103 protein-coding genes, 3 tRNA genes and 1 rRNA gene (1 of these 107 cut by a window edge) are annotated in these 111613 nt (G+C 63.2%); 62 read left to right on the top strand and 45 right to left on the bottom strand.

What is annotated here, in order from left to right; genetic code table 11:
* Window positions 1-114: ribosomal RNA gene (gene rrf, locus KUV86_RS12630) — 5S ribosomal RNA — on the top strand; the annotation flags it as partial.
* A 1232-nt stretch (window positions 115-1346) separates the two neighbouring features.
* On the opposite strand, the gene KUV86_RS12635 is transcribed toward rrf, so the two are convergent.
* The 3 genes from KUV86_RS12635 to hisC are packed head-to-tail and all read right to left on the bottom strand — an operon-like array spanning window position 1347 to window position 3870.
* A complete protein-coding gene (locus tag KUV86_RS12635) occupies window positions 1347-2327 on the bottom strand; it encodes a 2-hydroxyacid dehydrogenase (protein ID WP_261316050.1) in 981 nt (326 codons plus the stop codon).
* A 37-nt stretch (window positions 2328-2364) separates the two neighbouring features.
* A complete protein-coding gene (locus tag KUV86_RS12640) occupies window positions 2365-2769 on the bottom strand; it encodes a VOC family protein (protein ID WP_206940775.1) in 405 nt (134 codons plus the stop codon).
* Window positions 2770-2814: 45 nt separating this feature from the next.
* On the bottom strand, window positions 2815-3870 hold the full coding sequence (hisC, locus tag KUV86_RS12645; RefSeq protein WP_222163900.1) for a histidinol-phosphate transaminase: 1056 nt from the start codon (window positions 3868-3870) through the stop codon (window positions 2815-2817).
* Between the two features lie 129 nt (window positions 3871-3999).
* On the opposite strand from hisC, the gene KUV86_RS12650 reads away from it, so the two are divergent.
* The 5 genes from KUV86_RS12650 (at window position 4000) to mnmH (ending at window position 9393) form a co-directional block, all read left to right on the top strand.
* Window positions 4000-4896 carry an AEC family transporter gene (locus KUV86_RS12650; RefSeq protein WP_206940771.1) on the top strand — a complete coding sequence of 299 codons (897 nt, stop codon included), beginning with the start codon at window positions 4000-4002 and terminating at the stop codon, window positions 4894-4896.
* A gap of 101 nt (window positions 4897-4997) precedes the next feature.
* Window positions 4998-5453 carry a copper resistance protein NlpE N-terminal domain-containing protein gene (locus KUV86_RS12655; protein WP_206940769.1) on the top strand — a complete coding sequence of 152 codons (456 nt, stop codon included), beginning with the start codon at window positions 4998-5000 and terminating at the stop codon, window positions 5451-5453.
* Window positions 5454-5668: 215 nt separating this feature from the next.
* On the top strand, window positions 5669-7045 hold the full coding sequence (gene radA, locus KUV86_RS12660; protein WP_206940767.1) for a DNA repair protein RadA: 1377 nt from the start codon (window positions 5669-5671) through the stop codon (window positions 7043-7045).
* A 213-nt stretch (window positions 7046-7258) separates the two neighbouring features.
* The gene (selD, locus tag KUV86_RS12665) at window positions 7259-8296 is read left to right on the top strand and encodes a selenide, water dikinase SelD (protein ID WP_222485058.1); all 1038 of its coding nucleotides are present in this window, start codon (window positions 7259-7261) and stop codon (window positions 8294-8296) included.
* On the top strand, window positions 8293-9393 hold the full coding sequence (gene mnmH, locus KUV86_RS12670) for a tRNA 2-selenouridine(34) synthase MnmH (protein WP_222485060.1): 1101 nt from the start codon (window positions 8293-8295) through the stop codon (window positions 9391-9393). The genes selD and mnmH overlap by 4 nt, the downstream gene beginning before the upstream one ends.
* Window positions 9394-9400: 7 nt before the next feature.
* Here mnmH and KUV86_RS12675 read toward each other — a convergent pair whose 3' ends face one another.
* Window positions 9401-10090, bottom strand: coding sequence for a type 1 glutamine amidotransferase (locus tag KUV86_RS12675; protein ID WP_222485062.1), 690 nt, complete (start codon window positions 10088-10090; stop codon window positions 9401-9403).
* 70 nt (window positions 10091-10160) lie between these two features.
* Between KUV86_RS12675 and KUV86_RS12680 the strand changes: the two genes are divergently transcribed.
* Both KUV86_RS12680 and KUV86_RS12685 read left to right on the top strand, forming a co-directional pair.
* On the top strand, window positions 10161-10454 hold the full coding sequence (locus KUV86_RS12680; RefSeq protein WP_206940759.1) for an MGMT family protein: 294 nt from the start codon (window positions 10161-10163) through the stop codon (window positions 10452-10454).
* Window positions 10455-10591: 137 nt separating this feature from the next.
* Window positions 10592-11176: a YjaG family protein gene (locus tag KUV86_RS12685; protein ID WP_222485064.1), complete on the top strand. Its 585-nt coding sequence runs from the start codon at window positions 10592-10594 to the stop codon at window positions 11174-11176.
* Between the two features lie 178 nt (window positions 11177-11354).
* On the opposite strand, the gene hisF is transcribed toward KUV86_RS12685, so the two are convergent.
* The 4 genes from hisF to hisB form a co-directional block, all read right to left on the bottom strand.
* Window positions 11355-12128 carry an imidazole glycerol phosphate synthase subunit HisF gene (gene hisF, locus KUV86_RS12690; RefSeq protein WP_222163904.1) on the bottom strand — a complete coding sequence of 258 codons (774 nt, stop codon included), beginning with the start codon at window positions 12126-12128 and terminating at the stop codon, window positions 11355-11357.
* A gap of 9 nt (window positions 12129-12137) precedes the next feature.
* Window positions 12138-12878 carry a 1-(5-phosphoribosyl)-5-[(5-phosphoribosylamino)methylideneamino]imidazole-4-carboxamide isomerase gene (gene hisA, locus KUV86_RS12695; protein WP_222485066.1) on the bottom strand — a complete coding sequence of 247 codons (741 nt, stop codon included), beginning with the start codon at window positions 12876-12878 and terminating at the stop codon, window positions 12138-12140.
* Between the two features lie 143 nt (window positions 12879-13021).
* Window positions 13022-13663 (bottom strand): imidazole glycerol phosphate synthase subunit HisH, encoded by a 642-nt coding sequence (gene hisH, locus KUV86_RS12700; protein ID WP_222485068.1) that lies wholly within the window; start codon window positions 13661-13663, stop codon window positions 13022-13024.
* A 92-nt stretch (window positions 13664-13755) separates the two neighbouring features.
* Window positions 13756-14349 carry an imidazoleglycerol-phosphate dehydratase HisB gene (gene hisB, locus KUV86_RS12705; protein WP_222485070.1) on the bottom strand — a complete coding sequence of 198 codons (594 nt, stop codon included), beginning with the start codon at window positions 14347-14349 and terminating at the stop codon, window positions 13756-13758.
* A gap of 171 nt (window positions 14350-14520) precedes the next feature.
* Here hisB and KUV86_RS12710 point away from each other — a divergent pair, with 171 nt between their 5' ends.
* The 7 genes from KUV86_RS12710 (at window position 14521) to KUV86_RS12740 (ending at window position 19325) form a co-directional block, all read left to right on the top strand.
* Window positions 14521-14970, top strand: a complete 450-nt coding sequence (locus KUV86_RS12710) for an acetyl-CoA sensor PanZ family protein (protein WP_222485072.1) — start codon at window positions 14521-14523, stop codon at window positions 14968-14970.
* Window positions 14967-17315, top strand: coding sequence for an AsmA family protein (locus tag KUV86_RS12715; RefSeq protein ID WP_222485074.1), 2349 nt, complete (start codon window positions 14967-14969; stop codon window positions 17313-17315). The genes KUV86_RS12710 and KUV86_RS12715 overlap by 4 nt, the downstream gene beginning before the upstream one ends.
* Window positions 17316-17405: 90 nt before the next feature.
* Entirely contained in the window at window positions 17406-18557 is a 1152-nt protein-coding gene (mutY, locus tag KUV86_RS12720) for an A/G-specific adenine glycosylase (RefSeq protein ID WP_206940744.1), read from the top strand.
* 93 nt (window positions 18558-18650) lie between these two features.
* The gene (locus KUV86_RS12725) at window positions 18651-18923 is read left to right on the top strand and encodes an oxidative damage protection protein (RefSeq protein WP_206940742.1); all 273 of its coding nucleotides are present in this window, start codon (window positions 18651-18653) and stop codon (window positions 18921-18923) included.
* A 95-nt stretch (window positions 18924-19018) separates the two neighbouring features.
* Window positions 19019-19094, top strand: a tRNA-Phe gene (locus tag KUV86_RS12730).
* Window positions 19095-19101: 7 nt separating this feature from the next.
* Window positions 19102-19176: transfer RNA gene (locus KUV86_RS12735), tRNA-Gln, on the top strand.
* Between the two features lie 73 nt (window positions 19177-19249).
* Window positions 19250-19325, top strand: a tRNA-Thr gene (locus tag KUV86_RS12740).
* Window positions 19326-19611: 286 nt separating this feature from the next.
* Here KUV86_RS12740 and KUV86_RS12745 read toward each other — a convergent pair.
* The 5 genes from KUV86_RS12745 to KUV86_RS12765 all read right to left on the bottom strand — a co-directional run bounded on the left by KUV86_RS12745 (window position 19612) and on the right by KUV86_RS12765 (window position 24540).
* Entirely contained in the window at window positions 19612-20592 is a 981-nt protein-coding gene (locus KUV86_RS12745; protein ID WP_222485076.1) for an MDR family oxidoreductase, read from the bottom strand.
* 93 nt (window positions 20593-20685) lie between these two features.
* A complete protein-coding gene (locus KUV86_RS12750) occupies window positions 20686-21342 on the bottom strand; it encodes a TetR/AcrR family transcriptional regulator (RefSeq protein ID WP_222485078.1) in 657 nt (218 codons plus the stop codon).
* 202 nt (window positions 21343-21544) lie between these two features.
* On the bottom strand, window positions 21545-23020 hold the full coding sequence (locus KUV86_RS12755; RefSeq protein ID WP_242520714.1) for a sodium:solute symporter: 1476 nt from the start codon (window positions 23018-23020) through the stop codon (window positions 21545-21547).
* On the bottom strand, window positions 23013-23237 hold the full coding sequence (locus KUV86_RS12760; RefSeq protein WP_224852136.1) for a DUF3311 domain-containing protein: 225 nt from the start codon (window positions 23235-23237) through the stop codon (window positions 23013-23015). The genes KUV86_RS12755 and KUV86_RS12760 overlap by 8 nt, the downstream gene beginning before the upstream one ends.
* A gap of 106 nt (window positions 23238-23343) precedes the next feature.
* Window positions 23344-24540, bottom strand: a complete 1197-nt coding sequence (locus KUV86_RS12765; protein WP_222485080.1) for a M20 aminoacylase family protein — start codon at window positions 24538-24540, stop codon at window positions 23344-23346.
* 165 nt (window positions 24541-24705) lie between these two features.
* Here KUV86_RS12765 and KUV86_RS12770 point away from each other — a divergent pair, with 165 nt between their 5' ends.
* Window positions 24706-25599: a LysR family transcriptional regulator gene (locus tag KUV86_RS12770; protein WP_206940734.1), complete on the top strand. Its 894-nt coding sequence runs from the start codon at window positions 24706-24708 to the stop codon at window positions 25597-25599.
* 128 nt (window positions 25600-25727) lie between these two features.
* Here the strand turns inward: KUV86_RS12770 and KUV86_RS12775 are convergent, their stop codons facing one another.
* The 3 genes from KUV86_RS12775 to KUV86_RS12785 form a co-directional block, all read right to left on the bottom strand.
* Window positions 25728-27188, bottom strand: a complete 1461-nt coding sequence (locus KUV86_RS12775) for a Na+/H+ antiporter family protein (protein ID WP_261317502.1) — start codon at window positions 27186-27188, stop codon at window positions 25728-25730.
* A 293-nt stretch (window positions 27189-27481) separates the two neighbouring features.
* Complete coding sequence (locus KUV86_RS12780; protein WP_206940733.1) at window positions 27482-27688, bottom strand: hypothetical protein; 207 nt, start codon at window positions 27686-27688, stop codon at window positions 27482-27484.
* Window positions 27685-27969: a hypothetical protein gene (locus KUV86_RS12785; RefSeq protein ID WP_222485082.1), complete on the bottom strand. Its 285-nt coding sequence runs from the start codon at window positions 27967-27969 to the stop codon at window positions 27685-27687. Before KUV86_RS12785 ends, KUV86_RS12780 begins: the two co-directional genes overlap by 4 nt.
* Window positions 27970-28478: 509 nt before the next feature.
* On the opposite strand from KUV86_RS12785, the gene KUV86_RS12790 reads away from it, so the two are divergent.
* Window positions 28479-28964, top strand: coding sequence for a fasciclin domain-containing protein (locus KUV86_RS12790; RefSeq protein WP_222485083.1), 486 nt, complete (start codon window positions 28479-28481; stop codon window positions 28962-28964).
* Window positions 28965-29181: 217 nt separating this feature from the next.
* On the opposite strand, the gene KUV86_RS12795 is transcribed toward KUV86_RS12790, so the two are convergent.
* Entirely contained in the window at window positions 29182-29664 is a 483-nt protein-coding gene (locus KUV86_RS12795) for a phosphatidylglycerophosphatase A (protein ID WP_206940727.1), read from the bottom strand.
* 144 nt (window positions 29665-29808) lie between these two features.
* Window positions 29809-30750, bottom strand: a complete 942-nt coding sequence (locus KUV86_RS12800; protein WP_222163919.1) for a transglutaminase domain-containing protein — start codon at window positions 30748-30750, stop codon at window positions 29809-29811.
* A 724-nt stretch (window positions 30751-31474) separates the two neighbouring features.
* On the opposite strand from KUV86_RS12800, the gene KUV86_RS12805 reads away from it, so the two are divergent.
* Both KUV86_RS12805 and KUV86_RS12810 read left to right on the top strand, forming a co-directional pair.
* Window positions 31475-32932 (top strand): circularly permuted type 2 ATP-grasp protein, encoded by a 1458-nt coding sequence (locus KUV86_RS12805; RefSeq protein WP_206940723.1) that lies wholly within the window; start codon window positions 31475-31477, stop codon window positions 32930-32932.
* A 4-nt stretch (window positions 32933-32936) separates the two neighbouring features.
* Window positions 32937-33923 (top strand): alpha-E domain-containing protein, encoded by a 987-nt coding sequence (locus KUV86_RS12810; RefSeq protein WP_224852135.1) that lies wholly within the window; start codon window positions 32937-32939, stop codon window positions 33921-33923.
* A gap of 141 nt (window positions 33924-34064) precedes the next feature.
* Here the strand turns inward: KUV86_RS12810 and KUV86_RS12815 are convergent, their stop codons facing one another.
* The 3 genes from KUV86_RS12815 to KUV86_RS12825 form a co-directional block, all read right to left on the bottom strand.
* The gene (locus KUV86_RS12815; protein ID WP_222485085.1) at window positions 34065-35147 is read right to left on the bottom strand and encodes a putative zinc-binding metallopeptidase; all 1083 of its coding nucleotides are present in this window, start codon (window positions 35145-35147) and stop codon (window positions 34065-34067) included.
* A gap of 133 nt (window positions 35148-35280) precedes the next feature.
* Window positions 35281-36216, bottom strand: coding sequence for an alpha/beta hydrolase (locus KUV86_RS12820; RefSeq protein ID WP_222485087.1), 936 nt, complete (start codon window positions 36214-36216; stop codon window positions 35281-35283).
* Window positions 36213-36734, bottom strand: a complete 522-nt coding sequence (locus KUV86_RS12825; protein WP_222485088.1) for a GNAT family N-acetyltransferase — start codon at window positions 36732-36734, stop codon at window positions 36213-36215. The genes KUV86_RS12820 and KUV86_RS12825 overlap by 4 nt, the downstream gene beginning before the upstream one ends.
* 356 nt (window positions 36735-37090) lie before the next feature.
* Here KUV86_RS12825 and KUV86_RS12830 point away from each other — a divergent pair, with 356 nt between their 5' ends.
* From KUV86_RS12830 to KUV86_RS12850, 5 genes are all read left to right on the top strand, one after another.
* Entirely contained in the window at window positions 37091-37927 is an 837-nt protein-coding gene (locus KUV86_RS12830; protein WP_222163928.1) for a glycosyltransferase family 2 protein, read from the top strand.
* Window positions 37924-38211: a lipid-A-disaccharide synthase N-terminal domain-containing protein gene (locus KUV86_RS12835; protein WP_222485089.1), complete on the top strand. Its 288-nt coding sequence runs from the start codon at window positions 37924-37926 to the stop codon at window positions 38209-38211. The genes KUV86_RS12830 and KUV86_RS12835 overlap by 4 nt, the downstream gene beginning before the upstream one ends.
* A gap of 81 nt (window positions 38212-38292) precedes the next feature.
* Window positions 38293-40053, top strand: coding sequence for an ArnT family glycosyltransferase (locus KUV86_RS12840; RefSeq protein ID WP_222485090.1), 1761 nt, complete (start codon window positions 38293-38295; stop codon window positions 40051-40053).
* Between the two features lie 456 nt (window positions 40054-40509).
* Complete coding sequence (gene thpD / locus KUV86_RS12845; RefSeq protein ID WP_206940874.1) at window positions 40510-41361, top strand: ectoine hydroxylase; 852 nt, start codon at window positions 40510-40512, stop codon at window positions 41359-41361.
* 174 nt (window positions 41362-41535) lie between these two features.
* The gene (locus tag KUV86_RS12850; protein ID WP_222485091.1) at window positions 41536-42213 is read left to right on the top strand and encodes a fumarylacetoacetate hydrolase family protein; all 678 of its coding nucleotides are present in this window, start codon (window positions 41536-41538) and stop codon (window positions 42211-42213) included.
* Between the two features lie 137 nt (window positions 42214-42350).
* Here the strand turns inward: KUV86_RS12850 and KUV86_RS12855 are convergent, their stop codons facing one another.
* The 4 genes from KUV86_RS12855 to KUV86_RS12870 all read right to left on the bottom strand — a co-directional run bounded on the left by KUV86_RS12855 (window position 42351) and on the right by KUV86_RS12870 (window position 47088).
* Entirely contained in the window at window positions 42351-43529 is a 1179-nt protein-coding gene (locus tag KUV86_RS12855) for an alcohol dehydrogenase family protein (protein ID WP_261397639.1), read from the bottom strand.
* A gap of 162 nt (window positions 43530-43691) precedes the next feature.
* Window positions 43692-45611, bottom strand: coding sequence for a biosynthetic arginine decarboxylase (gene speA / locus KUV86_RS12860; protein WP_206940708.1), 1920 nt, complete (start codon window positions 45609-45611; stop codon window positions 43692-43694).
* Window positions 45608-46576 carry a homoserine kinase gene (locus KUV86_RS12865; RefSeq protein WP_206940706.1) on the bottom strand — a complete coding sequence of 323 codons (969 nt, stop codon included), beginning with the start codon at window positions 46574-46576 and terminating at the stop codon, window positions 45608-45610. The genes speA and KUV86_RS12865 overlap by 4 nt, the downstream gene beginning before the upstream one ends.
* 242 nt (window positions 46577-46818) lie before the next feature.
* Window positions 46819-47088: a DUF2782 domain-containing protein gene (locus KUV86_RS12870; protein ID WP_206940704.1), complete on the bottom strand. Its 270-nt coding sequence runs from the start codon at window positions 47086-47088 to the stop codon at window positions 46819-46821.
* A gap of 244 nt (window positions 47089-47332) precedes the next feature.
* Between KUV86_RS12870 and polA the strand changes: the two genes are divergently transcribed.
* From polA to KUV86_RS12885, 3 genes are all read left to right on the top strand, one after another.
* On the top strand, window positions 47333-50119 hold the full coding sequence (polA, locus tag KUV86_RS12875; RefSeq protein ID WP_222485092.1) for a DNA polymerase I: 2787 nt from the start codon (window positions 47333-47335) through the stop codon (window positions 50117-50119).
* Between the two features lie 82 nt (window positions 50120-50201).
* Window positions 50202-50924: a haloacid dehalogenase type II gene (locus tag KUV86_RS12880; protein WP_222163935.1), complete on the top strand. Its 723-nt coding sequence runs from the start codon at window positions 50202-50204 to the stop codon at window positions 50922-50924.
* Window positions 50925-51120: 196 nt separating this feature from the next.
* The gene (locus KUV86_RS12885) at window positions 51121-51633 is read left to right on the top strand and encodes a hypothetical protein (RefSeq protein WP_222485093.1); all 513 of its coding nucleotides are present in this window, start codon (window positions 51121-51123) and stop codon (window positions 51631-51633) included.
* Between the two features lie 135 nt (window positions 51634-51768).
* Here the strand turns inward: KUV86_RS12885 and KUV86_RS12890 are convergent, their stop codons facing one another.
* Window positions 51769-52788, bottom strand: coding sequence for a Fe(3+) ABC transporter substrate-binding protein (locus KUV86_RS12890; protein ID WP_206940683.1), 1020 nt, complete (start codon window positions 52786-52788; stop codon window positions 51769-51771).
* Between the two features lie 446 nt (window positions 52789-53234).
* On the opposite strand from KUV86_RS12890, the gene KUV86_RS12895 reads away from it, so the two are divergent.
* A complete protein-coding gene (locus KUV86_RS12895) occupies window positions 53235-54350 on the top strand; it encodes an ABC transporter ATP-binding protein (protein ID WP_206940681.1) in 1116 nt (371 codons plus the stop codon).
* 41 nt (window positions 54351-54391) lie between these two features.
* Here the strand turns inward: KUV86_RS12895 and KUV86_RS12900 are convergent, their stop codons facing one another.
* Window positions 54392-56047: an ABC transporter permease gene (locus KUV86_RS12900; RefSeq protein ID WP_222164041.1), complete on the bottom strand. Its 1656-nt coding sequence runs from the start codon at window positions 56045-56047 to the stop codon at window positions 54392-54394.
* Between the two features lie 218 nt (window positions 56048-56265).
* Here KUV86_RS12900 and KUV86_RS12905 point away from each other — a divergent pair, with 218 nt between their 5' ends.
* From KUV86_RS12905 to KUV86_RS12915, 3 genes are all read left to right on the top strand, one after another.
* The gene (locus KUV86_RS12905) at window positions 56266-56868 is read left to right on the top strand and encodes a TetR/AcrR family transcriptional regulator (protein ID WP_222163937.1); all 603 of its coding nucleotides are present in this window, start codon (window positions 56266-56268) and stop codon (window positions 56866-56868) included.
* A 118-nt stretch (window positions 56869-56986) separates the two neighbouring features.
* Complete coding sequence (locus tag KUV86_RS12910; protein ID WP_206940677.1) at window positions 56987-58135, top strand: efflux RND transporter periplasmic adaptor subunit; 1149 nt, start codon at window positions 56987-56989, stop codon at window positions 58133-58135.
* 3 nt (window positions 58136-58138) lie between these two features.
* Complete coding sequence (locus tag KUV86_RS12915; RefSeq protein WP_222485094.1) at window positions 58139-61186, top strand: efflux RND transporter permease subunit; 3048 nt, start codon at window positions 58139-58141, stop codon at window positions 61184-61186.
* Window positions 61187-61214: 28 nt separating this feature from the next.
* On the opposite strand, the gene KUV86_RS12920 is transcribed toward KUV86_RS12915, so the two are convergent.
* The 4 genes from KUV86_RS12920 to dctP all read right to left on the bottom strand — a co-directional run bounded on the left by KUV86_RS12920 (window position 61215) and on the right by dctP (window position 65397).
* On the bottom strand, window positions 61215-62159 hold the full coding sequence (locus KUV86_RS12920; RefSeq protein ID WP_222485095.1) for an alpha/beta fold hydrolase: 945 nt from the start codon (window positions 62157-62159) through the stop codon (window positions 61215-61217).
* Window positions 62160-62378: 219 nt separating this feature from the next.
* Entirely contained in the window at window positions 62379-63704 is a 1326-nt protein-coding gene (locus KUV86_RS12925; RefSeq protein ID WP_206940669.1) for a TRAP transporter large permease subunit, read from the bottom strand.
* On the bottom strand, window positions 63701-64213 hold the full coding sequence (locus KUV86_RS12930) for a TRAP transporter small permease subunit (protein WP_206940667.1): 513 nt from the start codon (window positions 64211-64213) through the stop codon (window positions 63701-63703). The genes KUV86_RS12925 and KUV86_RS12930 overlap by 4 nt, the downstream gene beginning before the upstream one ends.
* A gap of 77 nt (window positions 64214-64290) precedes the next feature.
* Window positions 64291-65397 (bottom strand): TRAP transporter substrate-binding protein DctP, encoded by a 1107-nt coding sequence (dctP, locus tag KUV86_RS12935; protein ID WP_206940665.1) that lies wholly within the window; start codon window positions 65395-65397, stop codon window positions 64291-64293.
* 357 nt (window positions 65398-65754) lie between these two features.
* Between dctP and KUV86_RS12940 the strand changes: the two genes are divergently transcribed.
* Genes KUV86_RS12940 through rmuC form a run of 3 tightly spaced genes read left to right on the top strand, consistent with a single transcriptional unit; the run spans window position 65755 to window position 71046 of the window.
* Window positions 65755-68103 carry a tRNA(Met) cytidine acetyltransferase TmcA gene (locus tag KUV86_RS12940; RefSeq protein ID WP_222485096.1) on the top strand — a complete coding sequence of 783 codons (2349 nt, stop codon included), beginning with the start codon at window positions 65755-65757 and terminating at the stop codon, window positions 68101-68103.
* A 35-nt stretch (window positions 68104-68138) separates the two neighbouring features.
* Complete coding sequence (locus KUV86_RS12945; RefSeq protein ID WP_222485097.1) at window positions 68139-69605, top strand: aminoacyl-histidine dipeptidase; 1467 nt, start codon at window positions 68139-68141, stop codon at window positions 69603-69605.
* Window position 69606: 1 nt separating this feature from the next.
* A complete protein-coding gene (gene rmuC, locus KUV86_RS12950; RefSeq protein ID WP_222485098.1) occupies window positions 69607-71046 on the top strand; it encodes a DNA recombination protein RmuC in 1440 nt (479 codons plus the stop codon).
* A gap of 167 nt (window positions 71047-71213) precedes the next feature.
* Here the strand turns inward: rmuC and KUV86_RS12955 are convergent, their stop codons facing one another.
* The gene (locus tag KUV86_RS12955; protein ID WP_222163943.1) at window positions 71214-71687 is read right to left on the bottom strand and encodes a Dps family protein; all 474 of its coding nucleotides are present in this window, start codon (window positions 71685-71687) and stop codon (window positions 71214-71216) included.
* Window positions 71688-71895: 208 nt separating this feature from the next.
* Complete coding sequence (locus KUV86_RS12960) at window positions 71896-73035, bottom strand: glycerate kinase (RefSeq protein WP_222485099.1); 1140 nt, start codon at window positions 73033-73035, stop codon at window positions 71896-71898.
* 180 nt (window positions 73036-73215) lie between these two features.
* Between KUV86_RS12960 and KUV86_RS12965 the strand changes: the two genes are divergently transcribed.
* From KUV86_RS12965 to KUV86_RS12980, 4 genes are read left to right on the top strand one after another with little or no spacing between them, the layout of a single operon-like run.
* Window positions 73216-73809 (top strand): hypothetical protein, encoded by a 594-nt coding sequence (locus KUV86_RS12965; RefSeq protein ID WP_222163945.1) that lies wholly within the window; start codon window positions 73216-73218, stop codon window positions 73807-73809.
* The gene (locus tag KUV86_RS12970) at window positions 73806-74162 is read left to right on the top strand and encodes a hypothetical protein (RefSeq protein ID WP_222485100.1); all 357 of its coding nucleotides are present in this window, start codon (window positions 73806-73808) and stop codon (window positions 74160-74162) included. Before KUV86_RS12965 ends, KUV86_RS12970 begins: the two co-directional genes overlap by 4 nt.
* Entirely contained in the window at window positions 74162-74896 is a 735-nt protein-coding gene (locus KUV86_RS12975) for a DUF1007 family protein (protein WP_222485102.1), read from the top strand. Before KUV86_RS12970 ends, KUV86_RS12975 begins: the two co-directional genes overlap by 1 nt.
* Window positions 74890-75942, top strand: coding sequence for a sodium:proton antiporter (locus tag KUV86_RS12980; protein ID WP_315900988.1), 1053 nt, complete (start codon window positions 74890-74892; stop codon window positions 75940-75942). Before KUV86_RS12975 ends, KUV86_RS12980 begins: the two co-directional genes overlap by 7 nt.
* A gap of 7 nt (window positions 75943-75949) precedes the next feature.
* Here the strand turns inward: KUV86_RS12980 and KUV86_RS12985 are convergent, their stop codons facing one another.
* Window positions 75950-76375, bottom strand: coding sequence for an HIT domain-containing protein (locus KUV86_RS12985; RefSeq protein WP_222485104.1), 426 nt, complete (start codon window positions 76373-76375; stop codon window positions 75950-75952).
* 152 nt (window positions 76376-76527) lie between these two features.
* Here KUV86_RS12985 and KUV86_RS12990 point away from each other — a divergent pair, with 152 nt between their 5' ends.
* The 3 genes from KUV86_RS12990 (at window position 76528) to KUV86_RS13000 (ending at window position 78217) form a co-directional block, all read left to right on the top strand.
* Window positions 76528-77274: a sulfite exporter TauE/SafE family protein gene (locus tag KUV86_RS12990; RefSeq protein ID WP_222485106.1), complete on the top strand. Its 747-nt coding sequence runs from the start codon at window positions 76528-76530 to the stop codon at window positions 77272-77274.
* A gap of 117 nt (window positions 77275-77391) precedes the next feature.
* The gene (locus tag KUV86_RS12995) at window positions 77392-77523 is read left to right on the top strand and encodes an entericidin A/B family lipoprotein (protein WP_222485108.1); all 132 of its coding nucleotides are present in this window, start codon (window positions 77392-77394) and stop codon (window positions 77521-77523) included.
* A gap of 379 nt (window positions 77524-77902) precedes the next feature.
* Window positions 77903-78217: an I78 family peptidase inhibitor gene (locus KUV86_RS13000; protein ID WP_261397640.1), complete on the top strand. Its 315-nt coding sequence runs from the start codon at window positions 77903-77905 to the stop codon at window positions 78215-78217.
* Between the two features lie 141 nt (window positions 78218-78358).
* Here the strand turns inward: KUV86_RS13000 and KUV86_RS13005 are convergent, their stop codons facing one another.
* The 3 genes from KUV86_RS13005 to KUV86_RS13015 form a co-directional block, all read right to left on the bottom strand.
* The gene (locus tag KUV86_RS13005; RefSeq protein ID WP_206940639.1) at window positions 78359-78862 is read right to left on the bottom strand and encodes an acyl-CoA thioesterase; all 504 of its coding nucleotides are present in this window, start codon (window positions 78860-78862) and stop codon (window positions 78359-78361) included.
* Between the two features lie 168 nt (window positions 78863-79030).
* Window positions 79031-80338 (bottom strand): short-chain fatty acid transporter, encoded by a 1308-nt coding sequence (locus KUV86_RS13010; RefSeq protein WP_206940637.1) that lies wholly within the window; start codon window positions 80336-80338, stop codon window positions 79031-79033.
* Between the two features lie 163 nt (window positions 80339-80501).
* Window positions 80502-81857, bottom strand: a complete 1356-nt coding sequence (locus tag KUV86_RS13015; protein ID WP_224852129.1) for an MATE family efflux transporter — start codon at window positions 81855-81857, stop codon at window positions 80502-80504.
* Between the two features lie 508 nt (window positions 81858-82365).
* On the opposite strand from KUV86_RS13015, the gene KUV86_RS13020 reads away from it, so the two are divergent.
* The 10 genes from KUV86_RS13020 to KUV86_RS13065 all read left to right on the top strand — a co-directional run bounded on the left by KUV86_RS13020 (window position 82366) and on the right by KUV86_RS13065 (window position 91684).
* The gene (locus KUV86_RS13020; RefSeq protein ID WP_206940635.1) at window positions 82366-82632 is read left to right on the top strand and encodes a Flp family type IVb pilin; all 267 of its coding nucleotides are present in this window, start codon (window positions 82366-82368) and stop codon (window positions 82630-82632) included.
* 55 nt (window positions 82633-82687) lie between these two features.
* Window positions 82688-83638 (top strand): Flp pilus assembly protein CpaB, encoded by a 951-nt coding sequence (cpaB, locus tag KUV86_RS13025; protein WP_261397641.1) that lies wholly within the window; start codon window positions 82688-82690, stop codon window positions 83636-83638.
* A gap of 128 nt (window positions 83639-83766) precedes the next feature.
* Window positions 83767-85143, top strand: coding sequence for a type II and III secretion system protein family protein (locus tag KUV86_RS13030; RefSeq protein WP_222485112.1), 1377 nt, complete (start codon window positions 83767-83769; stop codon window positions 85141-85143).
* A gap of 34 nt (window positions 85144-85177) precedes the next feature.
* Window positions 85178-86473, top strand: coding sequence for a CpaF family protein (locus KUV86_RS13035; protein WP_222485113.1), 1296 nt, complete (start codon window positions 85178-85180; stop codon window positions 86471-86473).
* Window positions 86470-87351: a type II secretion system F family protein gene (locus KUV86_RS13040; RefSeq protein WP_222485114.1), complete on the top strand. Its 882-nt coding sequence runs from the start codon at window positions 86470-86472 to the stop codon at window positions 87349-87351. The genes KUV86_RS13035 and KUV86_RS13040 overlap by 4 nt, the downstream gene beginning before the upstream one ends.
* 70 nt (window positions 87352-87421) lie before the next feature.
* On the top strand, window positions 87422-88300 hold the full coding sequence (locus KUV86_RS13045) for a type II secretion system F family protein (RefSeq protein ID WP_222485115.1): 879 nt from the start codon (window positions 87422-87424) through the stop codon (window positions 88298-88300).
* Window positions 88301-88338: 38 nt separating this feature from the next.
* Window positions 88339-89145 carry a tetratricopeptide repeat protein gene (locus tag KUV86_RS13050; protein WP_222485116.1) on the top strand — a complete coding sequence of 269 codons (807 nt, stop codon included), beginning with the start codon at window positions 88339-88341 and terminating at the stop codon, window positions 89143-89145.
* Entirely contained in the window at window positions 89142-89525 is a 384-nt protein-coding gene (locus tag KUV86_RS13055) for a DUF3613 domain-containing protein (protein WP_222485117.1), read from the top strand. Before KUV86_RS13050 ends, KUV86_RS13055 begins: the two co-directional genes overlap by 4 nt.
* Window positions 89526-89550: 25 nt before the next feature.
* Window positions 89551-91218 carry a pilus assembly protein TadG-related protein gene (locus tag KUV86_RS13060; RefSeq protein WP_222485119.1) on the top strand — a complete coding sequence of 556 codons (1668 nt, stop codon included), beginning with the start codon at window positions 89551-89553 and terminating at the stop codon, window positions 91216-91218.
* A gap of 31 nt (window positions 91219-91249) precedes the next feature.
* Entirely contained in the window at window positions 91250-91684 is a 435-nt protein-coding gene (locus KUV86_RS13065; RefSeq protein ID WP_206940611.1) for a TadE/TadG family type IV pilus assembly protein, read from the top strand.
* 146 nt (window positions 91685-91830) lie between these two features.
* Here KUV86_RS13065 and KUV86_RS13070 read toward each other — a convergent pair whose 3' ends face one another.
* The 3 genes from KUV86_RS13070 to KUV86_RS13080 all read right to left on the bottom strand — a co-directional run bounded on the left by KUV86_RS13070 (window position 91831) and on the right by KUV86_RS13080 (window position 94651).
* Complete coding sequence (locus KUV86_RS13070) at window positions 91831-92079, bottom strand: YfhL family 4Fe-4S dicluster ferredoxin (RefSeq protein WP_206940609.1); 249 nt, start codon at window positions 92077-92079, stop codon at window positions 91831-91833.
* A 185-nt stretch (window positions 92080-92264) separates the two neighbouring features.
* On the bottom strand, window positions 92265-92744 hold the full coding sequence (coaD, locus tag KUV86_RS13075) for a pantetheine-phosphate adenylyltransferase (RefSeq protein WP_206940607.1): 480 nt from the start codon (window positions 92742-92744) through the stop codon (window positions 92265-92267).
* Complete coding sequence (locus KUV86_RS13080; RefSeq protein ID WP_222485191.1) at window positions 92744-94651, bottom strand: beta-ketoacyl synthase; 1908 nt, start codon at window positions 94649-94651, stop codon at window positions 92744-92746. The genes coaD and KUV86_RS13080 overlap by 1 nt, the downstream gene beginning before the upstream one ends.
* Before the next feature lie 547 nt (window positions 94652-95198).
* Here KUV86_RS13080 and KUV86_RS13085 point away from each other — a divergent pair.
* Window positions 95199-95888 carry a tRNA (guanine(46)-N(7))-methyltransferase TrmB gene (locus KUV86_RS13085; RefSeq protein ID WP_222485120.1) on the top strand — a complete coding sequence of 230 codons (690 nt, stop codon included), beginning with the start codon at window positions 95199-95201 and terminating at the stop codon, window positions 95886-95888.
* Here KUV86_RS13085 and KUV86_RS13090 read toward each other — a convergent pair.
* Window positions 95885-96820, bottom strand: coding sequence for a LysR family transcriptional regulator (locus KUV86_RS13090; protein ID WP_222238823.1), 936 nt, complete (start codon window positions 96818-96820; stop codon window positions 95885-95887). The two genes, KUV86_RS13085 and KUV86_RS13090, sit on opposite strands and share 4 nt — an antisense overlap.
* Before the next feature lie 115 nt (window positions 96821-96935).
* Here KUV86_RS13090 and KUV86_RS13095 point away from each other — a divergent pair, with 115 nt between their 5' ends.
* From KUV86_RS13095 to KUV86_RS13130, 8 genes are all read left to right on the top strand, one after another.
* On the top strand, window positions 96936-97352 hold the full coding sequence (locus KUV86_RS13095) for a PACE efflux transporter (protein WP_206940601.1): 417 nt from the start codon (window positions 96936-96938) through the stop codon (window positions 97350-97352).
* Complete coding sequence (locus tag KUV86_RS13100; protein WP_206940600.1) at window positions 97349-97678, top strand: DMT family transporter; 330 nt, start codon at window positions 97349-97351, stop codon at window positions 97676-97678. The genes KUV86_RS13095 and KUV86_RS13100 overlap by 4 nt, the downstream gene beginning before the upstream one ends.
* A gap of 200 nt (window positions 97679-97878) precedes the next feature.
* Window positions 97879-99357 carry a D-alanyl-D-alanine carboxypeptidase/D-alanyl-D-alanine-endopeptidase gene (dacB, locus tag KUV86_RS13105; protein ID WP_261397642.1) on the top strand — a complete coding sequence of 493 codons (1479 nt, stop codon included), beginning with the start codon at window positions 97879-97881 and terminating at the stop codon, window positions 99355-99357.
* Window positions 99358-99395: 38 nt separating this feature from the next.
* A complete protein-coding gene (locus KUV86_RS13110) occupies window positions 99396-99770 on the top strand; it encodes a diacylglycerol kinase (RefSeq protein WP_206940597.1) in 375 nt (124 codons plus the stop codon).
* Between the two features lie 122 nt (window positions 99771-99892).
* Window positions 99893-102865: a bifunctional [glutamate--ammonia ligase]-adenylyl-L-tyrosine phosphorylase/[glutamate--ammonia-ligase] adenylyltransferase gene (glnE, locus tag KUV86_RS13115; RefSeq protein ID WP_206940595.1), complete on the top strand. Its 2973-nt coding sequence runs from the start codon at window positions 99893-99895 to the stop codon at window positions 102863-102865.
* Between the two features lie 89 nt (window positions 102866-102954).
* A complete protein-coding gene (locus KUV86_RS13120) occupies window positions 102955-103119 on the top strand; it encodes a hypothetical protein (RefSeq protein WP_206940594.1) in 165 nt (54 codons plus the stop codon).
* Window positions 103116-103556, top strand: coding sequence for a type II 3-dehydroquinate dehydratase (aroQ, locus tag KUV86_RS13125; protein WP_206940858.1), 441 nt, complete (start codon window positions 103116-103118; stop codon window positions 103554-103556). The genes KUV86_RS13120 and aroQ overlap by 4 nt, the downstream gene beginning before the upstream one ends.
* A 111-nt stretch (window positions 103557-103667) precedes the next feature.
* Entirely contained in the window at window positions 103668-104717 is a 1050-nt protein-coding gene (locus KUV86_RS13130) for a Gfo/Idh/MocA family protein (RefSeq protein ID WP_206940592.1), read from the top strand.
* A 47-nt stretch (window positions 104718-104764) separates the two neighbouring features.
* On the opposite strand, the gene KUV86_RS13135 is transcribed toward KUV86_RS13130, so the two are convergent.
* The 4 genes from KUV86_RS13135 to KUV86_RS13150 all read right to left on the bottom strand — a co-directional run bounded on the left by KUV86_RS13135 (window position 104765) and on the right by KUV86_RS13150 (window position 108732).
* Complete coding sequence (locus KUV86_RS13135; protein ID WP_206940590.1) at window positions 104765-105688, bottom strand: DMT family transporter; 924 nt, start codon at window positions 105686-105688, stop codon at window positions 104765-104767.
* Window positions 105689-105797: 109 nt separating this feature from the next.
* Window positions 105798-106769, bottom strand: a complete 972-nt coding sequence (locus tag KUV86_RS13140) for an AEC family transporter (RefSeq protein WP_222485121.1) — start codon at window positions 106767-106769, stop codon at window positions 105798-105800.
* A 51-nt stretch (window positions 106770-106820) separates the two neighbouring features.
* Window positions 106821-107612: an IclR family transcriptional regulator C-terminal domain-containing protein gene (locus tag KUV86_RS13145; RefSeq protein WP_222485122.1), complete on the bottom strand. Its 792-nt coding sequence runs from the start codon at window positions 107610-107612 to the stop codon at window positions 106821-106823.
* A 268-nt stretch (window positions 107613-107880) separates the two neighbouring features.
* The gene (locus KUV86_RS13150) at window positions 107881-108732 is read right to left on the bottom strand and encodes a hypothetical protein (RefSeq protein WP_222485123.1); all 852 of its coding nucleotides are present in this window, start codon (window positions 108730-108732) and stop codon (window positions 107881-107883) included.
* Window positions 108733-109329: 597 nt separating this feature from the next.
* On the opposite strand from KUV86_RS13150, the gene KUV86_RS13155 reads away from it, so the two are divergent.
* Complete coding sequence (locus KUV86_RS13155) at window positions 109330-110733, top strand: adenylosuccinate lyase family protein (protein WP_222485124.1); 1404 nt, start codon at window positions 109330-109332, stop codon at window positions 110731-110733.
* A 275-nt stretch (window positions 110734-111008) separates the two neighbouring features.
* On the top strand, window positions 111009-111613 hold the 5' portion of the coding sequence (locus tag KUV86_RS13160; RefSeq protein WP_206940583.1) for a CoA transferase subunit A. It continues 214 nt past the right edge of the window; only the first 605 of its 819 coding nucleotides appear in the window; its start codon is at window positions 111009-111011; its stop codon lies beyond the right edge, outside the window.

Below are 111613 nucleotides of genomic sequence, written 5' to 3' on the forward strand. Positions count from 1 at the left end.
TGACGACCATAGCGAGTGGGAACCACCTGATCCCTTGCCGAACTCAGAAGTGAAACCGCTCAGCGCCGATGGTAGTGTGGGGTCTCCCCATGCGAGAGTAGGTCATCGTCAGGCATTTACATAAGCAAAAACCCCCGACTCCGAAGGAGTTGGGGGTTTTTGTTTATGTCTGACCGATGACCCTTCCTCGCATGCGAGAGTAGGGTGAGAGCCGCTTGGACAATGCAACGCATTGTCAGGCTCGAACGGGCGAGGGATGTAAAGCCGCTTGCGGCGCCCCGAGCCCAGGCTCAAGGCCACGAAGTGGCCGCAGAGGCGTCAGGCATTTATTTAGAAGAACCCCGATTATCGAGAGATAGTCGGGGTTTTTCGCATGCATGGGGAGACCCGCTCTTTATTTGTGGGGCCGCACTGCGTGCGGTCCGGCCACTCGCAGGCTCGTGGCGTTCGCCACCCCTTGCAGCTTCGCTGCAAAAGCCAGGGTGGCTCACCCCCATGCGACTCCCCTGTAGGGAACAGGGGAGAACCGCCGCAGGCGGGCCCTGAGGAACGAAGGGCGAGTCTCAGGGATGAGGCGAGTAGAGACATTGATATCTAAGCGTCATCGTCAGGCATTTATTCAGAAGAACCCCGATTATCCAGAGATGGTCGGGGTTTCTTAATTTAAAAAGCCGCATGCATGGGCTCTTGATACGTTCAGCCGCTTTTTATGTGTGGGGCCACGCCGAATGTCCGGCCTAGCTCTCCTCAGGGGCAGGCTCGTGGCGTTCGCCACCCCTTGCAGCTTCGCTGCAAAAGCCAGGGTGGCTCACCCCCATGCGACTCCCCTGTAGGGAACAGGGGAGAACCGCCGCAGGCGGGCCCTGAGGAACGAAGGGCGAGTCTCAGGGATGAGGCGAGTAGAGACATTGATATCTAAGCGTCATCGTCAGGCATTTATTCAGAAGAACCCCGATTATCCAGAGATGGTCGGGGTTTCTTAATTTAAAAAGCCGCATGCATGGGCTCTTGATACGTTCAGCCGCTCTTTATTTGTGGGGTCGCGCCGATAACCCCCTCGGCGTGGTCCAGCCTGGCTCTTCTCAGGAGCGGGCTCGTGGCGTTCGCCACCCCTTGCAGCTTCGCTGCAGCCCTTGTAAAGAGCTCCAGGGTGACTCACCCCCATGCGACTCCCCTGTAGGGAACAGGGGAGAACCGCCGCAGGCGGGCCCTGAGGAATGAAGGGCGAGTCTCAGGGAGGAGGCGAGTAGAAACATGGATATCTAAGCGTCATCGTCAGGCATGTATCCAAAAGAAGCCCGGTCATCGAGAGATGACCGGGCTTCTTTATTATCAGGCAGACCGCGCTATAGGCGATAACGTTCTGGCACCAGCTGGCCTCTCTCGAAGGCGTTCAGGCTTTCCATGGTCGTGGAAGCAATCTCGGCAAGGGCTTCCTGGGTGAAAAAACCTTGGTGCCCGGTAACGACGACATTCGGGAAGCTGATCAGCCGGGCAAAGATATCGTCCAGTGGTATATCGTCGCTATGATCCTCAAAGAACATACCCGCCTCTTGCTCGTAGACGTCGAGCCCCAGGTAACCAAGCTTGCGCGTCTTCAAGGCATCGATACAGGCACGGCTATCGATCAGGGCACCGCGACTGGTGTTGATCAACATGACGCCGTCCTTCATGGCGGCGAACGCCGCCGCATCGATCAGGTGATGCGTCTCTGGCAACAAGGGGCAATGCAGGGAAACGATATCGCTCTCCTTCAGCAGTTGCTCCAGTGCCACTCGTTCGATGCCAGGGGGTACTGGATGTGCATCTGTCACCAACACACGGCAGCCGAAGCCTCTCAGGATGCGATCCAGTGCCTGACCGATCTGGCCGTAGCCGACGATGCCGACTGTCTTGCCCGACAGGTTGAAGCCGAGCAGGCCATTGAGGTCGAAGTTATCTTCCCTGACTCGATTGTAGGCCTTGTGAATCTTTCGGCTTAGCGAAAGCATCAGTGCCACACAGTGCTCTGCTACCGCTTCAGGACTGTAGGCGGGGACGCGACACACCTGAATATTGAGACGTTTCGCTGCCTCGAGGTCGATGTTGTTGAAGCCTGCACAGCGCAACGCCACAAGCCGAACGCCAACCACGGCGAGACGCTCCAGCACCGTGCGGCTCAGGTCATCATTGACGAACACGCAAACAGCGTCGAGTCCCTGGCAGAGGGTGACCGTGCGAGCGCTGAGGCGCTGCTCGAAGTGAACGAGCTCGACGGATGATGAAGGTGAGTCAGGAAAGAACGGTCGCTCGTAAGGCTGTGAACTGAAGAAACCTACCTTGATCATGCAGCGTCTACTCCCAGCGTTGGGTCATGAGTGTCGGTCAGGCGGTGGTCTCATAAAGCTCTATCGGTGTGCCGTCCGGGTCGCTCAGAAAGGTGAAGCGTGCGCCTGTAAACTCGTCGACTCTTACCGGTTCGGGAGTGGCCCCCCGTTCTTTCAGGATCTCAACGCAGGTATCCAGGTCATCCGTCGCAAAGGCTATGTGCCTCAGGCCACAGGCTTCAGGGTAACTTGGACGGGCCGGGGGAGAGGGAAAGGAGAAAAGCTCGAGTTGAATGTTGCCAGGCAACAGAAGATCCAGCTTGTAGCTATCGCGGTCACTGCGATATGCCTCATTCAAGACGTGTGCGTCGAGTACCTCGATATAGAAACGCTTGGCACATTCATAGTGGGCAGTGATCAGTGCCACATGGTGAAGACGACTCAAGGGTAGACGAGCGGTCATGGACAACCTCGGAACGGTGGGCGCCGTGACGGCGCCCTGTTCAACTCAGCGGCACAGAATTTCCAGCACTTCGACCAGGGAGTCCATCTCATCGTCGGTGCCGATGGAAATGCGCAGGTAATGGCGAAGGGCTTCGGTATTGAAGTGACGCACCAGCACGCCGCGCTCACGCAGGCCCAGAAAGAGCTGCGCTGCATCGTGCTCCGGGTGTGTGGCGAGGACAAAGTTGGTCTGTGAAGGCAGCACCTCGAAACCAAGCTGCGCCAGGCGCTGACGGGTGCGTTCCCGCGTGGTGATGACGGCTTGCCGAGTGGCTTCGAAATAGTCGGTATCTTCCAGTGCGGCGATCCCGACCGCGCTTGCCAGCGCGTCGACCGGATAGGAATTGAAGGAGTCCTTCACGCGAATCAGGCCTTCGATCAGTTCCGGGGAACCGACGGCATAGCCAAGCCTCAGTCCCGCGAGGCTGCGCGACTTGGAGAAGGTGCCTGTTACCAGCAAGTTGGGGTAGCGCTCCACGAGGGGCACCGCACTTTCTCCACCAAAGTCGACGTAGGCCTCGTCCACCAGCACGACCCGGTCCGTCACCTTCTCGAGCAAGGCGGCAATGGCCTCACGTCCGTGGCCATGTCCGGTGGGAGCGTTGGGGTTGGCGAAAATGACGCCACCGCTATCGCTGGCCAGCGCGTCCAGGTCAACGCTCCAGTCATCGTTCAAGGGAAAGGTGCGGCTGTCGATGCCGTACATGCGGCAATAGACAGGGTAAAAACTGTAGGAAATGTCCGGCATGGCCAGTGGCCGCTCTTGCCGGAAAAACGCCTGGAAGGCCAGCGCCAGTACTTCATCTGAACCATTGCCGGCGAACACGTGGTCAGCCGTAGTACCGAGCGCATGGGCCAGGGAGTCCCGCAAGGCACTCGAGGTAGGATCCGGGTAGCGTCTCAAGTGGTCTGGCGAAAACTCACGCAGCACACGCTCCACCCCAGGTGCGGGAGGGTAGGGATTCTCATTGGTGTTGAGCTTGATCAGCTTCTCGCGGGGCTGCTCACCCGGTACGTAGGGGGTTAGCTCCCTGACGCTTGGACTCCACAACTTGCTCATGGTCTCTCGCTTGGCAGAGGTAGAAGGCGTGTTTACCACTTTGGTCATGGTGACCGCTGCCACCGCCCTGCGCAAGTCGCCGGCATGATACGCTGCGTCTGCTGAGCCATTCGCCGCCTAAGGGATTCCATGACTGCCCAGATCCTTGCCACCTTGCTGCCGGTCTTTTTGATATCTGGCGCCGGGACCCTCTATGGGCGCCTGCGTTCCCCCGATATTCGTAGCCTCAACACCCTTAACATGGAGCTTTTCGTTCCCATGCTGGTGTTTGTGGTGCTGGCGGATCGAAAGGCGCCGCTGGAAGAGTATGCGTGGCTGGCTCTGGCGGGCGCCATCATTGTGGTGGGGTCTGGCTTGCTAGTCTGGCCTATCGTCAAGTGGCTGAAGCTCGACGCCAAGACGGTCGTGCCCCCGATGATGTTCAACAACTCGGGCAACATGGGCATTCCTCTGCTGATTCTGGCATTTGGCGAGGAGGCGCTGCCGGCCGCGGTGGTGTTGTTTATCGTCGAGATGGTGCTGCATTTTTCCCTGGGGCTGAAGATGCTCAGCCCGCATACGCCGCTCTGGCGTCTGATGAGAATGCCCATCGTGCTGGCCAGCCTGGCCGGGCTTGCGGTCAACCTGTCTGGCTTGGCGCTGCCAAGCTGGTTGCTGGAAGCCATGCACATGCTGGGCGGCGTCTGTATTCCGCTGCTGCTGTTCGCCTTGGGTGTGCGTATGCTGGATATCGACTTTGGAGACTGGAAAATCGGGCTGTTGGGCGCGCTGCTGTGCCCACTGTCAGGACTTGTGCTGGCATGGCCATTGATCGCACTGTTCGAGCTGGAAGGACTCAAGGCAGCGTCACTGTGGGTCTTTGCAGCACTACCGCCGGCGGTGCTCAATTATCTGGTGGCCGAGCAGTACCGCCAGCAGCCACATACCGTGGCGTCGCTGGTGCTGATCGGCAATCTGGGTAGCCTGATCGTCATGCCGATCGTACTGGGACTGATCTTTGCCCATGTGATGCCCCCAGTGTCCTAAGTGCAGGACAACACAGGGCTGTGCGCAGGGAAGCAGGGAGGTTATGCTGTCGTCAGGCTGCCGATTCGTCGGTTCCATGCTCAATGGTTAGGAGGACTTATATGCAACTCAGGACTTTGCTGGCGGGATCCGCCATGCTCGCCCTTTTGGCCGGCTGTGCGAGTGGCCCCAGCGATGACACTGCCGGTGGTGAAGCCATCCAGGCAACGTCTGCGACCTATCAGGGTACCCTGCCGTGCCGCAACTGCGACGGCATCGCCCTGACTGTCACCATGGACGGTGAAGAGCAAGGTGCTCCGGCACAGCGCACCTTCGATCTGACCGCTGCCTACCAGAACCACCCCCAGAATCCGCCGAACGAGAACTACTCCGGCAACTGGGATGTGTTGACCGGTACCGCAGACAACCCGGAAGCCACCGTTTACGAACTGGTGCCTAACGGAGAAGGTCAGACCTACTACTTCATGCGTGTCAATCCGCAGACGCTGGAGCTGATCGATCCGCAGCGTCGTCGTTTCCAGAACAATGACATGCTGCAGCTGACTCGCCAGCAGTAAGCGCGACGGCCAGTGACAAAAGGGCAGCCTTTGGCTGCCCTTTTGCGTGGTACGGTGCGGTAAAGCCAGCGCTGTCGCTTGAGAGTCGCCCTTGCGCTGATCATCTAGGCGGCGTCGCAAGCATCGCTCAGCCACCCTCGGCTCCCCATGACGACCTGTTTGGCAGGCCGTTGACCGTTGACGGCGAGCCCGCCAGAGAATGAGAGAGAACGTCTATGGCCAAGGCCAAGAGCGCCTTTGTATGCACTGAGTGCGGTGCCGAGTATCGCAAGTGGCAGGGCCAATGCTCCGCGTGTCAGGAGTGGAACACCCTGAGCGAGGTGCGCTTGTCGTCACCGGCCCGCAGCGGAACAAGCGCTGGTACAAGTGGCCGAGGCGGATATAGCGGTAGCCTGTCGACGGAGGTGATCGATCTTGCCAACGTCGACCTGTCTGAAGTGCCCAGGCTGTCGTCCACCTTTGCCGAATTTGACCGGGTGCTGGGTGGCGGTCTGGTGCCCGGATCGGCCGTGCTGTTGGGCGGACACCCGGGGGCCGGCAAGTCGACGCTGCTACTGCAGACCGCCTGCAAGTTGGCCCAGCAGCGCAGCGTGCTGTATGTGACCGGCGAGGAATCGCTATCTCAGGTCGCCATGCGCGCCCACCGGCTGCAGCTGCCAACCCAAGGGCTCAAGATGCTGGCGGAGACCAGTATCGAGACCATTCTGGCGGTGGCAGAGCGTGAGCGTCCTGAGGTACTGGTGATCGACTCTATCCAGACCATGCACCTTGAGGACATTTCGTCCGCGCCTGGTGGCGTTGCCCAGGTGCGTGAGTCCGCGGCGGCGCTCACGCGTTTTGCCAAGCAGTCGAACACGGTGCTGCTGCTGGTAGGGCACGTCACCAAGGATGGCACCCTGGCCGGGCCGAAGGTGCTTGAGCACATGATCGATGCCTCACTGTTGCTCGAAGGTGGCGCTGACTCGCGCTTTCGTACCTTGCGCGGCCAGAAGAACCGCTTTGGCGCGGTCAACGAGCTGGGCGTCTTTGCGATGCTGGAACATGGCATGAAAGAGGTGAAGAACCCCAGCGCCATCTTTCTGTCGCGTCAGCAGGAGCAGGCGGCGGGCAGTCTGGTCATGGTGGTATGGGAGGGTACCCGGCCCATCCTGGTGGAAGTACAGGCCTTGCTGGACGAGTCGGCACTGGGCAACCCGCGCCGCGTTGCGGTCGGGCTCGACGCCAATCGCCTGTCGATGCTGCTGGCGGTGCTGCACCGTCACGGCGGCCTGTTCACCGGGGATCAGGACGTGTTCCTCAATGTGGTCGGAGGCGTCAAGGTACTGGAAACCAGCGCCGACCTGGCCGTCCTGCTGGCGGTGGTGTCCAGCCTGCAAGGGCGCGCGCTACCGCGGGAGCTGGTGGTGTTCGGCGAGGTGGGGCTGTCTGGGGAGATTCGTCCGGTGCCAAGTGGCCAGGAACGCATTGTCGAAGCTGCCAAGCATGGTTTTACCCGCGCCATCGTGCCGCGAGGAAACGCGCCCAAGACCTCTCCCCAGGGCATGGAAGTGGTGCCCGTGGACAAGCTATCCGACGCGCTGGAAGTGCTGTAGCCCGGCGGCTTGCACGAAAGACAGCTCGAATACATCGCGCAGGGTTGCCTAGGCGCCGCACCAGCACGTTCCCGCAGCGCCGCAAGGCAGGCCTTGAACCCGTGGCAGGCTTCCTCGTGGCGCAGATGACATGTCAGGGGCCAGCCACACGCCGGGCCGCGTTGTGCGGTTCGGCTGGTGTAGAATGGGCCTATCACTGCCAAGGAGGTTTACATGAGCGCCATCCGCTTGACCCAATACAGTCACGGTGCAGGCTGTGGCTGCAAGATCGCCCCTGACGTGCTCGATGGCATCCTGGCCAAGGCAGGCCCGGGGGCGAGTCACTCGCAGATGATCGTGGGCAATCAGGGGCGTGAGGATGCCGCTGTCTTCGACCTGGGGGATGGGCGCGGCATGATCAGTACCACCGACTTCTTCATGCCGATTGTCGATGACCCCTTCGATTTCGGGCGTATCGCCGCCACCAATGCCATTAGTGACGTTTACGCCATGGGCGGCGACCCAGTGATGGCCCTGGGCATCCTGGGCTGGCCGCTGGACAAGCTTGGGCCGGATATTGCCGGTGATGTCGTGGCGGGCGCTCAAGCCGTGTGTCGGGAGCTGGGCCTGGCCCTTGCCGGAGGGCATTCCATTGATGCGCCTGAGCCCATCTTTGGCCTCTCCGTCAACGGGCTGGTAGATCTCAAGCACCTCAAGCTCAACAAGGGAGCCAAGCCGGGGGACCTGCTGTTTCTGACCAAGCCACTGGGGGTTGGCATGCTGACCACCGCTGAGAAACAGGGCCTGTTGCAAAGCGGTCATCATGGCCTGGCGCGCGAGACCATGCTGGTCAGCAACAAGATTGGGGCGTCGCTGGCGCGTATCGAGGGCGTCAATGCGATGACGGATGTCACCGGCTTCGGCTTGGCAGGCCATCTCTCTGAGGTATGCGCGGCCAGTAGCGTAGCGGCTCGCATTGATTTCCGGCGGCTGCCTCGTCTGGCCGAGGCCGAAGCTTATCGCCGCCAAGGGGCCGTGCCCGGCGGCACCCGCCGCAACCGCGAAGCCCTGGGCGCCAGCTTGCCAGCGATGGACGAGGCACACTGGCAATGGTTGTGCGATCCGCAGACCTCCGGTGGCCTGTTGATCTCCGTACACCCCTCCTGGGAAGACGACGTGGAGCGCGTGGGTCGCGAGTTCGGCATCGAACTGGCCCCCTTCGGTGAGGTGGTCGAGGCCCGTGGCGACGCCTTGATCGAGGTGCGCGGATGACACTGCCGCTGGTACCGGCAGATCTCGGACTGCTGGTCGAGGGAAGAACCTTGATCGACGTGCGGGCGCCGGTCGAGTTTGCCCAGGGTAGCCTGCCTGGCGCGGTCAACCTGCCGTTGATGAATAACGACGAGCGCCACCGGGTCGGAATTGCCTACAAGGAATCTGGTCAGGATGCGGCCATCGCGTTGGGTGAGCGCCTGGTGTCCGGCGAGGTCAAGCAAGCCCGCATCGATGCCTGGCGGAACCAGGTGGCGTCCACGCCGGACGCCATCATCTATTGCTTTCGCGGTGGGCTTCGCTCCCAGATCGCGCAGCGCTGGCTGATGGAGTCAGGGATTGAGCGCCCGCGCATCGAAGGCGGTTGGAAGGCCATGCGCCAGGGACTGTGCGCGCGTATCGACGAGGCCGGCAGGCAACCGATGCTGGTCGTGGGCGGGCTGACCGGATGTGCCAAGACCGCCATCGTCCAGGCGCTGGACAATGGGCTGGACCTGGAAGGGTGTGCCCGCCACAAGGGCTCTGCGTTTGGCCGGCATCCCTTGATCGCACCCAGTCAGATCGACTTCGAACATGACATGGGGCGGCGCCTTCTCTCGTTGCACGGCCCTATGGTGCTGGAAGATGAGTCGCGCCACATCGGTGCCGCCAACATACCCTTGGCGTTCTGGCGAGGCATGGAAGTGGCGCCGCGGATCCGGGTGGAGATGCCCCTGGACTGGCGGCTGAATCAGATCCACAAGGACTATATCGACGACCTGTGGACGGTTTACCGCCAGCAGTTCGGCGAAGTGCTGGGCTGGAAACTGATGCGCAAGCAGCTGTCTTCGGCCCTCGGGCGGCTCAAGAAACGCCTGGGAAGCGCCCGCCTGGCCAGGCTCGAGCGCTTGCAGGCGCTGGCGTTTCGCGAGCACCAAGCCGGCAATCGCCAGGCCCATGAGGCCTGGCTGGCGCCCCTGCTGACCGAGTACTACGATCCGATGTACCGCTACCAGCTTGAAAAGCACGGGGAGCGAGAGTTCCTGCACGTTGGCGATTGGGACAGTTGCCTCGACTTCGCCCGCCACTGGAGCCAGCAGCGGGCAGCGGCAAGCTGAAGGTGCTTCAACCGACCGGCGCGCTGCGCAACCACTGACTGAGCAGGCGATCCAGCAGCGGTGCCAGCGTATCGAGCCGCTGGGTGGCGTCCACGATATCCTGGCCTGAGGGTGACGCGAGAGTTGGCTCAGCCCCTTCCGGCGGTGGAATCTGGGACAGCAGCGCCTGCAGGCTCTCGCTATGGTGATGCAGATGGCAGGCGAGTCCTACGACGCGGCCCGCGTCCCAGGAAAATCCCAGCACGGGGCTCGACGCCGTGCCGCCTAGGGGCAAGGCATCGTCGGGTAGGCCAAAGACTTGGCGGTGCCATAGCAGAGCGGAAAAATCGTCGGGTAGGTCGAAGGGGCTGTCATCGGCGAGGTGAACGACGTGCCAGCCGATCTCGGCACGGGTGCCCCGGCCCACCGGCGCGCCCAGTGCCGCAGCGATGCGGCGGGCCCCGCTACCCAGGCCAAGCAAGGGTTTCTGGCCGTCCAGCGCCTGGTCGATCAGCTTGCGTTCAGCCTTGAGCCATGGCGCAGAGGTCCGTTCCTCCAGGTCATCGAGAATGATCAGGGCATCGCAATCGCCGGGGCGTGGGACCAGTTCACCGTCGTAGAGATGGAAGATGGTGAAGCTGTGTCCCATGCTGGTCAGCCAGTCGCCGATGCGTGCGGGGCCCAGGTGTGGATGGTGCTGCAGCAGATGAAGGTGCATGGGGCCTCGCTCCAGTGCCGGGCCGAATCCTTCGGCCCTCGATGAAAATGCAACCAGAACCAAAGGTTACATGAATCCGAACGTTCGAGAACAGATCCTCACGATCATCAGTGAGATTCCCCCTGGTCGGGTGACCAGTTACGGTCGGATTGCTGCCATGACCGATGGCGCGACCGCCCGCATGGTGGCGAGGGCGCTGCGCGACCTGCCTTCCGGGCATGGCTTGCCCTGGTTCAGGGTCGTCACCGCGTCGCGTAAGCTGGCAGACCATGGGGGCGCAGACGAGCAACGCAATCGATTGATGGACGAAGGGGTGGCGTTTGATGCCCGCGGACGCATTGCCCAGGATCGGTTCTGGCCATAGCCTGGAGCCGTAAGCCCCAGCAGTGACGTTCAGCCGTGAGCCCCAGCGATAAATCAGCGTCAACATTCCCAGGCCATGACGTCGAGACGCGACGTCAGCCGTCGAACTCTCGAGATAGTGGCCATACAGGAGCCGTCATGGCGAAACCAGGATTTCACCAGCGCTTGCAAGCGCTGTCCCTCCGACAGCAGCAGGGCTTCATGGCCGCGCTGACCGAGCGCATGTTGCCCAACTATGCGCTCTATGCCGATACCAGTGGCCACGGAGATATTTCCGGCATGCGCGTGATTCTGGACCTGGTCTGGGAGCAGCTGACCGTCAAGGACGCGCGGATCGACTTCGACCGTCAGGCCGAAAAGCTGGCGGAGCTTGAACCGCCGGCGGATGACGACAGCTTTGGTGCGCGGCGTGCACTGGATGCCGTGGTGGCACTGTCGGCGATACTCGACACCATGCGGGGTGACGCTCCGGACGCCGTGCTTGAGGTGAGCCGGGTGTCGCGCGCCGCGGTGCGTGGGTTTATCGAGCTGACGGAAGGCGAAGATGATGCCGAGCGCTTGGCGCAGATGGTCAAGACGCATCCGCTGATGGAAGACGAAAACGATTTTCAGGATGCAGCGTTGGAGGAGGCCGAGGCAGAGCCCTCCAAGAAACAGATGAAAGTATTGAAGAAGCTGGGCCGCAATGGCGGTGTCAGCAATCTCGGGCTGACGCTGGACTGAGCCTGTCGGCGGTCCAGGCAGGCCGCCTTTTGCTTATCGCCCCCGCCAGGGACTACCTGACGGGGGCGACATGCTTAGGGCACCTTGTAGCACTTATCTTGCCGTGCCCCTTAGAGGCTATCTCGCGGGCCGGCTGTTCAGGCAGGCCACGCCAGGCCTGTACCGGGCGAGGATGCACCTAGAGGCGCATGGTGATGCCTCTGTCGGCCATGTAGCGCTTTGCCTCAGGGATGGTGTACTCGGCAAAGTGGAAGATACTGGCGGCGAGCACAGCGTCGGCATGACCTTCGCTGACGCCCTCGACCAGGTGATCCAGATTGCCGACGCCGCCGGAAGCGATGACCGGCACGGCCACGGCGTCGCTGATCGCGCGGGTCACGCCCAGGTCGAAGCCAGCCTTGGTGCCATCCCGGTCCATGCTGGTAAGCAGCAGTTCACCGGCGCCGTACTCCACCATCTTCTTTGCCCACTCGACCGCATCCAGACCTGTCGGCCGGCGACCGCCGTGGGTGAAGATCTCCCAACGGGCGGGTTCGCCGTCGGCGCTGACCCGCTTGGCATCGATGGCCACGACGATGCACTGGCTGCCGAAGCGCTCTGCGGCTTCCCTCACGAAGTCGGGATTGGTCACCGCCGCAGTATTGATCGAGACCTTGTCGGCACCGGCGTTGAGCATGGTGCGGATATCGTCACAGGTGCGAATGCCACCACCCACGGTAAGCGGGATAAAGACTTCGCCAGCGATGCGCTCGACCATGTCGACGGTGGTATCGCGATCCTCGTGGCTGGCGGTGATGTCGAGGAAGGTGATCTCGTCGGCGCCCTGCTGGTTGTAGCGCTGGGCCACTTCCACCGGGTCGCCGGCGTCACGAATGCCGACAAAGTTGACGCCCTTGACCACGCGTCCGGCATCAACGTCGAGACACGGAATGATGCGCTTGGAAAGTGCCATGGAGCCTCCTCAGACCTGGGTCAGTTCGTCGCACAGGCGCTGGCCTTCAGCCACATCCAGACTGCCTTCGTAGATGGCGCGGCCGGTAATGGCACCAAGGATACCTGGCTCGCCTGCCGCGATCAGGGCACGCAGGTCATCCAGGTTGGTGACACCGCCCGAGGCGATGACCGGGATACCACCATCTCGCGCCAGGGCGGCGGTGGCTTCCACGTTGACGCCATTCATCATGCCGTCGCGCGCAATATCGGTGTACACAATGCTGGAGACGCCGTCGTCGGCAAAGCGCTTGGCCAGGTCCACGGCCAGCACTTCCGATACCTCAGCCCAGCCATCGGTCGCCACGCGTCCATCATGGGCGTCGAGGCCGACGATGATGTGGCCAGGGAAGGCGCGGCACATCTGCGTGACGAAGTCCGGTTCCTTGACAGCCTTGGTGCCGATGATGACCTGGGAAACGCCGGCGGTCAGATAATGCTCGATGGTCTCCGCACTGCGGATACCCCCACCGATCTGGATAGGCAGGTCGGGATAGCGCCGCGCAATGGCGGTGACGGCTTCGCCGTTGACCGGACGTCCCTCGAAGGCGCCATTGAGATCGACCAGATGCAGACGGCGCGCGCCAGCCTCGACCCAACGGGCGGCCATGGCGACCGGATCGTCACCGTAGGTGGTGGCCTCATCCATGCGGCCTTGCTTGAGACGGACGCACTGCCCATTCTTGAGATCGATGGCGGGAATTACCAGCATGTTGTGTCCTCGGGGGGGTGCCTAAAGTGTGCCTAGAGTGTGCCTGTAGAGCTGCGTGAGACGATAATCAGGGAAACGCGTGCCGCCATGCCACCACAAACGCTGTGGGCGGGGTGGCTGGGCGGTGTCGAATCGCGACCCGGTCAGGGCGTCCATTGCACAAAGTTCTCGAGCAGCCTCAGGCCGTCACGAGCGCTCTTTTCGGGATGGAATTGCACCGCAAAGGTCGCGTCACGGCCGACGGCCACGTGCGCGCTGACGTTGCCGTACTCCGTGGTGCCGAATACCTGCTCGTCCTGCTCTGCGGCGACATAGTAGCTATGCACGAAGTAAAAGTGTGCGCCGGGCTCGATACCGTTCCACAGCGGGTGGGCGTTAGGCTGCTGGATCAGGTTCCATCCCATGTGCGGCACCTTGAGGCGAGCCCCTTGGGTGTCCTGCATGTCCAGCGGGAACTTGCGGACCTGACCGGACAGAAAGCCCAGGCAGTCGACGCCACCATTCTCGTCGCTGTGGTCCATCAGCATCTGCTGGCCCACACAGATACCCAGCAGAGGCTTCGACTGGTTAGCCAACAGCTCCCGTACCAGTCCGCTCAGCTCGGTCCGTTCAAGCTCTCCCATGCAGTCGCGGATGGCGCCTTGGCCTGGCAGTACGACGCGAGTCGCCCCCTGGATCGAGCGGGCATCGCGGGTCACCAGCACATTTTCGTGGGTGACGTGTTCCAGTGCCTTGGCGACAGAATGGAGATTGCCCATCCCGTAGTCGATGACGGCAATGGTCATGAAGCGCTCCTTGATGGTTGGCCCCGAGGCGCCTCCGTCGGAGATCACCTCAGATGTTGTGATTCTGGCGGAGTTGGCCGCAGGCGACCGAGTTACAGGCTACCCTTGGTAGAAGGCATCTTGCCCGCCATGCGAGGGTCTTCGGTAGCGGCCATGCGCAACGCTCTACCAAACGCCTTGAAGATGGTCTCGGCCTGGTGATGGGCATTGAAGCCTTTCAGGTTGTCGATGTGCAGGGTGACCTGGGCATGGTTGACGAAGCCCTGGAAGAATTCCCAGAACAGCTGGGTGTCGAAGCGACCAATGGTGGCGCGGGTGAAGTCGACATTCATGAACAGGCCTGAGCGGCCGGAGAAGTCGATGACCACGCGAGACAGGGCTTCATCCAGCGGCACATAAGCGTGGCCGTAACGGTAGATACCGCGCTTGTCGCCGATGGCCTTGGCGAATGCCTGTCCCAGTGTGATGCCAAGATCCTCGACGGTATGGTGGTCGTCGATGTGCAGGTCACCGGTGACGTCGATGTCCAGGTCGACCATGCCGTGGCGAGCCACCTGGTCGAGCATGTGGTCGAGGAAGGGAACGCCGCTTTCACCCTTGAGGTTGCCTTCGCCATCCAGGTTGAGGGTGACGCTGATCTGGGTTTCCTTGGTGTCACGGCTGACCGTGGCAATACGCTCGGACATGTCGTCTCCTGCGCTCGCGCGCATGTCGAATATGAGGCCTTGATTCAGGGCGGGCCGCTCGCGGTGCGAGGCGCACAAGGCTGCCATTATAGTGAATCCGCGCCCCCATCCGCTACAATGCCACCATTCCAGTGGCGGCTTGCGCCGCCCTCCGGCCAAGGGAGACAGCTTATGCCGGTGACTCTCTATCGCGTCGACCGGGATGTCTGGGACGCCGATGAACAGGTGAGGATCGACCTGACTCGAATTTATGCCGATGCGCCAGAAGACCGCATCCAGCTACCCCCGGGGACTTACGTTACCGGTCAGCTTGAGCGAGGCTTCTTCTGGACGGCTCGTTTCAATGACCGGCTGCTGGGGGCAGTGGCCGTCAGCCAAGGCGATGACCGCTGGCATATGCGTGACCTGTGTGTCCGCAAGACGACGCGTCGGCGCGGCGTGGGCTCGCGATTGCTGGCTTTGATCAGCGCAGCCGCCAACCAAGAAGGCATGAAACTCAGCGTGGCGGCATCCCAATTGACGCTGGCCGACCAGATGCTGCTCAAGCGCCTGGGGTATCAACTGACGCGTAGCGGTGATGATTTTCAACTCGACCTGCCCACGGGAGAAAGCGGCACATGAAACGTCTTGTAAGAACCCTTCTGGCGGTCGTCGGCGTCCTTGCGCTGGTGACGGTGGGAGCGGTGGTTTACGTCACCACCTTCTTCAATCCGGAAGACATGAAGCCGCGGCTGGTGGCGGTGGTGCAGGAGCATACCGGGCTGGATCTGTCGCTCGAAGGCCCGCTGGAGTGGTCCTTCTATCCACGTATCGGCGTCAGTGTGGCTCAGGCAGAGGCGCGCCTGGCCGACCAGCCTGATGATGCGCCGGCCTTCGCCGCATTTTCTCGGGCATCGGTCAGCCTGGCGTTTACCCCTTTGCTGCGTGGCGAAATCGCCATCGATGGTCTGACGCTGGATGGCCTGACGCTGAACCTTGAACGTGATGCCGAAGGCACGGGCAACTGGGAAGCATTGCTTGAGCGTCTGGAAGACAAGGGACAGGACGCCGAAAAGGCGCTCGCCCCGGCCAGCGCGGGTCCCAATCCCAGCGATGATGGAGGGTTGTCCGTTGCCCTGAACATCGCCAGTGTCGAAGTCACCAATGGTCAGCTGTCCCTGGTGGATCAGCTGGCGCAGCGTGAATGGCAGGCCGACAAACTCACCATCAATGGCAGCAACGTCAATCCTGATACCGCCTTCCCCCTCAGTTCGACCTTCCAGCTGCGCGTCTACGACCTGGTTGACGGCCAGCACAATGAAGAGGGTGACGCCATCGCCAGTCTGCAGAGTGACGTCTCGCTCGACGCTGACGTCAACCTGGGTCTGGCCGACAGTCGCCATGTGCTGACCGATCTTACCCTGGAGACCAGCACGCTGGTGGAAGGAGCAGCGGAACCCCAGGAAGCCACCCTGAGCAGTGAGGAGCTGGTGCTCAACCTGAGCGAACAGCGCGTTCACATGGCACCTAGCCAGCTCGATGCCAGCCTGCTGACTCCCTCCTTGGGGGAAAAGCGTGTCGCGCTGGCGCTGGCCTTTCAGCTCGAATCTGATCTCGCTGCAGGGACGGCGCAAGTCAGGGACATTGCCCTGACCGGGCCTGACAGTCTATCGATCAAGGGCAATCTCAACGTGACTGGCCTGAATGACGCTCCGCGCTATGACGGTCAGGTCCGTCTCGCGCCGCTGTCGCTGCATCCCTGGCTGGCCCGGATGGGCGCCATGCCGCGCATGACCAGTGACGAGGCACTCACCGAAGTCGCCTTGACCAGTCCGGTGGAAGGCACCCTGGAAGGTCTATCCCTTAGCGGACTGACGCTGGTGCTGGATGACAACACCTACTCAGGCAGTCTGTCAGCCGACTTTGACGGGTCACGCCTTGAGGCCGATCTGGATGGCGATCGACTGAACGCCGACAACTACCTGCCACCACCGCAGCAGGACACGGCGGCTAGCGGCCTGCCGGGCATCAGCGCTGCGCTGGCGCAGGAGGAAGCGCCTGCCATACTGCCCGCCAGCTTCCTGGCGCAGTTGGACGAGCGCATCTCCCTGTCGTTGGGTCAGCTTGTGCTTGGTGGACAGCAATATCAGGACGTTACCCTGGAAATGGAAGGGGAGGGCGGCGTTCATCGGCTCACCGAGTTTGCGGCAGGCTTTCATGAGGGCCGCCTGAAGGCGACCGGGTCGCTGGATGCCAGCGGCGACACCCTTGCCTGGCAGCTGGCGCCGGTCATCGAGAGCGTGCGTCTGGAATCGTTGTTGACCTCGCTCGGCCAGCAGCCGGCGCCGGTCAGTGGCTCTCTGGTCGCCAGCGGTGAGCTGACCACCCGGGGGAATGCGCGCCATGAGCTGACTCGCCACCTCAACGGCACGCTGGATACGCGGATCAACGATGGCAGCATTCCACGCGCCAATGTGTCGCGTCAGCTGTGTACCGCGGTGGCCCGTCTCGAAGGTGAGCAGACCACTCGTGAATGGAGTGAAAACACCCGCTTCGACAACATCAGCGCGCGCTTTGTCATTCGTGATGGCGTCGCCCACAACGATGACCTGCTGATTACCCTGCCGGGCATCGAAGTCGCGGGTGGCGGACGCCTGGACCTCGGCGCGCAAACCTTTGACGCCGACGGCGCGGCACGTTTCGTGGACACCGCTGATGCCGCCTGCAGCGTGAATCGGCGCCTCGAGAAGGTGCCCTTTCCGGTGCACTGTGAAGGCTCACTGGAAGGCGACAGCAGCCAATGGTGCCGCTTTGACATGGCGGCATTCCAGAGCAACCTGGGCAACCTGGTCGCTGACGAAGCCAAGGCTCGCCTGAATGAAGAAGTCGAGGATCGGGTGGGCAAGGAGCTCGAGCGACTCGACGAGCGTATCGGTGAAAAAGCTGGCCAGGAACTTCGTGACGCAGTCCGTGGTCTATTTAATTGAGCATCAAGCAAGCCAGTCTCTGCGCCGACCACCGTGTCGGCGCTTTTTTTCGTGTGTATCCTGGTTTGTGATCACTAACTATCTGGTTTTATGAAATATTATACAGAAGCCCCCGGGCGCCCCGATGATCGACAGCAGCATCAGGAAGCCGCGGCGGCGCAACCCGTGCTGACCGGAACGGCCTTTGCTGAACGCCTGCTGGCATGGTTTGACCGGCATGGACGGCATGATCTGCCATGGCAGGAGAATCGCACGGCATATTCCGTGTGGGTCTCGGAAATCATGCTGCAGCAGACCCAGGTGGCCACTGTTATTCCCTATTTCGAGCGCTTCATGCAGCGGTTTCCTGATGTGCAGTCGTTGGCAGAGGCCTCTCAGGATGAGGTGCTCCACCTGTGGACCGGGCTTGGATATTACGCACGAGGCCGGAATCTGCATAAAGCTGCCAGAGAGGTGGTGGAGCAGCATGGCGGAGAGTTTCCCGTCGACAGCGTCGACGCCATGGCAGCACTGCCCGGCATAGGACGATCGACGGCTGGCGCGGTCATTGCCCAGAGCACAGGACGGCGTGCGGTCATTCTGGACGGAAACGTCAAACGCGTGCTGACCCGCCTGCATGCGGTGGAAGGATGGCCTGGTCGACCTGCCGTGGAACGGCAGCTGTGGACGCTGGCCGACCACTACACACCAACCGAGCGGGTGGTGGACTTTACCCAGGGCATGATGGACCTGGGCGCGACGCTGTGTCGTCGCGGCCAGCCTGAGTGTGAGCGCTGCCCCTTCAACGATGTCTGTGTGGCGCGAGCGCGCAACGAGCAAAAGCGTTTCCCCGAGTCCAAGCCGAAGAAGCGTGTTCCGCTGCGTCAGACCCGAATGCTGGTGTTGCGTGACCGGCGTGGTCGTATTCTGTTGGAACAGCGACCTTCCCAGGGGCTGTGGGGCGGGCTGTGGAGCTTGCCGCAGTTCGACAGCGATGACGAGATCGATACATGGCTCGCCCTGCAGATGGGGCATGCACAAAGGCAGGCGCCGTGGCAGAGCTTTGTGCATGTATTTAGCCACTTCCGGCTCGAGATCACGCCTGTACCAGCGCAAGTAGAGGCGGCGGATCAGGTCGCCGAGGGGCGCATGTGGTATGACCCGGAGGCGCCGGAGTCAGTTGGACTGGCGGCGCCAGTGAAAAAGCTGCTGGAAACGCTGGCGCCCTTTACTCTGCGCCCACCAGGGCCGGAGAGGGCTTAAGCGAGGCCGGCCTGGGCTGCTATGCTCGGGCCAGCTAGCGACCGCTTCATCTATTTGGCGCTTCAGCAGACGCTGCACCCACAGGAGAGAGTCATGAGTCAGACCGTATTCTGCCGCAAGTATCAGAAAGAACTCGACGCCCTGCCGTTTCCGCCCTTGCCGGGCAAGAAGGGCCAGGAGATCCAGGCCAGTATTTCGCGTCAGGCCTGGGAGGAGTGGCAGGCGCTGCAGACCCGCCTGATCAACGAGAAGCACCTCAACATGATGGAGCCCAGCAGCCGCGAGTACCTGATGGAGCAGATGGAACGCTTCTTCGACAATCAGGAAACCGACCGCGCAGAGGGCTACGTCCCGCGTGATATCTAGGCTTCAGCCTGCTTCGGTCGTGGTCGCCATCATTTTGAAAGAAAAGGGGTTGACGGAAAACGGAGGAATTGGTTTAATACGTCGCGTTGGCAAGGGGCCAGATAGCTCAGTTGGTAGAGCAGGGGATTGAAAATCCCCGTGTCGGCGGTTCGATTCCGTCTCTGGCCACCAACTCTGCTGGGGTATCGCCAAGTGGTAAGGCACCGGTTTTTGGTATCGGCATGCGCAGGTTCGAATCCTGCTACCCCAGCCACGCCAACCCCGTTTCGGGTGAAGCGCTGAAAGGCGAATCATCAGAGCAGCAAGCGACCGTTAGGTCGACCCGAGCCGGCATAGCTCAGTTGGTAGAGCAACTGACTTGTAATCAGTAGGTCCCGGGTTCGACTCCTGGTGCCGGCACCATCTAAAAGATGGTTGGAAATCAAAAGCTTGTTGCAACATCAAAACCGCCCCTCGAGGCGGTTTTTTTGTGTCTCAAAGAAATCCGACCCTCTATCTCCGGTTAACCTTGAGCGCGTTGTCGTGTAGCTCCCACAACGTGGCGACTGCTGCGGGTAGCGCGATTGGTAAGTGCACTGGGAGGCCGCTTATCGACCCTGCATACCCGTCGCTGACGCCACCGGCATGCAGGGTGCTGTGACCCGTCCACTGCGCACATTCAGTGCCGTGTCAGTGGGTGGTGAGGGCGTCAGCGGGTGGCGACCACGACTCTGCCTTTGATCTGGCCGTCGATCAGCCGTTCTGCCGCGTCAACCGCCTGTGACAGGGGGATTTCGGTGGCGATCTGCTCCAGACTTTCATTGGAGAGCAGTTCGGCGAGACGCTGCCAGGCGGCCATGCGTATCTCCTTGGGCTGCATCACGCTGTCGATGCCCGCCAGGGTGACGCCGCGCAGAATGAAGGGCATGACCGTACCAGGCAGGTCCATGCCCTGGGCCAGGCCGCAGCAGGTGACGGTGCCGCCATAGCGTGTGGAGGCCACAACATTGCTCAGGGTGTGACTGCCAACGCTATCGATGGCGCCCGCCCAGCGCTCCTTCTGCAAGGGCTTGCCTGGTTGCGTGAGCTCCTGGCGATCGATAATCGTGCGGGCCCCGAGGGACTTGAGGTATTCCGCCTCATTGACCTTGCCGGTGGCGGCGACCACCTGGTAGCCCAGCTTGGCCAGCAGAGACACCGCAAAACTGCCGACGCCACCGCTGGCGCCCGTCACCAGGACCTCGCCCTGGTCGGGGGTGACGCCATGACGCTCCAACGCCATGACCGACAACATGGCGGTGTAACCCGCGGTGCCGATCGCCATCGCACTCTTGGTCGAGAAGGCCGTGGGTAGTGGAATCAGCCAGTCACCGTTCAGACGAGCCTTCTCCGCCAGCCCGCCCCAGTGAGTTTCGCCGACTCCCCAGCCGTTCAGCACTACCTGGTCCCCCACCGCAAACTCCCCATGGGAGGATGATGTCACCGTGCCGGCCAGGTCGATCCCCGGCACCATGGGAAAGCTGCGCACGACCGGGCCCTTGCCGGTAATGGCCAGGCCGTCCTTGTAGTTCAGCGTGCTGTAGTCCACCGCGACAGTAACATCGCCTTCAGGCAGGTCCTGTTCGTGGATGGATTCGATGGCAACCTGCTGGTGGTCGTCTTCCTTGCGGATCACGATGGCCTTGAACATGGCTGGCTCCTTTTTAGACTGACTGTCTATGAAATGTCGCGGGAAGGTCCCGCAGGATGCATGGCAGCGGCTTCAGGATGCCGCTCATTAGCGTCAGGGTGCTGGCGAAGTGGTCTGCAGCCCGGCGAGGAAGTGTGACGTGAAGACGTCGATGGGGCGTGGGCCGCGCTCGAGTCTTGCGCGCATGATGGCGCCCTCCCACCCAATCCAGAAGGCTTCGGCGAGCAGCATGCCGTCGCTGTCGCCGGCGATATCACCGCGTTGGCGGGCCTCCTCCAGGCACGCGGCAAGGCGCTGCTGCCAGTCTGCCAGGGTCTCGATCAGCCACTCGCGATAGTGGCTGGGCAGCCCGGCCGCCTCCTGGCCGAGGTTGCCGACCAGACAGCCGCGACGATACCCATGGCGCGCCATGCCGGCCTTGGCGTCCTCGGCAAAGGCCCGCAGTCGGGCAAGGGGCGGCTGGGAAGTATCCTCCAGGTGGCGCTCGAGCTTGCCCGCAAAGTAGCTGGCATAGCGCTCCATGACCGCCTGGCCGAAGGCTTCCTTGCTGGCGAAATAGTGGTAGAAGGACCCCTTCGGCACGCCGGCGCGCTTGAGTATTCCCTCCAGGCCAGCGCCCAGGTAGCCATGTTCTGTCAGCGTCTCGAGGCCGCTGGCGATCAGGGCGGCCCGGGCATCGCCTTCCTGGGTACCGATGCGGTAATCGGTCTTGGGTGGACGCCCTCGGCGCTTGGTGTTTGCGTGAGTCATGGAGGGATTTTAGACCAGACGTCTATAAAATCAATTGCCACCAAGGTCGAGACCTCCCTGATGGCATGTCTGACGTCGGCAGGCGATGCAGGTCGACAGCGTTGGATACGGCGGGCGCGCTTTGTGGGGGGGACAACATACGAATGGCCAGCGCCTGGAGGGGACGCTGGCCGTGGGGATATCGCCTATGTCAGGCGTTGGTTCAGGCCTGGGCTGACAGGCTCTCCACGGGGGCACGAGACTCGCTGGATTTACGCATCAAGCTGATGACCACGAAGATGGCCGAGTTGATGACCAACCCACAGAATCCCGGATGCCAGCCGAATGGCGCGTCCACGCCAAATTGCAGCAGCAGGGTGATCACTGCGCCGACACTGAGCCCGATAAAGGCCGCTGTCTGGGACGCACGCCGCCAGAAAAGAGCCCCCAGCAGCATCGGCAGTAGCTGCACAATGATGCCGTAGGCGCCAAGCAGCAGGCTCACCAGTGAGCCAGGATTGGCCAGCGCCAGGAGATAGGCCAGCAGTGAGATCACGATGACGCCATAGCGGGTCATCGACAGCGCCTGTTGCTCGGGCAGGGCGCGCATGCGTGGTGCGAACTGGACGACGTCTCTGACCAGAATGGTGGCGGAGGTATGCGCCAGGTTGGCCGCCGTGGACATGGCGGCGGCCAGCGCGCCGGACAGCGCCAGTCCGATGACCCAGGCCGGCAGGTCAGCCAGCTCCACGACGATGGTCAACAGCACCTGGTCTGGGGATTCCAGCGGCGTATCCGCCAGCAGCACGATACCGGCAAAGCCAATGATCAGCAGCGGCACCAGCAGATAGCTGTAAAGCGGATACAGCACGAACACCCGCTTGAGCGTCCTGACGTCCCGCGCGCTGTAAAACTTCATGAAGATGTGTGGCCACATCACGCAGCCCAGCGCGCTGACCAGTACAGCGGTCGAGAAGGCACCCCAGCCCATTCCGGTAGCGCCCGGCATGGTCAGGTACTCCGGTGCCTGATCCTTGATCTGCTGGAACATCTCGCCGACGCCGCCGAAGAACTGCTCGGCTGTCGTCAGTCCGAGGGCCCAGGCGATGACGACCATCATCAAGCCCTGCATCAGGTTGGTCCAGCCGATGCCCTGAAGGCCGCTGGCGTAGACATAGGCGGCCACCACCCCGCATGCCAGCAGGCTGCCGAGCCAGAAGGGGATGGTGCCCGAGGTCGCGGCCTCGAACAGCAGGCCAGCACCGGCGATTTGAATCGTCAGATAGGGAATCATCGCCAGCACACTGACCACACCAATGACCAGTCCCAGCAGGTTTTTCGGCGTGGGATAGCAGGCAGACAGGAACTCGGCCTGAGTCAGGAACCCGTGGCGCCGACCCAGTCGAGATATGTGCGGTGCAATCAGCCACCAGACAATGACCGCCAGGGTCAGGTAGGCGATGATATAGAACGCCGGAGCGCCCTTGCTGTAGGCCCAGCCGGGAGCGCCGAGAAAGGCAAAGGCAGAGAAGATCTCTGCGCCGAGGATGAAGAACAGCACCAGTAGGCCCATATGGCGGCCGCCCGCCACATATCCTTCCAGCGATGAGGTCTGACCGCGACGAGCGCGCAGGCCGACCAGCAGGACCACCACCAGGTAGCCCACCGTCATCGCGGTGATCAGCATCGAATCACTCATGATCCACCTCCTTCTCGGCGTCCTTGCGATAGGCGATCACCAGGCCGACGAAGAGTGCGAAGACCCAGGCGACGTACCAGAACATGAAGAAGGGCATACCCAGGATGATGGGGTCGATGCGATTGGCGATAAGAGCCCCTGGCCAGACCATGGCCAGGGTGCAAAGCACGAAGTAGAGCAGCAGGCCTTTCGACGGCATGCCAGTGGAGTGTTTCATGAGAGACCTCTTGTTGTGGATTGTGGTCGTGAAAGCTTTTGCCAGCTGATATCCCTGCGGGCGTCAGCTGTGATCGGCCAGCTGTGACTGGCCAGCGGCGATCGGGTCAGGAGGTCTTGGCCAGTCCTTCGAGCGCGATGGCGACCAGCAGTTGGCTGCCGGTAGGAATGACGGCGTCGTTGAAGTCGTAGCGAGCGTTGTGCAACGGCGGAGTGTCCGGCGTGTCGGCGCTGCCCAGGAAGAAGTAGGCACCAGGGCACTGCTCCAGCATGAAGGCGAAATCCTCACCCCCCAGGCTTGGGGCTACCTCTTGCTCCAGCGCCGATTCACCGAGCACCTCGCGGGCCGTATCGATGACATGCTGGGTGGCCTCTGAGTGATTGATGGTGGCGGGGAAAATGCGCTGATGGTCGACCTCGATTTGGCCCCCGTAGGTGGCTGCGACACCGTCGCAGGTACGGGCGATGGCGTCGGCAATGCGGTCCTGTGTGGCCAGGTCGAGGGTGCGGACGGTGCCGCTCAGGCGGACCTCATCGGGAATGATGGCGAAGCCATCGAGTTCTCCGCCCTTGATCCCGCACAGGCTAAGGGCGGCAGGCGACAGCGGGTCGGCATCTCGCGATACCACACTGTGCAATGCCTGAATGAGGGCTCCGGCCATGCGCACCGGGTCGATGGAGAGATGAGGGTTCACGCCACCATGGCCGCCCTTGCCACGGACGCAAATGTCGAGGCGGTCGGTCGCAGCCATGATCGGGCCGGGGCGGATCGCGACTTGGCCCCTGGGCAGGGCGGGCCAGTTGTGCAGGCCGTAGATAGCGTCCATGGGGTAGCGCTCGAACAGGCCGTCCTTGACCATTTCGCGTCCGCCACCCAGGCCCTCTTCTGCCGGCTGAAAGACCAGGTAGACGATGCCGGAAAAGTTGCGGTGGCGAGCCAGGTAACGCGCGGCACCAATCAGCATGGTGGTATGACCATCATGCCCACAGGCGTGCATGATACCGGGCACTGCGGAGGCATGAGCGTGGTCGCTGGCCTCCTGGATCGGCAGCGCATCCATGTCCGCACGCAGCCCGATGCGACGCCCGTTGTCCGCCGCCAGGCCCTTGATGGTGGCGACCACACCCGTACCGCCCAGACCCTTTTCGTAGGGTATATCCAGGCGTTCAAGCTCTTCACAGACCCGCGCCGAGGTGGCGTGCTCCTTGAACCCGAGCTCGGGGTGGCGGTGAAAATGATGGCGAAGTTCCGTCAGGCTTTGCAGTTGATCGTCGAAGAACGAGGTGTCGATAGTCAGGGTCATGGGATGCCGCAGATGTGTGAATGATGTTCACCATCATGGTCGGCGGCTTTTTATAGATAAAATATTATTATTTTTCTATTACCATGCTTTTATTGTATGGATGCCGGGTGTCTGGCATGCCCCTGGGGGCGTCGGCGCCGGTGGCTGGACCACGAGGAGGTGAGCATGGACTTCAAGCAATTGCGCTATTTCCTGGCGGTGGTCGAGGAGGGCTCGATCTCCCGCGCTGCCCGGGAGATTCCGCTGGCCCAGCCCGCCCTGACGCGGCAACTCAGGCTGCTGGAGGAGTCGGTAGGGGCAACGTTGCTGGAGCGTTCGCGTCACGGTGTCAGCCTCACGGCAGCCGGCAGTGCGTTTCACCGAGAGGCGAGGCGGCTACTACGGGAGTTCGAGACGGCCAAGCACGATGCACGGCGTATCGCCGATGGCCAGCTTGGTCAGCTGCGCTTGGGCGTGACGGTCATGCACCTGTGGGTGCCGCAGATCGTCAGGCTGCTCAATCAGTTTCGTCAGAGCTACCCAGATGTCAGCCTGAAGGTGCAGTCACTGCTGTCTGCCCCACAGGTGGAGGCGCTTCGGCATCATCAGCTGGATGCAGGCATGCTGTTCTTCCCCCCACAGGACGATGATCAGCTCGATAGCCACTGCCTGTATGAAGATCGACTGGTACTGGTCGTGAGCAAAGGTTCCCGGCTGGCGCGGCACCCGCCGAAGACACTGGCTGAACTGACCGGCGAGGATTTCATCTGGTTCGAGCGAAGCGCGACGCCGGTCTACCACGACAAACTCATCCATGCGTTTCAGCGGCGCGGCTTTACCCCGCATGTGGTTCAGGAAGGGACCGACAATGCGACCATGCTATGCCTGGTGGCGGCTGGTATGGGCTGTACCATCATGCCGGAGATGACCATGACGGGGGCACCGGAGGGCGTCGTCAGCATTGCGCTGGATGACCTCGACATGGTCTTGCCATTGATGCTGGTGTGGCGGCGAGACGCCAGCCTGCCGGCGGTGCGTCGGCTGATCGACGTTGCCGAATCCCTGGCACTGAGTCGTTGATTGCTGCTCAGCTCCTTTCTCTGCCGCCGGGAACGTTGGCGCACAACAGCAGGCCTGGGATCTGCAGCTGACGGCGTCCGCGTCACGGGGACGCCGTCCTATCCCGCTGGGTCGCTGCCCGGTGAGCGTCAGAGCACCATCGCTGCGATCCAGGCAAAGACCAGCATACCGAGGTTGCAGTGCAGGAAGGTGGGGATGACGCTGTCCCGAATATGGTCATGCTGGCCGTCGGCGTTCAAGCCGGCCGTGGCCCCGAGGGTAATGGTGGACGCAGGCGAGCCGGCATCGCCGAGGGCGGCAGAAGCGCCCAGCAGGGCAATGGCTGCCAGCGGGTCAAAGCCCAGCGTCAGCGCCAGCGGCAGATAGATCGGGGCCAGAATGGGCACGCTGGCAAAGGAATCGCCAAAGCCGATGGTAATGAACAGACCGACGATCAGCATGACCGCTGCGCCCACCGCCATGTTGCCGCCAATCAACGCTGCCGAGGCGCTGACCAGGGCGTCGATTTCCCCCGTCGCGGTCAGTACGCCGGCGAAGCCTGAGGCGATGGTGATGATGACGGCGATCTGAGCCATCATTCGCAGCCCATCGGTGAACACGTCGTCCTGCTCCTGCCAGCGGAAGATGCCGCCAAGGGTCAGAATCAGGAAGCCCACCATGGCTCCGATCAGCAGTGAATCAAAGCTAAGCTGAAAGACCAGTGCCACGGCCAGCGCCGCCAGCGTGATTATGAGCTGAAGGGGCTTCAGCCGCGAGGGGGCGGTCGGCCGGGTGATCGCGACGGAGGCGTCAGGAGTGGCGTAGTCCCGCGGCCTGCGGTAGCTGATGAAGACTGCCACCAGCAGCCCTGCGACCAGTCCCAGCACGGGTAAGGCCATGGCCTTGGGCGCCATGTCGGCAGTCGCTGTCAGGCCGTGTGCAGCGCCCACGCTGTTGACGTTGGCCAGCAGGATCTCGTTGAGGAAGATGGCGCCAAATCCGGTGGGTAGCAGCAGGTAGCTGGCGCTGATAGAGCACGCCAGAATGCAGGCTACGGCGCGGCGGTCGACCTTGAGACGGTCCAGCACACCAAGCAGCGGTGGGATCAAGATCGGGATAAAGGCGATATGCACCGGCACCAGATTCTGGGACATCAGCGAGGCCACGATGAATAGCCCGAACAGCGTCCATTTGACGCTGCGCCGAGTGCCTTCCTCGTGACTGCCAAGTCGCGATGAAATGGCATCGGCCAGCAGCTCCAGCAGGCCACTGCGGGACAGCGCAACGGCGAAGGCGCCGATCATCACATAGGTCAGACCGACCTGAGCGCCTACCAGCAGATTGTCGTTGAACGCGCCGATGGCGTCGGTCATCGGCATCCCCGCATGCAGTGCGCCGAGCATGGCCGCACTGATCAAGGCAATGGCCACGGGAATCCTCAGCAGGCAAAGGATGATCATGCTGAGAATGGTCAGCACTACCGCGTTGATGTGATAGCCGGCTGCCAGGCTGATGCCGTACAGCGCGGCGCACACCACGAGGATAGGAAGCGCCTGGGCGCGGCTGTCTTGACGGCGCGCTGAGGCCGCCGGAATTGCGTTGTCGGGCATGGTGTCTCCGGCTCAGTCTGAGCCATGTGTCCAGGTGGTTTCGGGGCGGCCAGTGAGGGGTGTGACGCGGGTTTGACGCTGCTCACCTCTCAGTGTGCTGGCAGCGGCAAACGTCACTGGCGCCAAGATCATACCTCAAGACACCGCTCGCCAGGCGTCTAACCCTGCAAGCCTCCTGTCATGTCAGGTGCTATTTCAGGTACTTGCCAGACCGGTGATTCACCATGCCAATAAAAAGCGCCGCCCTGATGGGGCGGCGCAACATCGCCAGGACGCGGTGGCGTGTCTATGTCTCAGGCCATGGCCGCCGCTGGGCTGGGCATGGGCTGAGGGGGAGGTGGTGTCGTCGCCATGAGCGCCCGTTCCAGGTCCATGGCCTTGCACTTGTAAGCGGTACAGTTGGCGCAGTGCACGCTGTCACCGTCGTCGCGACCAACAGGAAGAGTGAAGCGGCTGTGACCGCAGATGCTGCAGTTGAGGTCTAGAGCAACGGTAATCATGTGCTGCACTCCTGTGCGCCAGCACTGCGGTGTTGGCCATGTTGCTCTCTGCGGATGGCCATCATCAGGCTGCGAGACTTGTTGAGAAATCGCAGATAGTCCGGTGTCTGACGCTGCTCCCAATCGGCAATGGTGGCGTGGAACTCGTCACACTCGACGCAGCGGAGTTCATCCCAGTCATTGTGCTGCGAAGCGGATGCCGGAATAAGTGTGGCCTGGTCATGGCCGCACAGTGTGCATGTGATGGGGTAGTACATCTGGCGCCCTCCTTGGCGCGTCATCTTTCATCGCTCCTTGCGAGGTTACGCTGCAAGTGGTGGCTCGCTGCCTTGCTGGCCTACCCCTTGCGGCGTCATGTACAAGGTTGTCATGCATTTCTATTTTGTGCAAGTTGTGTATAGCTTATGCGGGGTGCGCTTGCGCTGTGGCGCCGCCGACGTTTCTTTCGACGCAGCATGATGACGCCTCTTTGTGACGTTTTGATGGATTGGGTGAGGGGAAAGCATCGGGTAGAAAAATACTTGTACGAAATATTAATCTGGTCTAGTTTTTGTACATGATGTTGTTACATATCGCCTCGGTGTTCTGAGTGGTGCATATCGCCTTGGTTCACAGGGCTCTGGTTTACGGGGGCTTGGTTTACGGGTCCTCGGTTTAAGGAGCCAGGTTTCAGGAGCTCCGGTTTAAGGAGCCAGGTTTACGGAACGCAGGTTGAGAAGCCCTGGTGAGTAGGACTCCGGTGCCACGAGCCGACAAGTCCACCGAAGGCATGATGTCAGGAGGAAGGAGCATGAAGGCAAAGGGACTTTTGGCCGCCGGGTTGCTGTTCAGCGCCTCGGCAGTGTGCACCAGCGCAGCAGCGGCTGAGGGCGACACGCTGTGGCAGGTGATTCAGGACGATGAGCGCCTGACGACATTTGCTACTGCGGTGGAGGCGTCCGACCTGGACGAGCGCATGAGCGAGGAAGGGGAGATGACGGTCTTCGCGGCGACCCAGGAAGCCTTCGACGCGCTGCCCGAAGGCCGCCTCGACGATTGGCTAAGCGACGACAAGACTCAGCATCGTCGTCTGGTCGAAGTCGTGTCCTATCATCTCGTGGATGGCGCGTGGCAGCCAGGCGACAGCGATGTTGTCACCACCCTGCAGGGTACCGACATGTCGGTCGAGGAGCAGGATGGTGATTGGCAAGTAGGCAACGCGACGCTGGTAGAACGTGACATTCAGGCAAGCAATGGTGTCATCCACATCATTGACGCTGTGCTGATTCCGGAGTGAGTTCTGGACTGACTAATAGGTTTCGATCGAATCCTGTCCCGTCTTGCCGCCCTTCAGGGCGGCTTTTTTTGTCATGAACAGGCGTAGGGAAACACTGCATGAAGTCCGCCGCTTCGCTTCGTTGCGCGCTTCTCGATCTCCTCACCTATACCGCCTAGGCTCCGGGGGCGGCGCTGCGTGGGCCTTGCGCCGCTAGGCTGATGACTTCAGCACTTCCTTAGCGAGGGCTGTCGGTGCGCCAGTAACGGCGTGTCAGGCGTACCAGCAGGGCCAGAGTCAGCGCCGCATAGACGGCGGCCATGACATCATCCGCGACAATGCCCAGGCCGCCGCCGATGCCTTCGATCTCCCGCACGGGGGATAGCTTGGAAATATCGAACAGACGAAACAGCAGGTATCCGAGCGGCAGCATGATCCGGCGGCGGTGGCGCGAGAAGGCCAGAACTACCAGCGGCAGGGCTACCCACTCATCCAGTACGATCTGGGAGAGATCGCCGCCTCCCAGCCACAGCGAGGCAAAGTGGCAGATGGGAACGGCGGTCAGGATCAGCAGCAGCGCGATCGCAAGCCGTCGTGCCGGCGGCAGCCGCAGCAAGTACCAGGCCACGGGAATGCCGATCAAGGTTCCGACGGTTCCGGGGGCCCAGGGCGAGTGGCCTAGCCCGAAGCCTGTGGCGATCCAGATCAGCAGGTCCTGCATGACACCTCTCCAGCAGTGCGCCCCAGGGAATCGTCAGGCGCCAAGACGCCGATAGTGGCGATTGGCGAGCAGGAACGCAATGCGAACATCCCAGTGTGGTGTAACGCTCAGGCTCCAAGTGCTAGCGGCTCGGGCCGTGCCGTTTCAGCTGGCCAGCGGCTCGTCCATGCTGTCGCTGTTGTCTCCATGACCCTCGGCGCTGGCGTCCGGGTCACTGGCAATGGGCAGGACATCGACTTCGACCTCAAGCTGTTGCCGGCCGCCACCGGTCACGACGCCCTTGATCGGCGCTACGTCGTCATAGTCTCGGCCCCAACCCAGCAGCAAGTGACGCTCGCCAACGCGCACACCGTTGGTGGGGTCGAGGTCCAGCCAGCCCCACCCCGGTATCAGCACCGCGAACCAGGCGTGTGAGGCGTCTGCCCCTAGCAAGCGGGGCTGCCCAGGAGGCGGACTGGTCTCCAGGTAGCCGCTGACGTAACGAGCGGCCAGGCCGATGGAGCGCAAGGCGGCGATCGCAAGATGGGCAAAATCCTGGCAGACCCCGCGACGCTCTACCAGTACCTGCGACGGCGTGGTTTCCAGGTTGCTGAACTGACTGTCGTAGTAGAACTCGTCATAGATACGGCGATTAAGGGCATCCACACATTCCACCAGGTCGCCGCCAGGGGGAAAGCAGGCCTCCACCCACGCCGCCAGCAGTGGACGACGCTCGATATAGGCCGAGTTTTCGAGAAATGGCTGAGCTTCCCAGTAGCTCGTGGTGCCAGGTGTTGCCAATAGGTCGCGGCAGGTTTCCCAGGACATGGCATTGGCAGGGGGCTGGGGCCGTGGGGAGGTGGTGATCCGCGCTTCCAGGGTCACTTCCAGCACCTGGTGCGGCGTGTCGATGGCAAACAGGTTGATACGGTTGCCAAAGGCATCGCAGCGTTGCTGGTGCAGCGGAGTCAGGGGCGATGTGGACAGGCGCGCGAAGGCCACCTGTTGCCAGCCCAGCACGCGAGGGGACAGACAGGCTTCATTCTCGCTGAGCGTCACGATCTCGCTATAGCGATAGCGGGTGGTATGGCGCAGGTAATAGTTCATCTTGCAGTGCCCGAGCGAGGGCCTGATACGCGCATGACGCAGCGCCGGCTGGCAGGCACGTCATGGCCAAGGATGGACCGTCCTGCGGTCCCGGCATACGAGGACATGATGAGTGCGATGTGTCTCCTGATGACGAAGGGATACAGCACCCGTGGCGCTGTGATCAAGATGTACCCCAGGCTGGGCATCGGCTCAAGTCCGCCGTATGCCCGTTGAGCTGCACTGTAACCTTATACCCTCAGAACCTCATCCCTCAGGACCCCTGGCAAGTATCCGCAGGTGGGTCCATGAGCTTGGCTCGCTTTCCTGACCAAGCTCTCCAGACCAAACTCTCGTGGCCAAACCATCCACACCCCTTTGGCGGCGACAAAGCATCCACATCCTGTTGAGGTTGGAGAGGCCGGCGTCAGCCCGTCGTGACGCACTGTCCTGGTGCGCGCGTCGGCAGAAGTGCCCCGAGGACGAGCCAGCAGCCTGCCAGGGGCGTGACACATGCGTCGCCATGTGTCCGTTGCGGTGCCGATTGTCCCGGCGGCTAACTTACCTGTGTCCGATACGGCAGATTTTCTGTGTTCTGGTACAGACCTTGCTATACAGCAGGTAGGGGACCCCGATATGTCGATGGGATGTACGCCAGTCTGGTGCATCACGATCCGGTGCAGGATGCCCCGGTGGACGAAGGCATAGCAGGGTAGACCGCTGTTGATAACAAGAGGGTGTGCCGATGAGCCATGTGGATTGGCAGCAGTACAACTGCGCTGGGTTCTACGATGAACTGGTGGCCATGCCCGGGATGCCGCGGGACGCGGCCAAGATGCTGTGCGACGTGCTGGAGGGATTTGCGCCGGATGAGCTGGCTGAGCGCAAGACGGCGGCAGAGATTGCCATCAGAACCATGGGCATCACCTTCACGGTGTATTCGGAAGGCAGCATGATCGATCGGGCCTGGCCCTTCGATATCGTACCCAGGATCATTCCTGCAGATGAATGGCGGCGTACCGAAGCCGGCCTGAAGCAGCGCGTCGAGGCGCTCAACCTGTTTATCGACGACCTCTACCATGACCAGAAGGTCATCAAGGATGGGGTCTTGCCCGCCGATGTGCTGGCGCAGTCGGTCAACTTTCGTCCCCAGTGCGTCGGTATCGACCCGCCCCACGGCGTCTGGGCACACATTTGTGGGTCCGACCTGGTGCGCGGTGGGGACGGCACGATCTACGTGCTGGAAGATAACCTGCGAATCCCCTCCGGCGTCTCGTACATGCTCGAGAACCGCAACGTGACCAAGCGCGTGCTGCCGGAGCTGTTTGCCTCGGGCAAGATTCTTCCCGTGGACGATTATGTGCCCCAGCTTTACGACATGCTGGCCGGCATGTCGCCTCGTCCCTGGGACGACCCGCAAGTGGTGGTGCTGACGCCGGGGATCTACAACTCTGCCTACTACGAGCATGCCTATCTGGCGCAGCAGATGGGGGTGCAGCTGGTCCAGGGCTCTGACCTTGTCGTCGATGATGACGATGTGGTCTACATGCGCACGGTACAGGGGCTGACCCGGGTAGACGTCATCTATCGGCGTATCGATGATGCCTTCCTCGACCCGGAGGCCTTCCGTGCCGACTCTGTATTGGGGGTGCCGGGACTGATGCGGGCCTGGCGCAGCGGCAAGGTGGCACTGGCCAATGCCCCCGGGGCCGGGGTGGCCGATGACAAGGTCGTTTATGCCTTCGTGCCGCAGCTGATCAAGTACTACCTGGACCAGGATGCCTTGCTGCCGAACGTACCGAGCTACCTCTGCATGCTTGAGGAGGATCGGCGCTACGTGCTGGAGCACCTGCATGAACTGGTGGTAAAGCCGGCCAACGAGTCAGGCGGCTACGGCATGCTGATGGGGCCTCAGGCCTCCCAGGCGGAACGCGACGCCTTCGCCAAGTTGATCCAGCAGGATCCGCGCAACTACATGGCCCAGCCCATGCTCAACCTGTCGACCACGCCGACCCTGTTCGACGGTCGGCCTGAGCCTCGCCACGTCGATCTTCGGCCCTTCATCCTGTCTGGCCAGGATGGTGCCTATGTCACCACCGGCGGCTTGACCCGTGTTGCGCTGGTAAAGGGGTCGCTGGTGGTCAACTCGTCCCAGGGCGGGGGCAGCAAGGACACCTGGATCGTCGAGACGGGGGAGGACTGAGACCATGCTGATGCTTTCAAGAGTCGCCGAGAACCTGTACTGGATGGCCCGCTATATCGAACGGGCCGAGGACACCGCGCGTCTGATCAATGTCTCCAGCCACCTGATGCTCGACATGCCCTATCGGCAGCCGCTGGGCTGGGCGGCGATGGTCGATATCACCGGAGGCGGGGAGCTTTTTGCCACCCTTTACGATGAGCCCAATGATCGCAACGTCATCCAATTTCTGTGTGCTGACCGGCGCTACTCCGGGTCGATTCTGTCCGCCCTGGCTCAGGCCCGGGAAAACCTGAGGACTACCCGGGACGTGGTGCCCCGGGAAGTCTGGGAAGAGATCAACCAGCTCTACATGAATGCCAGCGCCCAGGCTGATGCCGGGTTGGGACCTGGCCGTCGCGAGGTCTTTCTCAAACTGGTGATTCGTGGCTGCCAGACGCTGATTGGCCTTATCGAAGGGACCCTGAGCTACGGCGGTCCACGGACCTTCATGATGTTGGGGCGCCAGCTGGAGCGTGCCGACATGATCACCCGCATCATTGATGTGCGTTCGGCCAACCTGCTGCAGCGAGACAGTGATGAGATTCGGCCCTTCGAGCACTTGCAGTGGATGAGTGTGCTGAAGTCACTGACCGCCTACCAGATGTATCGCCAGCACGTGCGTTGTCGAGTAAGAGCCACTGACGTACTGCGTTTTCTGGTGCAGGACGGCAAGTTTCCACGCTCGGTGTCGCGCAGTCTGAAGGACAGCATGCGTGCGCTGCGCTCGCTGCCGCGGCATGACAGGGCATTGGCCACCGCGACGCTGGTTCACGCCGATGTGGCCGAGGCCGACGTGCTGGCGCTGGTTCGTTCTCCCGAGGCGCTGCACGAGTTCATCGACACCCTGCAGCAGGGCGTTGCAGAGCTGCATGCCGCCATTGCCCGCACGTACTTTCCGACGCTGGATGACCTGGAAGAAGTGGCGCTGGCGACGGTGGCCAACGAGGAATAGCGGGACGTCGCGAACGGTAGCTACGCCATGCGCCGACCCGCTGTCGGCGCCATGGCGGAATCTTGAGCGGTCGAGTCGTTGACGTCCGCCATCACCCGTATGACCTTCCATGCCTGCTGTTGCTCGCTGACGGCACAGGGGTCAGGCAAGCGTTTGCTGTGACGCGGCGTCTGCATGGCGGGCAGACAGCACCATCTCGTGGACGTAGCGCAGCTTGGCGGCAATGGTCGGCGTAATCACTTCCGGGACCAGGTCGAGCAGCCCCATCTCGCGGTTCATTTCATTGAAGCCCAGGCTCAAGCGACCAAAGGTATAGAGCATGGCGTCCAGGTCCTCGTCAAAGCCGGTGGGGGTGATGCCGAAGTGTCCGGCGGTATCGAGGATCGCCACCATGTCGAGGTAGAAGCCGAAGGTCTCGGCGAAATCCTCCCAGGGGTGCATGGTGGCGTAGGCGGACAGATGGTGCTCTCGCCAGTCTGCAGATGGGCCCTGCTGGTAGTGGCGCTCGAGGGCGTCGCTGTAGCTGGGGTGGCGATGGTCACCAAAGACGGCGATGCAGGCGTCTTCGTCTCTCCCCTTGATTAACAGCTCCCAATAGTAGTGACCGATCTCGTGTCGGAAATGCCCGATCAGCGTCCGATGAGCCTCATTGAAGTCGGTGCGCAGGCGTTCGCGTTCGACATCATCGGCCTCCTTGACGTTGATGGTGATGTGACCGCCGGCGTGCCCGGTAAACACCGGCATGCCTTCTTCGCTGCTGTGCCATCCTCCCTCCACCGGTACTTCGTCCGCCAGGAACGAAAAGGATAATGGCGGGTCTGCCTTGTCTGGGCTGACCTCATGGGGAAGCCCCAGCAGATCAAGGGTATAGAACAGGCGTCGCTTGGCACTCTCGAGCTTGGCCCAGCGCTCGCGATGGCCTTCGATGGACAGGTCCGGAATGGCCCGGTTGTGGCGGCAGCAGTCACACAGGGTTATCCCCTGATCGGCCTCCTGGGCTGTGAGCATGCGATTGCACACCCCTTCCACCGCATAGTTATGACACTTGACCAGCAGGGTGCCACAGCCGTCGTCGACACAGCGGTAGCGCCCGTCAGCTTGCCGTTCCATGGCGACCAGGGCATTGCATCCCGGACACCAACCCACCTCCGTCGCGCAGACCAGGCATTGGGTGTTATCGAAGAACAGCCGATTGTCGCAGCGGTGACAGGGGTAGTGGCGCATTGAGGCGTCCTCGATCAACGGCAATACATCAGTTGCCGCTAGTATAGCCAGCCTAGTGGTCAGCGCTGTTTTGAGTGTGCTCAACGGATGGGCAGACCTGCCCCGCTGCGCCAGGCTGGCTCGCTCACCGGCATCAGCCGAAGCGTTGAGACGGCCCTTGGCATAAATGCGCCAGGAAGTTTGCCTGGTCCTCGGCGAGGCGGGGTTGCCAGGGGGCCTCGTAGATCGCGAAGTGGCCGGTGTCATAGGTCTTGAGGGTGACCCGGCCCTTGAGGCTGTCGGCCAGTCGGTAGCCGGGGGCAATCGGCGTCACGCTATCGCGGAGGCAAAGTTGCAGCAGCAGCGTACAGGACAGCCGGTGGGCGATCTTGACGGGCCGATAGAGTCCCAGCGCCAGCAGCGCACGCGGGGCAATGCGGTTGTCGAAGTCGTCACCGGCGAAGCGCTGAATGCCTTCCAGCGCATCGGGTGCGGTGAGTGCGGCCAGCGTGCCCGGCTCATCTGCCAGCGGGATATAGTGCGGGGACCGCCCGAGGCTGCCGCGTATAAAGTCGGCAAGGCCCGCGCCGGTCATGCGCAGGAAGGTCCCGATCCCTTCGTCCTTCAGCTTCACCAGTGATGAGGCCTGGCCGTCCAGCATAGGATTCATGGCGATGACGGCGGCGATATCCCGACGCCGTGCCGCCAGCTGGATGACGTGGGCGGAGGAAAATGACGTCCCCCATAGCACCAGCGGACGGAGCGGTTCGAGGCTGCGGGCATGATCGATGGCAGCCAGGTAGTCCTGCTGCTGACGGCGGATGCCGAGCAGCTGGCGCGGCTCCCCAGCGGAGCGTCCGAAATGGCGATAGTCGAAGGCGAGCACGCTGTGGCCCGCCTGCTGGAGCGCCATGGCGTAGGGCATCAAGCCGCCCTCGACGGTGCCGCCAAGGCCATGGGCCATGACCACCAGGGCACCGCTGTCCGGGGTCGCTGACGCCGATGGTAGCCACCAGCCGTGGCAACGGGTGCCTTGGCTAGGAAATTCCACCTGGCGAATGGGCTCTGGGTGTCTGTTACTATCGCTCATGGCGTGGCCTTGTCTCTCACCGCGTGGCCCGGTATCCCGGGGTGGTGGGGAGCGAGCTCCAGGGTCATGTAGACGCTGTTAGGATCGACGACATAGTCGGCGAAGGGCGCGCAGGTGACGAAGCCATGCTGTGCATAGAAGCGCCGGGCCGGGGCAAACCCAGGCTGGGAGCCCGTCTCAAGGCTCAAGCGTCGGTAGCCGCGCTCACAAGCAGCCGCTATCAGGTGCTCAAGCATCCGCGTGGCGACACCGCGTCTCAGCTGGTCCGCAGCGGTGCGCATTGACTTGATCTCGCCATGATCGTGGCCAATGGCCTTCAGCGCCACGCAGCCGACAAGTCGATCCTGCTCCCACAGCCCCCACAGGGTGACGTCATCGCCCTTCAATTCGTCCAGGCTAAGTGCGTGCCGGCTCTCCGGAGGAGAGTCTGGCGCCAGGCGCTTCAGGTCTCGGCGGTGGGCGCGAATCATGGCCACCATGTCGGGGTGAGTCAGATCATCTTGCTTGAACTGAAACATAAGGATCCTCGAGAACGCTGACGCCTGGCTGGGCCAGCCACAGGGGCATGGACCGCAGTCTACAGGGCTGGCCACTGTCCGGCGAGACGGACACCTCTGTTGGTGCGAGTGGGCAATCGAGTCAAGCGTGTCAGGGCATCGTGGCAGGAGACGTCCACTGGCATGACGACCTTTTTTTCGCCAGGTTATGTGCCATAACGTCGTCGTTTTGAAGGGCGGCGTTCCCGGTCAATGACGTCGATCGACGAAGCATAGATATATGCGCGTTATGTAATCTTATGTTGCGGTGAATTAAGGCCCGCTTAAGGTTGGCGGTCCATGCTGTCCCTCCTGCACTTGCTGATGGAGAGGCCAAGATGGCGCCCGTTACCTTGTCGGTACTGATCCCCGCCCACAATGAGTCGGCCAATCTGCCCGGCCTGCTCGACGAAATTGCCCAAGCCCTGGCGGACCATGACCACGAAGTGATTGTGGTGGACGATGGTTCGGATGATGACAGTTGGACGGTACTGGTCAGCCGGGCTAACCGACAGCCGACGCTTAGACCGCTGCGTCATCACAGTAGTGCGGGCCAGAGCACGGCGCTGTGGCAGGCCGCCCGACATGCGCGGGGGGAGTGGTTGGCCACGCTGGATGGCGATGGTCAGAACGATCCCGCCGATATTCCTGCGTTGTTGCAGGTCGCCATCGCCGAACGAGCCGACCTTGTCGGCGGCCATCGAGTCCGTCGCCAGGATAGCTCCCTGAAGCTGTTTTCCTCGAAGGTGGCCAACGCGGTTCGCGCCCGTTTGCTGGGTGACGGCTACCCCGATAGCGGCTGTGGCATCAAGGTCATCCGTCGAGCAGCATTCGCCTCCTTGCCCTACTTCGATCATATGCACCGCTTCCTTCCTGCCCTGATCACCAGCCAGGGCGGTCGCTGTCTGGCTCGGCCGGTCCATCACCGGCCCCGTGGTCAGGGAGCCTCCCACTACGGTCTCGGCAATCGGCTATGGGTAGGCATCGTCGACATGCTCGGGGTCATGTGGCTTCAGCGACGCAGTCGCCTGCCGGTGGACTGCCGCTGCGTGGACAATGCCCTGGACCTGCCTCGGGTCAGCGATAGTACAGCGCTTCCATCTCACTTCATCGCGACTCAAGCGACCAATGACCAATCAGTGCCTGCTGTGCCGACGCTGGAGCCGATGCGATGACCTGGAACCTATGGTTGCTGATCGGCTTTCTTGGCCAGGCGCTGTTCTCCGCTCGGTTTATCGTGCAGTGGATTGCCAGCGAGAAGGCGCGGCGGAGTGTCGTGCCTGTGGCTTTCTGGTTCTTAAGCCTGGGGGGCGGGGCCACGTTGCTTGCCTATGCAATCCACCGTCGTGACCCGGTGTTCATCATGGGGCAGGGCGCGGGCCTGTTCATCTATTTGCGGAATCTGATGCTGATGCGCAAGGCGTCCCAGCGTGACCGTAACGTTCGCCAGGCGGCGTAGTCGCCGAGCGGGCCTTGGTGGTGTGTCTGTGCTCTGCTCAAGGCCAGCGTGCCTGATCAGAACCCTGTTGAGGAAAGCAGCATGTTCGTAGTGGGATTACCCCGTCGCCCCGGCTGGGGCTGGTGGCTGGGCCTTGTCGTCTTTGCCGTGGCGCTGTTGGCCCTGGGCCTTGGCTGGCGGGATCCGTGGCCCGCCGATGAACCACGTTTTGCGCTCAACGCGGTGGAAATGCTGGTCACCGGTGAGTTCTGGATTCCTCATCGGGGCGGAGAGCTGTATGCCGACAAACCCCCGATCTTCATGTGGGCCAGTGCCTTCTTCATCTGGCTGACCGGATCCATGCGTATCGGCTTCATGCTGCCCTCGCTGTTGGCGGGGCTCGGCACCCTGGGTCTGATCGTGGATCTGTGTCGTCGCCTGCATGGCCCCCGGGTGGGTCTGCTGGCGGGTATCGCGACGCTGGCCACGTTGCAGTTCGTGCTGCAAGCCAAGACCGCTCAGATCGACATGCTGCTGACATTTTTCACCACGCTGGGTACCTACGGCGTGTTGCGTCACGCCTTGCTCGGACCCGCCCGGGGCTGGTGGCGGGCAGGCTTCGTCGCCATGGGGGCTGGCATCCTGACCAAAGGCGTGGGCTTTCTGCCGCTGGCGCTGTTGCCCGTCTGGGGCGTGATCAGTTGGCGCGGTCGTCACCAGGGACAGGCCAGGGTCACGCCACTGCGCCTGCGCGACCTGGTGGAAGGCCTGGCGTGCCTGCTGGCGGTGGTGCTGGCCTGGGGGCTGCCGATGATCCTTATCACGTCGTTGTCCGATGACCCGGCGCTGGCGGCCTACCGCGACAATATTCTGTTCAAGCAGACCGGCGAGCGCTATGCCGATGCCTGGGCCCACCTGCGGCCCTGGTATTACTACATCGTGCAGGTGCTGCCCTGGGCCTGGATGCCATTGGTGCTGACCTTGCCCTGGGCGCTGCCGAACTGGTGGCGCCGAGTGAAGCGCGGCGATGCCAAGGTACTGCTGCCACTGACAGCCGTCATCCTGATCGTGGTGTTCTTCTCGCTTTCACCGGGCAAGCGAGGCGTCTATATGCTGCCGACGCTGCCGTTGATGGTCATGGCATTGGCCCCGTTGCTGCCGGCCCTGGTCCGGCGAAAGGGACCTAATCGAGCTGGCTTCGGTGGCCTGGTGTTTTTCGCCATCTTGCTGGCGACGGCGGGCGTCCTGGGATTGGTGGGCTTCGCTCCCCTGGAGCGCCTGGCCCATCGCTACGGTGTGACTCCGTGGTGGGAGTGGCTGGCGCTGGGCGCTATCGCCCTTGCTCTGGCGCTGGCCCTCAAGCCACGCCGTGGAATGACGGCCATCACGCTGCTCTTCTTCTGCCTGTGGGGGTGGTGGAGCACCTTTGGCTATGCCTGGATGGATCCGGAGCGCTCTCCCCGTGACATGATGGCTCGCGTCTCTCAGGAGGTGGGGCCCAACGGTGAGGTCGCGCTGTTGAACTTCGATGAAGAAATCCTGCTGCATGCGCGGTCTCGCAGCGTGCATTTCGGTGACATGACGCCGCTGGAGAAAGAAGTGCCGACAGCCATGGCCTGGTTGGCCGAGGCCCCCGAACAACGCTGGATGCTGGTGGTGGACAAGGATCTGGAGGCGCTGAGCTGTGGAGATCTTGGCCAGGCCGTCGAACTGGGCCACCAGAATCGTCATGACTGGCTGCTGTTGCCGGGGACAGCCTTTGCTGGCTGCCCAGCGGATCGCTTCGCTGCTCCCATCTACCTGGCGCCGACCTCGGTGCCTGCCAATGGCGCCGGCAGATATTTCGGTGACGCAAGCCGCTAGGCAAGCACTGTGCGGGTGACTGCGCGGACGAGCTAGGGTAGCGAACAATACTTAAACCGATCTTGTGCAAAAGTTGCATTTAAAGGGTTGCATGAAGAGGGGTGAGTGGGTAGCTTGTGGCAGGGGGCAGACGGCCCCCTGCAAGCGGCGCAGACCCGATGAGGTGGGCTTCTCATTGTCATGCCTCGCTGGCTGCGTCGCTGGTACGAGTTCGAATCTGAAAGCTGATCAATACCAATGGAGGGTGATCGGATGGAAGTGCAGACGTCGTCCAATCCGCAAACAGTCAACCGTCGTGGCGGCATGGCGCATCGCGCGCGTCAGAGCCAACATGACGGACAGCGTCACGCTCGCCGTGGCGCCCATCTCAAGCAGCAGACACAGAGCGCCAACCAGGCCTCTTATCAGGCCCTTGACCAGGGTGGTGAAGGCTATCCGACCCGGCTCCCTCAGCCGATGCAGAGCCTCTGGGTGGATCGTCGCGGCCCTGTGATCAAGGGAAGCGCCGAGCAAGGGCCCCTGAGCCAGCAGCAGCTGGATGAATTCGAGAACAAGGGATTTCTGTTCGAGCCGAATTTCATTTCCGGTGATGAGCTCGCCTTGCTGCGCGAGGAATTGAAGGTACTGCTCGAAAACGATGCGTTCCGTGGCAAGGATTACAGCGTCGTGGAACCGAGCGGCAAGGAAATCCGCTCGCTGTTTGCCGTGCATTACCTGTCCGAGGTGTTTGCGCGGCTGGCCAATAATGAACGCCTGGTCGGCCGGGCTCGTCAGATTCTGGGTGGCGAGACCTATGTGCACCAGTCGCGGATCAACTACAAGCCAGGGTTTGAAGGCAAGGGCTTCAACTGGCACTCGGACTTCGAGACCTGGCACGCCGAGGACGGCATGCCCGAGATGAATGCGGTCAGCGCCTCGATCGTGTTGACCGACAATCACGAGTTCAATGGGCCCTTGATGCTGATTCCCGGCTCGCATCGTGTGTTTGTTCCGTGCATCGGCGAGACGCCGGACAACAACCACGAGACGTCGTTGAAGAAGCAGGAGGTGGGTGTCCCCAGCCAGGAGGCGTTGCGGCAGCTGATCGAGCGCAACGGCATCGAGGCACCCAAGGGCAGCGCCGGCGGCCTGTTGCTGTTCGATTGCAATACCCTGCACGGATCCAACGCCAATATGTCGCCGGATCCCCGCAGCAACGCGTTCTTCGTCTACAACCGAGTGGACAATCGCTGCGGCGAGCCCTTTGCCGCCAAAGGCCGTCGCCCTGACTTCCTGGCCCACGAGCCGGAGGGTCGATTCGAGCCCTGAGGTTCTGCCGCCTCAGCCGCCTTGGCATCCTTGAGTGAGACGGGTGACAGTGGTCGCGGGAGCAGCAAAAGCTGGGATAGACTCGAGAGGCGCGCCAATGGCGCGCCTTTTTTGCGAGTGTCGCGGCAGGTTGCCGCCTGCTCGTGACCTCTCTACTGACCTCAGGAGCCTGTCATGTCTCTCGTCCCGAGCTTTGTCGATGGCGACACCTTTTCACAGCCGCTTGGCAAGGTGGTTTGCGTCGGTCGTAACTACGCAGAACACGCCAGGGAGCTCGATAATCCTGTGCCCGACGCCCCGATATTGTTCATCAAGCCGGCGACCAGTGTCGTGCCGCTTGAGGATGACGTGAAGGGGCCGTTCGAGCGCAGCGATGTGCACTTCGAGACGGAGCTGGCGCTGCTGATTGGCGAGACGCTGCGTGACGCCACCCCGGAGCAGGCAGAAGCTGCGGTGGTGGGCGTGGGCCTGGCGTTGGACCTGACGCTGCGTGACGTGCAGTCCGCACTGAAGAAGAAGGGGCATCCATGGGAGATCGCCAAGGGCTTTGACGGCGCTTGCCCGCTGTCACGCTTTATCCCGATCGACGCGCCGATGGATTGGTCTGCCATCGAATTCAGCCTGGACATGAACGGCGAACGTCGCCAGCACGGCATGGCGAGCCAGATGCTGTTCCCGATTCCCGCGCTATTGGCCGAAATGAGCCAGCACTTTACCCTGGCCCCCGGTGACGTGGTATTGACCGGCACCCCCGCTGGCGTCGGCAAGTTGGAAAAGGGGGCCGCTCTGGCCTTTGAACTGTCTCTGCCCAACGGCCAGAGCCACCAGCTCCAGACCAAGGTGGTGGGCTAGGCGGCACAGGCTCGCCCAAGGCTGATAAGAGCTAAAGAGCGCTGATCAGTGCTAAGTAGCGCTGATCAGCGCGAGCTCAGGCCGGCGACGCCCCACCCTGCAGACCCGACGGTGGGCCTTGTCCGCAGGTAGCGGGTTCAGTCCAGCGGGGGCGGTATCAGGACCAGGTTGCCGACGTGGTGTTTTTCGAGGAAGCTCTTCTGGGCCTCGACGATGTCCTGCAAAGGAAAGATTCCGGCCAGCAGCGGGCGAATCTCGCCGCGCTCGATGTAGCCGATCAGGTTGGGGAAGACGGGCTCATCCCAGGCGGTGGAACCGATCAAGCGGATATCCTTGAGATACAGCTTGCGCATGTCGAGTTCCACCACTGGCCCGGCGATGGCCCCGGAAGACACGTAGCGCCCACCTCGATCAAGCACCTCCAGAACGCCGCCAAAGCCTTGGCCCGCCACATTGTCCACCGCCACGTCGATGGCGAATTCTCCCAGCGCCGATACCAGATCATCATGACGATCAAGCAGGCGATCGGCCCCCAAGGCCTGGATCGCCGGATGCTTGGCCTGGCTGGCTACCGCAGTGACGTGGGCGCCACGACGCTTGGCCAACTGCACGACCGCTGAGCCGACGCCTCCGGAGGCACCGGTCACCAGCAGCCTGTCGCCTGCCGTGACCCCTGCACGATGCAGCATGTTTTCGGCGGTGCCATAGGCACAGGGGATGGTGGCAAGCTCTGCATCGCGCCAATCGCAGTCGACGGCAAACACCTCACTGGCGGGCACCTTGACGAACTGTGCAAACGCGCCATCGAAGTCCGATGCCATCCACACCGAATCCCAGTGCTCGAAGCCCTTGGTGCGCATGCAGGCTCGCACCAGCACGCGCCTGCCGATCAGCTCGGTGGCGTCGACGTCTTCTCCCAGGGCGACCACCTCGCCGCAGCAATCGGTACCCTGAATCAGTGGGAAGGGCGTTGCCCCATTCCAGCCACCGTCGTCACTGTTGCCTGCATCGTCGTCCAGGGCGCTGTCCGATGACGCCTGGGTATCGCTCGTGACGCTGGACGAATACCAACCCAGGCGGGTATTGATCTCGGTATTGTTGATGCCGGCGGCCAGGACCCGCAGCAGCACCTCTCCAGGCCCCGGCTCCGGGGTGGCCACGCGCTGGTAGCTCAGCTTGTCGTAGCCGCCATTGCCCAGGGTGACGACGGCCAGCATGGTTGGCGGTGGAGTGAAGGAAGAGGAAGGGGAGCTGGAATCGGTAGGGCGTGAGGTATCGATGACGGCATCCTCCTGGTGGCTTGTGGCACGGCGCATACGACCTATCTCGCCATGGCTGACGGCTGGGTGCAAGTGCTACGCAAGGCAGCGCGCCCGCAGACACGAGGAGTGTCGGCGGGCGCGGCAACAGGCGGTGGGCGCGGGGCTTGTCTGGTCTGGGATGGCTGGGCTGGCTGGCACCCAGCGGTATGGGAAGGCTTACTCCAGATAGGTGTAGCCGTCGAGCCCCTCCGACAGGTCATCCAGGAAGTGACGCTGCTCGCGAGGATCCAGATTGCTGCGGGTGAGCTGCACGCGCAGGCGTTCGCGCAGCACGTCAGCATTGAAGTTGACGTAGCCCAGCACGTCGGATACCCGGTCGCCCCACTGCAGGTTGGTCAAGCGCCAGCCGCCGTCGCGATCCAGTGAGGCATCCACCGCATCGGTATCACCGAACAGGTTATGCAGATCGCCCAGAATTTCCTGGTAGGCGCCCACCATGAAGAAGCCGAGCAAGCGCTCATCCCCCTCATGCCACTCGGGCAAGGGCAGGGTGGTCTCTACCCCCTGGCCATCCACGTAGCTGTCGATACGTCCGTCACTGTCACAGGTGATGTCCTGAATGACGCCGCGACGGCTGGGTTCGCGGTCCAGTCCGCACAGCGGCAGCACCGGGAAGATCTGCTTGATGCCCCAGACATCGGGCATCGACTGAAACAGCGAGAAGTTGACGAACAGCTTGTCCGCGAGCTTCTCGGCGAGTTCATCAAGGATCTCGCGATGGGCGCGATTGCGGGGGTCCAGCTGTGAGCGAAGGGCGGCACAGGCGGCAAAGTAGACGCCCTCGCCTTCGGCCCGTGCTGCCAGGTCGGCGGCTCCCAGCACGAAACGATCATGCAGATCGCCCATGTCCTGAATCAGGTCATGCCAGGCTTCCATCAGGCCGCGCGGCTCGGGCTCACGCTGCAGAAAGTCCAGCGTACGCCAGAGCGCTTCCACTTCGGGGTCGTCGCTCCGGCGTTCGCTGGGTGGCTGGGTGTCCACGCTCTCTTCGCCGATCACGTTGGTGATCAGAACAGCGTGGTGCGCGGTCAGCGCTCGGCCCGACTCGCTGATCAGGTGCGGCTGAGGCAGGTCCTCTGCGCTACATACCTGATTGAAGGCATAGACCACGTTACGGGCGTACTCGAGCATGGAGTAGTTGATCGAGCAGAAATTGCGCGAGTGGGTGCCTTCGTAGTCGACACCCAGTCCGCCGCCCACGTCCACCGTATCCACCGGGGCACCCAGCTGGTGCAGGTACTGGTAGAAACGGGCACATTCACGCAGACCGCGCTGAATATCACCGATATTGGCGATCTGGGACCCCAGGTGGAAGTGAACCAGCTGCAGGCTGTCGAGGCGGCCTGCCTCGCTCAGGCGCTCGACCACCGCCAGGATCTGGCCAGCGGTCAGGCCGAACTTGGACTTCTCTCCGCCGGTATCCTGCCACTTGCCACGTCCCACGGATGACAGCCGAGCACGCAGCCCGATGCGTGGCGTCACGCCCAGGCGTTCGGCCTCTTCCAGAATCATCGGTAGCTCGGACAGCTTTTCCACGACCAGGTAGACCCGGTGGCCAAGCTTCTCGCCCATCAACGCCAGACGAATGTACTCGCGGTCCTTGTAGCCATTGCACACGATCAGCGACGGGCCATCCCCTGACAGGGCCAGCACCGCCAAGAGCTCTGGCTTGCTGCCTGCTTCCAGACCCACGCGATCGCGCCCGCGCTCGTTGGTGGCGAGAATTTCCTCGACCACGCGACGCTGCTGATTGACCTTGATCGGGTAGACCGCGGTGTAGCCGCTGGTGAAGTTTTCCTCTGCCATGGCCTGATCAAAGGCCGCGCACAGCTGTTCGACCCGGTCATGCAGAATATCGGTAAAGCGGATCAGCACCGGCAGGCGCAGGCCGGCCTTGCGCACCTGCTCGACCAGGCCGATCAGGGGCAGGCTGGGGCCCGGCTCGACCTCGCCGAGGGGCCGCACCAGCGCTTGTCCGGCTTCATCCACGTCGAAGTAGCCACTGCCCCACTGGTCAATGTTCCAGGTACGGCGGGCACGTTGCACGGCTGCATCAGGTTGCGGCTTCTGGCTCACAAGCGAACCTCGGTGTCGGGCAGGGGAAGAGCGCCATGCTCCAGGCGCGAGCGCAGGATGCGCCGGAACTGCTCTGGGTCATGGGGCGTCAGGTCATGGGCTGGCGGGTCCACGTACACCACCAGCAGGCGCGACAGCCAATAGCGCAACGCCGTCAGGCGCAGCATCAGCGGCCATAGCGCGCGCTCCTGGGCGGTCAAGGGGCGCTCGGCGAGGTAGGCCTCCAGCAGCGCATCGTGGCGCTGCTGGTCGAGATGGCCATCGCCATCGGTGGCCCAGTCATTGATGACAATGGCCAGGTCGAACAGCAGGTCACCGGTGCAACCATTGTAGAAGTCGATGATGCCGCCCAGCTGCTCGCCGTCGAACAGCGTGTTGTCGCGGAACAGGTCACCGTGCAGCGCGCCCTGGGGCAAAGGCTGCTCGAGGGTTTCCAGGGCCGCCTGGTAGGCATCCACTTCATCCTGCATCAGCGCCTGGTCTGCGGGTGACAGATAGACCAGCACCTTGTGATGCATGGCGCTCAGCCAGTGAATGTCACGAGGGTTGGGGCGGTGCCCGCTGAAATGACGCGAGACGCGGTGCATTTCGCCCAGGGCCTGTCCCAGCGCCCGGCATTGAGCGGTATTGGGGGCCTTGGGGTGGCTGCCCGGCAGGCGCGGGAAAAGCAGCGCAGGGCGACCCGCCAACTCGTGCAATGCGACGCCGTCGCGGTCGTGAATAGGGCCAGCGACGGGGATGCGATGCTCGTCGAGGAAGTCCAGCAGCTCGACGAAGAATGGCAGTTCTTCGTGTTCACCCTGCTCGAACAGAGTTAGCACCAGTTCTCGCCTGTCGGTGGTGACAAAGAAGGTGCTGTTTTCGGTGCCTGCGGGCACCCCTTGCAGCCTTGTCAGTTCGCCGACGTCAAAACGGCTGAGAAAGCCTGAGACCTGTGAGTCTTCAAGCGGAGTGAATACGGCCATGGATCGTCTCGCCCGGGGTTGCCAAGGCGCCTATTGTAGCGACTTGGCAACGAGTTGCACGTGATCGAGAAACGTAATCTCAGCGGAATGACAGTGCCGCTTGGGGCAAGTGCCCGGCAGAGGGCCTGGGGCGCGCAGGTCGCAGACAGCAAACGTGCAAGGTGAGCACAACGGGCGGGCAGCGAAGGCGGAGCGACGACGCTCGTCGATTGGCCCCGGCCAGGCTATTGGACCCTGCTTGGCTATTGGACCCAGCCTGGCACGTCGACGCTATCGCTGGTCTGGCGCTGGAAGTTGCCGTCGCCATTGCGGTCCACCAGGAAGTAGGTGCTGCCACCCTTGGGCTCCACCTTGATGGCATACAGCTTGCCGTTGACTCGGTACTCGCTCAGGGTCTGGCCGGCTTCCTGGCGTACGCTGACATCCGGTTGCACCTGCGCCACAGCGGGTGCCGCTGTCGCCAGTAGCGTCAGGGCCAGCAGGCTAGCGCTGGTGAGGCGTTGAATCATCATGGTAAGCCTCCTGATGACAGTTCATCGTCAAACGGTTTGGTAGAACGGTGTTCGATAAGACCATGATACGTGTCGCGGGGTTCCCCGGCAAAGACGTTGTGGTCGCGCCGCAGCGGGCAGACGCTGGTGCCAGGGTGGAGCGACGCTCTGGACTTCACTCGGCGAAAAGCGACCGGCAAAAGACGCACGGGATGCGTATCATGTGTGGCAACGTAGACATTCTTTCTTACAGGGACGCCGATCCATGGCCTCTAGCCCCATCGTTCTCGTCGACGGTTCCTCCTATCTTTACCGTGCCTTTCACGCCCTGCCGCCGCTGACCACCTCCGAAGGTCAGCCTACCGGTGCCATCAAGGGCGTGATCAACATGCTCAAGCGCCTGATCAAGGACTATCCGGACAGTCCCATGGCGGTGGTCTTCGATGCGCCCGGCAAGACCTTTCGTGATGAGCTGTACGATCAGTACAAGGCGCAGCGGCCGCCGATGCCGGATGACCTGCGCGCTCAGGTCGAGCCGCTGCACGACTGTGTCAGGGCGCTGGGCTTGCCGCTGCTGTGCATCAAGGGGGTCGAGGCCGATGATGTCATTGGCACCCTGGCCCAGATGGCGACGGACGCCGGCCGCGACGCCGTGATCTCTACCGGCGACAAGGACATGGCGCAGCTGGTCAATGGCCATATCACGCTGGTCAACACCATGAAGGACGAAACCCTGGATGTGGCCGGGGTGAAGGACAAGTTTGGTCTGCCGCCGGAGTTGATCATCGACTACCTGGCATTGATGGGCGACAAGGTCGACAACATCCCCGGAGTGCCGGGGGTTGGCGAAAAGACCGCTATCGGCCTGCTGCAGGGCATGGAAGGCGGGCTGGATGTGATCTATGGCGACCTCGACAAGGTCAAGACCCTGTCATTTCGTGGCGCCAAGACGTTGCCCAAGAAGCTCGAGGAACATCGCGATCAGGCCTACCTGTCGTACACGCTGGCCACGATCAAGACCGACTGCGAGCTGGAGCTCGGCCTCGATGACCTGGCCATTGCTGCGCCGGACCGTGAGGCGCTGAAGACGCTTTACCAGCGCCTGGAGTTCAAGAACTGGCTGTCGGAGTTGCTGGCCGGTCAGGACGAGGGCGTGGACGACGTGGCGGGTGGCACGGCCACCCCGGCGGGGAGCGATGACGCCGAGGATGGCAAGGTCGCCGCGGGGGACACGCGGGAGGATCACGTGATTCTCGAGCAGGCCGAGCTGGACGCCTGGCTCCAGCGGCTGGCCGACGCCGAGGCCTTCTGTTTCGATCTGGAAACCACCAGCCTCAACTATATGGAGGCCGAGATCGTCGGTATTGGCCTCGCCCTGGCCCCGGGCGAGGCCGCCTACATCCCGCTGGCCCATGACTACCTGGATGCCCCTGCCCAGCTCGATCGCAAGCAGGTGTTGGCGTCGCTTGCTCCGATACTGGCCGATGAGCGCATCGCCAAGATTGGCCAGAACCTGAAATACGACATCTCGGTACTGGCACGCTACGAGATGGCGGTCGCCGGGCCTCTGATCGATACCATGCTCGAGTCCTACGTGCTGGATTCCACCGCCACCCGGCATGACATGGACTCCCTGGCGCTGAAGTACCTGGGCGAGGGCACGGTCAAGTTCGAGGATATTGCCGGCAAGGGTGCCAAGCAGCTGACGTTCAATCAGATTGCCCTGGAACAGGCGGCTCCCTACGCCTGCGAGGACGTCGATATCACCCTGCGCCTTCACCACGAATTGCGCCCCCGCCTCGAGCAGACGGGGCGATTGGCCGAGGTGCTCGACAGGCTTGAACGGCCGCTGGTTCGGGTGCTGTCGCGGATGGAGCGCAACGGGGTAGCGTTGAACGTCGAACTGCTGCACACCCAGAGCCAGGAGCTGGCCGAGCGCATCCGTGAGCTCGAGGCCAGGGCGTTCGAGCTGGCCGGACGAGAGTTCAACCTGGGTTCGCCCAAGCAGCTGGGACAGATCCTGTTCGAAGAGCAGGGCATTCCCGTGATCAAGAAGACCCCCAAGGGCGCGCCGTCCACCGCCGAGGCGGTGCTTGAGGAGCTGGCACTGGATTATCCTCTGCCCAAGCTGATCATGGAGCATCGTGGCCTTTCGAAGCTGCGCTCCACCTATACCGACAAGCTGCCCAGGCTGGTCAACCCGTCCACCGGTCGTCTGCACACCAGCTATCACCAGGCGGTGACGGCCACCGGTCGTCTGTCGTCGTCAGATCCCAATCTGCAGAATATCCCGATTCGTACCGACGAAGGACGCCGCATCCGTCAGGCCTTTGTGGCACGGCCTGGCTATCGCATCGTGGCGGCGGACTATTCTCAGATCGAGCTGCGCATCATGGCGCACCTGTCCGGCGACAAGGGCCTGCTGTCGGCCTTTGCCGATGACAAGGACATTCACGCCGCCACGGCGGCTGAGGTGTTCGGTGTCGGCCTGGACAAGGTGTCCAGTGATCAGCGCCGCAGTGCCAAGGCGATCAACTTCGGGCTGATCTACGGCATGAGCGCCTGGGGGCTGGGTCGCCAGCTGCACATCGAGCAGAGCCAGGCCAAGACCTACATCGATCGCTACTTCGATCGCTACCCCGGGGTGGCCCGCTATATGGAGCGTATCCGTGCTCAGGCGGCCGAGGATGGCTACGTCGAGACAGTGGCCGGGCGCAGGCTCTATCTGCCGGAAATTCACTCTCAGAACCGCGCTCGTCGCCAGGGCGCCGAGCGCACCGCCATCAATGCGCCCATGCAGGGGACGGCGGCAGACATCATCAAGCAGGCCATGATCGATATGGACGATTGGCTGACCGACCAGGCGGGCAGCAATGGCTTCGATGCCTGGATGGTGATGCAGGTCCACGATGAGCTGGTGTTCGAGGTCAAGGAAGACCAGGTGGACGCCTTCATGGCCGAGGTCAAGGCGCGCATGCAGAATGCTGCCAGTCTCGATGTGCCCCTGATTGTCGAAGCCGAGAGCGGTGCCAACTGGGACGAGGCCCACTGATAGCGCCAGCCATGGTCTATGCTGTTGTCCCAATGGAGGTGCTGGCAAGGCACCGTACGCGGCCGACAAGGAGAGCAACAGCATGGCGACGCCCTGGCAACGACCCAAGATACTGGCCTTCGATATCTTCGGCACCGTGGTGGATTGGCACGGCAGTATCGTGCGCGAGGTCGAGGCCCTGGGCCTGCTTGACGGTCCCGGCTGCGCGCTGACGCCAGCTGACTTTGCCCGAGCCTGGCGGGCGGGCTACAGGCCTGCGATGGCTCGGGTGATGTCAGGCGAGCTGGGCTGGACGCGCATCGACGACTTGCACCGGATGATTCTGGACGAGCTGCTCGATCAGTATCACCTGGCGCTGGACGAGCCGGGGCGGAGGCAGCTCAACCTTGCCTGGCACCGGTTGGCGCCTTGGCCCGACAGCGTCGAGGGGCTTTCGCGACTCAAGCAACGCCATGTGATCTGCACCCTGTCCAACGGCAATCTGGGGCTGCTGGCCGAGATGGCCAAGCTAGGGGGGCTGCCCTGGGACCTGATTCTGTCAGCAGAGGTCTTCCGCGCTTACAAGCCCCATCCGGACACCTACCTAGGCGTCGCAGAGGTGTTCGAGGTGGACCCTTCGGAGGTCATGCTGGTGGCCGCCCACCAGGATGATCTCGACGCCGCTCGCGGCTGTGGCCTCAAGACCGCTTACATCGAGCGCCCCCACGAGTTTGGCGCCGATGCCCCCAAGTCGGTGGAGGGATCCTCCGCCAACGACCTTCACGCCAGCTCGCTGACGGACCTGGCCCGCGCACTACAGTGCTAGTGGGCCAGTCGCTGGAGGCTAAGGGTAATGACCCTGGAATCTGGTGATGCCTGGGCGCTGGCTTTGCTCGCCAGGTAGTCCGCCTCGACAAGTGGTCATTCACCACTGCCGAGATCGTGTTGCGGGTGCTATGGTGTCGGTCATGGAATGCCAAATTGGTCGTGGATGCCACGGCCCCATTGCCGGAGACAAGGATATGACACGGGTAAAGATGGGATGGGCAGCGCTTGCCATGGTGACGCTGGCAGGCTGTGCGTCGACCTCGCAGCCACAGACCGCCGCGGAAATGTTTGACTGTAGTGCGCTCAATCAGGCGGTGGCGAGTGCCGAAGGAGGCTTTGCTGGCATCAAGGGGCGTTTCGAAGACAACCGTCTGACCCGCACCTGGGAAACCGACGTTCAGGCGTTTCATGAGTCCTGTCTGATCAGCTCATCCCAGCGTCCCGATCATTATTCCTGTTTCGGCCGCATGGACAGCGATGATCCGCGCGGGGCGCTCACGGTCGGTGGGGAGGCGCTGGGCCAGTGTCTCGGTGCGGACTGGTCCTCGACCCGTGAGGAAGGCAGCGACCGCTTGATCTTCTCCAGGGCAGGCACCGACACCACCGTGTCACTGGAAACCTTCCTGAATGATCGTGGGCGTCGCATGGCCAGCCTGGATGTCTGGCAGCATCCGGATGATCTGCGACTGGAGTCCACCGGCCGCTGAGCGCCATCTCGACGTTGCGGACGAACACGCTGCGATCCAAGACGCTGCGAACGAAAAAGCCCCGAGCCATCGACTGGCTCGGGGCTTTTTTTGCGTCAGGCCTGCAACTTGGCAGTCGCTGGCCTCAGCGACGGATCAACGCCAGCCAACGCGGTCGAAGATCTTGATCGCTTCCGGGTTGTTTTCACCCAGCACGCTGACGTTGACGTCGTCCTTCTTGAACTCGCCCCAGGAAGACAGCACCTCATCGAGGGCGACGCCTTCCACCACCGGGAACTCGTGATTGCCCACCGCAAACAGCTCCTGGGCCTTGTCGGATGCCAGGAACTCAAGGAAGGCCACCGCGTTATCGTGGTTCGGCGCACCCTTGACCAGGCCAGCGCCGCCGACGTTGACGTGGGCACCACGGTCATCCTGATTGGGGAACAGGATCTGAACGCTCTCGGCGGCTTCGCGCTCGTCGTCGTTGTCGGATGTCAGCAGGCGCACGTAGTAGTAGTGGTTGGCGACGGCCACATCGCACTCACCGCTGGCCACGCCCTTGATCTGGTCACGATCACCGCCTTCCGGGTCCCGCGCCATGTTATCGACGACGCCCTGGGCCCACTCCTCAGCCCCTTCCTCGCCGTGGTGCTCGATCATCGATGCCAGCAGTGACTGGTTGTAGATGTTGTTGGACGAGCGAATGCAGATCTTGCCCTTGAGGCTCGGGTCAGCAAGCTTCTCGTAGGTGTCGACCTGTTCAGGATCGATGGTCTCCGGGTTGTAGAAGATCGCACGCACACGCTGGCTGAAGCCGAACCAGTCACCTTCAGGGTGGCGCATGCTGGCGGGCAGGCGCTCATTGAGTACCTCGGAGTCCACCGCCGCGAAGATGCCTTCTTCCTCGGCACGCCACAGACGGCCAGCGTCCACGGTCATCATGATGTCTGCCGGGCTGGCTTCGCCTTCGCGCTTGATGCGCTGAATCAACTGATCGGAATCGCCCTGCAGCACATTGACCTCGATGCCGGTCTCCTCGGTAAAGGCATCGTACATGGCCTGGTCTGAGTCATAGTGACGAGCGGAGTACACGTTGACGCTGCCGTCGGCGTAGGCAAGGCCGGAAGCGCTTGCCAGGGCAATGGCTGCGGCGAGGCGAGTGGCGTTTGACATCGGAGACCTCTTGTAGTGGGGAATGATAATACGTGTCATTCTGCGATGATATTGAACGGCTTGTTGCCGGTGGCGTCAATCATTGTGCCTCCACGGAGCGATGGCGATGGCTTCACTCGGCATAGTCGGCACGGCTCATCCGAGGTAAGCCCGCTACCATAGGGGCAGTTACCTCAATAGAGGCAGTAGCCTCGACGAGGATTGCGCCTGCCAGGGGTGTGACAGGCGGTGCGGGGCACGCACCGGCGCTTGCCAGCGTCTGGTGAAGGGAACTGGCCGGTCTGCTGAGGGGGAGCTGGCCGGCGTCTGGTAACGGAAAAGGGGGAAGGCGTGTTGGAAGGATTCGCGTTACCATGGCCTGCCCAGCGGCGCTGGTGGGCGTCCCGAGGCCGCAGGGCCTGACACCCGCCACTCTTGTTTTCGGCTCTTCAGGTGCGATGACCGTCATGCCCCCACACTCTGCCTCCGCTGCTGCCGAGCAGCTAGCACTCGAACAGACACCGTTGATGACCATGCACAAGGTCCAGCATCGCTACGCTGATGCGCTGGCGGTGCGTGATGTGTCCTTTTCGATAGCGCCAGGGGAAGTGGTGTGCCTGCTCGGGCCCTCCGGCTGTGGCAAGACGACCTTGCTGCGCATTGTGGCGGGGCTTGAGGCGCTGCAAAGCGGGGAGCTGGTGTTCGATGGGGAGCGCCTTGCGGCCCCCGGGCTGGCCCATGTCCCCCCCGAAAAGCGCAGCGTCGGCCTGGCATTTCAGGAGTCGGCGCTGTTTCCTCACCTTAGCGTGCTCGACAACGTCAGTTTCGGGCTTAAGGGACTGCCGTCAGCCAAGCGCCGACAGCGGGCGCTGGAACTGCTTGCCCAGCTTGGCATGGACGGTTATGCCGAGGCTTTTCCTCACACCCTGTCGGGAGGTCAGCAGCAGCGCGTGGCCCTGGCCCGAGCCCTGGCGCCTTCGCCCAAGTTGATGTTGCTTGACGAGCCCTTTTCCAGCCTCGACGCACGACTGCGGGACCGGATTCGGGACGATACCCTGCACGTGCTGAAGCAGCTGGGCGCTGGCACCCTGCTGGTGACCCATGACCCGGAAGAGGCCATGTTCATGGCCGATCGTATCGTCTTGATGCGAGAAGGCAGAGTGGTGCAGGCAGGCACCCCGGAAGAGCTCTACTGTGCGCCCGCGACGCCCTTCGTGGTGACCTTCTTCGGGGACGTCAATCGTCTCGAAGGGACGGTGCAGCGGGGCTATGTGCGCACGGCCGTGGGACCGGTGGCAAGTGACCTGGCCGAGGGTTCGCGTGCGCAGGTGCTGGTGCGACCGGAAGCGCTGCGGGTGGTGGAAATCGACAGCCCCAAGGCGCACGAACATCACAGCCACGTGCTGATGGCACGCCTACTGGGACGCAGCAGCCTGTTGCACCTCTGCGTGCATGGCAGTGATGGCCAGGAAGCCCACATGCACGCCCGCGTACCCGGCGTCTTTCTTCCCCGCGAAGGCCAGGCCGTCCAGGTCAGTCTCGATCCGGCCCAGGCCTTCGTCTATCCGGCCGACATGGTCTGATATCAGGTGACATGAGCTGGCCCGGCTGACGCCCGGTCTGATCAGGCGCCTCTGTGGCCAGGGCGCGAGCGGCGCATGGCCAGGCTCAGCAGGACCACCGGAATGATCCCCACCGCCACGATCGCCAGCGAGGACGTGGACGCCTCGGCGAGCCGCTCGTCGGCGGCCAGGTTGTGGGCTCTGACCGCCAGGGTGTCGAAGTTGAACGGACGCAAAATGATCGTGGCCGGCAATTCCTTCATGACATCCACAAAGACCAGGATACCGGCGGCCAGCAGACTGCCTCGCATGATCGGCGTGTGCACCTTGCGCAGTGTGCCGGTAGCGGTCTCTCCCAGGGTGCGTGCAGCGGCATCCATCGACGGTGTGACCTTGCCCAGGCTGGCTTCCACCGCGTTGAAGGACACCGCCAGGAAGCGCACTACGTAGGCGTAGATAAGGATGAAGGCGGTGCCGCTGAGAATGAGCCCGATCACCTCCCCGGTGGCGGCCTTGTAGAGCTGATTGACATGGTCGTCGACCCAGGCAAAGGGAATCAGGATGCCGACGGCCACGACGGACCCCGGGATGGCGTAGCCAAGGGAGGCAATTCGCGTTGCCGTGCGGGTCACCGCGCTGGCTTCCAGTCTGGCGCCGTAGCTCAGGATGACCGCCAGTCCCACCGCCACCAGCGAGGCGCTGATGGCCAGTAGCAGGCTGTTGCCTGCGTACTCCAGAAAGGCGCCTCCCAGCACGCTGTCGCCAGCCTTCAGGGCCATGCTGCCCAGCAACAGGCAGGGCAGCACGAAGCCCACGGTCACCGGCACGGCGCAAGCCAGTGTCGCGCCCCAGGCACGGGCACCGCTAAGTCGATACTCCGGCAGCTGCTGATAGCGGTGCGAGGTGTGATGAAAGCGGCGCTTGCCCCGTGACCAGCGCTCGAGCAGCACGAACAGGATGACGAAGGCCAGCAGGCAGGCGGCCAGCTGGGCGGCGGCGACCTGCTCGCCCAGGCCGAACCAGGTGCGGTAGATACCCGTGGTGAAGGTATCGACGCCGAAGTACTGCACGGCGCCAAACTCATTGAGGGTCTCCATCAGCGCCAGCGATACCCCGCCCACCAGAGCCGGACGCGCCAACGGCATCGCTACCTGGGTGAACATCTGCCAGGGCGTGCGTCCCAGCGTTCGTCCCACATCCAGCATGCACACCGACTGCTCCAGAAAGGCGGCTCGCGCCAGCATGTAGACGTAGGGGTAGAGCACCAGGGTGATCAGGGTGGCCGCCCCAGGCAGGGAGCGAATGTCGGGGAACCAGTAGTCACCGCGCGACCACTCGAAGGTCTCCCGCAGCAGGCTCTGCAGTGGGCCTGCGTACTGTAGAAAGTCTGTATAGGCATAGGCGATGACGTAGGTAGGCACCGCCAGTGGCAGCAGCATGGCCCACTCGAACAGGCGCTTGCCCGGGAAGCGGCACATGACCACCAGCCAGGCGCAGCCGGTACCGATCGCCAGCGTGCCAAGGCCGACGCTCAGGACCAGCAGCAGGGTGTTGACCAGGTAGCGACTCAGCACAGTGTCGGCAAGGTGGCGCCAGATATCGCCAGCAGGCACAAGAATGTGGCCAAGAATGACCAGCACCGGCAAGGCGACCACGGCGGCAACACCCAGAGTGAGCCAGCCCCAGCGAGATAGCCGTCGTGATGGAGCGTTGGCCATAGAGGAAGAACTGCTGGACAAGGGGATACTCCTGGTCGGACACCGCAGGTCGGGCGGGACGCAAGATGATACCAGCCCGTCGCGGATGCTGCAGTCAGTGGAAAGGGGCAGGGGCGCGGTATCGCTCAGGTATTCCTGCCAGGCAATAACAGGATGGCTTTGAAAGTGAATGAGTATTCATTTATTTTAAAAGGCATCTGACAGGAGGCTTTTACATCGTGCGACCCCGTGATGACAGCAAGCGAGTGGGACTGCTCGAAGCCACTCTGGTCGAAGTGACAGAGCACGGCTTTCAGGTCGCCTCGGTCGCGCGTATTGCGCGTCGCGCCAAGGTCTCGCCGGCGACGGTCTACATCCACTTCACCGACAAGACCGCGCTGCTCGAAGCGACCTTTGTGCACGTGTGTGACCGCTTGATCGATACCGCGCTGGAAGCCTTCGATGACGAAGTCGACTTGCGTGCAGGGCTCAAGGCGATCTGGCGGGCGTTGTTCGGCTTGGCGCTGGAGCAGCCGCGGCTGTTTCGCTTTCACGATGCCTTTAGTCACTCGGTATGGATGACCGAGGCACTGCGTGAGCGCAACGACCGCCGACTGTCGCCGCTGCTTGACGTGGTGGACCAGGGCCAGCGCAGCGGTGTGCTCAAGCCCGCCGGTCGCGCCCTGGTGCACTGCTTTCTGTTTTTGCCGATCTATCAGCTGGTACACGGCCAGCAGTGCCACCCCTTCGACCCCAGTGACGCCAATATCGAGCTGGCCTTTGCCATGGCCTGGGATGCGATAGCCGCCAGTCCGGAGGCGGCTACGCAAGGCTGTCGCTGAATACGTCCTGTTGGCGCAACAGCCTGAACCAAGAGCCTGACGCAAGACATTGAAACAAAACTGAATACTGACCCCCGATAGCCCCTGACCCAAGACCCCTGGATGCATTGGAGCCCCCATGATCCCTTTCCGCCAGCGCCTGATTCTTCGTCGACGAAGCCTCGTCGCCACGCTGCTTGCCGTCGTTGTGATAGCCGGCTGTGAGGCCGACCAGCCGCCACTGACGCAGCAACAGGTGCATCCGGTGAAGCTGGTAGCGCTGGATGCCAAGCGCCAAGGCATGCTGATGCGCTATCCCGGTCAGGTTCAGGCGTCTGAGCGTTCGGAGCTCTCCTTTCGCGTTGGCGGAGAGCTGCGCGAGCTTGCCGTACAGCCAGGCGATGAGGTTGAAGCCGGCGACTTGATCGCTCGGCTGGACGACCGCGACGCCGAGAGTCAGCTGGCCAGCGCTCGCTCCAGTTACAGCCTGGCGGAGGCGACCTACGAGCGCATGCGTATCTCGCTGGAGCGCGGCGCCATCAGCCGCTCACGCTTCGACGAGGCCAGGGCCGAATACCTCTCGGCCCAGGCCCAGCTCAAGCAAGCACAGGATCAGGTCAGCTACACCGAGCTGACGGCGCCGTTCAGCGGTGTGATTGCCTCGGTGCCTGTCGATAACTACCAAGTGGTCACCGCCCAGCAGACCATCGCCGAGCTGCAGCAGCCAGGTTCCATCGATGTCACCTTCCAGCTGCCGGAACAGCAGGTGCGCCGGATCAACGACGAGCGTGCTCAGGCGGTGCAGGACGGTGATGAGGCCGTGGTGTGGGTCACCTTCGCCGAAAATCAGCAGCAGCGGTACCCGGCCCGCTACAAGGAGCACGACAGCAGCGTGAGCCAGGGCTCGCTGAGCTATGAGGTGACCCTGACCCTGCCTGAGCCGGAGGACATCACCGTGCTGTCAGGCATGAGTGCGACCGTGCTGCTCGACATGAGTGCGCTCACCGGTGACAGCCGAGACCCCTGGCGCGTGCCGGTGGCCGCGGTGACCACTCGCGAGTCAGCCCCTGAGCAGCCAGTGGTGTGGCGCTTTGTGCCGGATGATCCCGCCGCCGCTGAAGGCCCCGGCAAGGTCGAGGCCGTGCCGGTGACGCCGGGGCCGATTACCACCCGCGGGATGTTGATCGAAGGCGAGCTTGAGGCCGGTGATCGGCTGGTGGCTGCCGGTGCAGAGCGGATGCAGGAAGGGCGGCAGGTGCGCCCGTGGATCAAGGAAGAGGGGCTCTGATCAATGGTCGATTTTTTCCTGCGCCAGAAGGTGATCAGCTGGATGATCACCCTGCTGCTGGCCATCGGCGGCGTCGTCTCCTTCTTCGGCCTGGGCCAGCTCGAGTTCCCCGAATTCACCATTCGTAACGCCATCATTTCGACCCAGTACCCTGGCGCGACGCCTGAGCAGGTCGAAGAAGAAGTCACGCTGCGCCTGGAGAAGGCCATCCAGCAGATGCCTGACCTCAAGCGTGTCAGCTCGGTCAATGCCGACGGCCTATCGCAGATCACCGTGGAGCTGGAGAACACGGTGCGCGAGAACGAGCTGGATCAGTACTGGGACCTGCTGCGCCGCAAGATCAATGATGCCCAGGTTCAGCTGCCTCCTGGAGCGGGCACGTCGATCGTCAATGACGACTTCGGTGACGTTTTCGGCTTGCTGCTGACCTTGACGGGGGCGGACTACGGCCAGCAGGACCTGGAAGATCATGCCGACCTGCTGCAACGCGAACTGCGCCTGGTCGAGGGGGTCAAGAAGGTGGCCATCGCCGGCACGGTGCAGGAGCAGGTGGTGGTGTCCCTCGATCGTGACCGCATGAAGGCGCTGGGAATTTCGCCGCAACAGCTCAGCGACCTGCTCAATGCGCAGAACGTGGTAGGCGATTCCGGTCACATCAAGCTGGATGGCCTGTCCCTGTCGCTGCAGCCGACCGGCGAGTTCGACAGCGTCGAAGCGCTTGAGCAGCTGGTGGTAGGGCGGCCGGGTAATGGCCTGATTCGGCTGGGGGATATCGCCGAGGTGTCGCGTGAGCTCAGCGACACGCCCCAGTTGTTGTATCACTCGGGCGGCCAGCCGGCGCTGTCCATCGGGATTTCCTTCGCCTCCGGGGTCAATGTGGTGGAGGTCGGCGAGCGGGTAGAGGCCCGACTCGCTGAGCTGTCCCAGCGCATGCCGCTAGGGATGGAGCTGGAGACCGTGTATCACCAGCCCCACGTCGTGGAAGACGCGGTCAACGGGTTTTTGATCAACCTGGCGGAAGCCGTTGGCATCGTCATCCTGGTACTGCTGCTGTTCATGGGCGTGCGCAGCGGACTGCTGATGGGCTTGATTCTGCTGCTGACCATTCTCGGCACCTTCATCATGATGTCGATCCATGGGATTCAGCTGCAGAAGATTTCGCTGGGCGCCTTGATCATCGCCCTGGGCATGCTGGTGGACAACGCTATCGTTGTCACCGAAGGCATGTTGATCGGCATGGCCAGAGGCAAGACCAAGCGCCAGGCGGCGCTCGAAGTGGTCGGACAGAACCGGCTGCCCTTGCTGGGGGCCACGGTGATCGCCATCACCGCCTTTGCCCCGATAGGGCTGTCTCCTGATGCCACCGGTGAGTTCGTCGGGTCCCTGTTCTGGGTGCTGTGCTATTCGCTGTTTCTCAGTTGGATCACCGCCCTGACCCTGACACCGTTCTTCTTTGATCTGTTCTTCAAGGACCGCGTTGCGGGCGATGACCAGAGTGACGACGTGGACCCCTACCGCGGGCTTTTGTTTCGGGTCTTCCAGCGCATGCTTGTCCTGGGTATACGGTTTCGCTACCTGACGCTGTTGCTGGCGGTCGCCCTGCTGGCCGGCGCTCTGTCGGTGTCCGGTCAGGTCAAGAACGCCTTTTTTCCGGATGCCACCACCCCGCTGTTCTTCGCCGACGTGTGGCTGCCGGAGGGGACCGACATTCTCGATACCGAGCGCACCGTCGAGCGGCTGGAGCAGAAGGTCCTCGAGATGGAAGGCGTGACCCAGGTGACCAGTGTGATCGGTGGCGGCGCCCAGCGCTTTACCCTGACCTATGCCCCGGAAGACCGCTACGCGAGCTTTGGCCAGTTGATCGTCGAGACTCGTGATCGCGACAGCCGAGAGGCGCGCATGCGCGACGTGATCGAGACGCTGCGACAAGACTTCCCGCGGGTTCAGTACAAGGTGCAGGCGCTGCAGGTAGGCCCATCGGCCAAGGCCAGCATCGAGGCGCGTATCTACGGTGATGACCCCGAGACCCTGCGTGAACTGGGGGCACAGGTGCGCGGCATCTTTCAGGATGAACCCATGGCGGACAGCATTCGCCTGTCATGGAGCAATCGCGAGAGCGTCATTGTCCCCGAGTTCCTGGATGAGCAGGCACGCCGGGTGGGGGTAACCCGCGATGGTCTGCAGCAGGCCTTCCGTCTCAACAACGATGGCGAGCAGGTCGGCGTCTATCGGGAAGGCAGTGAGCTGATCCCGATCGTGATGCGCTCCCAGGAGGGGCAGCGTCACGACATCGATAACCTGGGCGCCATCAACGTCTGGAGTGAAGAGCAAGGGCGCTACCTGAGTGCGGGCAACGTGCTGGGTGAGCTGCGTACCGAGCTGCGGGACCCCTTGATCAAGCGCCGCGACAGGCGGCGGATGTTGGCCGTCTACGCAGAGCCCATGCCGCTCTCCGGTGAGACCGCTGCCAGCGTGCTGGGACGGCTGCGGCCCCAGGTGGAGGCCATCGAGCTGCCGCCAGGCTACGCCATCGAGTGGGGCGGTGAGTACGAGACCGCCAGCGAAGCTCAGCAGGCGCTGCTGTCGTCGCTGCCGATGGGCTTGCTTGGCATGTTCATCATCACGGTGCTGCTGTTCGGGCGCCTGCGACAGTCGCTGGCCATCTGGTCCATCGTGCCATTGATGATGATCGGCATCATTGGGGGCCTGGCCCTGTTGGGAGCACCCTTCACCTTCATGGCGCTGCTCGGCACCCTGAGCCTGATCGGCATGGTGCTGAAAAATGCCATCGTCCTGATGGAAGAGATCAACGTCCAGCGCAAGATCCAGGACGATGCCCATGATGCGGTGGTCCAGGCTGCCGTCAGTCGTGTACGCCCGGTCACCATGGCGGCGATCACTACCATGTTGGGCATGTTGCCCCTGTTCACCGATGCGTTCTTTGCCTCCATGGCCGTGGTGATCGTGTTCGGCCTGGGGGTGGCGACGCTGCTGACGCTGGTGATGGTGCCGGTGGTGTACTGCACGCTGATGCGCATTCGCGCGAGCTGAGAGTGGGCCGTGATAGCTCCCGGCGACGTCAGCCGCCGGGGGCATAGAGTTCGCGATTCGGTGTGACGGCAGAGGCGTCCTGCGTGCTCTGTGCCTGCGGGTCAGTGGACGCCAAGTGCTGCTCCAGCCACCCCGTCAGCAGGGGCCACAAGGTCTCCCGGTGGCGTCGGCGGAAGCCGTCCAGGTGTCCCAGTGCGCCACTGCCCAGCGTCTCAGGAGTGAGCTGCAGACGCGTCACCGGGGCCTGGGTGAAATAGGACGCCAGCAGGTCAATGCTGTCGCGGCTGGCGTAGGGGTCGTCATCGAAACCCACCACCAGCAGCGGTATGGTCAGCCGGGCGAAGCGGGCCTCCGCGGCAAGCTCAGGATCATCGAAGAAATAGCGCGGCAGACTGATCCAGTGGCTGCACTGGCGGGCAACGCCGCAGGGGACGTCTTCACTGACCCCCAAGCGCCGACAGGGGACATAGCCGGCGACGCGGGACAGCAGAGGAAACAGGATCTTCAGCAGCACATAGGCCCGCAGGCGAAGCCACGGTGACGTGATGAAGCGCAGGCAACTGGCGTTGCAGGCGATCAACACCGCGGCACTCAGCAGTCGACTGGCCTCGCCCAAGCCAATGGCATGCCCGCCAAAGCTGTGTCCCACCGCCAGCATCGGGAGCGTCGGCCAGCGCTGGTGCGCCCAGCGCGTCACGCTGTCGGCGTCCAGTTCTGCCCAATCCTGCATGCTCACCTGTAGCTGGTCGAGGTGTTCCGGTCGCGACCGGCCTATCCCGCGGTAGTCATAGCAGATCACCGTCAGCCCTCGTTCACACAGAGCATTGGCAAACCCCTGATAGAGACGCTGGGAGACAGCGGAAGCGGGATGGATGATCACCACTCCTCGCGGGTCCTGGTCGGGTTCGAAGAGGCTGGCGCCGAGCGGATAGGCGTCGGCGGCAGGTAGGGTAAAGCGAGAGACATTGGCCATCGGTTGGGCCCTGCACGGTAGGTGGATCGAGAGGTCGGGATCTCTCGATAAGTAATACGGCGCAGGAACTAGGTCGAGGCTTTACCAAAACGGTAGCGCGGGAGGGTGAAAAGCCGAAGAGTATGCTCTCTCGGTACTGGAAATCTCGTCGCTGCAAAGTAAAAAAGCCCCCGCCGAAGCGGAGGCTCACTCGTACCGTCGCGGTGATCTTGCGTGTACTTATCCGAGCAGCTTGGAGGGCAGGCCGGTGACCAGCCAGGGGAAGTACGACATCAGCACGCAGGCCAGCAGGATCAGCGCGCAGAAGGGAATGACGGCCTTGTACAGATCCAGCGTCTCGACCTCGGGCGGGGCCACGCCCTTGAGGTAGAACAGCGCGTAGCCGAAGGGCGGGGTCAGGAAGGAGGTCTGCAGCACCACGGCGACCATGACCACGAACCACAGCATGTCGACACCCATGGTCTCCACGATGGGGAGCATGATCGGGAAGCTCAACAGTACGATGCCGGTCCAGTCGAGGAACATCCCCAGGACGAATACCAGCAGGAACATCAGGATCAGCGCACCTGTAGTGCCGCCCGGCATGGCCAGAACCAGCTCGCTGATCACATCCATGCCCCCGCCAATCGAGAACACTCCGGTGAAGGCGGTGGCGCCGACCAGCACGAACATCACCATGGTCGTCGTCTTGCCGGCCTCGATGAAGGTGGTATAGCAGGTCGACAGCTTGCGGTCGCCGAAGATCAAGAACAGGCAGAACGCCAGCGTCACGCCAATGGCAGAGGCTTCCGTGGCCGTGGCAATACCGGTGAACAGGGCTCCCAGCACGCCAAGGATCAGGCTCATGGGCGGCAGCACATACTTGCACAAGCGTACGATCAGCTCGCCGGTACTGGTTTCGGCGCGTTCCTCGACACCTACCGGGGGACCGAAGTCAGGTTTGATCAGGCAGACGATGAGCACGTACAGCGCGTACATGCCCCCCAGCAGCAGGCCAGGCACCAGCGCGCCGGCAAACAGTGCGCCGACCGACACGGGAGAGTAGCTGGCCATCAGGATCAGCATGATGCTCGGCGGGATCAGAATGCCGAGACAGCCGCTTGCCATGATCACCCCGGCGGACAGCCCCTTGTGGTAGCCGTACTTGAGCATCGGCGCGAGAGCGATCAGTCCCATGACGGCGATGGAGGCACCGACGATGCCGGTAGTGGCCGCCAGCAGTACCGAGACGATGACCACCGTCAGCGCCAGGCCGCCGCGCACACGTCCGAGCAACAGTCGCATGCTCTCGAACATCTTCTCGGTGACGCCGGAGTCGTTGAGAAAGCGTGCCATCAGAATAAACAGCGGGATCGCCACCAGAACATAGTTGTCCATGGCGCGCCCGTAGATGTTGTTGATGATGATGCCCAGCACCTGTGGGCCGGGGCCCAACCAGGCACCCAGCACCGCCATGCCACCCAGCACGAAGGCCAGCGGGTGGCCCATGAAGAGCCCCAGCATCAGTCCGGAGAACATGAAGATGGTAAGAAGTTCGGCACTCATCGGGCCTCCTCCCTGTCGTGGGTAGTCAGCTCCGTGATAGCGCGGATGACGATGGCGACGGCCTGCAGCAGGATCAGGACACCGGCGATGACCAACACGGCCTTCACCGGGTACACCGGAATGGAGACGATGCCGTAGGTGGATTCGGCGCGGCTCCAGGAACGTTCGAAGAAGCGCCAGCTATAAGTGATGAACATGATGATGAAGGGGGTGAAGAACAGCAGGTAACCCAGCAGGTCGATCAGCGCCCGGCCACGGCGGGACAACAGCTGCTTGACGATATCCACCTCCACGTGGGCGTGATGACGCAGCCCATAGGCGGCCATCAGCATGAAGTGGGTACCGAACAGCATGGTGGTGATGTCGAAGGCCCAGTCACTGGGGCGTCCGAAAAAGAAGCGCATCGCGATGTCGTAGACCACCACGAGGGTGATGATCGCGATCAGCGGAGCGATCAAACGGCCGAACCACTCGTTCAAGCAGTCAATGGCCTTGGCAATGGCGTTCATGGTGGAAGTCTCGTCGATATCCAACGATGACCGGCGGCCTGATCAAGGCCGCCGGCCGGTGAAGGCAAGCGTGTTGCCTAGTTCATGCAGGCTTCGATGTCGTCGAGCGACGGGATGTTGTCGGTGACGCGGCTCATGTTGAAGGGCACTGAGACGTCACGCCACTGGGCGTAGTCCTGCAGGTAGCTGATCATCGACTGATAGACCTTGGCATGCATCGGGTCCTCGCAGGCACCCTGCACGATCACCTCGTTGGTGATGTCCTGGATCTTGGCCAGATCCTCTTCGGACAGCTGGTTGATGGTGGTGCCATCCTCGATGAACTTGGCGGTGCCTTCTGTCGACTGCTTCTCGGACCAGGCCAGTGACCAGGCCATGGTGGCTTCAGAGGCGATCTTCAGCTTGGCCTGAGTTTCCTCGGACAGTGCGTCCCAGGCATCCTTGTTGATCATGACGCCGAACACACTGGCGGACTGGTGCCAGCCAGGGGTCATCCAGTAGTCAGCCACCTCGGAGAAGCCGGCCTTGTAGTCCACCCCAGGGGTGGAGAATTCGGCGCCATCCACCACGCCACGTTCGATGGCCTGATAGATTTCACCGCCAGCCAGAGTGACCTGAGAGCCGCCGAGTTGCTCGAGGACGCGGCCTTGGTCGCGACCGGACAGGCGCAGGCGCTTGCCTTCGATATCGGCGATGGACTCGATTGGCGTGCCACCACGGAAACCCGATTCATTGTTGGTGATACCGTAGGGCAGGTAGACCATGTTGTACTGGCCGTAGATCTCCTGGTAGAGCTCAAAGCCCCCCCATTGGGTAATCCAGTTCAGGTAGTCGACGCCGTTGAACAGGCTGGTGGTCGTTGCCAGCGGCGAAAATGCCGGGCTGCGACCGGCCCAGTAGCCAGGCCAGTCACCGGCGGCCTGGATGCTGCCGGTTTCGGTGGCATCGAAGACTTCGGTGCCAGGCATCAGGGTGCCGCCGGCGTAGAACTCGATCTGGACTTCGTCACCGGCCAGCTGGTTGACCAGCTCAGCCCAATGCTTGTCGATGGCGATCAGGTCGAGGTTCTCTGGCCAGGTGGTGGTCATGGTCCACTTTTCCTGGGCCATCGCCGAGCTGGACATGGTGGCCAGGGCGATACCAGCCACCAGGCCGGTAAGCGTGAATGTGGTGGTGTGCTTCATGCAGGTGCTCCCCGTGGGTTGTTGTGATTCTGCAAAGGAGGCGGTCGCTGCCTCTCCAGGTTGGCGTTTGGCATCCATGGTGGCGGTGCCTGGGAGTAGTGGCCGAACAGCGGGGGACCCTCGCTGTCGCCTCGGCTTCATCAAGCTAGCACGGTCCACAAGCGTTGTTCGATGCGACACATGTCGATGAATCACCACGCTTTTTTGGCATATGCACAGCTCTTGAAGCGATAAAAAGTATCGACAATTCAAGAAAATGAATAAGTTAGAAGCGGATCTATGCTGCACCGCCATAGATCGCACGAGCGTTTAATCGGTGCTTTCATTAGACCAAAGTTGATTTATCCTGGAGCCGCCATGCATAGCCTCGTCACCCATGCCGACCTCGAGCGCCTACGCGACTATCGTGCGCGTCTGGCCCAGCAGCGTCAGCGCGGGATGGTGTGGATGACGGGGTCGCCGGAACAGGTCCGTCGTCGAGCCCTGGAGTGTCTCGCACAAGGGGGCTGGGAGGCGCCGCTGTGGGCGGGCATGGACCTCGACGTCGTGGCAGAACCCGCACGGGACGAAGTGGAGATGGTGGCGCTCGGCAAGGCCAGGATGCGCCTGGGGCATGAGCACGATCTGCTGATCGTCGATGCCCTGTCACCCGCCTCGGGGTTCGACCCCGATGCGCTGGGCGCGCTGTCCGGGACGCTGGTCGCCGGTGGTCTGCTGTTGCTGCTGATGCCAGACGATGGCGGCCGTCAGCCTGATCGGGACTACCGGCGTATCGCCGCTCATCCCTGGGCGCCGGCGTCGCTGACCAGTCACTATCTTCAGCGCCTGCACCGCTTGCTGGGCGAGCTGGATGGCGTCATGCACTGGCATGGCGATGCCGGCCTGTTGCCAGCATGCTCTTTAGATGGGGCTCCAGACCGAGCTTCAGCCCAAACTTCAGACCTCTCTTCAGCTCGGGCTCCGGCGTCCTTATCGCCGACTCAATCCGAAACGGTGTCACCGTCCCCGGATGCTGACTGCCTCACCGCGGACCAGGCCGAGGCGGTGCGCCGGTTGTCTCGCCTCAAGCGCCGCCGTCCGCTGGTGATCACCGCAGACCGTGGTCGCGGCAAGTCCGCGGCGCTGGGCATCGCCTGCGCGCGAATGCTGGAGCACGCCTCCGCCGATTCGCCGTTGGAGATCCTGCTGACCGCCCCCAGGGTGTCATCCGTGGAGGCGGTGTTCGCCCGTCTGGCGGCGCTGTTGCCGGAGGGGGTGCGTGACGGCAATGACTACTGCCTGGCCGCCGGTCGGCTGCGCTTCATGGCCCCAGATGGGCTTTGCGATGCCGTGACCACCGGCGAAGCCGGCGGCGCCGGCAGCGTCCTGCTGGTGGATGAGGCTGCGGCGATTCCGGCAGCGCTGCTGGGTCAGTGGCTGAAGGCATTTCCGCGTGTCGCCTTCGCTACCACCGTGCACGGCTATGAAGGCTCTGGTCGAGGCTTTGCGCTGCGCTTCAGACGTCAGCTTGACGCTATCACACCGCAGTGGCAGGCCATGGAGCTGACCGCGCCGATACGCTGGGCGGCCGGTGATCCCCTGGAAGCGGCGATATCGGCTCTGCTGTGTCTGGACGCGGAGATGCCCGACGTCCCGGTGGCAGCTGGCGACCTGGCGTCCCAGGTCGCGGCGCTGCCGTTGTCAGTCATCGATCGGGCGGCCCTGGCGCAAGATGAGGATGCCCTGCGCGGGATGTTCGGGCTGCTGGTGCAGGCCCATTATCGCACCACCCCCAGTGACCTGCGGGCGCTGCTGGATGGTCCTGACACCCGCCTGTGGGTGCTGGGCCCGCCGGCCCATCCGGTGGCGGTCTGCGTGACCATCGATGAAGGCCGCTTTGATGACGACCTGGCAGAGCAGGTGCTGCTGGGGCAGCGGCGTCCACGGGGACACTTGATGGCCCAGTCCCTGGCCGCACACGCCGGCGAGCGAGGTGCCTTGACCGGGTGGTTGCGCCGGGTGTCCAGAATTGCCGTGCATCCTGACTGGCGACGTTGCGGATGCGGAGCGCGCCTGCTCGATGATGTCGCCGATCAAGCGTCGCTAGATGGCTGCATGCTGCTGGGGACCAGCTTCGGTGCAGATCCCGAGTTGCTGAGCTTCTGGTACAGCCGGGACTATCGTCCGGTGCGCCTCGGCCTGACCCGGGAAGCGGCCACCGGCGAGCACGCGGTCATGCTGGCCCGGAGCCTGACAGATGACGGGCAGCGGATCCTTGAGCGCCTGACCCAGCGCTTCCAGCGACAGCTCCCAGGGCTTCTGGCGTTCGAGCTGCCGCTGCTGCCGCCGCAGGTGGTGATGGCGTTATTGGCCCATTCCACGCTGGCGCCGCCGGATGATCATGACCTGGGAGAGCTGACGGATCTGGCGCGGGGCCTGCGTGAACCCGCCTTGTCGCGACCGGCGATCCAGGCCCTGGTCGTTGCCCTGGCCCGGCTGTCTCACCAGGCCATCACCTGTGGCGATCAGGGGGGGAATGGCGATCAGGGGGGGAATGGCGACCTGGCGTGGCTCGCGGCCTGGGCGTTTCAAGGCCGCTCGGAAAGTTCCCTGGCCGCGGCGCTTTCGCTCAGCGGCAAGGCACAGGTCAAACAATGGCTTCGGGACGCAGTGGGACATGGCCTGGACGTGATCGGTCACCTTTCCAAGCCGGCGGAGCAGGGGTAGAGTGCCTGCATCTGCAAAACCTGGGCATCACCTGCATGAACCAACATCTCGACACCCTCGCGCCTGCCATTGTCTGGCGCCACTTCCGTACCTTGTGCAACACACCACGCCCGTCGGGCCATGAAGCCGCCCTGGTGGCCGCTATCGAGGCCTGGGCCGAGCAGCAAGGGATCGCTCACGACCGTGATGCCTACGGCAACCTGCGCCTGTCCAAGGCCGCAAGCCCAGGCCACGAACAGGCCCCCGGCGTCATTCTCCAGGGCCATCTCGACATGGTGGCCCAGGCCAATGCCGACATGCCCCACGACTTCACTCGTGACCCCATCGTGACCCGGGTCGAAGAGGGCTGGCTCAAGGCCGATCGCACTACCCTGGGCGCCGATAATGGACTGGGCGTTGCCGCTGCGCTGGCCATTCTCGAGGAGCCGGAGCTGGTCCACGGACCCCTTGAGGCCATCTTTACCCTGGAAGAAGAGACCTCCATGGGGGGCGCTCTCAACCTGGCCAAGGACTGGCTGACCGGCAGCATACTGCTCAATCTGGATTCCGAGGAGCCCGGTCAGGTCTACATTGGCTGTGCCGGCGGTGCTGATGTGGTGGTCGAGGCCCAGCTGCCGATGGAGTCGACCAGCGAGGAAGAGCAGGCGCTGACGCTCAGCCTCAAAGGCCTGCGGGGTGGGCATTCCGGGATCGACATCGACAAGGGGCTGGGCAACGCCAACCGGCTGCTGGTGCGGGTGCTGCGCGCCCTTGATGGCGGAGAAGTGCGCCTGGTGGAATACCAGGGCGGCACCCTGCGCAATGCCATCCCGCGGGAGGCACAGGCGGTGATCATGGTGCCCCGGGACGAGGTCGAGCACGTGCGCGGTCGTGTCACCCAGCTGGAGGAGGAGCTGCGTCAGGAGCTGAGCGGCGTGGATGAGGGCCTGCGCCTGACCCTGGAGCCCTGCCCAGAGCCTCGTCGGGAGGCGCTGACCTGTCACGCCAGCCGGCTGCTGGTGGCGGCCTTGCATGCTGCCCCCTGCGGCGTCGAGCGCATGAGCGTCGATGTTCCGGGCGTGGTCGAGACCTCCAACAATCTTGGCGTGATCCGCCTGGAAGAAGGCCGCTTTCACCTGTGTGCGTTGGTGCGCTCGCTGCGTGATAGTGCCACCGCCGACCTGGCCGAACGCTTCAGTGCCCTGTTTGAGCTGATCGGGGCTCGGACCCGCATTGAGAACGGCTATCCTGGCTGGACGCCACAGCCTGACAGCAGCGTGCTCGAGCGCTTCTGCACGCTGCATCGGGAGCAGTTGGGTGTGGCGCCGGACATCAAGGTCATCCACGCCGGGCTCGAGTGCGGTATTCTCGGTGGCAAGTATCCACACCTGGAGATGATTTCCTTCGGCCCGCTGATTCGTGGTGCTCACTCCCCCGATGAGCGTGTCGAGATCTCCACGGTGGAAGCATTCTATGACCTGCTGAAGGCCGTGATCAGTGACCTGGCAAGGACCCCTGACTGAGATGAAAGAGGCGTTGCTTACGACCCCGATGACGCCGGCCTTTGCCGGCGTCTCGCTGTTGGCCCTGGTGGCGCTTTGGCTGGTCTGGCGTGGTCGCCAGCAGCGCCGCCGCCAGGATCAAGCGCTGGAGCAGCTGACACAGCGTCTGGAAGAGCGTCAGCAGGCCTCTCGTCAGCTGGAGCAGGAGCTGGCGATCAGCGATGCCCAGCTGGATGCCAGTCGAGAGCAACTGGAGACCCTGCGGCGCGAACGGGACAGCCTGCGTGAGCATATGGCCGAGGTGCGCGAGCACAATGCCCGGCTGGAAACCGAACGCGAGCAGATGGCAGCACGCCACCGTGAGCAAATGGCGCTGGTGGAGCAGGCGCGGGACAACCTCAAGCAGGAGTTCCATCAGCTGGCCGGCCAGGTCTTCGAGGAGCGCCAGCAAGCGTATCAGGCGCAGAGTCGAGAAGGCATGGAGTCATTGCTCAAGCCTTTCCGTGAGCAGGTCGATCAGTTCCGGCGACGGGTCGAGGAACTGACGGGACAGCACAGTCGTGAAGCGGTGTCGCTGAAGTCCCAGATCGAGCAACTGGCCAGCTTGAACGCGCGACTGGGAGAAGAAGCCGCTGGCCTGGCCCGGGCGCTCAAGGGTGATCAGAAGGCCCAGGGTGGCTGGGGCGAGCTGATGCTCGAAACGGTGCTGGAACGCAGCGGCTTGAGGCGCGACATCGAGTACCGGCGAGAGGTCTCGATGAATGGTGAACAGGGGCGCCAGCGGCCCGACGCCATCATCTATCTCCCCGAGGATCGCCACCTGATCATCGATGCCAAGGTCTCGCTGACCGCCTGGACGAGGGTGGTCAATGCTGACGATGAGGCAGAGCGAGAAGCGGCCATGAGTGCTCACCTGACCTCCCTGCGTAGCCACATACGTGGGCTCGCCGCCAAGGATTACCCGGCGTTGCCGGGGCTGCATTCACCGGATTTCGTGTTTCTGTTCGTGCCGGTGGAACCGGCCTTCGCCGCAGCCTTTGAGCGGGACCCCTCGCTGTTTCAGGAAGCCTTCGATCGCCAGGTGGTGGTGGTCACGCCGACCACCTTGCTGGCCAGTCTCCGCACCGTGGCGGGACTGTGGAGCATGGAGCGCCAGAATGAGAACGCGCGCATCATCGTGTCCCGGGCCGAGCGTCTGCTGGGCAAGTTCTCTGGCTTCGTCGAGAGTCTCGACGATGTGGGCAAGCACCTGGAACGGGCCAGTAGCAGCCATCAGCAAGCGATGAACCGGCTGTCTCGCGGGCAGGGGAGCCTGGTGGCCCAGGCCGTGGAGCTTGAGCGTCTTGGCGCGCGCATGAAAAAGCCGCTGCCTCAGGAGTTGAAGCGTGCGGCGGAGGCTTCCAGCACGCTGACCGGCACTGATGAGGCCAGCAGCCATGAAGGCCACGGCAGGTCGTCCTGACGGCTGCCCCGGAATCCGCCTTGAACGTCGCCCTGGAACCCGCTCCGACGTCAGAGGACTCGCGCAGGCAGCGCGGTGGTGACGGTCGGGTGGTTGGAAGCAAAACGCCCCGCGCGCCAGTGGCTGGCGCGCGGGGCGAGATCATTCAGGCCGGTGTGGCGGTGTGGTCAGCCCAGGTAGGCGCCCAGCATCCACACGGTCTTCTCCTGCTCACGGATGTAGTCCCCGACCTGAGAGGCGGTGCCCTCATCGTCGGCATCCGAGGCCACCGACAGGATTTCGCGCTGTAGTTCGATCAGCTGCTGATATCCTTGGAGCACGCCGCGCACGCAGGCCTCACCGTCGTGCACGTCCTTGTCTTCGCCGATCCGCGACAGGGTGGTGTAGTCACTGTAAGCGTGGACGGGCTTGTGCCCCAGCGTAAGGATGCGTTCTGCGACCTCATCTACCTTGACCAGCAGGTCGGTGTAGAACTCCTCGAATTTTTCGTGCAGCTCAAAGAAGTTGGGGCCCTTCACGTTCCAGTGATAGCCACGCACGTTCATGTAGAAGATCTGGTAGTTGGCCAGCAGTTCGTTGAGCTTGTTAGCCAGGTCGCTGGCGCTGCCTTGGTGCAGGCCGATGGCGTTGGTGTCGCTCATGCAATACCTCCTTGATCGCTGTGGTCCTGTATATCCTGACAGGATATCGATACCGGTGGGCGGGAGTGAAACCAATTACCTCCATCGCCGCGATAGGGCCCATTGATGACCGCTTCTAATGACATAGTGATGAACCCCTGCATTTTCAAGGGGCGTGTCCAGGGCGGCGTGTTCCATCAGGCGCAGCAAGAGAGCTTGTCGACAGATATTAGCGGCCTGACGTAGCGAGCATGGCACGCAGCAGATTTTCCGTGCGATCAGACAGTAGCTCGGCACAGCGAGCCAAGGCTTCATCGAGGTCCATGGGCCCATCTGCCAGTGCAAAGGCGGCGCTTACGCCCTCGTCCAGAGCGGCCTGCCAGCCGGGTGCCATGCGTCCTGCCAGCACGATGACCGGTACGCCTCTGGCCCGTGCCGCACGGGAAATACCTATCGGCGTCTTGCCCGACAGGCTCTGGCCATCGAGCTGGCCCTCGCCGGTGATCACCAGGTCGGCATTGGCCAGCCGCTGCTCCATCCCGGCCTGCTCCATGATCATCTCGATACCCGGGCGCAGCTGCCCCCCGAGGAAGGCCTTTACCGCGAAGCCCATGCCACCTGCGGCGCCGGTGCCTGGCGCATCTCTCCAATCCTGGCCCAGCTGCTCCGCGGCCTTGTCGGCCCAGCGCGATAGCGCGGCATCCAGGCGCTCGACGTCCTCCGGGGAGGCGCCCTTCTGAGGGCCAAAGATGGCACTGGCGCCACGCTCGCCCAGCAGCGGATTGTCCACATCCACGGCGGCCTCGACCACGACCGAGTCGAGGCGCCGGTCTAACCCGGAAAGGTCGACCCTGGCCAAGTGCTCGAGGCCGGCGCCAGTGGGGGAAATCGGCTGATCATCGGCATCCAGCAGCCGTGCCCCCAGCGCTGCCAGCATGCCGGCTCCGCCATCATTGGTGGCACTCCCGCCCAGAGTGATCAGCATGCGCTGGGCGCCGGCGTCGAGGGCCGCCAGGACCAGCTCCCCGACGCCGTGGGTAGTGCTGTGAAGCGCCGTACGCTCTTCGGGGCTCAGTGCCTGCAGTCCGCTGGCCTCTGCCAGTTCGATATAGGCCGTCTGGCTGGCGGCATGCCATCCCCAGGCAGCCTCGCCTGGTCTGCCCAGAGCATCCTGCACGGTGGCGGTACGGCGCTCGGCGCCGGTGGCGCTGAGCAGGGCCTCAAGGCTGCCTTCTCCCCCGTCTGCCATCGGACATTCATCCATGGTCAGGGTGGGGTCGGCGCGTCGCGCACCCTCGGCGATGGCGCGGGCAGCATCGGTGGCGCTCAGCGCGTCCTTGTAGCTGTCGGGGCAGATCAACACATTCATGGGTGGCCTCTCCGGTTCGAAGAAATGAGCGGGTGACATGAGCTGGTGACATGAACTGGTGATAGGGGGGACGACATGGACAGCCCCCTGGTCGGAATGTCCTGCTGGACCAGCGTTTGCCCCTGACTCGGGACAGCGTAGACTCTCGGAAGTATTTCACGTCATCGGCAGGAGGTCTTGATGCAAGTGTCCAAAAAATGGCGTCCTTCAAGCCGCCCCGATTGGGCGAAATGCTCAGGCGTGGCGGCGTTGTGTCTGTTGCCGTGGCTCAGCGCCTGTCAGACCACACCTCAGCAGATGCCGGTGGCGGAGCCAGCCCCGTCGCAAGCCTGCCAGTGGCCCGTCGTCGATGGGGCAGTGAGTCTTGCGGATGTGGTGGCCGTGCTCGAAGGCCGTGACTTTCTGGTGCGCGATACCGATACCGCGCTGGGGGTGGTCAGTGCCGAGAAGACCGAGCGCACGACCTACCATAATGCCGATGCGGTCAGGCCACGCCTCGGTGGCTTCGTGCTGGGGGGTAGCGGTGGGCATGTCGGCGCCGGAGTTGGCGTCGGGTTCGGTTCCTGGGGTTGGGGCGGCAGCGATGATGCCACCCGAGTGGAGCGCGTGTCCGTGGCGCTGACCGACCAGCAGGTTCAGCTGACGCGGGACATTCGTCTGTTTGACTGGACCGGCCAGCTACGGGAGTCGCGTACCGCCAGCGATGCCTCGTTCTGCGCCTCGATTCGCCAGCAGCTGGCATCCCAGGCGGGTGTCTCGGGAGGCATCGAATGAGCCGTTGCTGGGGAATACTCGTGCTGCTGTTGCTCAGCGGCTGTGCAGGCCCATCGGTCACCACGGAAGCGCCGCGGCAGATGCAGGTGGCCGTGAGCGCAGAGCAGACCCTGAACGAGGCGCTTGCCCTGTTGATGGAGCAAGGCTACGTCATCACCCAGGCAGATGGTGCACTTGGACGCATTGATGCCTCCTTGGCGCGGCCGCCTGGCTATCGTCTCGAGGTGCGGGTCGAGGACGTTGGAGACACCCAGGCCAGGGTCAGTCTGCAGGGATTTCGTGGCGGTCGCGCGCTGCCCGCTGACGTCGTAGAACCGCTGTTTGTTCAACTACAGGGAAGACTTGCCCGTTGATGTACGCACTACAATCCGTCCTGGCCGCGGCTGTCTCGCCGAAGCGCCGTGCCACCTGTGGGGATCGCCATTCGCTGTCGCCACGTGTTCGCCGCTTGATGACGATGACCAGTCTCGTGCTTGTCCTGGTGGGGCCCTGGGCAAGCCAGGTAGCGCTGTCACACCCCCATAGCTGGGTCGATCTGTCGGTCCAGCTCGAGACCGATAGCGAAGGCCGGGTGGCGGCATTACGCCAGATCTGGCGTCTTGATCCGTTCTACAGTCTGGTGCTGCTGGAAGAGATCGATGCCGACGAGGAAGGGCGCGATGCGGCCCTCGACCGCCTGGGAGGGGACATGCTGACCAGTCTGGCTCCCCGGGACTTTTTCACCGAAGCCGAGATCGACGGCGAAAAAGTGGTTTTTCAGGGCGTCAGCGATGCCACCGTGATGGAGCGCGATGAGCGTATCGTGCTGCACTTTCGCCTGCCCCTGGCCGAACCCAGGGAACTTGCCGGCAGCACCCTCGAGTACCGGGTATATGACCCCTCCTACTACGTGGAGGTGGTCCACGAGGCCGATGCGGATGGTCCGTTGGACCAAGCGCTGACAGCGCCCGACGGCTGTCAGGCATCGGTCATCATTGCCGAACCCGATCCGGACAAGGTGATGGCGGCCGCCCAGCTGGATATCGACGACAGCGCGCCGGAAGGGTTAGGACGCTTCTTTGCCGAGACGGGGCGTGTATCGTGCTGAAGCTTCAACAACCTTGGGTTCAGGTGTCTCTCGCGGTGGGCGCCGTCGCGGGCGTGTTGCTGTTGCTGGCGGTGACCGGCGCGCTGGATACGCTCGGCCACTGGGTGCTCGCCATGCAGGCCGACCTGCATCGTCGCTTGACTCAGGCGGTCACACTAATCGACCAGACGCCGTCCGCTGCAGCCTGGGCCACCTTGATAGGCCTGAGCCTGTTTTACGGCGTTTTCCACGCGGCAGGACCAGGACATGGCAAGGCTGTGATCAGCGCCTACCTGGTCTCCCAGGGAGGCGCCTGGCGTCGCGCCCTGGCTCTGTCGGTGGGAGCCGCGCTGATGCAGGGAGCGGTCGCCATCCTGCTGATACTGGCGCTGGTGCAGGGGCTGGGCTGGCTGACCCGCGAGGCACTGGGCAGTGTGGTGTGGGTCGAGCGGTTGAGCTTCGCCCTGGTCGCACTGCTGGGGCTGTGGCTGAGCGGACGCGCGCTGAAGCGGCTGGTGTCGCTGTCGCGCCCAGCGCAGCAGTCTGCTGGGTCTGAGCACCATGGGGCACACCATCACGAGGCGCACCACCACGAACATCCGTCCCACGGGCATCATGCTCATGGTGCGCATCATGATCATCACGAGTGTTGTGGCGGTCATCACCATGTGTCGCCGGATGGCAGTGGTCGCGAGGCCTGGCTGGCCGTGCTGGCGATCGGTGCCAGGCCATGTTCGGGGGCCGTGCTGTTGATGGGCGTGACCAGCCTGCTGGGCCAGCCATGGATGGGGGTGGCAGCGGTGCTGGCGATGTCGCTGGGTACCGCCATGACGGTCTCCACCCTGGGCATCGCCAGCGTGCTGGCACGGGACTGGGTGTCCGCTCGCGTGGCGCGGACATCCGCCACGCGAAGTCGCGCCGTGGCACGCCTGGCCGCCATGGTGGCACTGACCGGTGGCGTGCTGATCATCGGACTGGGCGTTCTGCTGATGCTGCAGGTTGGCGCATCGGATCCTGGCTTGCCACTGATGGCGCCAGGTAGTCGCAGTGGTGGCCTCGGCGTGTGACAGTCCGTCAGGCGCGCAAGGACAGCCCGCCGGCCAGCGCCAGCACACGGTCCTTGGTGGCGGCCAAGCTGTCCTTGTCGTAGGCGATGGCCTGGCTGTGGCCCCACACCGGCCCTGGCCAGGCCGCGTCGCCTTCTCGCCGCACGATCACATGCACGTGCAGCTGCGCCACCATGTTGCCGAGGCTGGCAATATTGAGCTTGTCACCCCCGGCGTGGGTCTTCAGCGCCTGGCCCAGGCGAGTGGCTTCTCGCCACAGCTGTTGCTGGTCGGCTTCCGACAGGTCGAACACCTCGATGGCGTTGGCCCGCCTGGGAATCAGTACCAGCCAGGGATAGCGGGCATCATCCATCAGGCGCAGCTGACACAACGGTAGTTCGGTGACGGGATAGGTGTCGGCGACAAGGCGTGAGTCGATGACGAAATCGCTCATGGCGGGCTCCTGAATGGCGTTTCAGGCAGGGTACATCAGGCGGCCACGACAGGGGCATCTATTCGACAAAGTTCCTGTTCGACGTCACCCCTGCTCGATACAACCCCAGTTCGATACACCCCCTATTCGATACAAGCGAGAGAGGAAAGACGATGACCCTGGTCGAGGGAGCGGCCCTGCTGACGGCAGGTATCGTGGCAGGTTTTATCAATGTGCTGGCGGCGGGTGGTTCGATGCTGACGCTGCCGCTGTTGATGTTTCTCGGACTTCCCCCTCAGGTGGCCAACGGCACCAATCGGGTGTCGATCACGCTGCAGAGCGTGTCAGCGGTGGCCAACTTCTTTCGTGCAGGAGCCCGTCATATCGGGCTCAGCCTGCGCCTGTCGGTGCCTGCTGTACTGGGCTCGATGCTGGGCGTGTGGCTGGCGCTTCAGGTCAGCGATGCGTTGTTCGAGACGATCCTGATGGTGGTGATGGTCGCCGCGGCAGTGATCATGCTGCTGCCACAACCGAAGATCGACACTCGGCCCCTGACGGTGGAGCGGCTGACCCCTGGCATCTATCTGGCGATGTTCGTGATCGGTGTCTACGGCGGCTTCCTGCAGGTCGGGGTCGGGATTCTGTTCATGATCGTGCTATATCGCATGCTCAAGATCGATCTTGGCCAGGTCAATGCCTTCAAGGTGCTGATCATCCTTGTCTACACCCTGCCTGCCCTGGGCATCTTTCTGTGGCATGACCAGGTGCGCTGGAGCTACGGCCTGGTGTTGGCCGCCGGCAGCATGACCGGTGCCTGGCTGGCGGTGAAGGTCAACATGAGTTCCCGGGGCGCCATGGTGGTCAAATGGCTGACGGTGGCGGTGATTGCCGTGATCATTTTTCGCCTGGCCCTCTACTGAGTGCTGTGCAGGCCCTCGAAAAACGCGACACAAAGCCTAGCGAATGAACGTCATCGTGCTAGATTATCTGAGGATGATGTATTTTGCTTACCCACCTGGCTGCAAGGAGAAAGGACAATGAAAAGGACGCTGGCATTGATTCTGGTATCGATGTTTACCCTGGCGCTGTTGAGTGGCTGCAACACGGTGCGGGGTGTCGGCCAGGACATCGAGAAGGGTGGTGAAGCCATCCAGAACAGCTCCGCCTGATCGCTGGCCACAAACCTGCACTCCGCCAGGCTTTCTCCAAGGCCTTGGCAGCAAGGCCCTGGCAGAGAGCCACGGCAACGCAGGGATGCTGATCCAGCGACAGGAATAGGAATACGCAAAGTAAAAGAATGAGAAACACAAACGGCGGTGATGTCACTCAGGTGCATCACCGCTTTTTTGTGGACAGGGCAGGCGCCTAGCCAGTGATGAAAAAATAAGGAACATGAGGCAAGTCAGGAGGGGATGCCAAGCATGGCTCAAGGCATCTGCTATGCTGGCCCCTTGTCATGTGCAGGGCCGCCTGGCGCCAGCGTTCAGGCAGCAAGTGGCCCCTTGCCATGGGCCAGACGAAAGGATATTCAGGCACTGGAGGCCGATGATGAAAGCACTTCTTCCGTTATTCATGGTTGCTGCGCTGGCAGGGTGCAGCGCGTCGTCGGGCGGGACCGGTGAGCCCGCTCCGTTGCCACCCAAGCGGGCTCCCTTGGCCGAAGCCTGTGACGCGGCGGCTGTTCAGAACTGGGTGGGGCAGCATTACCAGGAGGCTCAAGACGAACGCCTGAAAGCCGAAAGTGGTGCCAACACCCTGCGCGTGCTGAGACCGGGCGGAGTGGCGACCATGGACCTGCGCCTGGACCGCTTGAACGTGCGCCTGGATGACGCCGATACGATTGTCGAGCTGGGCTGCGGTTGATCCCACGTGCTGGCCGGCATTGTGATGGTGCGGGCCAGCAACCAGGAACCGTAACAGGAACCAGCACCGTAACCGCAGGCTGCGACAGGCCGCCTAGCGGCTGGCCTGTCGAGTCATCCGTCGGATACGGCTTCGGGTGTCTCAGCGTTGGCCCAGCTCCTGCTGGGTGCGCTGCTCCTCTTCTTCTGCCTGCTTGCGCAGCTTCTTGCGCAGGGTGGCTTTTTCATAGCGCAGCTTGCGTATCGGCGTGTCCAGCGTCAGCGGCGGCACCGTGGCGGGGCGTCCGTCCGAGTCCACCGCGACCATGGTCAGGTAGCAGCTGTTGGTATGGCGAATGATCTTCTGGCGAATGTCCTCCGCCACCACCTTGATGCCAATTTCCATTGACGAGCGGCCGACGTGATTGACGCTGGCCAGGAAGGTCACTAGCTCACCCACATGGATGGGCTGCTTGAAGCGCACCTGGTCGACCGACAGGGTGACCACATAGTGACCTGAGTAGCGACTGGCGCAGGCATAGGCCACCTCATCGAGTTTCTTGAGGATGGCGCCACCGTGCACCTTGCCACTGAAATTGGCCATGTCGGGTGTCATCAGCACGGTCATGGTCAGTTCGTGCTGACCCGGGAGGCTCTGTTCTAGCATGGATGGCTCCTCAAGCATGCAGTTCGGTCTGTGATGCACATAGCATAACGCCTTGCCTCCGCGAGCGGAGACAAGGCGCACGTTGAAACTCAGTTGTTGCCGGCACTGTACAGCGGGGCGGTGACCGATCGGCCCGCCTTTGCCATCATCTCGCCCGGCTCGGGCGGCTCATAGCCAGGTCAGACACACCGAGATGATGATGCCGGTGATAAACAGCTGAACCAGGCAGAAGCCCATGATGTCCTTGGCCTTCAGTCCTGCAATTCCCAGCACCGGCAGCGCCCAGAAAGGCTGCAGCAGGTTGGTCCAGGCATCGCCCCAGGCGACCGCCATGGCGGCACGCGGGATGTCCACGCCAAGCGCCTGAGCGGCAGGAATGACGACAGGTGCCTGGACGGCCCACTGGCCTCCGCCCGAAGGCACGAACATGTTGACGATGCCGGCGCTGATGAAGGTCCAGAACGGCAGGGTGGTCTCGGTAGCGAAGGACACCATGGCCTGCGACATGGTCTCGGCGAGTCCTGACTGCACCATGATGGCCATGATACCGGCGTAGAAGGGGAACTGGATGACGATGCCAGCCCCGCCCTTGATCCCCTCGTTCAGGCTGTTCAGAAGGCTCTGAGGGGTGCGATGCAGCACGATGGCCAGAAACAGGAACATGAAGTTGACCACGTTCAGGTTCAGGCCACCGCCACCGACGAAGTAGCTGATCAGGTAGATCAGACCTGGCATACCCACCAGCAGCGCCAGCGTCATGCTGTTTTCCAGGCGCTCGGCCGGGCGGCTGATGCGCACGCGGCGGTCTTCTTCCTCACCCAGCAGGGCCGGATCGACGTACACGCTTTCCTTTTCCCCCGGCAGCATCATGCGGTTGACCAGCGGCACCGCGATGAACAGAGCCAGCACAATCAGCAGATTGAAGTAGGAAAAGATGGTTTCGCCGGTGCCGATGACACCGATCTGCTCTGCCCAGGGGTTCCCTTCCGTGGCAATCGTCAGGGGGACCGATCCGGCCAGGCCGCCATGCCAGACCACGAAGCCGGAGTAGGCACTGGCGACCAGCAGGCGATAGTCGACGCGCACGACGCGGGCCAGCTCCTTGGCGAACAGGGCGCCCACCACCAGGCCGAAGCCCCAGTTGATCCAGCTGGCGGCCAGCGACACCAGGGTGACCAGCAGGATGGCGGCACCCGCGTTATTGGCGATGCGAGCCAGACTTGCCAGCAGGCGCTTGACCGGTGGCGAGCTGGCCAGCATGAAGCCGGTGACCAGTACCAGCAGCATCTGCATGGAGAAGGACAGCAGGTTCCAGAAACCGTCGCCCCAGTACGTCAGCACCGCCATGGGCGACTGGCGCTCCACCGCGATGGCCGCTGCCGCAGCGATGATGGTCAGGAGCAGGACGAAGACATAGGGATCTGGTAGATAGCGCTCCACCAGTTTCACGGCGGGTCGTGACAGAGCTCTCAACATGGCGTATTTCGCTTCTTCTGGTTGTGAAAATGGCCTTCCCGGCCACCTGGCGTCAACGGTGCCGCAGTCCGCCGCCGGGCGTCAAAGTCACCTTTCAAGCGATGACGTTTGGGCATACACCGGCATCTGAGCTGACAGCAGGGGCATCGACCGGGCGAAGGCCTTAACCCGTGCTGCTCCAGCGCGTGCTGCGATAGCGAAGATAGTAGGCCACAAGGACCCCGGAACGCACTGCGGTAAAAGTCGTAAAGGCTAACCAAAGTCCATGATTTCCCATGCCTTGGGTCAGCCACCACAGGGGCAGATAGGCGGCCAGTGCAATAAAGATCGAGTTGCGCATTTCGGCAATGGCGGTGGCGCCGATGAAGACCCCATCGAGCAGGTAGCTCCATACCGCCACCAAGGGCATCAGGATCACCCAGGGCATGAAATCCGCGGCGCTGGCGCGTACCTCGGGAAGCCCGGTGAGCAGGGCGATCAAGGCGTTACCGCCCAGGGCAAAGGCGAGGCTTGCCAGGGCGGCTGTCGCCAGCGAACACAGGGCAGCCGCTCGCACCGACAGGGCGAAGTCATCGAAGCGCCGGCGGCCAATGGCATGGCCGGTCAGCGCTTCTGCGGCATTGGCGAATCCGTCCAGGCCATAGGAGGTGAGCATGATGAACTGCAGCAGCACCGCATTTGCCGCCAATACCGTATCCCCCTGGGCGGCCCCCTGGGCGGTGAAGAATGCCTGGGCAAACAGCAGCCCCAGCGTGCGCACGAATAGGTTGGCATTGACCGAGAACAGCTCGCGATAGGCGCCCACGGTAAACAGCCGGGCCCGCTCGAAGTGGCCGCCCAAGCGGCCGAGGCGGTGCCGGCACCACCACAGCCCCAGCGCCACCGTGCAGTAGTCCGCGATCACCGTGGCCCAGGCGACGCCGTCACTGGTCATGTCCAGGCCCACCACGAACAGCAGGTCGAGGACGATGTTGACGCCGTTATTGGTCAGCAGCAGTGCCAGCGTCACACGACTGTTCTGCTGCCCCAGGAACCAGCCAAGGATGGCGTAGTTGGCCAGTACCGCAGGGGCCGACAGCAGCCTGATCTCGGCGTAGCTGGCGGCCAGTTCACTGGCTTGCGGGCTGCCATCGAGCAGCCATAGCCCCAGCGCAATCAGCGGGCGCCCCAGCAGGATCAACAGCACGCCGATGGCGCCGGCCAGCAGCAGTGACTGGCCGAGCAGATGACGGACCTGGTCATCTCGACTGCGCCCCATGGCCTGGGAAGTGAGGCCGGTGGTGCCCATGCGCAGAAAGCCGAAACCCCAGTAGAGAAAGCCGAACAGCGTGGCCCCCAGGGTCACACCGGCCAGGTAGCGTGAGTCCGGCAGGTGGCCGACCACGGCAGTATCCACGAGCCCCAGCAGGGGCACGGTGATGTTGGACAGGATGATCGGCCAGGCCAGCGCAGCGATGCGCGGCAGTCGACCAAGGGTGTCGGCTAGGCCGCTGGGGGAAGAGGGTGGAAGACTGGCCACGGTTGCACGTCTGCTCGGCTGATGAAGATTCGGGTGAGGAGCGCAGTGTCCCGGCGCCGACCTCACGGGTCAAGCGGGACGCCTTGGCGGTCATGACGCAATGGCGTCATCCGGATCGTCATGGTGCGATGGATGGCCACGGAATGGCCGCTGGTCCGTTGGTTGCGTCCTTCATAACGGCACAGCGTGTGCAATGTCAGACATATTGAATGCTGGTTCATTGATATCCGAATGAAATGTTTAGTATCAGTCACTACCAAAAAATTACATTCCGTTGCCATCTCTAAGGTGACATAAATACCTCTTCTGGCTACTAATAAGATAATCCTATGAATTAATAAAAAAGGACTAGCAAGAAGGAGTAAGAAGCAGCCAGTAGACATCACGGGTGAGAAGGAACAGCCCCATAAAGACTGGCGATCTTGGTGACCGTGTGACGAACAATGATGAATCGGTAATTAAGATATAACGTATATAAAAATATCGATTTTACGCAGGAGTATCCACAATGAAAAAGTCCCCTCTCTTTTTCGCGAACCCCCTTTGCCCCAAGGCCGTCAAGGTCGCTGCCAGGCAGCCTCAGTGCCCCCAGCGCCGCCGTCAGCGCGGGGCAACCGCTATTGAATACGGCGTTATCGTCGCCTTGATCGCCGCAGCGCTCTTCTTTGTATTTGGTGCAGGAGACGCAGGTGGTGGATCTCTGGCCGATATGATCAGCAGCCTCCTTGATGACGTAAAGACAACTCTCGGCATCACTGGCTCTGCGGGAGACTGAGTCACTTCAGCTGTATCGAACTCCTTTGGGTATTGTCGATGTCGGTGGCTAATCAATGGCGGCTATAAACGAGGCGAGCGGAGTGGGAGTGAAAGGGCTGCGAGTCGCGGCAACGGTGCTCATTCTATTGGCCATTATGCTGGCAGGCTTAGGGTGGTACACGAGCAGTACCGAAGCACCTCCGCTGGGTGCGGGGATTGAGTCGATGCAACCTTCTGCGCCGCCCGAACCCCTGGGCTATCCGGTGCTGGTGGCCGCTCGGGAGCTGAGTGCGGGGGAGCGTCCCTCTGACCTGCCCGATGCGTTGCGGCTGGCCTATTTTCCTACCCCGCTGGATGGCAGCTTTGCTGAGCTGGCCCAGGTGCCGGATGCGCGCCTGGCGCGGCCCCTCGGTGAGGGCGATGTACTGAGGCCGGGCGGATTCGTCGGCGGTGGTGCCCTGGCCGATGTGGTGCCCCCAGGCTTTCGTGCCGTCGGGGTGGGTATCGACGCGGTCATCGGCGGCGGTGGTTTCGTGGCGCCGGGGGACCGGGTCGACGTGTTGTTCTTTGCCGAGACGGATGACGGCAACGGTCAGCGCCATCGGCTGGCACGGCGGTTGTTTTCCGATGTCAGCGTGCTCGGGGTAGGCGAGCGCCTGGTAGGTGGCGACCGCCAGGAAGACAGTGGCTCCGAGCGCACGGCCGTGCTGGCCATGCCGGAAACCCAGACCGCGCGGCTGCTGCTGGCCGAGGCGACGGGTCGGCTGCGACTGGCAGTGGTGGGCAACCAGGAAGCGGCTCTGGGCGAATCCTTCGATGACGGTCTGCGCTTCGCGCTGGGGCAGAGCGTCCTGCCGGTATCGCTGGGCCAGAGCCTGAGCCAGCCCGGCAATAGCGTCAGCTTCGATGAGCTTACCGGTATCGAGCGAGAACCGCCCAGACCGGCGGCGCAGGCGTCACGCGCCCAGGGATACCAGGTGGTGCAACACATCGGAGCCAGCAGTCGAGTGGTCTCACTGCCGTGATCGCGGGCAGCCAGCGGTAGGAAGGCTGGAAACGGGCGGTCAACAGACTGACATCATAATGAGAGGTTCGGCAGCGGTGGCGGCAGTCGCCATGGCTAGCGGAACCCGCGCAGGGAACAGGACCAAGCATGCAGTTAGATGGCAAGATCGCCCGACCGAGGTCGGTGTGCTGGAGAGTGTGTGCCTGCGGGACAGGGCGCGGACTGGCGCTAGGCAAACGCCTGGTAGCCGCGCTGCTGCTGGCAGTAGCGTTGATCCCCGCTGTGGGGCTGGCGCAGTCACCCGAGTCACGGCTGAGCCTCGCCGTCGGTGATCAGCAGTGGTTGGGCCAGCCAGGACGTATCACCCGCACCGCGGTGGGGCGGGGTGACATCATTGACGCCCAGGTGCTGGACCCGCGGTCGCTGCTGGTGACCGCCGTCGGCCCCGGAAGCACCAGCCTCAAGGTATGGGTCGACGGTGCCAGCCAACCCCGGGAAACTCTGATTCAGGTGCGCCCCGCCGGTGGCGAGGGGCTCGAGTCGGAGTACTCTCTGGCCCCCGGCACCTCGCGTCCTAACGTGCGTGGCGTGACGCGCTCCCTCGAACGCCATGATCAGGCGATCTCTCGCTTTGCCAGCGATCCCATCGATGGGACCACCCAGGCCGGGCCGGTGCAGGTCCAGACCGACATCCGCGTGGTAGAGGTCAACCGCAGCCGCATGGCCTCCGCGGGCTTCTTCATCGGGCGCAACCAGGCAGGCTCGACCCGCTTTGCCCTGGGCCGCAGCGATGAGACGCTCGACTTCCTGGCGGGCGGTGCGGTGGCCCCCAATGCGGGTGACGGCGGCTTCTCGATCATTCAGGTCAATACCAGTGGCGTGCTCTCGGCACTCAGCGCCCTGAGCGCCAATGGCTTTGCCTATACCCTGGCAGAGCCCAGCCTGGTCAGCCTGTCTGGCCAGAGCGCCAGCTTTCTTGCCGGTGGCGAATTTCCCTTTCCCGTGCAAAGCGGTGACGACCAGATCAGCGTCGACTTCAAGGAGTTCGGTATCCGTCTGCAGTTGACGCCGACGGTGCTGGACGAGCGTCGCATCATGCTCAAGGTGGCGCCCGAAGTGTCCGAGCTGGACTTTTCCCGCGGGGTGCAGACAGCCGGTATCGCGGTGCCGGCGCTGAACGTGCGCCGCACCGATACCACGGTGCAGCTGGGCAACGGCGAGAGCTTCATCATCAGTGGTCTGGTCAGCCGCAACATCATTCAAAGCGTCGACAAGATCCCTGGGCTTGGTGATATCCCGGTCATCGGCGCGTTCTTCCGCTCGACACGCCTGGATCGTGACGAGAAGGAACTGGTCATGATCGTGACGCCGCACCTGGTCAGGCCGCTGGCCGCCGGGGTGGATCTGGGGCCGATGCCTGGCGCCGCGTTCGAGAGCTATGACCCGAACTTCCTGGAACTGATGTTCGATCCACAGGATGCACAAGCCATAGAGCGTGTGTCCGAGGTGGGCTTCAGTCGCTGATCGGTGGTTGTGGGTGGGGTGAGAGGAGAGCGCCATGCCATTTCGTCAAAAGCGTGCCGAGGTCAGTCCGCGGAAGGCGGCGCCGGGGGCAGAGCCTGCCTTGATCAGCGAGCTTCACCAGCTGGTGGTCGAGCGCCTGGAGGATGACGTCAGGGGCATCGCCGATGAGCCCATGCAGCTGCGTCAGCAGGTGCGCGAGCTGGTGACAGAGGCGCTTAGCCTGCGGGGCTACGCCACGCCGACGGACAGTGTCGACGCTGTGGTCGAGGATGTCTGTCGCGAGCTCAATGGCTTCGGGCCCCTGGAGCCATTGCTGGCCGATGACACCATCTCCGACATCCTGATCAATGGTCATCGCCAGGTCTACGTTGAACGCCGTGGCCGGCTGGAGCCGTGTCAGCTCGCCTTCCTCGATGATGATCACATTCTCAGGGTCGTGCGGCGCATGCTGGCGCCCCTTGGCAAGCGTCTGGATGAATCCAGTCCGATGGTGGATGCCCGCCTGGCCGATGGCTCCCGGGTCAACGCCATCATTGCGCCGCTGTCGCTGAACGGGCCCAGCGTCTCGATTCGCAAGTTTCGGCGGGAGGCGCTGACCGGGCAGGACCTGGTGGCCATGGGCAGCGTGCCGGCCAACCTCATGGCCTTTTTGCGCCGAGCGGTGGAAGAGCGCTGCAATCTGTTGGTCAGCGGTGGCACCGGAGCCGGCAAGACGACGCTGCTGAACGTGCTGAGCGCAGCGATTCCACCCCAGCAGAGGGTGGTCACCATCGAGGACAGTGCCGAGCTGCAGCTGGCCAGCCACCACGTGGTGCGGCTGGAAACCCGTGCGCCGAACATCGAAGGAGAAGGCGAGGTCGGCGCCAGTGCACTGGTCAAGAATGCCCTGCGCATGCGCCCCGACAGGATCCTGCTGGGGGAAAGTCGGGGCGACGAAGTGCTGGACATGCTGCAGGCGATGAACACGGGACATCAGGGCTCGATGAGTACCGTTCACGCCAATTCGGCCGCCGATGCCGTGGTACGGCTGGAGATGATGGTGCGCATGTCGCGCTTTCAGGGGACCGATGCGCTGGTGCGTCAAATCATCACCACTGCGCTCGACCTGATCGTGCACGTCGCTCGCGACAGCAGCGGTCAGCGTCGGGTAGCAGAGGTGCTGCGTGTGGTCGGGTTACGCCAGGGCGAGGTGGTCCTGGAGCCGCTCTACCGAGAGGGGCAACCGGTGACTGACCACCTCACGGCGCGGCCAGCAGACCAGGCGTCTGCGGTCTGCTGGCCGCGGCTGCTGGCGGCGCTGGTGGATGGCGCTGAGGAGGCGCACCCATGAATGTCTGGGTGGTCTTTTCGCTGGTGGCGGCATGCCTTGCCACGGCTGCATGGCTACTGATGAAGAGCGCGCGTGCCCACACCGAGCGCGCGGCTGGCGGTCAGCGCACCGCGCGACGCCGCTCGCTGGTTGCCCATGACTCGCTGATGGAATGGCTGGTCGAGCGCCTGACGGCGGCAGGGTTGCCCGCCTCGCCACTGAGTGTCGCTGTGGCCGGTGGCAGTCTGCTGGTGCTGGCGATGTTGCTGCTGTCACGCCTGGGGGCCGTCTGGGGCCCGGCGACCGTGGTGCTGGTGGTGGTGCTGGCCAATGCGCTGATTCGTGTGCGTGCCGCGCGCACCCGGCGCCGTGCACGCCGCCAGCTGGCGCCATTTCTCAGTCAGGTCAGCCGTGGCCTGGTGGCCGGTCAAGGGCTGGAAACCGCCTTCGTGCACGCGACACGGCGGGTGCGTCCTCCACTGTCGGATGCGCTGTCTCGCGTCATGTTGAGGCGTCAGCTCGGTCAGGAACTGGACGAAGGGTTGGCCCGTGAGGGGCAGATACTGCGGCTCGACGAGTTGGGGCTGCTGGCTACCGCCATGCGCATCAACCAACGCCATGGCGGCAGCCTGTCCGACATGCTCGATGCCTTTGCCGCCGCCTTGCACCAGCGCGAGCAAAGCGGTCGTGAGTTGGCGGCCATGACCGGAGAAACCCGCATCAGTGCTCTGGTACTGGGCCTGTCCCCCCTGCTGTTGACGCTGTTTATCCAGCTGACGCAGCCGGCGTTTCTGCTGCCCATGCTGGAGAGCAGCGGAGGTCGCCAGGCCCTGGCGCTGGCCGTGGTCCTGCAGCTGAGCGGGGGATGGTTGCTGTGGCGCATGCTCAAGTCGGTATGACCCCCTCGCTGCAACGAACGTCTGCCGGCGCTGCAACGCGGGTAGGACAGACAAGGAGAACAGGCGGCTGATGTGGAATCTTTGGTGGAGCGGGTCCGTCGTGGCCTTGGCCCTGGCGGCCGCAGCCTTGCTGATCAGTACGCGGCTGCCCGTGGGCGAGGAAGGACAGCGCCGGCGGGAGGAGTCGCGGCTACTGCGGGAAGGGCGCGGTCTATGGCGCAGTCGCGCCAGCCGCCCTGGTCTGGCGGGACGGCTGTCCTTGCGTCTTCGGCAGTCTGGGCATGTGGGGGCCAAGGCTCAGCTGGCGGTGCTGCTGGCGTGGGCCGTGGTCATGGTCGGCGCCGCCATGCTGGGCGGGCTGCTGGCGATCATGGGCGGCAGGCCTGTGGCGGGTATCGTGGTCATGTCTGCCCTGTGGGGGGGCTTCGCAGCGGGGCTGGGGTGGCTCGCGCTGGAGCGCAAGCGTCGTCGTCGAACGCTGCGGCTCGATGAAGATATCGAACTGGTGCTGCAGGTGACGCGGATGCTGTGGGACACCGGCATGACCCTGGAAAGCCTGCTGCATCGACTGATTCAACAGCTGGGTGCGACGACCCCGGATATGGTGCTGGAACTGCGGATCGCCGCCAACCGCATCGACAGCGGCCAGGACCGCGAGAAGGTGCTGGAAGAGCTGGCCGCGGTGCAGGCCAGCGAAGGCGTCGAGCAGTTCTTCCTGATGTTTGCCCAGATCGCCAGAACGGGAGGCCGCGCCAGGGATAGCCTGACCACCCTGGTGGAACGCCTTGGGGCCCAGCGCCGCACACGCCTGCAACAGCGTGTCAGTCAGCTGTCAGGAACCATGTCGCTGGTGATGATGCTGTGTCTGTTCCCCGCCCTGTTGATCGTCATGGCCGGTCCCGCCTTGGTCAACCTGAGTGGACTGATGGGTTCCCTGGGAGGGCCCTGATGCCGAGTCCTTTGCTTCACTACCGGTGGGAGACGCCGATGACATCGAGAGATCGCCACTCCATCCTCGCCGCTTCCGGCCAACCACCAGCTGGCATGCCACGGCACCCCGGAATGGCGGGCGCGTGGTGCGTCCTGGCCGCGCTGCTGGGAGTCTCGCTGCTGAGTGGATGTACCAGCGCGTCTTCACAGACCATGCCCATGACGGCGTTCGCGCCGGCCGTCGAGGTGGTGGGCGACGCCCAGCAGCAGAGCAGCGGGCCCTGTGGACGCCGCTATGCTGCCGATATCGGTGTCGAGCTGTCGTTGATCGAGCGCATGCTGGACGACGGCAAGCCGCGCTCCGCCGCCGCTCACCTGGAGGCAGGTGACTATGGGCTGCCCCTTGCCTGGCGTCTTGAAGGCGATGCACGACGCGCCATCGGCGATGTCGAGGGCAGTAACCGCGCCTACGAGGCCCTGCTGGGCACCTGCCTGGTGGCAGATGGCTATCGCGGGCTGGCACGCAATGCCTTTCGCGCTGGCCGTCACGACCAGGCCATGACCCTGATGCGGCAGGCCCGGGAGTCCCGGCCGATCGATCCACGCATCCGCAATGATCTCGGCTACCTGCTGTTGCTGGCAGGCGAATCGCAGCAGGCGGCGGAGGAATTTCGCACCGCGCTGGAGCTCGACCCCAGCCACCAGCAGGCGGCCGCCAACCTGGTGCTGGCCCTGCGGCTGAGCGGGCAAGCCGCTCAGGCCGAACGCACCGCACGACGCCTGGGAGTCGACGCCCGACTGCTGGCGGCGCCGCCGCGTACGATCTCCCCGGCGGCATCTCCCGCTGAGAGGACGGAATCATGATGAGCCGACGCAGGATGCGCTCCTGCAAGGAGCGATGGACCGTGATGTGCAAGGACATTGTCACCCAGCCCAAGACCCTCATCGTGGCGGCGATGGTCTGCCTGCTGCTGAGCCTGGCGCTGATGCTATGGCCGGATCGCGCGGAAGCGCAGCAGAGCGCTAACAGCCATCCCGGCATCGTGCGACTTCCCGCCAGTCGCGACCCCTTCGGCGAACGTACCCGAGGTATGCTGGCCGCACAGCGTGAGGGACGCGTGGCATCGCCCTCCGTCCAGGTGCTGTCGGGCAAGGTCCAGAGCCAGATCTATCAGCGCTATGTGGACAGCTTCGGCCACCCGATTCCAGAGCGCTATATCGAGACCGGCTTTGGCGAGGATTGAGGCTGACACACCGCGACGGCGACCGATGACATCGGCTGGCAGGCTGCAGCGACAGCGAGGCGCCATCGGCGTGATGACCGCCTTCCTGCTGGTCTGGCTGGTCGCCCTGGTGACCCTGGCCCTGGATGCCGGGCGCCTGTATCTGGAGCAGCGTCGCCTGCAGCAGGCGGCGGACCTGGCGGCAGTATCCGCGGCGGCAAGTTGCCAGGCGCTGTTTCAGGGGGATGCCTGTGGCCATGCCAGCCTGCGCCTGTGGGCCATCGATGCCGTGCAGGAAAATGGCATCGATGTGGACGCGGGGGACGCCACCCTGACCCTGACCCAGGGCGCGGTTGACGACGGTGGCAGGTTCCTCACGGAGTCAGGGCTCGCCAACAGCGTCGAGGTCAGACTTCAGCGCGAGGTGCCCAGCAGCCTGCTGGCCAACCTGGGTGAGCTGATCGGCGGCGAGGTGGACGACAACACCCGGCTGACCGCTACCGGGGTGGCAAGGCGCGCCTCGATGGTAACGCTGAGCGCCGGGACCAGCCTGCTTGAGGTCGATACCAGCGAATCGGCAGTACTGGCGCTGCTGCTCGATCGGCTGGTCGGTGCTCGGCTCGACCTGACGGTGCTGGGGGCGTATGACGGCGTTGGGCTCGAGCTCAGCCTGGGCGAACTGCTAGGGGTCGAGTCGCTGGACGTGGACCTTGAAGAGCAACTCGCCCAATCGCTGGATCTCGAGGCACTGGGCCAGCGTATCCGTGAGGCACTGGACTCAGTAAGCGCCAATCCGGTGCGTCCGGGGGCGCCTGGCGAGCGCTTCACCATGGCCGAGCTGCTGGCGATCGACCCACAGGGAGAGGTCGCGGTGCGCGATATTCTCACCGCTCGAGTGCCGGTTCGCGAGCTGCTGGAAGGCGCGCTGTTGCTCGACGCCAGCAAGCAGGGCGGAGTCCGTCTCGGGCTGGCAGACCTTTCCTCGATCGCCGTCGGGCTGGGGTTGGCCGACCTGTCGCTGGCACTCGAGGTCATCTCTCCTCCGACCATCGCCGTGGGACCTCCGGGCCCCGCTGGTGCAAGTCTGGCCAGCGACTGTTCATCGTCCTGCTATCGCAGCGTCGCCCGCAATGCGCAGCTCGAGCTGTCGTTGGAGCTTGGGCTTGGGCTGGCCGGACTGCTGAATGTGGAGGTAAGCACCCGGGTGACCGGGGCTGAAGGGCGCGCGGCGGTCGACGCCATGGCGGCGCTGGATGACGGGCTCGAGCTTAGCGTCGTGGCCCAGCGTTCGCTAGTGCAGATCGAGCAGGAGGTCAGGTTGCTGGGGCTTTTCTCCAATGACGAAGGTGCCACCGCGGGCAGCGCCCAGGGCGCCAAGGAGCAGCGACGACTGGTCTGGCCCGACCAGTCCCGGGCGGTCTTTGATGGCCAAGGTGGGGCCCAGGTGACCCAGGTGCTGGACGGACTGGTCACGAGTGTGGTCAACCAGCTGGGCTTGCTTGGTGGGCTGGTATCCACTCTTGGTGTGCCCTCCCTGCTGTCGGCGACGCTGTCTGACGTCAACGCGACCTTGCTGGAGCCGGCGCTCGAGGGCTTGGGCATCGGCGTCAACACCCTGGATGTACGGGTGCTGGCGGTGGATGCAGGGGGCGTTGAGTCGCTGACGGGGTGCGCCACCAGCTGGGCAGGCTGTCAGGACGGCGAGTCGCCCTGATACGACAACCGAATGACTCGGTGGAGGAGCGATGAACAGACACCGCAGGGGAGTGCAGGGCCAGCGAGGGGCGGTGGCCATCGAGTTCGCCGTCGTGCTGCCGATTTTCCTGCTGCTGCTGTACGCCTTGATCAGCTACTCGGTGGCCATGGTGCAGCAGCACCAGTTGACCCAGGTGGCCAGCGAAGCGGCGAGGTCTGCCGCGGTGGTCGCCAGTGCCCCGTGGCTCGCCGAGGAAGACGTCGAGTCTGACGCCGCGCAGCGGGTACTCGACAGTATCAGCGCCATGGGCTGGAGCGCCGAGCAGACTCCAGGATGCGCCGATGGTGCCAGAGTGCGTCTTGAGGGCGACAGCCTGATCGTGTGTCTTGAGCGCCGGCCCGCGATCACGCCGCTCACCCTGCTGGGGATCAGCGTGCCTGACCTACCGGAGGCCCTGAGTGGGCGTGCAGTGGTCAAGCTGTAAACGCCAGGAGCCGCCCTGGGGCGGCTCCTGCTAGCGTGAACGGTCAGCGTGAACGGTCAGCATGAACTTTCAGCATAGACATGCCGGCCTCAGCACGTCAGCGTTAGCACGTTAGCGTCAGTATGGTCGACGATGGCCGGAGGTGATCAGGCCGCCGTGATGATGTGGTACTTCTCCATCAACGTCTCGTGGCTTTCGACACGCTCGGGGTCCAGCGGTATGCAGTCCACCGGACACACCTGCTGACACTGAGGCTCGTCGTAGTGACCGACGCACTCCGTGCACAGGTTGGGGTCGATGACGTAGATCTCCTCGCCGGGAGAAATGGCGCCATTGGGGCATTCCGGTTCGCAGACGTCGCAGTTGATGCACTCGTCGGTGATCATCAGTGACATTGAGGGTCCTCACGCAGAGTCGCGGCCCTGGGGCCGGGGCTTCCGGTCAGGCGCGTCGCACAGCGACGGGGGTTAGCCTGGCGGGCAGCCCGGGGAAACGGCATTGCCGGTCCCGGTGTTCGGGATCAACGGGATCAGTCCTGCAGCGCAAGAGGCATCCGCAGCGTCAAATCCCAGTGTGATGGTCAGGTATTGTAATGGCTACGCAGGGTTTGTGCGACCTTGGGGTGCACGTGCTTGCTGATGTCTCCACCGAGGCGAGAAATCTCTCGTACCAGGGTGGAAGAAATGTAGGAATTCTCGACCTCTGGCGTCAGAAAGACGGTTTCCAGATCAGGCATCTGCGCGCGATTCATGTTGGCGAGCTGAAGCTCGTACTCGAAGTCGGATACCGCCCGCAATCCTCGCAGCAGTACCCGCGCATTCTGGGCTTGCATGAAGTCGGTCATCAGCCCGCTGAAGCCGACAACCTCTACGTTGCCAAGGGGGGCGACCACGTCTCGGGTCAACTCGAGTCGGGTATCCAGGTCCAGCGCGGGCCCTTTGCCGGGGCTCGCCGCGATGGCGACCACGACTTTCTCGAACAGGCGTGACGCCCGTTCGATCAGGTCGTAGTGACCGTTGGTGATCGGATCGAAGGTGCCGGGATAGACGGCCGTCGTCATCACCTTTGCTCCTGTCTCTCGTCGTCGTTGTTGGCAAGCTGGCCAAAGGGGTTGTCCACCGCCAGCGATACCGGCTGGGCGTAGCCCGGGATATGGATGCTGTCGTGCTGCACCTCGAGCTCCGGTCCTTCGAGCACGCCTTCACCGAAACGATAGCGCACGGCGAAGTGCCCCGCATCCGCCTGCTGATGATAGGCACGGGCCTGGGCCCGTGTGGCCTCGCGGCGCTCACGCCAGGCATCCATCGCCTGGGCCCCGTGGCGCTGGGTCAGCAGCCGCTCGGTGGCATTCGGCGAAATCAGCACGCCGGTGGCATTGTTGCCGCCAAAGCCTTTGGCATTGATCAGGCTGGCATCTGCGACGAAGGCTTGGGTCTCACGGAAGAACCGAAGGCGCTCTGCGTGGACATCGTCTGCGACCTTGTCCAGGGTGCAGATCCCCGGCAGCAGGCCATGGGCGAAGCTGCCCAGGGCGCTGGTGAGCTGATCACCGGCGGCGCTGCCCTGGGAATGTCCCAGGAAGGCCTTGATGGCCACCACTGGCCACTCGGTGATGCCGTTGGCCTTGGCCACCGCGTCAAAGACGTGGGACTCGGTGGTGCGGTTCTTCGGTGTCGAGGTACCGTGGGCATGCAGGAAGGAGCGCTCGCGCAGGCTCTTTTCTCCAAGCATGTCGCGGATCAAGGCGCAGGCCTTGCCCAGGGTTACGTAGTTGCCGATACCGGGCGCCGAGATCGAGCGCTTCCAGCCGTCGGCGTTGACGAAGACCTCCGGTGCAGCAGCCAGGATATCCGCGCCTGTTTCCAACGCCAGGGTGTCGTCCATCAGCATCACGAATTGGCTGGACTCGCCCATGGTAAAGCCGCAGTTGCGGGCGAAGGGGCGGCTGGCACGCTGGTAGTCGGCATCGGTCAGCAGCTCCAGGGCGTCCAGGGCCTTCAGGCTATCATCGTCGGCAAGGGCCCCCATGGTGCGGAAGCCCTCGATGATCTCGGGAGTGATGGGCGCATCGGCGGTGCCCACCATGACGATTCTGCGACGGCCGCTGCGGATGTCGTCGATCCCCAGGCGCAGGTTGTACAGAAAGCTGGCGCAGGCCCCCAGCGCCGCGCCCGTGGCGCCGACGCTGCCCAGTACATAGGCGTTGAGGAAGTCGGCAGGCATCTGCCCGTAGCCCAGCGGCATCTGCTTTGAGGTGGCGCGTTTGCCGGACACAAAGCTCTTGAGCAGACCGCCCCAGCCTTCGTCATCCAGCTGGCCGATCGAGTTGCCGGCGTAGACGGCGATCGCATCCGGGTCGAGCCGGTCGCGCAGCGTGTCCCAGTCGAGGCCGCTGTCGCCCAGGCAATCGCTGGCAGCGAACACCGCCATGGAAAGACCGCGGGGGTGGTGCACGCTGCGATACAGCTGGCTGGGATCAAAGCCGCTGGGTAGCTGGCCGGCGGCGCGCACCTGAGCAGGGCGTGTCTCGGGCAGCATGACGTCCATCTGCCCCGCTGGCACGGTAACTTCCAGGTGATGCCGGTCGACCTCACGCACCTGCCAGGTAGGCGGCAGGTCGTCGGGTAGCTGGCGTCGACGCAGGCGGAAGGTGATCGGCGATTCCAGTGCCAGGTTGGCGCGACGATTGGCCGGCAGGCCTTCGTCGTTGAAACGCGGATCTTCGATGCGACGAATCAGGGTATGGCTAAGTACCTGGTCACGGGTTTCGAGCGCCAGTTGGGCGGCATCGAGCTCCTGGCCCTGGGCATTGTGCCAGTGCTGGTCAGCATCGCAGTGGGCCAGGCGCATCATGGCGGCCAGACCGAGCAGGGTGGAGGTCTGCTCGTCGTCGGAAAGGGCGTCGAGCACGGTGCGACGGAAGGCCTGATGGCCCGAGGTACGGCCGGCCGGGTTGACGCCGCCCATGCCCACGATCACCGGTAAGTGTGACAAGCCGGAGTCCTCGTATTGAAGCGGGTGAAAGGCTCGCTCTGGGAGCGCAGAAAACGGCGCTGATGAAGACCCGGGCAGATCAGCACGTCAGTGCTGCCCTTGGTCGAGGTGACGCCAACAGGCCAGAAGCGGGAATCCGTGGATTCGGCGGTCTGGCTTCAGTGCTGCTGGTGTTTATGCCTCGATGCCAAGGTGGCGAGGAGTCGTGCCTCGCGCGATGCTGCCCGTGTCCCAAGCAAAACGCCGTTCGATATTGCCACGGGATAGGATTTCAGGCCAGCGATGTTAGCACCTGGTCGGTCCTTCGTCATGCGCGAGCAGGGCGACAGTGCTGCTGCGACAGCGTGCACCAGGTGTGTTGCAAGGTGTTGCACATGGTGAGAGTGGCGCCGTTGCCCTTGCGCTGGCGAGCATTGGGCTGAGGCGTCTGTACCTGCTCACTTACCGGGGCTTTGGTACACTGGCTGTGCTATTCACGGCAGCATGTCGCTGTTGCCGCTTTCCCCGCTCGAGACCGCATATGTCTGATGTTCCCCGTATCGTGACCTCCGCCCAGACCGGCCCTCACGAGGACCTGCTGCGCAGGGTCACTCGTGGCCTGTCCCATGTCTGGCGCAAGCCTTTGGCTCAGCACACCCGAGACGCCTTTGACGATGCCGAGGCCTGGCGTCGCTCCCAGGGTGAGCGAGGGCTTATTCTCGATGCCTGCTGTGGTGTCGGTCTGTCGACACGCAGGCTGGCCGAGCAGTTTCCCGAGCACAGCGTGATCGGTGTCGACCGCAGCGCCGACCGCTTGTCCAGGGACCATGGTCCGCTGCCGGACAATGCCTTGCTGGTACGTGCTGACCTGGTGGATTTCTGGCGCCTGGCCCTGGCGACGGGCTGGCAACCCGAGCGGCACTATCTGCTGTACCCCAATCCCTACCCCAAGTCGGTCCAGCTGAAGCATCGCTGGCACGGGCACCCGGTGTTCCCGGCCATTGTGGGGTTGGGCGGGAGGCTTGAGGTGCGCTCCAACTGGCGGGTCTACGTCGAGGAGTTTGCCGCGGCGGTGGCTCTGGCCACTGGCGTGTCGGCGCCGGTCGAGGCCCACGACCCCGGCGCAGCACCGATGACCCATTTCGAGCGCAAGTACCACGAGCATCACCAACCTCTGTGGCGCCTGGTCGCCCCGCTCGATCATCGCCCCCGTCTGATGCCAACCCCCTAGCGGACGGGGTCAGCGGGCGCTGTCAGGCTATGGCTGACGGCGCGGAAGTTCTCGCCCAGGGTGGCGACCAGCCAGCGGGCGATAGGGCCCTTGGCGGCATCGCGGCGAATGACCGTTTCGACCTCGATGCTCGGGGGCTCGCCAAGGCCAGGTCCTGTCAGCGTCTGCAGCTTGTCGCGAAAAGGCGGATAGTCTGCCACGTGCTCCGGTACCAGCGACCAGCCGAGTCCGCGGGCCGTCAGCTCCGCCATGGAGTAGAAGCTATTGAGGCGCCAGTGCATGGGGCTCAGGCAAGGCTCGACGTGGGGTGGTGCCGTCGCCTCGCTATGGCGTGACGCCATCATCAGCTGTCGATAGCTGGCCAAGGCCGACGGCGTAACCGCTGCCTGCTGGGCCAGGGGGTGAGTGCTTCCTACCACCCAACGCTGCTTCAAATGGGCGATGCGACTGCCCTCGAGGGGGCCTGCCGCATGCACCTGACTGAGCAGAATGCCCAGGTGGGCGGTGCCCTGCTCAACCCATTCGGCGACGTCCCCCTGGGCGCCGTAAAGCAGGGTCAGCGAGAGTGCGGGGTAATGCTCGGCAAGGGCCTCCAGCGTCGCGTCCACCGGGGGCATCTCGATCAAGGCTTCATGCATGGCCACCACCAGCTGGGCCTCTTCGCCCTGTGCCAGGGTCGCCGCACGGGCGTTGAGTCGCTCGCACTGAGCTTGTACGGCTCTGGCTTCCGGCAGTAGCGCATGGCCCGCTGCGGTCAGGGTGGGGGAGCGCGAACGGCGATCGAACAGCTCGCAGTCAAGGTCCAGCTCAAGATGGGAAATGCCGGTACTTACCGCCGATTGCGCACGCCCAAGGTGACGCGCGGCGGCCGAGAACGAACCCTGCTCGGCGCAGGCGATGAACAGCTGAATCTGGTCCAGGGTCCAATGCATGGTGGAAGGCCTACCTATCTGTTTACCTGATAGTAACTAGCTGGAATCCATCGGCCAAGTTCCTAGAATAGGCGGCATCGTCAAGCGACAACGCCCTCGGGCGGGAGTGAACGTGATGCGGTCCTTGAAGGAACGTCTGGTACATATGGTGTCATTTGAGCTGGGTGGGCTGGTGATCGTCACGCCGTTGGCCAGCATGCTCAGCGGTCACGGCCTCGCCGAAATGGGAGTGCTGGCGGCCGGGCTCGCCACCGCCGCCATGTTGTGGAATCTGGTGTGGAACTGGATGTTCGATCGCTGGGTCCCCAGTCGCCGGCGCACCTTGCAGCAGCGTCTGGCCCAGGCCTTTGGTTTCGAGCTTGGGCTTCTGGTCATGACGCTTCCTGCGGTGGCCTGGTGGATGGACATCGGTCTGGTGGAAGCGTTCTGGCTGGACGCCGGCTTTATGTTGTTCTTCCTGATCTATGCCATGGTTTTCAATTCGCTGTTCGACCGGATCGTCGAACGTCGTCTTCAGGGAGCAAGCGGATGAGTTATCTGTATCTGGCACTGGCCATCGTCGCCGAGGTCATTGCCACCTCGGCGCTCAAAGCCTCCAACGAATTCACCCGGCTGTGGCCCAGCGTAGTGGTGGTGGTGGGTTACCTGGCGGCCTTCTACCTGCTGTCGCTGGTACTGCGCAGCGTACCGGTGGGGATCGCCTACGCCTTCTGGGCGGGGCTTGGCATTGTGCTGGTGACCCTGGTCGGCATCATCGTCTACGGCGAGAAGCCCGACCTGCCCGCCCTGGTGGGGCTCGCCATGATCATTGGCGGGGTCTGCGTGATCCAGCTGTTTTCTTCTACGGCGTCCCACTGACGGTTCTCGGCGTCCCTGTGACGGGCTCTCGGCGTCCCTGCGACGGGTTGTCGGCGTCCCTATGAGCGTGACGGGTAGCGATAAGCGCTGCGGCGTGGTCATGTCATCGACCCGCAGTCGAATCCTGTCGCGCCAGGCGGTAGACTCGGCCCTCGTTGCGTCGAAACGGCGTGACGTCCGTCCACCCCAGGGAAGTCTTCATGTCGTCGCGCTCTTCATCCGCCATATCCGCCTTGATGACCACTGCGTTGCTGACGCTGGCTACCGTCGTGGTGCCTGCCGCCAGCGTGCAGGCGGCGGGCTTCTCGAATCTTGCCGAATTGACGAATCAGGGCTTCCAGGTCAGTGCCGAGGCACGCTTGCTCGAAATGGGCGCCGCGCCAGCAGAAACCCTGGGTAGCCTGGAACCGGGCCGCTTGTTGACGCCGGCATCGGTCACCAAGGTCTACACCGCCGCAGCCTCGTTGGATGCCTGGGGGCCACAGCATCGCTTTACCACCGATGTGGTCAGCACCGCTCGTCCGGATGCCGGCGGGACCGTGGCGGGCGACCTGGTGCTGGTGGGCGGCGGCGACCCCAGTTTGACCAGCGAAGACCTGTGGCGCCTGGGTCAGCGGCTGCACCAGGCGGGCGTACGGCGTGTCTCCGGCAGGCTGGTCGTCAGCCAGTGGCGCTTTGGTCCGGTGACCTGCCGTACCATCGACCGCTGCACCGCCCGTGAGCGGTCCGACAATGCCTACAGTGCGCTGCTGACCTCGGCCGGCGTCAACTACGGCAGCTGGTGCGTGCAGGTGGCCCCTGGCGCCGTGGGTGGCCCTGCGCGGATCACCGGCTGCAACAGCCAGGCGCCGCTGTTCGCGGTCGACAATCAGGTCACCACTCAGGGCGCCAATGCCGGTACCAGCCTGCAGGCCACCCGAGTCACTGGCAGCACCGGCGAGACCTTGACCGTCAGTGGACAGATTTCCTCCAACGCGTTGCCCCGTGAGGTCTACCGTGCCAGCGCTGATCCCGCGGCGCAGACGGCTGCCACCTTCCAGGCCATGCTGGCGAGCATGGGGATCACGGTGGAAGGGGGTGTGGCCACGACCAGCGAGCCGCCGCCGGCCTCCGCACGGCGCCTGGCAGCAGTGGATGGCAAGCCGCTGCAGGAAATTCTGCTGCGTATGCTCAACTACTCCAACAACTACATGGCCGACGTGCTGGCGCTGAATCTGGTCGATCAGCCGAGGGCGGAGCTCGACCAGGCCGGGACGGCATTGGAAACCTTTATTGCCCAGGTGCCAGGTCATGGCGCAGCGACCATGGAAAGCGGCAGTGGCCTGACCACGGGCAACAAGATATCCGCCATGGGGGGTAACGCCCTGCTGGAGTACATGTTCCAGCGAGCCGACCTGTTCCCGGTGTTCAATGCAGGACTGCAGGCGCCCACCAATGGCCCGATGCGCTTCATTCGACGGGGGTCGTCGACCTTCCAGAGCCACGTCACGGTGAAGACCGGCACGCTTAACCAGCCGGTGGCGGTGCGTGCCGTGACCGGTTACTTCCGTACCGCAAGCCATCGCTTCGGGGTATTCACGGTGCTGGTCAACGGCACCTCCTCCACGCCCTATATCAGCTGGTCCAGGGTGCTTGACCTGGTATCTCTCGATCTGGATCGCATGATTGCCAACCACTGAGGGACGCAGGAACGCGTCCCGCTGCACGAGGAAGTCTCATGAAGCCCGGACACACCGGCTGGCGCCACCTGATTCACTCGACGCGTTACTCATTGAAGGGATTGCGAGCGGCCTTTCGTCATGAATCGGCCTTCCGCCAGGAGCTGGGGCTGTGCATGGTGCTGGTACCGCTGGCCTGGTGGATTGGCGATACCCCGGTGGAGTGGATTCTGCTGGTGGGCAGCTGCTTCATGGTGCTGATCGTGGAGCTGGTCAACAGCGCCATCGAAAGCGTGGTCGATCGCATCGGGCCCGAGCGCCATGTGCTGTCCGGGCGAGCCAAGGATATTGGTTCCGCCGCCGTGATGCTGGCGCTGTTCATGGCGGGATTGACCTGGGCGTTGCTGGCCGCCGAGAAGTTCTTGATGGGCTGACGGCCATCTTGCGCCAGCGGAGGGTGTCGGGACCGCCGCGCTTGTTTATGCTCAGGGTATGAACCGAGGCATACACCGCCGGCTGAAGCGCACGGCGACGATGACGAACAAGGAGAGCCGCCATGGAACAGAGCCCGGACTTTCTTCCCCGCGATGATATTCCGGCTGCCTTGCACGGTGCTCTGGACAAGGCATGGGGACGCCTGGCCGCGCGTATCGATCAGGCGGACAACATCGCCGAGATGAGCGGCAGCGAGCCCCCCGGTGAGCTGTATCAGGCGCTCGAAACCCATCGACGGGTCGAACTCGCCCGAGTGCTGGCGATCTCCGAGTTTGCCGCCGAGACGCTGGTGCGCTATCCCCAGTGGTTGGGCTGGTTGGACTCCAGCGGCGAGCTGGATCGTGCGCTGAGCCTTGCGGAGCTTCAGGAGCTGTTGGATGAGGTCCTGGCGTCGGCCGACGACGAGGCTGCCATGCAGGCAGCCGTACGCCGCTTTCGTGCCGCGCGCATGCTGGGGATCGTGTGGCGTGATATCAATCGCCCTGAGGGCATCGATGCCTGGGCCACCGGCGCTGCGGTGTCGCGCCTGGCCGAGGTCTGCCTGGAAGGGGCGCTTGGCTGGCTCGAGCGCTTTGTCGAGGCCCGCTGGGGACGCCCCGCGCCCCGCGGGGACGGCAGCGAGCAGCGCCTGGTGGTGCTCGGCATGGGCAAGCTGGGCGCCGGCGAGCTGAACCTGTCGTCGGATATCGACCTGATCTTCGCCTATCCCGAGAAGGGCGAGACCCAGGGCGGGCGCAAGGCGCTGGACCACGTCGAGTACTTCACCAAGCTCGGGCAGAAGCTCATTTCGGCCCTGGACCCGGTGACCGCCGACGGCTTCGTCTTTCGCGTCGATATGCGCCTGCGCCCGCTGGGGGACGGCGGGCCACTGGTCGGCAGCTTTGCCTCACTGGCGGGCTACTACCAGGATCAGGGCCGCGAGTGGGAGCGCTATGCCATGCTCAAGGCGCGCCCGGTGGCCGGCGATATCGACGCCGGCTACGAGCTGTTGTCGAGCATTCGCCCCTTCGTCTATCGCAAGTACCTGGACTTCGGTGCCATCGAGTCGCTGCGGGAGCTCAAGGCGATGATCAATCGCGAGGTCCGGCGCAAGGGCATGCAGGGCAACATCAAGCTGGGCCCCGGCGGCATCCGCGAGGTCGAGTTTATCGTTCAGGCCTTTCAGCTGATTCGCGGTGGGCGTGATACCGAGCTTCAGGTCACCTCATTGAAGACCGCCATGCAGCGTCTGCCGGAGCTCGGCCTGTTGCCCCAGGGCGTGGTCGACGAGCTGCTGCCGGATTACGCCTTCCTGCGTGATCTGGAGCACGCCATCCAGGCGCTGGAGGATCGCCAGACCCAGGCCCTGCCCGATGACGAGCTCGACCGCGAGCGTGTGGCGCTGGCCATGGACGCCAAGGACTGGCCGGCGCTGATGGCGCAGCTGGATGAGGTGCGCGCACGGGTCCGCCAGCACTTCGACGCGGTGATCAGCGATCCCGAAGACGAGGTCGAAGAGGACACGGAGGAGGGCGCCAACCTCGAAACCTGGCGCCAGCTGTGGCGCGGCGAGCCGGACGACGAGGAGGCCGAGGCCACGCTGACGCGGGCTGGCTTCGAAGACGCCACCACCGCGCTCAAGCGGATCAAGGGCCTGGCGGGGTCGCGTCAGGTTCAGACCATGCAGCGGGTGGGCTTTGAGCGCCTCGACGCGCTGATGCCGATGCTGCTGGACGCGCTGGCCGACAGCGAGGCGCCCGATGCGTCACTCGAGCGAGTGCTGCCGCTGATCGAGGCAGTGCTCAGGCGCACCGCCTACCTGGCCCTGCTGCGGGAGAACCCGGACGCCCTGGGCCACCTGATGAAGCTGTGCGGCGCGAGTCCCTGGATCGCCGAGCAGATCGCCCGTTATCCGATCCTGTTGGATGAGCTGCTGACGCCTGACACCCTCTATACCCCGGCCGACAAGCAGCGTCTGGCCGATGAGCTGCGCCAGACCCTGGCGCGGATCCCCGAGGATGATGAAGAGGCCCAGCTGGAAGCCCTGCGGGTGTTCAAGCACGCCCAGGTGCTGCATGTGGCGGCCTCTGACATCGCCGGCACCCGTCACCTGATGAAGGTCAGCGATTATCTCACCTACATCGCCGAGGTGATTCTCGACGCGGTGCTGGTGATGGCCTGGAAGACCCTGACCCGCAAGCATGGCTTTCCGCTTGGCAAGGAGGGCGAGCGGGTGGGCGAGACCCCGGCGTTTCTGGTCGTCGGCTACGGCAAGCTCGGCGGCATTGAGCTGGGCTATGGCTCGGACCTCGACCTGGTGTTTCTGCATGACTGCGCGTCCCAGGGCGAGACCGACGGCAAGCGCCCGATCGACAACACCGTCTTTTTCACCCGCCTGGGACAGCGCATCATCCACCTGCTGTCGGCGGTGACGCCAGCCGGGTCGCTCTACGAGGTCGATATGCGCCTGCGCCCATCGGGCAATGCCGGTCTGCTGGTCAGTCCCCTGAGCGCCTTTGCCGACTATCAGCGCGAGCAGGCCTGGACCTGGGAGCACCAGGCGCTGGTGCGCTCCCGGGTGGTGGCCGGCAGTGCCGAGCTGACCGAGGCCTTCGAGCAGGTACGCCGCGATATCCTCGGCAGCGAGCGGGACCAAGACGCCCTGCGCGATGAAGTGGTCAAGATGCGCCACAAGATGCGCGACCACCTGGGGTCAAAGGGCAGTGACGACACCTTCGACCTCAAGCACGACCCCGGTGGCATGGTCGATATCGAGTTCTTGTGTCAGTACGCGGTGCTGGCACTGTCCCATCAGACGCCGGAGCTCATGCGCTTCAGCGACAACATGCGGATTCTCGAGACCCTGGAAGAGACCGCTCACCTGGCCCCCGACGAGGCCCAGGCCCTGCGTGATGCCTACCTGGCCGCGCGCAGCGCCAACCACCGTGCAGCGCTGACCCGGGAGACCGCCCGCGGCGATGTGGTCGAGTTCAAGGCCCATCGGCAGGTGGTCATCGACGCCTGGCGGCGCTGGCTGGAGCCAGAGCAGGGGTGAGTGACGGCGGTGCCATCGCTCGCATGTGCAGCACACCGCAAGAGGGCAAGGCACGGCCGGGCATCAGGGTAAATACCTAGTGAAGCTACATGACCGTGGATTCAAGCGTCGCACCTCGCTACCGGTTCGCGGTCAAGTGCATGGACGCCTTCAAGCGGTTCTGTGAGGATGAGCATCAGCGTGCTGCCGCCGATGAGCAAGCCGCATCCCTGTTCGCCCACTACCGGCGAGAACTGTTGAAGGAGAATCTCTGATGAGTGGCAAGGTGCTGGTTCTGCACGGTCCCAATCTCAACCTGTTGGGCACCCGTGAGCCCGATATCTACGGTCACGAAACCCTGGCGGACATCGACAATGGGCTGCGCGAGCATGCGCTGCTCGCGGGATGGGAGCTGAGTAGCCGGCAGAGCAATCATGAAGGCGAGCTGATCGACGCCATTCATGCCGCTCGTGTGGACGGCACGGTGGCCATCATCATCAATCCTGCCGCCTTCACCCACACCTCGGTGGCCATCCTGGATGCACTGAACGCCTTCGACGGCAGCGTGATCGAGGTCCACCTGTCCAACGTGCACAAGCGCGAGAGCTTCCGTCACCACTCCTACGTGTCGTTGCGGGCCGATGGCGTTATCGCGGGGCTCGGCAGCCAAGGCTATCACGCCGCCCTGGAGGCGCTGATCAAGAAGGGCTGACGCCACAATGTGACGGTGGGTTTCAGCGACCCCGTGGTGTGACGTGAAGGGGCTGCCTCTCGCTAGACGTCGCGACCTGGAAGACGCATGCATAACAACAAGGAGGGCCGTATGGGACCCATACGTATCGGGGTGATGGGGGCTGGCATCATCGGCCGTGAACACGTGGCGTTGGTACAGGCGTCGGCAGACGCTACCTTGGCGGCTATCGCCGATGTGACGGACGCCGGTCGCGCCTTCGCCGACGGGTTGGGCGTGCCCTGCTATACCGACTACCTCCAGATGCTCGATCAGGTCGAGCTCGACGCGGTCATAGTGGCGCTACCCAATGCCCTGCATGTGGCGGCGGGCCTCGCCTGCATCGAGCGGGGGCTGCCGACGCTGATGGAGAAGCCGATTGCCGACACTGTGGCGGGAGCGCTGGCGTTAGCCGATGCCAGCGAGGCGGCGGGAGTACCCATGCTGGTGGGTCATCACCGTCGCCACAGTCCCGACATGGTCGAATCGTTGCGGGCCATCCAGGCGGGAGAACTGGGTCAGCTGGTCACCGTCAGCGGGATGTGGCTGTGTCGCAAGGACGAGCCCTATTTCGATCAGGCATGGCGGCGGGAAGCGGGTGGCGGTCCCATCCTGATCAACCTGATTCATGAGATCGACTGCCTGCGTTTTCTGTGCGGTGAGATCGAGAGCGTGCAGGCAGTGACCGCCAACAAGGCGCGGGGCTTCGAGGTGGAGGACAGCTTTGCGCTCATCCTGTCATTTGCCAACGGCATGATCGGCTCCTTTGTCGGCAGTGACGCGGTGCCCTCACCCTATATCTGGGACGTCGCTTCTGGTCAGTCCCCCAACTTTCTGCATGAGCCGGGTGATTGCTACGTGATTGGCGGCACCCGCGGTAGCCTCAGCGTGCCGGGTATGGCGCTGTGGCGTCATGCCGGCCAAGGTCACTGGCGTGAGCCGCTGATGCGAGAGCGTCTGCAGCCTCCGCGCAGCCACTGCTATCCCGAGCAGCTGCGTCACTTCATCGCCGTGGTGAGAAAAGAGGCCGAGCCGCGTGTCAGCGCAAGGGAAGGGGCGATGACCCTGGCCGCGACTCTGGCGGTGGACAAGGCCGCTCGCCAGGGCGGCCGGGTGCTGGTCAGCGAGATGCTGACGTCGTGACGCCGCTGGCGTGATGGGGGGCGCGACATGAATGACAGCGCACTGGCTCAGCCACTTTTTCTTCGACAGGTGGCCAGCACGATACCGGCGACGGTGATCAGGGCAGCGCCGATCCAGGTTTCGGGACGGGGGATATCGCCAAAGAAGACAAAGCCGAACAGAGCCGCCCAGACGATCTGCAAGTAAAGAAATGGCGATACCAGCGACGCTGGTGCGTAGCGCATGGCCAGGATCAGGGTGAGCTGGCTGGCTGCGCCCATCAGCCCGACAAACATGAACAGCGGCAGATCCCCCAGCGCCACCGGAGTCCAGAAGACCGGGACCACCAGCGAACTGACCACGGCACCGGCAAGACCTGCGTAGAACAGCGATGTCAGCGGATGGTCCTCGCGGCCGAAACGCCGAGTGGACAGCTGGTAGAGCGCGAAACAGGCGGTCAGTCCAAAGGGCAGAAGAATGGCCGGGTTGGCTCGCCAGTCCACCGGGCCCACGCAGATCAGCACTCCGGCGAAGCCGACCAGGATCGCCAGCCACTGGCGCCAGCCGACCCGCTCCTTGAGCAACGGAATCGCCAGCAAGGTCACCAACAACGGTGAGCTGAAGTTGATCACATAGACCTGCAGCAGCGGCAGACTGCGGAAGGCCAGATAGGCGAAGGTGCTGGCACCCAGTAGCAGCAGGCCTCGGACGAACTGGCCGCCCAAGGATGAGGTCTTGAGCATGGCCATCCCTGGCCCCCGGCCCAGCCACAGAAAGTAGCCCACCAGCACCAGCATATGGCCGACGTAACGCGCCCACACCACCTGCACCGGTGAATAGTCCTGAGCCAGAGTCTTGACGCCGGTATCGAGCATGCAGAACAGCAGTCCCGCGGCCAACATGAAGGCAATGCCTTTCAGTGGACGATCGCGGCTCAGGGCCCGCGGCGGCGTCAGGAGAGCGGTGTCTGGTGACGATGAAGGCGTGGACATGGCGGGCCGTTGGCGTTGGGGCGTGGTGGCAGCATTCGATGCTGCCAAAAAGTAGCAAGCTAAATGAATTGCTTCATGGTACGTGAGCCCGCCATTGGGCGCCAGCAAGTCAGCCAAGCAGCGGCAGCAGGCCCACCCGGGACAGCGCCCAAAGAACCGCGCTTAAGGTGAGGAAACTGGCCACGGTACTGGCCATCAGGGCGGCCGCCCCGACCCCTTCCATGCCAAAGCGCTGGGCGATCAAGGGATAGATGCTGATCATCGGGCAGGCGGCGAAGATCATGGCGCCGGCAAACAGGTGGGGTGGCAGCGGTCCCGTCACCGTCTCCAGGGCCAGCAGCAGGCCCAGCACCAGCAGCGGGTGCAGCAACAGCTTGCCTGCCATGATCTGCCCCATGTCCTTGAGCATGCCGCGAATCTTCAAGCCATACAGGGTGCCGCCGATGACGAACAGCGCGGCGGGCCCGGCGGCCCCTGCCAGCAGCTCGATGGTCCGTGTGAGGGTGTCGGGCAGGCGAAACCCGCTGGCCGCGATGGCAAGTCCTGCCGTCAGCGAGATCAGGATCGGATTGCGGGTAAGGCGCTGACAGGTCTGACGCAAGGCAGCGCCCGCCTTGGCATCCGCCTGCTGGCCGATTTCCGCCAGTACCAGCGCGCCGGGGATGACCAGCAGCACCTCGACCATCATGGTATGCACCAGGATGACACCCGCCGCCGCCTGGCCCAGCGCCAGAGCCGCGATGGGGTAGGCGATAAAGCCACTGTTGGAGGCCGACATGCCCAGCGCCTGGATGGCACGCTCCGTGGCGGTCTTGCGGCGGCGATTGCGCGGCAGCCACAGGCACGCCACAAAGGTGGCCACCGAGCCCAGTGCGTAGGCAAGCAGCAGCGGCAGGCTGATGACCTCTCCCAGGGAGTTACGCGTGAGCGCACCGACAATCAGCGCCGGCAGCGCGGCGTACAGCACAAAGTTGGCGACGCCGGACAGCTGGACCGGCGACACCAGGTTCCAGCGCCTGGCCACAAAGCCCACGCCAATCAGCAGAAAGATCGGCGTGGTAATCGAGAGTATGGCGAGCATTCAGGCCTCCCTGCCGGCGTCAGCTCAAGCGTGGTCGAACAGGTGGCGAGATCAGCTGACGTTGGCGCGGATCTGGCGTGCCTTCTCCTGCAGTAGCGGAAGGTAGCGCTCAAGCAGTGTGTCATGGTCGACTCGAGCGGCATTGGTACTGATGTTGATGGCGCCGATCAGCTCACCGTGGGCATCGTAGGCGGGCACTGCCAGGGAGCGCAGGCCGGAATCGAGCTCCTGGTCCACGATCGCATAGCCCAGCTCGCGGGCGCTCAGGATGGCTGCCTTCAACGCGCTGCGGTCGGTGATGGTCGTGTCGGTGAAGGGTTCCAGGGTGACGCGCTCGAGAAAGGCGTCCAGCGCCTGGTCATCGAGTTGGGCCAGCAGCATGCGCCCCATCGAGGTGTAGGCGGCCGGCAGCCGAGTGCCCACGGCCAGCGTGATCGCCATCAGTCGCTGGCGCGAGGCCGAGCGGGCGACATAGGTGACCTCGTCGCCGTCCAGTACGCCAAGTGATGAGGATTCACCGCTCTCGGCGGTGATATCCTCGAGCACCTGTTGAATCAGGTGACGATAATTGTTGGCGGACAGGAAGGCATAGCCAAGCTGCAGCACCCTGGGGGCCAATTCAAAATGGCGCTGGTCCTTGCGCACATAGCCGAGTGCATGCAACGTCAGCAGGAAGCGTCGGGCACGGGCGCGGTTCATGCTGGTACGTGCAGCCACCTCGCTCAGCGTCATGCGTGGGTGGGCCTCATCAAAGGCCAGAATGACATCGAGGCCGCTGGCGAGAGCGGTGACAAAGTCGCGATCGTCCGGGCTCAGGGCGGCGTCCGTCGGTGCCGTATCCATCGAGGTGTCCTTTCGGAAAGATAAAGCGTGGATGATACCAGTGCGGCAATGGTCTGAGGGCGTGTCGACACACCGCTTAGCGAGTGCCGTACCTCCCGTCCATGTGGTTAACCTAGCATATATGTTCGACTTGCGAACACTTGTACGACTATTGGCGACTGCTGCTATCGCTGTCCCATCAAGATGCCGTTGTCCGAATGGTTGTGTTAGCGCCGAAGACGTCGGCTACCGGCGCCCGCCGGCCACAACGCCCCTCGACCGCACGATGTCATTCCCGCTCCGACGCCAAGATCGCATCGTAGGAATGTGCGATAAGGCAGTCTCTGGCAAACACTGGGTTTGCACGGTCCCCGTCCTTGGTGACCATCAGGCTTCGTCGAAACGTCGGGTTGGCGCGCGCTCGATCTGGGCCAGATGGCAATAGCTTGCCATTTGTGTCGAATAAGTCGTAGCGGTAGGACGCGATGTAGCTGTAGGGGCCGCTGGTAAAGCGGATTTCACCAAATCGACTCTGTCCATTGTCATCCTCTGTCACCATTTGGACCTGTTCAAGCGGCTGCTCCAGAGCCAGCTCGACACTGTCAGTGCCGATTCTTCCATACTCGTATCTCATCCCACCTGGAACTCGAGAGATGGTGACAATATGAGTGTTATTGTCGAGGCGACAATAAAATAGGGTGTCTGTCGGTACCCTATCTGTTTCAACCGCTCGCTCCAGGAGCTCAATATTGCGGGGTTCGCGGTCTATTGGCGGTTCCTGGATGCAGTAGTCACTGAGCCATTCAACGTCTTCAGGTGTTGCGCCTTTTCTTTCGTTCTCACTGCCTACTTCGCTACTGACAGCACTGATGTCACAGGTAAACTCACGGCCTGGGGCAGGCGAGCCGGGGGCATAGGGATTGATCTCAAACTGAAACGTGAAGTCCTGGTTTTCAATAGTAAAGAAACGCAATATCTGGCCTGGGCCGTTACGAGATATGGCAATGACGTAGTCATCTATATCTCGTTCCAATGTATGGCCTGACAGTGGCTGAGCATGCGTAAATGTCCCATGGGATGGCTCATAGAAGAAGATATCGAAGACGCCATTGACCTGACCCACTGGCGTGAATGTCAGCATGTCGTGCCAGCCGTCCTGGTCGACATCAATGAGTTGGGGTAAATGGGAAGATGTCAGTACTGTTTTATTCAAGGTGTGTCGAAGCTTGGCAGACTCACCATCCCCTCTATTCTCGCGCCATGTGACAGTCTTTAGCTGGTTGTGGTCGATCCAGCTGATTGTGCACTTATGATTGTTTAGGGAAGGGGGGGATCTTTTTAGCTCCGTCTCTGTGCAGTCATTTTGAGCATAAGTCGGCACGGCGAGGGCTGATAGGATCAATGCTATCAGCATTCGAAGCAAGTGCTGTGGAGGGAATATCATGGGGCTGTCGACCTTGAATCGTTGACTGGAACGCCAACCTGCCCATCAGCGTAGCATGTCGACGAATGTGCCCGGCGCACTCCTGTGCAGCGGCATATCATCGGTGGCGGGGGAGTTTGCTGCCCAGTATGGAGTCATCTAGCATAGTCGTTCGATTTGCGAACATCTGTGCGATAAGCAGTGTTGGCGCGCCAGCTTGATGGAGCGCTTCCACTGTCTGCCCCGTCCCTGCGTTCTCTAAGCCAGGCACAGCCGATGTGCCAAGCCTCACGCCCCTTTCACGAGGAACATGCCATGACTGCCGCCCTGCTGAGCCACCTCTGCATGAGCCAAGATGCGCTCAAGGACTGCCGTGATGCGGACTTTATCGCCTCAATGCTGGCCTTCGAGCTGGCCCTGGTGCGTGCACAGGAGCGTATCGGGGCGGTGCCGCCCGGTACCGCCGCAGACATGGCCGAGCGGCTGGAGCATCACGCGTTCGATGTGGACGAACTGGCCCGTGGTGTTGCCAGTGGCGGTAATCCGGCCATTCCCTTCGTCAAGGCAGGCCGTGGCGCGCTGCCGGATCATCTCAAGCGTTACTGGCACCAGGGGGCCACCAGTCAGGATGTGGTGGACTCGGCCTTGATGCATCTGCTGACACCTCGTCTGGGAGCCATCGATGGACTGCTTGAACGGTGCAGGACCGCAGGCATGGCCCTGATGCGGACACATGCCGATACGCCCATGGTCGGTCGTACGCTGATGCAGCAAGCCTTGCCGATCACCTTTGGCGCCAAGGTAGCCCAGTGGACGGTGGGGCTCGAACAAGCCAGGCGACGGCTGGGTGAGGTGGCGGATCAAGGTCTGCCGGTACAGTTTGGCGGTGCGGTAGGCGTGCACTCGGGATGGGGCGATGAAGGCATGGCCCTGATGCAGGCGATAGCCCAGGAGCTGGGGCTGAGCTGCCCGATATTGCCCTGGCACACCAATCGCCAGCCGATCCATACCCTGCAGACGGCTCTGGACGCCGTGGCCGGGGCGGTGGAGAACCTGGCGCTCGACGTCTCCCTGCTGACTCAGACCGAGGTTGGTGAAGTCAGTGAACCCAGCGCCCCCGGCATGGGTGAGTCTTCGTCGATGCCGCACAAGCGCAACCCGGTGCGCTGTGCGCTGATACGCTCGTCGGCTCGTCGGCTGCATGGACACACCAGCGTGGTGCTGGGTGCCGTGGCGCAGCCGCTGGAGCGCGGACTGGGGGAGTGGCATGCCGAGTGGGTGCCCCTGACGGAATCGGTGCTGCTGGTGGAGGGCGCCCTGGAACAGGCGGCGGTGCTGCTCGAAGGCCTGGAGATCCACCCCGAGCGCATGGCGGCCAACCTGGCGGTGACCGGGGGCGCCATCATGGCCGAGCCGGTGGCGCGTCTGCTGACCCCGTCCCTGGGGCCCGAGCGCGCCAAGGCGCTGGCGGCAGACGCCGCCGAACAGGCCAGGCAGCAGGGGCGCCGTTACGCTGACGTGCTGGTGTCGCTGGTGCAGGAAGGTGGTGACGCGGTAAACAGCGACGCTGGCGCCAGCACCGCTGCCAGCAGCCATGCCAGCCCTCATGACAGCACACTGCCCAGTGCCGAAGCGATACGAGCAGCCACCGATCCTGCCTTATACATTGGTAGCAGCAAACACCAGGTCCGTGCCGCGCTTGAGTGGCTGCAGCGCTGATAACCCTCTGAAGCAAAAGACAACCCCCAGTAAAGGCGAGCGCAGAGTCGATCTGCGCTCGCCTTTTTTGCATTTGACGATCGAGGGATTCGACAGTAGGTTTGTTCGTATAACAAACCTACGTTCACATAGCGAACAAAAAAGATGCGTGGTCCAGGCAACAGCGTCCTGGGCTCTTCATCAAGAGCTCAGCATCAAGAGCAATGCACCAAGAGCTCAACATCAAGAGCACAGCATTCAGCACACCCCTCCAGAACCCACATGAGGCAATCCACATGGCCGAGATCCTGAGCCTGAGTGATGCGGTGAAGCGCTACGTCGAGGATGGCGCCACCGTTGCCATGGAAGGCTTTACCCACCTGATTCCGTTTGCCGCCGGGCATGAAGTCATTCGCCAGCGCAAGCGTGATCTCACCTTGATCCGCATGACTCCGGACCTGGTCTACGATCAGCTGATCGGTGCGGGTTGCGTCAAGAAGGTGATCTTTTCCTGGGGGGGCAACCCCGGCGTGGGGTCGCTGCACCGACTGCGCGATGCGGTGGAGAAGGGCTGGCCCCATCAGATCGAGATTCTCGAGCATAGCCATGCGGCCATGGCCTGCGCCTTCGAAGCAGGGGCCGCAGGACTACCGCTGGCGGTGTTGCGAGGCTATGTGGGCAGCGAGCTGCCCAACGTCAACGAGCAGATCAAGTTTATCGAGTGTCCCTTTACCGGTGAGCGCCTGGCCGCCGTTCCATCGGTACGCCCGGATGTGTCCATCGTGCATGCCCAGAAGGCGGATCGGGCCGGCAATGTGCTGGTCGAGGGCATCATCGGCGTGCAGAAGGAAGCGGTGCTGGCGGCCAAGCACGCCATCGTCACCGTCGAGGAAATCGTCGA

The organism is Halomonas sp. DP8Y7-3 (genome assembly GCF_019801675.1).
In the GTDB taxonomy this organism is placed as follows: Bacteria; Pseudomonadota; Gammaproteobacteria; order Pseudomonadales; family Halomonadaceae; genus Halomonas; species Halomonas litopenaei_A.

What these genes read in the sequence shown, in the direction of transcription:
- KUV86_RS12975 (WP_222485102.1), top strand. Translation starts at nt 74,162, where the DNA reads ATGTACGCACTACAATCCGTCCTGGCCGCGGCTGTCTCGCCGAAGCGC.
- cpaB (WP_261397641.1), top strand. Translation starts at nt 82,688, where the DNA reads ATGGCGGCTATAAACGAGGCGAGCGGAGTGGGAGTGAAAGGGCTGCGA.
- KUV86_RS13070 (WP_206940609.1), bottom strand. Translation starts at nt 92,079, where the DNA reads ATGTCACTGATGATCACCGACGAGTGCATCAACTGCGACGTCTGCGAA.
- KUV86_RS12785 (WP_222485082.1), bottom strand. Translation starts at nt 27,969, where the DNA reads ATGACGCGCCAAGGAGGGCGCCAGATGTACTACCCCATCACATGCACA.
- KUV86_RS13010 (WP_206940637.1), bottom strand. Translation starts at nt 80,338, where the DNA reads ATGTTGAGAGCTCTGTCACGACCCGCCGTGAAACTGGTGGAGCGCTAT.
- KUV86_RS12655 (WP_206940769.1), top strand. Translation starts at nt 4,998, where the DNA reads ATGCAACTCAGGACTTTGCTGGCGGGATCCGCCATGCTCGCCCTTTTG.
- hisB (WP_222485070.1), bottom strand. Translation starts at nt 14,349, where the DNA reads ATGTCCGAGCGTATTGCCACGGTCAGCCGTGACACCAAGGAAACCCAG.
- KUV86_RS12640 (WP_206940775.1), bottom strand. Translation starts at nt 2,769, where the DNA reads ATGACCGCTCGTCTACCCTTGAGTCGTCTTCACCATGTGGCACTGATC.
- KUV86_RS13095 (WP_206940601.1), top strand. Translation starts at nt 96,936, where the DNA reads ATGCGGTCCTTGAAGGAACGTCTGGTACATATGGTGTCATTTGAGCTG.
- KUV86_RS12820 (WP_222485087.1), bottom strand. Translation starts at nt 36,216, where the DNA reads ATGAGCGATAGTAACAGACACCCAGAGCCCATTCGCCAGGTGGAATTT.
- KUV86_RS12780 (WP_206940733.1), bottom strand. Translation starts at nt 27,688, where the DNA reads ATGATTACCGTTGCTCTAGACCTCAACTGCAGCATCTGCGGTCACAGC.
- KUV86_RS12830 (WP_222163928.1), top strand. Translation starts at nt 37,091, where the DNA reads ATGGCGCCCGTTACCTTGTCGGTACTGATCCCCGCCCACAATGAGTCG.
- KUV86_RS12900 (WP_222164041.1), bottom strand. Translation starts at nt 56,047, where the DNA reads ATGGCCAACGCTCCATCACGACGGCTATCTCGCTGGGGCTGGCTCACT.
- KUV86_RS12835 (WP_222485089.1), top strand. Translation starts at nt 37,924, where the DNA reads ATGACCTGGAACCTATGGTTGCTGATCGGCTTTCTTGGCCAGGCGCTG.
- KUV86_RS12945 (WP_222485097.1), top strand. Translation starts at nt 68,139, where the DNA reads ATGAACCAACATCTCGACACCCTCGCGCCTGCCATTGTCTGGCGCCAC.
- KUV86_RS12870 (WP_206940704.1), bottom strand. Translation starts at nt 47,088, where the DNA reads ATGATGATTCAACGCCTCACCAGCGCTAGCCTGCTGGCCCTGACGCTA.
- KUV86_RS12810 (WP_224852135.1), top strand. Translation starts at nt 32,937, where the DNA reads ATGCTGATGCTTTCAAGAGTCGCCGAGAACCTGTACTGGATGGCCCGC.
- mutY (WP_206940744.1), top strand. Translation starts at nt 17,406, where the DNA reads ATGAAATATTATACAGAAGCCCCCGGGCGCCCCGATGATCGACAGCAG.
- hisC (WP_222163900.1), bottom strand. Translation starts at nt 3,870, where the DNA reads ATGAGCAAGTTGTGGAGTCCAAGCGTCAGGGAGCTAACCCCCTACGTA.
- KUV86_RS12715 (WP_222485074.1), top strand. Translation starts at nt 14,967, where the DNA reads ATGAAACGTCTTGTAAGAACCCTTCTGGCGGTCGTCGGCGTCCTTGCG.
- KUV86_RS12960 (WP_222485099.1), bottom strand. Translation starts at nt 73,035, where the DNA reads ATGAATGTGTTGATCTGCCCCGACAGCTACAAGGACGCGCTGAGCGCC.
- KUV86_RS12795 (WP_206940727.1), bottom strand. Translation starts at nt 29,664, where the DNA reads ATGCAGGACCTGCTGATCTGGATCGCCACAGGCTTCGGGCTAGGCCAC.
- KUV86_RS12775 (WP_261317502.1), bottom strand. Translation starts at nt 27,188, where the DNA reads ATGCCCGACAACGCAATTCCGGCGGCCTCAGCGCGCCGTCAAGACAGC.
- KUV86_RS13065 (WP_206940611.1), top strand. Translation starts at nt 91,250, where the DNA reads ATGAACAGACACCGCAGGGGAGTGCAGGGCCAGCGAGGGGCGGTGGCC.
- KUV86_RS12915 (WP_222485094.1), top strand. Translation starts at nt 58,139, where the DNA reads ATGGTCGATTTTTTCCTGCGCCAGAAGGTGATCAGCTGGATGATCACC.
- KUV86_RS12800 (WP_222163919.1), bottom strand. Translation starts at nt 30,750, where the DNA reads ATGAACTATTACCTGCGCCATACCACCCGCTATCGCTATAGCGAGATC.
- KUV86_RS12650 (WP_206940771.1), top strand. Translation starts at nt 4,000, where the DNA reads ATGACTGCCCAGATCCTTGCCACCTTGCTGCCGGTCTTTTTGATATCT.
- KUV86_RS13045 (WP_222485115.1), top strand. Translation starts at nt 87,422, where the DNA reads ATGTGGAATCTTTGGTGGAGCGGGTCCGTCGTGGCCTTGGCCCTGGCG.
- KUV86_RS13080 (WP_222485191.1), bottom strand. Translation starts at nt 94,651, where the DNA reads ATGGGCGGCGTCAACCCGGCCGGCCGTACCTCGGGCCATCAGGCCTTC.
- KUV86_RS12995 (WP_222485108.1), top strand. Translation starts at nt 77,392, where the DNA reads ATGAAAAGGACGCTGGCATTGATTCTGGTATCGATGTTTACCCTGGCG.
- thpD (WP_206940874.1), top strand. Translation starts at nt 40,510, where the DNA reads ATGCAGAGCCTCTGGGTGGATCGTCGCGGCCCTGTGATCAAGGGAAGC.
- dacB (WP_261397642.1), top strand. Translation starts at nt 97,879, where the DNA reads ATGTCGTCGCGCTCTTCATCCGCCATATCCGCCTTGATGACCACTGCG.
- hisH (WP_222485068.1), bottom strand. Translation starts at nt 13,663, where the DNA reads ATGACCATTGCCGTCATCGACTACGGGATGGGCAATCTCCATTCTGTC.
- KUV86_RS13040 (WP_222485114.1), top strand. Translation starts at nt 86,470, where the DNA reads ATGAATGTCTGGGTGGTCTTTTCGCTGGTGGCGGCATGCCTTGCCACG.
- radA (WP_206940767.1), top strand. Translation starts at nt 5,669, where the DNA reads ATGGCCAAGGCCAAGAGCGCCTTTGTATGCACTGAGTGCGGTGCCGAG.
- coaD (WP_206940607.1), bottom strand. Translation starts at nt 92,744, where the DNA reads ATGACGACGGCCGTCTATCCCGGCACCTTCGATCCGATCACCAACGGT.
- KUV86_RS12965 (WP_222163945.1), top strand. Translation starts at nt 73,216, where the DNA reads ATGCAAGTGTCCAAAAAATGGCGTCCTTCAAGCCGCCCCGATTGGGCG.
- KUV86_RS12970 (WP_222485100.1), top strand. Translation starts at nt 73,806, where the DNA reads ATGAGCCGTTGCTGGGGAATACTCGTGCTGCTGTTGCTCAGCGGCTGT.
- KUV86_RS13135 (WP_206940590.1), bottom strand. Translation starts at nt 105,688, where the DNA reads ATGTCCACGCCTTCATCGTCACCAGACACCGCTCTCCTGACGCCGCCG.
- KUV86_RS13000 (WP_261397640.1), top strand. Translation starts at nt 77,903, where the DNA reads ATGAAAGCACTTCTTCCGTTATTCATGGTTGCTGCGCTGGCAGGGTGC.
- selD (WP_222485058.1), top strand. Translation starts at nt 7,259, where the DNA reads ATGAGCGCCATCCGCTTGACCCAATACAGTCACGGTGCAGGCTGTGGC.
- hisF (WP_222163904.1), bottom strand. Translation starts at nt 12,128, where the DNA reads ATGGCACTTTCCAAGCGCATCATTCCGTGTCTCGACGTTGATGCCGGA.
- KUV86_RS13090 (WP_222238823.1), bottom strand. Translation starts at nt 96,820, where the DNA reads ATGCATTGGACCCTGGACCAGATTCAGCTGTTCATCGCCTGCGCCGAG.
- KUV86_RS13155 (WP_222485124.1), top strand. Translation starts at nt 109,330, where the DNA reads ATGACTGCCGCCCTGCTGAGCCACCTCTGCATGAGCCAAGATGCGCTC.
- KUV86_RS12805 (WP_206940723.1), top strand. Translation starts at nt 31,475, where the DNA reads ATGAGCCATGTGGATTGGCAGCAGTACAACTGCGCTGGGTTCTACGAT.
- KUV86_RS13030 (WP_222485112.1), top strand. Translation starts at nt 83,767, where the DNA reads ATGCAGTTAGATGGCAAGATCGCCCGACCGAGGTCGGTGTGCTGGAGA.
- KUV86_RS13005 (WP_206940639.1), bottom strand. Translation starts at nt 78,862, where the DNA reads ATGCTAGAACAGAGCCTCCCGGGTCAGCACGAACTGACCATGACCGTG.
- KUV86_RS13140 (WP_222485121.1), bottom strand. Translation starts at nt 106,769, where the DNA reads ATGCTCGCCATACTCTCGATTACCACGCCGATCTTTCTGCTGATTGGC.
- KUV86_RS13035 (WP_222485113.1), top strand. Translation starts at nt 85,178, where the DNA reads ATGCCATTTCGTCAAAAGCGTGCCGAGGTCAGTCCGCGGAAGGCGGCG.
- KUV86_RS13060 (WP_222485119.1), top strand. Translation starts at nt 89,551, where the DNA reads ATGACATCGGCTGGCAGGCTGCAGCGACAGCGAGGCGCCATCGGCGTG.
- KUV86_RS12850 (WP_222485091.1), top strand. Translation starts at nt 41,536, where the DNA reads ATGTCTCTCGTCCCGAGCTTTGTCGATGGCGACACCTTTTCACAGCCG.
- KUV86_RS12890 (WP_206940683.1), bottom strand. Translation starts at nt 52,788, where the DNA reads ATGTCAAACGCCACTCGCCTCGCCGCAGCCATTGCCCTGGCAAGCGCT.
- KUV86_RS12825 (WP_222485088.1), bottom strand. Translation starts at nt 36,734, where the DNA reads ATGTTTCAGTTCAAGCAAGATGATCTGACTCACCCCGACATGGTGGCC.
- KUV86_RS13130 (WP_206940592.1), top strand. Translation starts at nt 103,668, where the DNA reads ATGGGACCCATACGTATCGGGGTGATGGGGGCTGGCATCATCGGCCGT.
- KUV86_RS13050 (WP_222485116.1), top strand. Translation starts at nt 88,339, where the DNA reads ATGACATCGAGAGATCGCCACTCCATCCTCGCCGCTTCCGGCCAACCA.
- KUV86_RS12750 (WP_222485078.1), bottom strand. Translation starts at nt 21,342, where the DNA reads ATGACTCACGCAAACACCAAGCGCCGAGGGCGTCCACCCAAGACCGAT.
- KUV86_RS12840 (WP_222485090.1), top strand. Translation starts at nt 38,293, where the DNA reads ATGTTCGTAGTGGGATTACCCCGTCGCCCCGGCTGGGGCTGGTGGCTG.
- KUV86_RS12920 (WP_222485095.1), bottom strand. Translation starts at nt 62,159, where the DNA reads ATGGCCAATGTCTCTCGCTTTACCCTACCTGCCGCCGACGCCTATCCG.
- KUV86_RS12710 (WP_222485072.1), top strand. Translation starts at nt 14,521, where the DNA reads ATGCCGGTGACTCTCTATCGCGTCGACCGGGATGTCTGGGACGCCGAT.
- KUV86_RS12865 (WP_206940706.1), bottom strand. Translation starts at nt 46,576, where the DNA reads ATGGCCGTATTCACTCCGCTTGAAGACTCACAGGTCTCAGGCTTTCTC.
- rmuC (WP_222485098.1), top strand. Translation starts at nt 69,607, where the DNA reads ATGAAAGAGGCGTTGCTTACGACCCCGATGACGCCGGCCTTTGCCGGC.
- KUV86_RS12885 (WP_222485093.1), top strand. Translation starts at nt 51,121, where the DNA reads ATGACACGGGTAAAGATGGGATGGGCAGCGCTTGCCATGGTGACGCTG.
- KUV86_RS12930 (WP_206940667.1), bottom strand. Translation starts at nt 64,213, where the DNA reads ATGAACGCCATTGCCAAGGCCATTGACTGCTTGAACGAGTGGTTCGGC.
- KUV86_RS12765 (WP_222485080.1), bottom strand. Translation starts at nt 24,540, where the DNA reads ATGACCCTGACTATCGACACCTCGTTCTTCGACGATCAACTGCAAAGC.
- KUV86_RS12745 (WP_222485076.1), bottom strand. Translation starts at nt 20,592, where the DNA reads ATGTTCAAGGCCATCGTGATCCGCAAGGAAGACGACCACCAGCAGGTT.
- KUV86_RS13120 (WP_206940594.1), top strand. Translation starts at nt 102,955, where the DNA reads ATGACCGTGGATTCAAGCGTCGCACCTCGCTACCGGTTCGCGGTCAAG.
- KUV86_RS13150 (WP_222485123.1), bottom strand. Translation starts at nt 108,732, where the DNA reads ATGCTGACATTCACGCCAGTGGGTCAGGTCAATGGCGTCTTCGATATC.
- KUV86_RS12815 (WP_222485085.1), bottom strand. Translation starts at nt 35,147, where the DNA reads ATGCGCCACTACCCCTGTCACCGCTGCGACAATCGGCTGTTCTTCGAT.
- KUV86_RS12635 (WP_261316050.1), bottom strand. Translation starts at nt 2,327, where the DNA reads ATGATCAAGGTAGGTTTCTTCAGTTCACAGCCTTACGAGCGACCGTTC.
- KUV86_RS12985 (WP_222485104.1), bottom strand. Translation starts at nt 76,375, where the DNA reads ATGAGCGATTTCGTCATCGACTCACGCCTTGTCGCCGACACCTATCCC.
- KUV86_RS12790 (WP_222485083.1), top strand. Translation starts at nt 28,479, where the DNA reads ATGAAGGCAAAGGGACTTTTGGCCGCCGGGTTGCTGTTCAGCGCCTCG.
- KUV86_RS12925 (WP_206940669.1), bottom strand. Translation starts at nt 63,704, where the DNA reads ATGAGTGCCGAACTTCTTACCATCTTCATGTTCTCCGGACTGATGCTG.
- KUV86_RS13055 (WP_222485117.1), top strand. Translation starts at nt 89,142, where the DNA reads ATGATGAGCCGACGCAGGATGCGCTCCTGCAAGGAGCGATGGACCGTG.
- KUV86_RS12990 (WP_222485106.1), top strand. Translation starts at nt 76,528, where the DNA reads ATGACCCTGGTCGAGGGAGCGGCCCTGCTGACGGCAGGTATCGTGGCA.
- KUV86_RS13100 (WP_206940600.1), top strand. Translation starts at nt 97,349, where the DNA reads ATGAGTTATCTGTATCTGGCACTGGCCATCGTCGCCGAGGTCATTGCC.
- hisA (WP_222485066.1), bottom strand. Translation starts at nt 12,878, where the DNA reads ATGCTGGTAATTCCCGCCATCGATCTCAAGAATGGGCAGTGCGTCCGT.
- KUV86_RS13110 (WP_206940597.1), top strand. Translation starts at nt 99,396, where the DNA reads ATGAAGCCCGGACACACCGGCTGGCGCCACCTGATTCACTCGACGCGT.
- dctP (WP_206940665.1), bottom strand. Translation starts at nt 65,397, where the DNA reads ATGAAGCACACCACCACATTCACGCTTACCGGCCTGGTGGCTGGTATC.
- polA (WP_222485092.1), top strand. Translation starts at nt 47,333, where the DNA reads ATGGCCTCTAGCCCCATCGTTCTCGTCGACGGTTCCTCCTATCTTTAC.
- KUV86_RS12680 (WP_206940759.1), top strand. Translation starts at nt 10,161, where the DNA reads ATGAATCCGAACGTTCGAGAACAGATCCTCACGATCATCAGTGAGATT.
- KUV86_RS13020 (WP_206940635.1), top strand. Translation starts at nt 82,366, where the DNA reads ATGAAAAAGTCCCCTCTCTTTTTCGCGAACCCCCTTTGCCCCAAGGCC.
- KUV86_RS12760 (WP_224852136.1), bottom strand. Translation starts at nt 23,237, where the DNA reads ATGAAACACTCCACTGGCATGCCGTCGAAAGGCCTGCTGCTCTACTTC.
- glnE (WP_206940595.1), top strand. Translation starts at nt 99,893, where the DNA reads ATGGAACAGAGCCCGGACTTTCTTCCCCGCGATGATATTCCGGCTGCC.
- KUV86_RS12675 (WP_222485062.1), bottom strand. Translation starts at nt 10,090, where the DNA reads ATGCACCTTCATCTGCTGCAGCACCATCCACACCTGGGCCCCGCACGC.
- KUV86_RS12685 (WP_222485064.1), top strand. Translation starts at nt 10,592, where the DNA reads ATGGCGAAACCAGGATTTCACCAGCGCTTGCAAGCGCTGTCCCTCCGA.
- KUV86_RS12855 (WP_261397639.1), bottom strand. Translation starts at nt 43,529, where the DNA reads ATGCGCCGTGCCACAAGCCACCAGGAGGATGCCGTCATCGATACCTCA.
- KUV86_RS13145 (WP_222485122.1), bottom strand. Translation starts at nt 107,612, where the DNA reads ATGGATACGGCACCGACGGACGCCGCCCTGAGCCCGGACGATCGCGAC.
- KUV86_RS12755 (WP_242520714.1), bottom strand. Translation starts at nt 23,020, where the DNA reads ATGAGTGATTCGATGCTGATCACCGCGATGACGGTGGGCTACCTGGTG.
- KUV86_RS12770 (WP_206940734.1), top strand. Translation starts at nt 24,706, where the DNA reads ATGGACTTCAAGCAATTGCGCTATTTCCTGGCGGTGGTCGAGGAGGGC.
- KUV86_RS12910 (WP_206940677.1), top strand. Translation starts at nt 56,987, where the DNA reads ATGATCCCTTTCCGCCAGCGCCTGATTCTTCGTCGACGAAGCCTCGTC.
- KUV86_RS12955 (WP_222163943.1), bottom strand. Translation starts at nt 71,687, where the DNA reads ATGAGCGACACCAACGCCATCGGCCTGCACCAAGGCAGCGCCAGCGAC.
- KUV86_RS12940 (WP_222485096.1), top strand. Translation starts at nt 65,755, where the DNA reads ATGCATAGCCTCGTCACCCATGCCGACCTCGAGCGCCTACGCGACTAT.
- KUV86_RS12895 (WP_206940681.1), top strand. Translation starts at nt 53,235, where the DNA reads ATGCCCCCACACTCTGCCTCCGCTGCTGCCGAGCAGCTAGCACTCGAA.
- mnmH (WP_222485060.1), top strand. Translation starts at nt 8,293, where the DNA reads ATGACACTGCCGCTGGTACCGGCAGATCTCGGACTGCTGGTCGAGGGA.
- KUV86_RS12725 (WP_206940742.1), top strand. Translation starts at nt 18,651, where the DNA reads ATGAGTCAGACCGTATTCTGCCGCAAGTATCAGAAAGAACTCGACGCC.
- KUV86_RS13085 (WP_222485120.1), top strand. Translation starts at nt 95,199, where the DNA reads ATGTCTGATGTTCCCCGTATCGTGACCTCCGCCCAGACCGGCCCTCAC.
- KUV86_RS12880 (WP_222163935.1), top strand. Translation starts at nt 50,202, where the DNA reads ATGGCGACGCCCTGGCAACGACCCAAGATACTGGCCTTCGATATCTTC.